Origin of the sequence: Streptomyces sp. DSM 15324 (assembly GCF_001514285.1) — a bacterium.
In the GTDB taxonomy this organism is placed as follows: Bacteria; Actinomycetota; Actinomycetes; order Streptomycetales; family Streptomycetaceae; genus Streptomyces.
In genome coordinates this window covers 380,877-494,245 of the sequence record NZ_KQ949028.1, presented here as the reverse complement: position 1 = coordinate 494,245, position 113,369 = coordinate 380,877, and the positions used below count along the sequence as shown (strand labels likewise).

Genomic DNA, 113,369 nt, shown 5'->3' with positions numbered 1-113,369 from the left:
CATGACCAACTTCATGCGCCCCGAGCAGAAGTTGACGGTCCTGGTGCAGGTGGGCGTGGCCTACGACAGCGATCTGGAGCACGTGGAGCGGGTGACCATGGAGGTGGTCGCCGAGGTGATGAAGGAGATCGCCGGCGCGGTTCCGGACCATGAACCGGCCGTGCGCTTCCACACCTTCGGCGACTCCCGGATCGGCTTCACGGTGATCCTGGGCGTCGGCGAGTTCAGCGACCAGTACCGGATCAAGCACGAGTTCATCAAGCGGCTGCACCGGCGCTACCGCGAGGAGGGCATCCGGGTCCCGGCCCCGGCCCGCAACATCTCGCTCCAGCAGGGCGCGGTCGTGATCCCGCAGCAGCGGACCGGCGCCGTCGAGGCGGACGGAGGCTCCCCCGCCCGCCTCGACAACTGACCCGGAACCAAACCGTCGTTCGGATCATGATGGCGGCCCAGCCGACGTGATCCGGACGACCGGCCCTACAGCGTCGCCGAGTTCTCGTGCCGGCGGGCCCCGGAGTTCCTGCGCGGGGCGGTGAGGGACGGGGGCACCGGGGTGACCGTCCAGTCCGGGTGGCCGGGCATCCTCGGGGTGCTCGTGCCGTACAGCCAGTCGCGCAGGAATCCGGAGACGTCCTGGCCGGAGACCTCGCAGGCGACGGCGATGTAGTCGTCCGTGGACGCGGCGGAGTTGCGGAAACGGGCCAGGAACGCCCGCTCCACCGCGTGGAAGGCGTCCTCGCCGATCAGTTGCCGCAGGGCGTACAGGACGAGGACGCCGCCCAGGTAGCGCTGGCTGTCGAAGAGGTTGGCCGCGTTCGGGGCGGCGACGGGGCCCGAGCTGCGCCGCCACTGGTCGCCGCGGGCGTACGTGTCCTTCATCCGGGCCTCGAGCGTGGTCAGGCCCAGCGAGTCCGGCCAGCCGCGCTCGTAGCGGTAGAGCAGTCCGTAGAAGTCGGCGTGTCCCTCGTTGAGCCAGAGGTCGGCCCAGGTGGCGGGGGAGACGCTGTTGCCGAAGTAGGAGTGGACCAGCTCGTGCATCATGTGCGAGCCGATCTTCGGCTCCGCCTGGAGCAGGAAGTTCGGCTTGTACAGGGTGAGGGTCTGGGTCTCCAGGCCGGTGAAGTCGAAGGCGGCCGGGTCGTCCGAGTTGCAGGGCAGCAGGCCGTACGTCTCGAAGGGGTAGGCGCCGAGGCGCTGTTCGAGCCACTCCACCAGGCCGGGGGTCAGGGCGAGCGCGGGCTCCAGGGCCTCGGCCCGGGCGGTGGGGACGACGTCGCGCAGCGGCAGCCCGTGCGGGCCCTGCCGGTCCTTGACGACGTAGTCGCCGACCGTGATCTGCACCAGCTCGGTGGCGATCGGGGAGCGGGAGCGGTAGGTGTACGCGGTCCGGTCGCCGGCCAGGTTCTCGGTGCACACCAGGGTGCCGCTCGCGACGGCCTTCAGCGCGGCGGGGACCGTGATGCGGACGGTCAGGCCGGCCTTGTCGGACGGGTGGTCGTTGCAGGGGAACACGGTGTGCGCCGAGTCGGGCTGCGGGCACAGCGCGAACCCGTCGGGAGTGGGCACCCAGGCGGTGTGCGGGAGGGCGCGGCGCGGGTCGGCCGTGTAGGTCACCCGGAGCGTGGCCCGGGCGCGGTCGCCCAGCGCGCGGGCCGGCGCGATCCGCAGCTTCTCGTCCACCTGTTCGAACTGTGCCGTGCGGCCGTCGACGCTCACGGACGCGATGTCCAGGCCGAGGGCGTCCAGGGAGAGGCGGGACAGACACCGGGTGGTACGGATCTCCAGCGTCGCCGTGGCGTCGACCAGGGCGGTCGTGGCGTCGTAGGAGAGGTCGAGGTGGTAGGAGGCGACCCGGTAGCCGTCGTTGCCGAGGGCCGGGAAGACCGGGTCGCCGAGGGTCTCGGGGGCCGGGGCGGGTGCCGTCCCGGCCCCGTCCGTGCCGCCGCCCGCGGGTGCCGCCTGGGCCGTGTTGCCCCCGACAACGACGGCCGCGGTGCCGATGAGGGCCGCGGCGGGGCCCGTCACTCTGGTGCGATATCTCATGGTCCGCTTTCGCTCGGGCGGCCGGATGGTCGGTCCGGCCGGTGGAGGAGGTCGACTCTCTACCCCCTGGACCACCTGATCCGGCCGATCGGTTGCCCGTACGGCGGACATCGCGGCGGGAAGGTGTGAGCGGACCCCGGCGGACCCCTGTCGAGCCCGCCCGCGTCACGAGATATCTTGATGTCGAGCAATGTTGCAGACGTGGAGCGGAGCACCCGGTGACTGACTCGACCATCATCTATACGCACACTGACGAGGCCCCGGCCCTGGCGACGTATTCCTTCCTGCCGGTGGTCCAGGCATACGCCTCGCAGGCGGGTGTCGCCGTGACCACGCGGGACATCTCGCTGGCCGGGCGCATCATCGCCGTGTTCCCGGAGTACCTGACCGAGGACCAGCGCATCCCGGACGCGCTGAGCGAGCTCGGCGAACTGGCCAAGACGCCCGAGGCCAACATCATCAAGCTGCCGAACGTCTCGGCGTCGATCCCCCAGCTCAAGGCCGCCGTCGCCGAGCTGCAGAGCAAGGGCTACGCGCTGCCGGACTACCCGGACGACCCGAAGACCGACGAGGAGCGGGAGATCCAGGCCCGCTACGACAAGGTCAAGGGCTCCGCGGTGAACCCGGTCCTGCGCGAGGGCAACTCCGACCGCCGCGCCCCCGCGTCGGTCAAGAACTACGCCAAGACCCACCCGCACCGCATGGGCGCCTGGACCCCCGAGTCCAAGACCAACGTGGCGACGATGGGCGAGAACGACTTCCGCTCCACCGAGAAGTCCGTGGTGATCTCCGAGGCCGGTTCGGTCAGGATCGAGCTGGTCGCCGAGGACGGCACCACCACCGTCCTGCGCGAGTCCGTGCCGGTCCTCGCGGGCGAGGTCGTCGACGCGTCCGTGCTGCACGTGGCCGCGCTGCGCGAGTTCCTCACCGCGCAGATCGCCCGGGCCAAGGCCGAGAACGTGCTGTTCTCGGTGCACCTGAAGGCCACGATGATGAAGGTCTCCGACCCGATCGTCTTCGGCCACGTGGTGCGTGCCTTCTTCCCGAAGACCTTCGAGCGCTACGGCGCCGTGCTCGCCGCCGCCGGCCTGTCCCCGAACAACGGTCTGGGCGGCATCCTGGGCGGCCTCGCCTCCCTCCCCGAGGGCGACGCGATCAAGGCCTCCTTCGACGCCGAGCTCGCCGAGGGCCCCGCCCTCGCGATGGTCGACTCCGACAAGGGCATCACCAACCTGCACGTGCCGTCCGACGTCATCGTCGACGCCTCGATGCCGGCCATGATCCGTACCTCGGGCCACATGTGGGGCCCGGACGGCCAGGAGGCGGACACCCTCGCGGTGCTGCCGGACTCCTCCTACTCCGGCGTCTACCAGGCCGTGATCGACGACTGCCGCGCGCACGGCGCCTACGACCCGTCGACCATGGGCTCCGTCCCGAACGTCGGTCTGATGGCGCAGAAGGCCGAGGAGTACGGCTCCCACGACAAGACCTTCGAGATCAAGGCCGCGGGCACGGTCCGCCTGGTCGACCAGGCCGGTGACGTCCTGATCGAGCAGCCGGTCGCCGAGGGCGACATCTTCCGCGCCTGCCAGACCAAGGACGCCCCGATCAAGGACTGGGTGAAGCTCGCCGTCACCCGCGCCCGCGCCACCGGCGACCCGGCCGTCTTCTGGCTGGACGAGACCCGCGCGCACGACGCCAACCTGATCGCCAAGGTCAACGCCTACCTGCCGGAGCACGACACCGAGGGCCTGGACATCCGGATCCTCGCCCCCGTCGACGCCACCAAGCTGTCGGTGGAGCGCATCCGCCGCGGCGAGAACACCATCTCGGTGACCGGCAACGTGCTGCGTGACTACCTGACCGACCTCTTCCCCATCCTGGAGCTGGGCACCAGCGCCAAGATGCTGTCGGTCGTCCCGCTGATGGCGGGCGGCGGTCTGTTCGAGACCGGCGCCGGCGGCTCCGCGCCCAAGCACGTCCAGCAGCTGGTCAAGGAGAACTACCTGCGCTGGGACTCCCTCGGCGAGTTCTTCGCGCTCGTGCCGGCCTTCGAGCACTACGCCACGGCCACCGGCAACGCCCGCGCCCAGGTCCTCGCCGACACCCTCGACCGCGCCACGGCGACCTTCCTCAACGAGGACAAGTCCCCGACCCGTCGCGTCGGCGGCATCGACAACCGGGGCAGCCACTTCTACCTGTCCCTGTACTGGGCGCAGGAGCTGGCGCGCCAGAGTGACGACGCGGAGCTGGCCAAGGCCTTCCAGCCGCTCGCCGAGACGCTCACCGCGGCCGAGCAGACCATCGTCGACGAGCTGAACGCCGTCCAGGGCGAGGGCGCCGACATCGGCGGTTACTACCAGCCCGACCCGGCGAAGGCGGCGGCGGTCATGCGTCCGTCGGCCACCTGGAACGAGGCGCTCGCGTCGCTGAGCTGACCCGCTCCCGCTCCCCCGTGCCCCGGCCGGCAACTCCCGGCCGGGGCACGGCTTTTGTGTCGACCGTGTCGACTGTGTCAGTCGGATGTCATGTTTTTTACAGATCGGTTCGGGCCCGTCCGGCCGTGCTTTCCTCCTCGCACGTCCCCCGCTCTCACCCCGCACGCAGAGCACGAGGAGCACGAGGAGCACCATGAGCACGCAGTCCGACCCCTCGGCCTGGTCGTTCGAGACCCGGCAGATCCACGCCGGAGCCGCCCCCGATCCGGTCACCGGCGCCCGCGCCACCCCGATCTACCAGACCACGTCCTTCGTGTTCCGGGACACCCAGCACGCCGCCGACCTGTTCGCCCTCGCCGAGCCGGGCAACATCTACACCCGGATCCACAACCCCACCCAGGACGTCCTCGAACAGCGGATCGCGGCGCTGGAGGGCGGCGTGGCCGCCGTCGCGCTGGCCTCCGGGCAGGCGGCGGAGACCCTCGCGATCCTCACGGTGGCGAGCGCGGGCGACCACATCGTGTCCAGCACGTCCCTGTACGGCGGCACGTACAACCTGCTGCGGCACACCCTGCCGAGGTTCGGCATCGAGGTGTCGTTCGTGGACGACCCGGACGACGCAGAGGCCTGGCGGGCGGCGATCCGGCCGAACACCAAGGCGCTGTTCGCGGAGTCGCTGGGCAATCCGCGCGGCAACGTCCTCGACATCCGCGCGGTCGCGGACGTGGCGCACGCGGCGGGTGTCCCGCTCATCGTGGACAACACCGTGCCGACGCCCTACCTGGTGCGGCCGATCGAGCACGGCGCGGACGTCGTCGTGCACTCGGCGACCAAGTTCCTCGGCGGACACGGCACCACGATCGCCGGTGTGGTGGTGGACGCCGGCACCTTCGACTTCGGCGCGCACCCGGAGCGCTTCCCCGACTTCAGCGAGCCCGACCCCAGCTACCACGGCCTGCGCTACTGGCCGGCGCTCGGCCCGGGCGCGTACGCGATCAAGCTGCGGGTGCAGCTGCTGCGCGACCTCGGTCCGGCGCTCTCCCCGCACTCGGCGTTCCTGCTGCTCCAGGGGGTGGAGACGCTGAGCCTGCGCATCGAGCGGCACTCGGCGAACGCGCTGGCGCTCGCCGAGTGGCTGGAGCAGCGGGACGAGGTCGCCGCCGTCCACTACGCGGGCCTGGAGTCCAGCCCGTGGTACGACGCGGGCCGCAGGTACCTGCCGCAGGGCGCGGGCGCGATCGTCTCCTTCGAGCTGCGGGACGGCATCGAGGCGGGCAAGCGGTTCGTGGACGCGGTGGAGCTGTTCAGCCATCTGGCGAACATCGGCGATGTGCGCAGCCTGATCATCCACCCGGCCTCCACGACCCACAGCCAGCTCGACGAGGAGCAGCTGGCGGCGACCGGGACCTCCCCGGGCCTGGTGCGGCTGTCGGTCGGCATCGAGAACCTCGCCGATCTCAAGGCCGACCTGGAGGCCGGTTTCCGCGCCGCCAAGGGCGCCTAGGTGACGCTGCCGAAGGAGGTCGCCCTGCCGCCGGCCACCGGGGCCTGGCGGGAGGGGGACCCGCCGGGGCGGCGGCGCTGGTACCGGGCCGAGCGGCCCCTCGCCCTGGAGGCCGGCGGTGAACTGCCGGGCGTCCGGCTGGCGTTCGAGACCTGGGGCAGCCTCGCCCCCGACGCCTCCAACGCCGTCCTGGTCCTGCACGCGCTCACCGGGGACAGCCATGTCGCGGGGGCGGCCGGACCGGGGCATCCGACGGCCGGCTGGTGGGACGCCCTGGTCGGTCCGGGGCGGCCGCTGGACACCGACCAGTGGTTCGTCGTCGCGCCCAATGTGCTCGGCGGCTGTCAGGGCAGTACGGGCCCGGCCTCGGCGCGTCCCGACGGGCGCCGCAGCTGGGGCGGGTCCTTCCCCTTCCTGACCCAGCGCGACCAGGTCGCCGCCGAGGCGCACCTCGCGGACGCCCTCGGCGTGGCGCGCTGGGCGCTGGTCGTCGGCGGCTCGATGGGCGGGATGCGGGCGGTGGAGTGGGCCGTGTCCCGCCCCGAGCGCGTCGGCGCCCTGCTGCTGCTCGCCACCACGGCGGCGGCGAGCGCGGAGCAGATCGCCTGGGCGCAGATCCAGACCGGGGCCGTGCGCGCCGACCCGCACTGGCAGGGCGGCGACTACCACGACACCGGCCGCGGCCCCCACACCGGGCTCGGTCTCGCCCGCCGGCTCGCCCATGTCACCTACCGCAGCGAGCCGGAGCTGGAGACCCGCTTCGGCCGTGCGCCCCAGGGAAGCGAGGACCCCTGGCGGGGCGGGCGCTACCAGGTGGGCTCGTATCTCGACCACCACGCGGCCAAGCTGGTACGGCGGTTCGACGCGGCCAGCTATGTGGTGCTGTCCGAGGCGATGAACGCGCACGACGTCGGCCGGGGCCGGGGCGGGGCGCGGGCGGCCCTGCGCCGGGTGAGCGCGCCCACCCTGGTGGCCGGCGTGGACTCCGACCGGCTCTATCCGCTCGCCCAGCAGGCCGAGCTGGCGACCCTGATCCCGTCCGCCGACCGGCTCCGGGTGATCGGGTCGCCGTACGGCCACGACGGGTTCCTGATCGAGACGGACCAGGTCGCCGCGCTCGTGCGGGAGATCCTCGGGCCGGCGGTCACCAGTCCCGGGTGGCGATGAGCTCTTCCAGTCCGCGTCGGCGAAGCCGTAGGCCCGGGCGACGAACCAGAAGTCCTCGGCTCTCTCCTCCCGGGCCACCGTCTCGATCTCGCTGCCGGCCTCCCAGAAGGCGTCCTGGAGCTCGTTGAACTCCTCGGTCGCGGCATGCGTCAGGGTGTACAGCCCGTCGAGGTCCGCGGGCCGCTCCGCCTCGACGCGCTCGCACAGGCGGAGCAGGACGGCCCGGCCGCGGTCCACGACGGGGTCGGGGTAGGAGGCGTCCCGGTACAGCGCCTTCAGGAACGCGTGCCCCGCCACCTGCTCGTTCGTCACTGCCATGCCCGTCCCCGCCCGCGCGCCCCGTCGTGTTGTGATGGCTGGTGCAGCCACACCACCGATCATGCAGCACACCACCGACAACGCCCCGGAGCCGCCCGATGCCCCCTGCCGCAGCCGCCCCCTCCTTCGCCCTCCTCCCCGGAGCGGCCGCCTCGCCGGTGATCCTGCATGTGCCGCACGCGGCGCGGGAGATACCGGCCGGGGTGCGGGCGGGCATCGTGCTCGACGACGCGGCGCTGGAGCGGGAGCTGGACCACATCACCGACGCGCACACCGACGCGATCGCCGGGGAGGCGGCCCGGCTGGCGGAGGTGACGCCCTGGCGGTTCGTCAACCGGCTGTCGCGGCTGGTCGTCGATCCGGAGCGGTTCCCGGACGAGCGGGAGGAGATGCGGGCCGTGGGGATGGGCGCCGTGTACACGCGGACCACGCACGGGGAGGCACTGCGGGGCGACGGCCACGACCCCGGGCCGCTGGTCGAGCGCTACTTCCGGCCGTACGCCGACGCCATGACCGAGGCGGTGCGGGAGCGGCTCGCGGCCGTCGGGCGGGCGGTCGTGGTCGACGTGCACTCGTATCCGACCGAGCGGCTGCCCTACGAGCTGCACGGCGCGGGGTCGCGTCCGCCGGTCTGTCTGGGCACCGACGCCTTCCACACCCCGCCGGAACTGCTCGCCGCCGCGCGGGCCGCGTTCGCGGGCGTCGGGCGGACCGGGCTGGACAGTCCGTTCGCCGGGACGTACGTCCCGCTGGAGCACTACGGGCGCGAGCCCGCGGTGTCCGCGCTGATGGTCGAGATCCGGCGGGACACCTACATGAGCGAGCCGGGCGGGCCGGCCGGGGCGGGACTGCCCCGGCTGGCCGCGGCCCTCGCGGCCCTGGTGGACGCCGTCTCCTGAGGGCGGCCGTCCCGGTCAGGCCCGCATCCACTCCGTGACGACCACCTCGCCGCCGGTCCGCAGCCGCAGGGCGAACGGGCCGGTGGGCGGGGTGGGGCAGGCGAAGCGGCCCATGGCGTCGGCGGTGAGCGCGGCCCCCGCGCGCGGGCCGTGCAGGACCTCGACCGACGCGGACTGCGGCGGCAGCAGCTGCCCCAGCAGGCCGTCCTCGGACACCTCCACGTCGACCGTGAGGCCACCGCTGTGGAAGGTCAGCATCCGCGGTACGTCCCCGGCTCCCCTGACGGGGATCGCGTCGGTCAGCGAGTCGAAGGTCAACTCGGCGACCCGGGCGTCCAGGTCGTGCAGCGCGTACGCCTCGACGGCGATCCGGCGCAGCTCAGCCGGGACCGGATCGAGGATGGCCACGGTCTGGCGCAGCTCCTCCTCCAGGCTCCCGAGGTCGAACTCGTCGTCCTCGAAACCCTCCTCGAAGCCGTCGTTGAGCCCGTCGTCCACCCGGCCGTCGGCCCGGTCGCCGAACCTGCCGCCCAACCGGTCGTCGAACCGGTCGCCGAACCTGTCGTCACTCATGCCGTTCACCGTGCTCCCCGTGCGTCGAGTCGGGCCCGCAGACGGCGCAGACATCGCTGGCGCATCGGCCCGATGCTGCCGACGGCGATGCCGAGCGCGCTCGACACCTCCTGGTAGCTGGGCGGGGGCGAGGAGACCAGCACCCGCAGCAGCTGCCGGCAGCGGTCGCCGAGCGCTTCGAGCTCCTGCCACAGGAAACGGACGCGCTCGCTCTGCGCGGCCGCCTCCTCCGAGTCGAGGACCGACTGCTCGGGCGTCGGTTCGTCGCTGGCGCGGTCCAGCAGCTGCGGATCGTCGGTCGGTGTCAGCCGTCTCGAACTCTTGAGCACCTTCAGGCACTCGTTGCGCGCGGTGCTCGCGAGCCACGAGCCCGCCTTCTCCGGCTCGCGGATCCGGCCGAGGTGCTGGGCGAAGCGGAACCACACGGTCTGGTAGACCTCGTGTCCGTCGGCCTCGGAGAGCCGGTGTGCGCGCACGACCGACCACACCAGCGGACTCAGCCCTTCCACGAGCGCCTTCCAGGCCGCCGTTTCGCCGTCGACGGCCGACCGGACGAGCGCGCCGACATCTGTACGGTCCACGGCCCCACCCCTCGTGTACGGCCTGTCATCGTACGCCGTGACGGGTGCTCCTTCGGACCTCATGCGGTTCCCGCCGGCCCGCTCAGGACGCGCCGACCGGGGCCGGACGCCAGCCGGCCGGGCGCAGCGCCGGGACGTGCGCCCCGCGCACCTCGGCGAACTCGGCATTGTTTTCGAGCAGTTGACGGGCGGCGGCACGGGGATCGGTCTCCTTGTTCGCGGTCATGTGGGCGGCGACGAGCCCGGCGACCAGGGGGGTGGCGAAAGAGGTCCCGCTCCAGGAGGCGAACCCCTCGAACATCACCTGGTCCGGCTTGCCCGAACCGTCGCTCAGCACGCCGGTGTGGCGCGGGGAGCGGCAGGTGCAGGCGTACCCGAAGCCGTAGCGGCAGCTGTCGTAGGTGGAGTGCTGGTAGACGTACGGGACAGGGGTGGCGAAGCCGGTGAGGGCGCCGGTGAGGCGCTCGCCGGGGGCGTAGACCCGGACCCAGGGGCCGTGGTTGCTGAAGCAGGCGCCGAACTCGCCGTCGGCGCGCAGCGCGCCGACCGACAGCACGGCGTCGGCGTACTCGGGAAGCGAGCCGTAGGCGGCCGGCCAGAAGGGGGTGGCGCTGGCGTTGTTGCCGGCGGCCGCCACCAGGAGGGTGCGCTGGGCGCGCAGGGCCCGCAGGAAGGCGTCGAGGCCGAGGAGTCCGTCGGGCCTTCCGTTGGAGGTGCCGGCGGAGAGGCTGAGGATGTCCGGCCAGCCGCCCTGCTCCACGGCGTCGAAGAGCTTCTCGCCGAACTCGTCCTCCAGAACGGCCCCGCAGTCGTTGAGCGTGTTCCGCACGGTGACGTCGGTGTGGGGCGCGACGGCCGCGACCAGCGAGGCGATGAACGTGCCGTGGCCGACGTACTGCTGGAGGACGCCCTCCTCGTCGGTCTCGCGGATCTGGAGGTCGCCGTCGGTGCGGGCGAGCGGCGGGTAGGAGCGGTAGTCGTGCATCAGGCCGGTGTCGACCACCAGGACGCCGACGGCGGAGTCCGGGTCGTGACCGCCCTCGGCCGGGGCGGGGTTGGGCAGACCGGCGGCCGGGGCGGGCACGGGCTCGTCGCCGGGGCAGGCGTTGACGGCGATCGACACCACGTGGTTGCGGCTGACCAGGCGGCGTCCGGTACGGCCCTCCGCCTCGCGCAGGGCGCGCACGGCGCCGGCGACGGCGTGGTCGGCGGTGCGGTCGCCCCGGCCGGGGTCGCCGACCCGGATGCGGGTGATGCCGGAGCGGTTGGTGCGCGGTCCCGCGCGCCGGACGTCGTCGGCGGTCAGGCCCTCCGTCGCGGTGAAGTGGGCGCGGACGGTGTCCTCGACGACCTGCGCCTCCTCTCCGTCACGGGCGAGGACGACGCCCTTCTCGTAGATGAACTCGGCGGAGTCGTCGGGTCCCATCGCGAGCGGTACGCCGGGCAGCGCGCGCTGGATCTGGTCGAACTGTTCGTGGAATCGCCGTGGTGCCATGCCGTGTCCTCCCCCTGGCCGGTGGGTCGTCAGTGTGATCCGCCGGGCGGTCCGCTGATACAGGTGGTGCGACGGCGGGGACGGTGGTGCGGTTGCGGAACGGGGTGGCGTACTTGTGTGCGTACGCCCCGCCCTGGCGCCCCGTCCCGGCGCCCCGCCCTGCCGTCCCCCGCCGTCCCCCGCCGCCCTGCCGCGCTGCCCTGCCCGCCTCCCTCCCTCCTCCCCCCGACGGCGACGACGGCCGATACCGCTCCCGACCGGTGTGGCCTGCCGTGCGGAGCACTACCATCCGTGGAGTGACAGCGGGAAACGACCCGGTTCTCGAACTGCTGCCGATGGTGTTCGCCGCCCCCAACGACGCGTTGTCGCGGGCGCAGGGGGTGCTCGACACCGATCCGACGCCGTTGCGCGCCTCGGTCGCGCACCAGGTGATCGGCATCTGGCAGCGCGACTGGGGCGACATGCGGCTCGCCCTGGACCATCTGCGGCGCGCCCGCGACCTGGCGGCGCGCGCGGACTCCGCGGAGCGCGAGGCGGACGTGCTGGCCACGCTCGGGGTGGCGCTGGTGCACGCCGGCCGCACCCGGCAGGGCCTGACGGCCTTCGAGCGGGGGATCGCGCGCGGGACGGGCCACACCCGCGCGCGCGTGCTGTACCGGCGGGCCTACTCGTGGTGGGTGCTCGGGCACCACCCGGAGGCGCTGGAGGACGTACGGCGGGCGATCCCGGTGCTGCGGCAGGCGGACGACGTGATCTGGACGGCGCGCGCGCTGACCCTGCGCGCCACCGTGCACCTCGCGCTCGGGGCGGTGGAGCGGGCGGAGGCGGACTTCACGGCGGCCGAGGCGCTGTGGGACACCACGGGCCAGGAGCACGACAAGGCGGACGCGGTGGAGAGCCGGGGTCTGGCCGCGTTCCGCTCGGGGGACGTCCCGGCGGCGCTGCGGCTCCTCGACGAGGCCGAGGAACGGTACGCCAAGCTCGGCACGCCCACCTTCATGCTCAACATCCGCCGCTGCGAGGTGCTGATGGCGGCCGGGCTGGCGCCGGAGGCCCTGGCCGAGGCGGACGCGGCCACGGCGGTCCTGGACGGCATCGGCGGCCAGTCCACCCGTAAGGCGGAACTGCTGCTGGCCGCCGCCAAGGCCGCACGGCTGGCGGGCGATCCGGGTACGGCGATCGCACGGGCGGCGGTGGCGGTGCGGCTGTTCGCCGGGCAGCGGCGCACCTGGTGGGAGGCGCACGCCCGGCTCGTGCTGATCGACGCGCGCGTGGCGGCCGGGCGCGGTTCGGGGCGGCTGGTCGCCGACACGGTCAGGGTGGCGGAGCGGCTGTCGTCCTTCGGGGCACCGGCGGCGCCGGAGGCCTGGCTGCTGGCGGGCCGGATCGCGCTCGGCCTGGACTGGTCGGCGGACGCCGAACGGTATCTGGAGGTCGCCGCGCGCAGCCGGCGCAGCGGGCCGCCGCTGGCGCGGATGACGGGCTGGGCGGCCCAGGCGCTGCGGGCCCGGGCCACCGGGTCGGACCGGGGGGTGCTGGAGGCCTGCCGACGCGGACTCGCCGTCCTCGACGACCACCGTACGACGCTGGGCGCCTCGGAGCTGCGGGCCCGGGCCACCGCGCAGGGGGCCGAACTGGCCGCGCTGGCCCAGCAGGTGAGCCTGGAGCGGGGCGGGCCCCGCCGGCTGCTGGAGTGGAGCGAGCGCTGGCGGGCGACGGCCCTGTCCACGCCGCCGACCCGGCCGCCGGCCGATCCGGCGCTGCTGAGCGGGCTGACCGCGTTCCGGGTGATCGCGGCGCGCGCGGAGGAGGCCCGGATGGACGGGCGTCCGGTGCCCGCCCTGGAACGGGAGCAGCGGCGGCTGGAGCGGGAGATCCGCTCCCGGACCCTGCACATCCGCGGGCATGCGCCGGGGTACGGCGGCCGGTTCGACGCGGGCCGGCTCCTGGACCGGCTCGGTGACGGGCGGCTGGTCGAACTCGCCGTGCTGGACGGGCGGGTGCAGGTGCTGCTGTGCGGCGGGGGGCGGGTGCGGCGGTTCACCGGCGGGCTGCTGGCGGAGGCGGAGCGCGAGGCCGAGTACGTGCAGGCGGCGTTGCGCCGGCTGGCCCACCCGGGCGGGGAGGCACGGCTGCCGGTGGCCGAGGCGGCGGGGCGCCGGCTGGAGGAACTGCTGCTGGGCGAGGCGGCGCGGCTGCTGGGCACGGGGCCGGTGGTGGTGGTGCCCCCGGCGCGGCTGCACCGGGTGCCCTGGGCGCTGCTGCCCTCGCTGCGCGAGCGGGTGGTGAGCGTGTCGCCGTCGGCGAGCGCCTGGCTGCGGGCCCGGGACACCGAGCCGCCGCCGGGCGGCCGGCAGGTCCTGGTGCGCGGCCCGGGGCTGGCGACCGGGGGCGCGGAGGTGCCGGAGGTGGCGGGGCGGTACGGCAGGGCCACGGTGCTGGAACAGGCCGACGCGCACGGCAACCGGGTGCTGCGGGAGCTGGACGGGGCGGCGCTGGCGCACATCGCCGCGCACGGCACCTTCCGTGCCGACAGCCCGATGTTCTCGGCGCTGCGCATGGCCGACGGCCCGCTGATCGTCCATGACTTCGAGCGGCTCGCCCGCAGCCCGTACCGGATCATCCTCTCCAGCTGCGACACCGCCCGGCTCGCCTCGGTCGGCGCCGACGAACTCCTCGGTCTGGTCACCGCGTTGCTGCCCCTGGGCACGGCGGGTGTGGTGGCGAGCAGTGCGCCGGTGAACGACGCGGCGGTGGTGCCGCTGATGCTGGCGCTGCACAAGGGGCTCGGCGACGGCGCGAGTCTCGCCGAGGCGCTGCGCGACGCCCGGGCCGCCCTGCCGGGGGACGCGCTGCACCAGGCGACGGGGTGGGCGTTCACTGCGTTCGGGGCGGCGTGACCAGCCGCGGCCGCCAGGGCGGCGAGGAGCAGCGCCACGGCGACGAGGGCGAGCTCTTCACACGACGCCCTAGGCGGGCTGCTCCAGCAGGCAGGGCAGGGACGCCCGGTCGCCGGCGCCGAGGCGGGTGTAGGCGCCGTAGAGGTGGTTGCCGACCGTGCGGACGGACAGGGTGAGCCGCTCGGCGATCTGACGGTTACTCAGTCCGGCGGCGGCGAGGGTGACGATCTGCCGTTGCCGGGCGGTGAGTTCGCCCAGGGCAGGCCCGGACAGCGCAGGCGTGCGCGCGCCCGGGCAGCGGCGGGCCAGGGCGACGGCGCGGGTGCGGGCGGTGCGGGCGGCGGTGGGGTCGCGGTGGAGCCGTACCGCCTGGGCGTGCGCCTCCGCCGCGAACAGCAGGAACCCGCGCTCCGCCAGGTCCCCGGCGACCCGGTCCAGGGCGGGACCGTCGGCGTCGGCGAGGGCCCGGGCGTGCCGGGCGAAGACGCTGCCGGGCGGCAGGAGACCGAGGGCTTCGCCGGGGGCGCCGAGGCGTACGGCGGTGTAGGGGTCGCCGTCGCGGACCAGTTGCGCGCGGCCCGACTCCGCCGCCGCCAGGTCGAGTTCGCGCAGGCATGCCGCGTCCCGCGCCGCGCCGGCGAGGCCCTCCCGCGCCCAGGCCGCGGCCTCGCGGGGTCGGCCGCGCAGGCGGGCGTGGCGGGCGCGGACGGCCGCGTACCCGGGCGGGACGGTCTCCGCCTCGGCGACCAGCCACTCCCCCACCGGGGCCCGCCCGGAGCGGAGGTCGGCGCGGGCGATGCCGTCGGCCAGGGCGGCCGCCTCCGCGTCGAGGGCCTCGTCCAGGGGCCGGCGGCCGGCGGCCAGCCGGCGTGCGCGCAGCCGTCCGGCGGCGGCGCGCAGCACGGGACCGTGCAGCGGGTCGGCCAGGCGTACGGTCGCGGGCCCGCCGTCGTCCGCCTCGATCAGGCCCTCCCCCTCGGTCAGCCTCTCCCCCTCGATCAGGTCGTCCCGCTCGATCAGGCCGTCCCGCTCGGTCAGGCCGTCCGCCTCGATCAGGCCGTCCGCCTCCAGACGTTCGAGGACCCGCAGGTCGAGCGTGTCCACGGGCAGCGGCAGGGGCTCCGCGAAGGCGAGCCGGTCGAGGGTCTCGCGTTCCTGCGGGCACGGCCGGGCGAGGACGGGGGCGGCGCGTTCGCGGAGCGTGGGGGTCAGCGGGACCCGGCCGCGCCAGGCCTGCTCCCCGGTGCCGGGCACCGCGGTGAGCAGGCCCTCCTCGCGTACGGCGGCCAGCAGGTCGCGCAGCAGACGCAGGTCGCCCCGGCACAGACGGTGCAGCCGGCCGACGGTGAGGGGGGCGAGGGGACCGCCCGCGTCGGCGGTGAGCAACTGGGCGACGTCCTCGGCGGGGAGGGGCTCCAGGACCAGCCGGGGCAGCAGTTCGCCGGTCCACAGCCGGGTGACGGCGTCCGGGGCGGCGACGCCCTCGGTGACGACGACCAGGAGCCGGGTGCGGCCCCGGACGGCGAGTTGGTGCAGCAGCGCGGCGGAGGCGTCGTCGAGCAGATGGGCGTCGTCGACCAGCAGCACCCGCGTGTCGGACAGGAGCCGGACGGCCCGGTGCAGGGTGACGCGTTCGGGGAGCAGGTGGGCGAAGGCGGCGAAGGCGGTGCCCCGGGCGCCGGGGGTGCCGGCCACCCGGACGCAGTCGGTGGCGCGGACCGCCTCGGCCGCCAGCCGGGTGCGGCCGCAGCCCGCCGGCCCGGTGAGCACGAGGCCCGGCCGGCCCGCCGCCAGCGCACGGCGCACCAGCTCCCGTTCCTCCTGCCGGCCGGTGAACGGCAACGGGGGGCGCAGGGCCCCGGCATGCGTCTCGATCGTCGTCACGTCAGCAGGAGTCCGGTTGCTCGGGTCTGATACAGGCCGACTTGAGTAGCCCCCGACTCAGGCGCCCGGCCGGGCCGCCACGGCAGGCTGGGGCCCGTGACCGCCCGCTACTGCTCGCTCGCGCCGCAGCCGGCCCCCGCCTTCGCGCCGGGGCTGGCCGCCGAGCGGCTGGGCGCGCTCATGAGCGCGCGCCGGATGTGGGTCAACGGCACGGTCCTGCACTACCACTTCTTCGCCGGCGAGAGCGATGCCTCGGTGATCCAGGTGCCGGGTTCGGGGGGCACCCGGCGGGTGTCCTGGGTCGGCGGCGAGGCCCAGCGGGACGTGGTGCGCGACTGCTTCGGCGAGTGGGCCGGGCTGGGGCTCGGGGTGTCGTTCGCCGAGGTCGCCGACCGTTCGGAGGCGGAGCTGCGCATCGGCTTCCAGCAGGGGGACGGGTCCTGGTCGGCGGTGGGCCGGGACGCGCTGCTCGCGGGGCTCAACGAGCGGACCATGAACTTCGGCTGGGACCTGACCGCTCCCGGAGAGCGGGCGACGGCCCTGCACGAGATCGGGCACGCGCTCGGCATGCAGCACGAGCACCAGAGCCCGTTGGCCGGCATCCACTGGGACGACGAGGCGGTCTACGCCGACCTGGCGGGCCCGCCGAACCACTGGAGCCGGGACCGCACGTTCTTCAACGTCCTGCGCAAGCTGGACCCCGCCGAGGTCAACGGCTCGGTGTGGGATCCGCAGTCCGTGATGGAGTACCCCTTCGCGGCGGGGCTGATCCTGGAGCCGGAGCAGTTCCGGGGCGGGATCCACCCGCCGGGGGCGCTCTCCCCGCTGGACAAGGAGTTCGTGCTGCGCTGGTACCCGCCGCCGGAGGCGCCGCGGCCGCCGGCGCTGGTGCCGTTCCGCTCGGTGGCGCTGTCGCTGGGCCCCGGTGAGCAGGCCGACTTCACCGTGGAGCCGCGGGAGACCCGCACCTACACGGTGGGCACCTTCGGGGAGGGCGACACGGTCGTGGTGGTCTTCGAGGAACGGGACGGCGAACCCCGCTTCCTCGCCGGCCGGGACGACGGCGGCACCCCACTCAACGCCACGCTCAGGGCCCGCCTCGTCAAGGGCCGCCGCTACTTCGTGCGGGTCCGCCTGTACTCCGGCTGGGGTTCGGGCGAGACGGCGGTCATGTGCTGGTGAGCGGCACGGGACCGCGTACGGACCACTGTCCGGCGCCGGGGGAAGGGCCGGGGCTCGTCGCCTTCGGGGGAGGGAGACGAGCCCCGGCCGCACCGGCGTACGGGCCCGGTGCGAACGGCGTGTTGCGGTCGTGCGAACAGCCGGACGGGCGGCGGGACGGCGGGTCCCGCACGGTGTGATCATGACGGCATGCTCCCGGGAGAGGATCGCGCGGCCCGGCGGGTGCTGACGGTCTGTCTGGCAGCCGGGGCGACCACCCTGCTGGACCAGTCGGTCCTCAACATCGCCGTGCCGGCGCTGCGTCAGTCGCTGTCCGCCGGTGCCACGGACGTGCAGTGGATCGTCTCCGGCTACTCGCTCGCCTTCGGGATCGCCCTGGTGCCCGGCGGCAGTCTCGGGGATGCGCGCGGCCGCAGACACCTGTTCCTGCTCGGCCTCGCCGCGTTCGTCGTGTGCGGTGTGATCGCGGCCACCGGGACGCGGCCCGGCACGGTGGTGGTGGCCCGGCTGGCGCAGGGCGCGGGTGCGGGTCTGGTGAACTCCCAGGTGATCGGCACCCTCCAGGACGTCTTCCGGGGGGTGGACCGGGCGCGCGCCCTCGGTCTGTACGCCGTCACCGGCGGGGTGGCTGCGGCGCTCGGTCCGGCGCTCGGCGGTGCCCTGGTCGCGCTGTGCGGTCCGGACCCGGGCTGGCGGCTGTGCCTGCTGCTGAGCACGCCGTGCGGGATGCTCACCTGGTGGCTGGCGGCCCGCCGGCTGCCCCCGCCCCGGCGCCTCGCCGCGCCCGGCCGCCCGGACCTGTGGGGACTGGTGTGCGTCGCCGCGCTGACGCTGTCGCTGATGCTGCCGTTCATCAGGACGCCCGGCGGCGGCCCGGCCGTCGTGCTCTGGACGGCGGCCGCGCTCGCGGCGGCGGGCGCTCTGGTGCTGGGGCAGTGGTGGCGGGTACGGCGGGGCCGGGTGCCGCTGGTGCACCCGTCGCTGGTGCGGTCTGCGCCGTACGCGCTCGGCACGGTGGTCGCCATGGCGCAGTTCGGTTCGTCGATGGCGGCGGGCCTGGTGCTGACGCTGTTCCTGCAGAGCGGGCTCGGCCTGTCGGCGCTCACCACGGCGGCGGTGACCCTGCCGTCGGCCGTCGCCATGGGGGTGTCGTCGGCGGTGGCCTGGCGGGTGGTGCGCCGGATCGGCACGCACACGGTCACCGCCGGACTGGCCCTGGGGATCGTCGCGCTGCTGGGCGGCGCGCTGGCGGCGACGCGGCTGCCCGACGCCGCGCTGCCCGTGGCGCTGGCGGTGGTCCAGCTGGGCTCGGGGGTCGCGGGCGGTCTGGCCGTCTCCCCCAACCAGGCCCGGGTGCTCCAGCACGCGCCCGCCGAGGCGGCGGGGGTGGCGGGCGGCATCCTGCAGATGGCCCAGCGCATCGCCGCGGCGGTGTGCCTGAGCGCGGTCTCAGGGATCTATCTGCGGGGGTCGACGGGGGCGGAGGGGGCGCCGAGGACGGCGTTCGCGGTGGCGTCTTTGGTGTGCGCGGGGCTGCTGGGGGCGGGGCTGGTGCTGAGCGCGGTGCTGCGGCGGGAGCCCGCCGAGGCCGGAGGGCCGTCTCCGGCGGTCGCGCCCGAGCCCGTGACCGCCGCTCCGGCGAACCGCCGTACACCGAGACGTCCGCACGACCCGGCGGCGTGAGGCGCGTGCCGTCCCCGCCCCGGCCGCCCTACGCCGCCGGGGCGTGACCGCGTCTGCGCCACTCCTCGGCGAGGAGGGTGTAGGAGCGGACCCGGTCGGCGTGGCCGTGGGTGATCGTGGTGACGAGGAGTTCGTCGGCGCCGGTGGCCTCCCTGAGTTGTTCCAGCCGGTCGGCGACCGCGGCCGCGCTGCCGACGAACCGGGTGTCCAGGCGGTCCTGCACGAGCGCGCGGTCCTCCTCGGTCCAGGGGTGGGCGCGGGCCTCCTCGGGGGTCGGGTAGGGGATGGCGCCCTCGGCGGTGCGGATGCTGCGCACCCAGGGCCCGTAGCCGGCGGCGAGCTCGTGGGCTCTCGTGTCGTCCTCGGCGACCACGACGTCGGCGGAGACGCTGACGTAGGGCGCGGCGAGGGTGTCGGAGGGCTTGAAGCGGGCCCGGTAGGCGTCCACCGCCTCCAGTACGGTGGCCGGGCTGACGTGGTAGTTCGCCGCGAAACGCAGACCGCGGGCGCCCGCCGCCTCGGCGCTCTGCCCGCCGCTGCTGCCGAGGATCCACAGCTCCAGCTCGGCGCCCTCACCGGGCACGACGTGCGCCTCGACGCCCTCCGGGGAGCGGTAGGTGCCGGCCAGCAGGGCGAGGATGTCGTCGATCTGCTCGGCGTAGTCCTGGGGCTCGGCGTGCGGCAGGAGGAGCAGCTTGCGCTGGAGCGCGAACCGGGGTGAGCCGAGGATGCCTTCGAAGGAGAAGCGCGGCGGGATCAGCAGGCCGCCCGGGGCGCGGCCGTCCACGACCGGGGTGGCCGTGGGCGGTGGGGGTGTGGGCTCGACCTGCGGGCGGCCGCCCGAGCGGCCGAGGCCCAGGTCGAAGCGGCCGGGGTGCAGGGCGTCGAGCAGGCCGAACTCCTCCACCGTGCTGAGGGCCGTGCGATGGCCGAGCTGCACCGCTCCGGAGCCGAGCCGGATCGTGGAGGTGGCCGAGGCGGTGAGGGCGAGGACGACCGCGGGGGACGTACCGGCGACGCCCGGGTTGAGGTGGTGTTCGGCGAACCAGTAGCGGGCGTAGCCGAGGCGTTCGGTGTGCCGGGCCAGGTCGACGGAGTTGCGCAGGGCGTCCGCGGCCGTCGATCCGGAGGAGACCGGGACGAGGTCGAGGACGCCGAGGGGGATCTCAGGCATGGGCCGGCTCCTCGGTGGCGGGGCGCACCGGGCCCCAGGTGAACGGCGGGTCGGGTATCTCCTTGCGCAGCACCGGAGCGACCTGCGACTGGAAGAGCTCCAGCGAGTCGCGGTGGCGGCCGTCGGGGAGGCCGCCCGCGTCCGCGTGCAGATGCAGCACGGTGTGGCCGAGCCGCTCGTGGTAGCGGTGGACCTTGTCGATGATCTGCTGTGGGCTGCCGATGAGGGCGGAGCTGCGCTCGACGAAGTCCTCCAGTGTCTCGAAGACCACCGGCAGTCCGGTCCGCCTCTGGAAGGCCAGGTTCGCCTCGAAGACCGGCCGGTACACGTCGAGCGCCTCCTGGGAGGTGCGGGTCACGAGGAGTCCGGCCGACCCGGCGCCGACGGCGAGGGCGGCCGGGTCGTGGCCGTAGTGTTCCCAGCGTTCCCGGTAGTGGCGGATCAGTTCGGCGTACGGCTCGACGGGGTGGGTCACGTTCGCCGAGAAGAGCGGGTCGCCGTAGCGGGCGGCGAGGTCGACGGACTCCCGGCTGGTGGCGCTGCCGTGCCAGACCCGGACCGGCCGCTGGTACGGCCGCGGCCACACCTCGGCGTCCTTCAGCGGCGGACGGAAGCGGGTGTGCGCGGTCACCCTGTCGTTTCGCCAGATCCGCCGGAACACCTCGTAGCTCTCGGCGTTGCGCTCCCACTGGTCCTCGGGGGTGACCTGGAACAGCTCCCGCTGGGCGGCGCCGTTGCCCTTGCCGATGATCAGCTCCAGCCGGCCGCCCGAAAGATGGTCGAGGGTGGCGTAGTCCTCGTAGGCGCGGACCGGGTCGAGGAGGCTGAGGGTGGTGACGGCGGTGAACAGGCGGATGCGTCTGGTGAGGGCGGCGATGTGGCCGAGGACGACGGTCGGCGAGGAGGAGAGGAACGGCCGCTCGTGCCGCTCCCCCACGCCGAAGCCGTCGAAGCCGAGCTCCTCGGCGAGCAGGGCGTTGTCGAGCACTTCCCGGAAGCGGTCCTGGGTGGACTTCAGGACGCCGGTGACCGGGTCCGGGCGGTGCACGATCAGCGTGATGGCGAGGAACCTCACGACGCGGCCCGGTCGGCGGCCGTCTCGTCGTCCGGGTGGGCGAGGCCGAGGTGGTCGCGCAGGGTGGTGCCCTCGTACTCGGTGCGGAAGACGCCCTTCTCCTGGAGCAGCGGGACGACCTTGTCGGCGAACTCGTCGAGGCCCGTGGGGGTGATGTGCGGGACGAGGATGAAACCGTCGCCGGCATCCGCCTGGACGTAGTCGTTGATGGTGTCGGCGACGGTCTGCGGCGTCCCGACGAAGTTCTGCCGGTTGCCGGTCTCGATCACCAGGTCGCGGATGGACCAGTTGTTCGCCTCGGCGAGCTCGCGCCACTCGCGGGCGACGGCCAGCGGGTCCCGGTACATGCGGACCTGGGCGCGGCCCCGGGAGATGTGCTCCTCGCCGACCACCGGGTCGACGTCGGGGAGGGGGCCTTCGGGGTCGTACGAGGAGAGGTCCCGGTTCCAGACGAACTCCAGGTGCTTGAGGGCGGTCGCGCCGCTGACCTGGCGGCGGCGCACGTCCTTGGCGATCTCCTCGGCCTCGGCGTCGGTGTCGCCGAGGACGAAGCTGGCGGCCGGCAGGATCAGCAGCTGGTCGGGGCGGCGGCCGTACTTGGCGAGGCGGGACTTGACGTCGGTGTAGAACGCCTGGCCGGTCTCCAGCTGGGCGTACCGGCTGAAGATCGCGTCGGCGCTCGACGCGGCGAACTCGCGGCCCTCGTCGGAGTCGCCGGCCTGGAAGATCACCGGACGGCCCTGGGGGCTGCGCGGGACGTTGAAGCGGCCGTGGATGTCGAAGTGGTGGCCCTCGTGGACGAAGGAGCCGGCCTTGGCGTCGCTCAGGAAGGTACCGGTGGCCTGGTCGGCGACGATCTCGTCGCCCTGCCAGGAGTCGAAGAGTTCGGTGGCCGTGGCCAGGAACTCCTTGGCGCGGGAGTAGCGCTCGTCCTGCGGGAGGAAGCCGCCGCGCCGGAAGTTCTCGCCGGTGAAGGCGTCCCAGGAGGTGACGACGTTCCAGGCGGCGCGGCCGGCGGAGAGATGGTCGAGGCTGGCGAACTGGCGGGCCACCTCGTAGGGCTCGTTGAAGGTGGAGTTGATGGTGCCGGTCAGGCCGAGGCGGTCGGTGACGGCGGCGAGCGCGGCGAGGACGGTGAAGGTGTCGGGGCGGCCGACCACGTCCAGGTCGTAGATGCTGCCGCCCTGTTCGCGCAGGCGCAGGCCCTCGGCGAGGAAGAGGAAGTCGAACTTGGCGCGTTCGGCGGTGCGCGCGAAGTGGGCGAAGGAGCTGAACTCGATGTGGCTGCCGGCCTTCGGGTCGCTCCACACGGTGGTGTTGTTGACGCCGGGGAAGTGGGCGGCCAGATGGATCTGCTTCAGGGGCTTGCTCATGGTGGTCGGCTCTCCGTCCGGCTCAGGCTGCGGCGTAACGGTTGGCGGGGCGGGACAGGCCGAGCAGTCCGCGCAGGGTGTCGGCCTCGTAGGCCCGGCGGAAGACGCCGCGGCGCTGGAGTTCGGGGACCAGGCCGCGGGTGATGGCGGGCAGGTCGTGGCCGACGACGGCGGGGCGCAGCCGGAATCCGGTCAGCCCGGCCTCCGCCAGCTCCTGGAGGAGGTCCGCGAGCTGGGCGGGGGTGCCGGCGAAGATCCGGGCGTCGCTGGTGTACGCCTCGCCGGCGAGGGTGTCGAGGCGGTCGCGGCGGGCGGCGGCCTCGGCGGGGTCGTCGTCGAGGAGGACGACGAGTTCGCCGAAGACGTGCAGGGGTTCGGCGGCGCGGCCCGCGGTCTGCTGCTCGGCGCGGATCTCGGCGACGACGGCGCGGGCCTGGTCGGTGTCGTGCGGGGTGACGAAGCCGACGTCCGCGGCGCGGGCGAGAAGCCGGTACGGGACGGTGGCGTGGGCGAGCGCGGCCACCACGGGCTGGCCCTGCGGCGGGCGGGGGGTGATCGAGGGGCCCTTGACGCTGAAGTGGCGGCCCTCGAAGTCGATGTAGTGCAGCTTGTGGCGGTCGATGAAGCGGCCGGTGGCCACGTCCCGGATCTCGGCGTCGTCCTCCCAGCTGTCCCAGAGGCGGCGCACCACCTCGACGTAGTCGGCGGCCTCGTCGAAGAGTTCCGTCACCACCGGTCCGTGGTAGTCGTCGATACGGGGGATCGTACGGCGGCCGAAGTGGTCGGCGTCGGCGGGCCGGGCGGTGATCTGGACGCGCAGTCCGGCGCGGCCGGTGCTGACGTAGTCCAGGGTGGCGATCGCCTTGGAGATGTGGAACGGCTCGGTGTGGGTGGTCACCGCCGTCGGCACCAGGCCTATGTGCCGGGTGAGCGGGGCGACACGGGAGGCGACGAGCACGGCGTCGAGGCGGCCGCGCACCTGGTCGGTGCGGTCGTCCGGGTCGAGGGTGTGGGAGGACTGGGGGCCGAGGCCGTCCTCCAGGGTGACGAAGTCGAGCAGGCCGCGCTCGGCCTCGGCGACCAGGTCGGCCCAGTAGCCGGCGGTGAACAGCTCCTGGGGACGGGCGACCGGCTCGCGCCACGAGGCGGGGTGCCAGCCGGTGCCGTCGAGGGCGACGGCGAGGTGCAGGGGAGAGACGGGGTTCGAGGACACGGGGTGCCTTCCTGGAGGTCCGTACGGGGGCGCACGTCACCCCGGCGAGGGTGCGGCGGGGGGAACCGGTCAGGAGCAACAGAGCGCGCCGGCCACGCGCTGGAGGTCGATGTGGGGCCGGGAGTGGAGGCGCACGGCCTGGCGTATGAGCGTCACGGCCGGCACCTCCCCCGTCCGGGCGCCCCGCGGCGCCGTCCACACCTCGTCACGTGTCACAACGCCCCCGTCGCGCCGGGTGTTCCCGGGGTGCGCACCGAGACGACGGCGGAGCGCCGGCGGAGCCGGAAGCCGAGGGACTCGTAGAGGCGGATCGCCGTGGTGTTGCCGGCGGCGGCGTGCAGGAAGGGGATGTCGCCGCGGGCCCGGGCGCCGTGGCCGACCGCGCGGACCAGCCGGGTGGCCAGGCCCCGGCCGCGGTACGCGGGGTCGGTGCAGACGGCGCTGATCTCGGTCCAGCCGTCGAGGCGGAGGCGTTCGCCGGCCAGGGCGACGAGACGGCCCTGCGCGCGGATGCCGAGGTAGGTGCCGAGGGTGACGGTCCGCCGCAGGAACGGGCCGGGCCGGGTGCGGGCGACGAGGTCGAGGATCTCCGGCACGTCGTCGGGTCCGAGGCGTACGGCCTCGGGGGCGGGCTCGGTGCGGAACTCCTCGGTGGAGACGAGCTGGACGCCCTCACCGCCGCCGGTGATCCGCCAGCCGTCGGGAACGCCCGCCACGGGCTTGACCCATACGGTGGCGCCGTCGCCCGCGAGGGTGTGCAGGTCGGCCCAGGCGACCGGGTCCCGGGGATCGGCGAGGGCGGCGAAGGCGTAGACGTCGGCCGGGTAGCGGGCGGCGCGGCCGACGCGTTCGGCGAGGTGGGCGTGCGGGCCGGTGAGGGCGGCCCAGACGGCGTTGTCGAGGGGGTGCGGTGGGGTGGCGGCGGGGGCTCCGCCTCCGCGGAGGTCGATCGGGGAAGCCACGGAGGCGGAGTCCCTTCCTGGTGGGGTCGCTAACTCAACTCGCCTGCGACAGAAAGCGCATGACGGCGTATCAGGAGTTGTCCAGCGGCAGGCCGGGCGGGTTGATCTCCGACTTGGTGACGGCCTCGTTGGAGAGGTTGTACGCGGCCAGCCACTTGGCGTACTGGCCGTGCTCGATGAGGTAGTTGATGGCGTCGGCGAGCGGCTTGGCCAGGCCGCTGTCCTTCTTGGCGGTGGCGGCGATCAGGCCCTGGAGCGTCTCACCGGCGCCGGAGAAGGTGCCCGCGTTGCGGGTGGCGTTGGCGGTTCCGGCGGTCTGGGAGACGTTGTAGGCGATGCCGGGGTTGGGCCCGAAGTAGGCGTCGATCTTGCCGCTGCTGAGGGCGAGGTAGAGGCCGTTGCGGTCCGGGTAGTACTTGATCGTGAGCTTCTTGCCCTCGGCCTCGAGCTTCTTCTTCCACTCCAGCAGGATCTTCTCCTGGTTGGTGCCGGAGCCGACGGAGACGGTGAGGCCGGCGAGGTTCTTGTAGTTGCCGTCGAAGTTCCACGTGCTGGACTTCTTCACCTCCCAGCCGAGGTTGTCCTGCCGGTAGGAGGCGAACTCGTACTTCTTCTTGCGCTCCTCGGTGTCGGTGACGTTGGAGAACGCGGCGTCGACCTTGCCGCTGTCGATGCCGACGAAGAGGTTCTCCCAGGTGAAGTTCTTCGTCTCGGGCTTGAGCCCGAGGACCGCGGCGACCAGGCGGCCGAAGTCGGGCTCGGCGCCGGTGAGGGTCTTCTGGTCGTCGCCGACGTAGGCGAGCGGGGCGAATCCGGAGGGCAGGGCGCCGATGCCGATGGTGAGCTTGCCGCTCTTCTTCACGGCGGCCGGCAGTTCGGCGCTGATCGACTTGACCTCGGAGACCTTCAGGGTGGTCTCCTTCGCGGCGCCGTTGGAGACCCGGCCGATGGTCACGCTGCCGGAGGCGGCGGATCCGGCCGTGGTGGCGGCGTCGCTCTCACCACCGCAGGCGGCGAGCCCGGTGGCGAGGGTGGCGACCGCGGTCGCCGCGGTGATGCCGCGAATCAGGCTGCGTCGGGTGAAGTGGGTGGCCATGGCCGTCCTTTGTGACTGGTTGCGATGAGACAGGGGAGGGAAAGCGGTGGTGAATGGGGGGCTGGTGTGGGGGGAGGTCGTGGGCTCGGTCAGAGGACCTTGCTGAGGAAGTCCCGGGTCCGCTCGTGCTGCGGATTGTCGAGGACCTCGTGGGGCGGGCCCTGTTCGACGATCCGGCCGCCGTCTATGAAGACGATCTTGTCGGCGACCTCGCGGGCGAAGCCGACCTCGTGGGTGACGATGACGAGGGTGGTGCCGCTGGTCGCCAGGTCCTTGATGACGGCGAGGACCTCGCCGACCAGCTCGGGGTCGAGGGCGGAGGTCGGCTCGTCGAAGAGGATGACGCCGGGGCGCAGGGCGAGGGCACGGGCGATCGCGACGCGCTGCTGCTGGCCGCCGGAGAGCTGGCGGGGGTAGGCGCCGGCCTTGTCGGCGAGACCGACCCGGCCGAGGAGTTCGCGGGCGAGTTCCTGCGCCTCGGGCTTGCCGAGCCGGCCCGTCGCCACGGGGGCGGCGGCGACGTTGTCCAGCACGGTCAGGTGCGGGAAGAGGTTGAAGTTCTGGAAGACGAAGCCGATCCGGCTGCGCTGGGCGAGGATGACGCGTTCGCTGACCTCGCGCAGTCGGCCGCCGTGCCGGCGGACGCCGATCAGTTCGCCGTTGACGCTGACGTGGCCGATCTCCGGCTTCTCCAGGTGGTTGATGACCCGGAGCAGGGTGGACTTGCCGGAGCCGGACGGGCCGAGGATCACGGTGACCTCGCCCGGCCGGACGGTGAGGCTGACGCCGTCCAGGACGCGGTGGGAGCCGTACCACTTGTGCACGTCGTGCACCTCGACGGCGGCGGGCGCCACGGCGGCGTCGACCGGGCCGGGACCGCCGGTCTCGACCGTCCCGGTGGTCTCGGTGGTGGTCTCGGTCGTGGCGGTGGTCTCGGTGGTCATACGGCGGCCTCCCGGCGGATGCGGGCGCGGAGGTCGGTAAGACCGGTCCGCAGCTGCTGCAACGGCGTCGGCGGCAGGGAGCGGGTGGCGCCCCGGGCGTAGTACCGCTCGACGTAGAACTGGACGACGGAGACGAGGCTGGTCAGGATCAGGTACCAGACGGTGACGACCAGCAGCAGCGACACGATGTCGCCGGGGTAGGTGGCGCCCATGGTCTGCGCGGTGCCGAACAGGTCGAGCAGCGAGACGTAGAACACCAGCGAGGTGGACTTGACCAGGCCGATGAGCTGGTTGACGTAGTTCGGCACGATCGAGCGCAGCGCCTGCGGGAAGACGATCCGGCGGAACTGGTAGACCTTCGGCAGGCCGAGGGCGGCGGCCGCCTCCTGCTGGCCCTGGTCGACGGAGAGGATGCCGCCGCGGACCACTTCGGCGGCGTAGGCGGCCTCGTTGAGGCTGAGGCCGACGACCGCGATCACCATGTCGGTGGCGAGCCGGGACTCGTCGAAGGTGAAGAACGCGGGGCCGAAGGGGACGCCGAGACTGAGCGTCTGGTATAGGGCGCTGAAGTTGTACAGGAACAGCAGGACGACGATCAGCGGGATGGAGCGCAGCGCCCAGACGTAGGTCCAGCTGACGGCCCGCAGCACGGGGGACTTCGAGAGCCTGGCGAGGGCGAGCAGGATGCCGCCGAGCAGGCCCAGCACCGCGCTGTAGAACGTGACTTCGAGGGTGACGATCAGCCCGTCGAGGATCACGGGGCGCAGGAACCAGTAGCCGAAGCGGTCCCACTGGTAGAACGGGTTGGACACGAGGCCGTGCACGAACTGGGCCACCAGGACCAGCACCACGGCGGTGGCGATCCAGCGTCCCGGGCGGCGCAGGGGCTGGACTCGCTGTGCGGTGAGCTTGTCTGACGGGGTGTCGGCGACCGGCGCCTCGGCAAGGGTCACGGCGCCTGGGGGTTCACTCATGGTGGGCTCCGGCAGGAGTCGGGCACCCCGGACCGACGCAGGAGTGACGAGCCGGCGGGGATCAGCGCGCGGCGCACGGGTGCGTACGGGGGAACCGGGGTGGGGCGGTGGGCGGCACACCGCTTCGGCGGTGTCCGTCAGGAACGCGGGGTCGGGACGAGGAGCGAGAAGGGGGAAGCTCAGCCCCGACAGCGGGCACGGCCCGGTGCGGTACACAGTGCGCTGTTCACGCGGAGCAGATCGACGGCGCGGTTGGCGGCGAACAGGTTCGACAGGTTCGCGTACGGCTGTACGCAGCCCTGGGGACGGCGTGCGGCCGTCCTGGGAGCTGCGTACATCTCGTCACCATCACTGTCCGGCCCCGAGGGCCTCGCGCTTACCGAAACGTCATCCGGTCCGGTCGTCACCTGGGGCACCCCACCGCGGAGCGAGGGTTGCCGGTCAGCCAGCCAGGGCTTGTCGCTGACGCTCATGACCGTTCTGCTTCCAAGTAAGGCAGTCGACCAGTCAAATGTCAACGGCCGTCCAAGGGGTGGACCGACTCAGGGCCGGTTGACCTGCGAAGGAAGGCTGTCACCCTCCGCCACGTGGGCTGCCCAGTCCAGGATCTGGACAGCGGCTCCGGCGGCTTCCAGGCCCTGGCAACGGGCGTGGTGGCGCCGGGCGATGCCCTCCAGGTCGAGGTGCGTGCCGAAGGCCGGGTGGGCGGCCAGCCGGCGGCCGTAGGCCCACAGGGCGGGGTGTCCGGCGATGCGGCGCACGGCGTCGGCGTCGAGGTGGTGCCGGTGCACGGTGTCCAGCTGGACCAGTGCCACCCACAACTCGACGTCGGCCGCGGTGATCTGATCGCTGATCAGGTACGGCTGCGCGTCGAGCCCTTGTTCCAGGACGCCGAGCGTGGCGAGCAGCGCGTCGAGCGCGGCGGCCCGGCCGGCCGGGTCGGCACCCGCGTCCCCGGCCCGCTGGGCCGCCTCCTCGATGCCCTGGGCGCACATCCGCTCCACGGCCTCGATCTCCGACTCCGAGCCGCACGGGTACAACACGGCCCGGCCGCCGGCGAACCTGCGGGCCAGGTCGCGGGCGATGTCGGGGCCGTGGGTGGAGACGATCCGGCCCGACCAGTCGTCACTGAGCACCGGCGCGAGGGCCGGGCCGGTGTAGCGGTGGGCGCTGGCGTCGTAGAGCGGGCGCAGCTGTGCATGACCGCCGTCGGGACAGTCGGGGACGGCGGGCAGGAACGTCACCGGACAGGCCCGGTCGAGGCCGAGGAGGGCGTGGGTGACGGCGATGCGCAGTCCGTCCGGGTCGGCGGTGGACAGATGGAGCCGGTAGCGGCGCGGCACGGCGTAGTGCCCGCTGCGCGCGTCCCGGCCGATGCGGCCCCGGAAGGCGGGGGCGGGGCGGGCGGACGGGTGGGCGGCCAGCGGTGTGACGGACATGACTCTCCCCGGGGGCGGGCGCACGGGCGGACGTGCGCGCGGCGGATGCGACGGCGAAAAGGGAGACGGCCCTCGTCCTCACACGCGGGACGGGGCGGTGTCGGCGGACACCGCCGCTCGGTCCGGCGCGGGAGGGGCCCGGCTCAGCCCGGCAGGCTGATGGCGCTGCAGACGCGCTGCAGGTCGATGTGACGGCGGGAGGTGAGGAGGGGCGACGACCAGGTCGTGCGGCTGGTGCGGCCGACGGCCGGATACTGGCGCCCCATGTTTCCCTACCTGTTCACTAGGATTCCCGGATCGAGTGTCGATCCACCCCCGGCGGACGTCAAGGGGGCGTCCACCAGGTGAGTACGGCAGGTGAGACGGATCGGTCCGGGCCCCCGGGCCCGGCACGACGGGCTGCGCGTGCCGCCGAGGAGTCGTACGTCGCCGGTCCCACCTCTATCGGGTTGCACCTTCCGTAGCGGCATGTGGTCCGGTGGACTTACGTCCCGATGCCTTGAGGAAGGGTCCCTGCTCATGCGTTCGTCTTTCATGCCACCCCGTCAGGTCAAGATCGGTGACGCGGCGGCCTTCGTCGGCAGCACGCCACGGGCGATTCGCCATTACCACGAGATCGGCCTGCTCCCCGAGCCCGAGCGGGGCGGCGACGACCGCCGCCGCTACGGGTACGAGGACATGATCCGCTTGCTGTGGATTCGCAGGATGGCCGACGCCGGGATCGCCCTGGACGACATCCGTGACGCCTTCACCACCGGCACGGCTTCCGCCGGTGCGGACAGCGGAGAAGGCATCGCGGGCATCCTGGAGCGATGGGAGGAAACCCTCGCCGAGCAGGAGGCGCGATTGCGGCGGCAACGGACCGCCGTGCAGCGGATGCGCACCGAGGGCAGCCGGATGGGCCTGCTCTCCGACTTCGTCACCGAACGCCTCAAGAGCCTGCCCGAGGGCTCCCTGCGTCAGGCGGACCTGGACAGTCTGCTGGTCACCGAGCGGATCCTCGGCCCGCTCGGCGCGGCCGTCCAGGCCACCCGCTTCATCGTCCTGGCCACGCATCCCACTCTGCGGGAGGATTCCGACCGCATCGATGACGCCGAGGAGGCACTCGATGACAGTGTCGCCGTCGATGATCCACGGGTGGCTCAGGTGGCCGTCGAGCGGCACGCCTTCGAAAGTGCCCTGCGGGCCGTCATCGAGGAGTCCGGCCTGGCCGAGGACGACGATGCCCTCTTCGACGCCTGGGACACGTTGCACCCTGCCACCGCCGATGACGGCGAGGGCGGGGCCGACCTCGGCTCCGGCAGGCGGGAGGCCGACCGGATGAGCATGTTCGAAGCCACCGGCAAGATGCCCTACGACTTCTCTCCAGCCCGCCTGCGCTGTATGGAACTGGCGGAAGAACTGTCCGCCCGGGACTCTGGGCCAGTCACCGTCCGCTGACGCACTACCGGGGTGGGACGGTGTCGTAGTCGTGCCGGGCCTGCTCGACCTTGTCCAGGTTGTCGGCAGCCCATGCGGCGAGGTGCGCGAAGAGCGGGGCCAGGCTGCGGCCCAGGTCGCTGATCTCGTACTCGACCCGAGGGGGGACCTCCGGGTGGTACGTACGCACGACCATGCCGTCGCGTTCCAGCTGACGCAGCCGCTGGGTCAGCACCTTCGGGGTGATCGTGCCGATCCGCCGTTCCAGCTCGACGAACCGCTGCCGGCCATGCACGTGGAGGGTCCACAGGATCGGCGTGGTCCACCGGCTGAACACGATGTCCACGACCGCACTGGTGGGACAGGCGAGTTCCGGAGCGGTCGATGCGGCTGTGACCCAGTCAGTGTCGCCGGCCATGGATACCCCTTCGGGATAGTCACTTTCCTATAGGTACCTACTATATCGACGGTGTTAGCGTCCCCGTGCCGCCCGGAGAGCAGCTCTCCGCGGCGGCGTCGCCCGCTCGGGCGGCGACAACCATGCTTGATCGACACGGGAGTTGTTCATGTTCGTAGTGACGGGTGCGACCGGTAACGTCGGCCGATCGCTCGTGCAGGCCCTCGCGGCAGCCGGTGCGCAGGTGACCGCGACATCCCGCGGTATCTCGGACGCGGACGTACCGGAGGGCGTCCGGTACACGCGGGCGGATCTGGTCGAGCCTGAGAGCCTTCGGCCCGTTTTCGACGGAGCCGACGCGCTGTTCCTGCAAAGCGGCGGCCCGAGCGCGCACCTGCTGAGGCCACAGGACATCCTCGACGTCGCCAAGGCCGGCGGCGTCGGGCGGGTCGTCCTGCTGTCCTCCCAAGGAGTCGCGACCCGACCGCATTCGGCCGCTCACGGGGACCTGGGACGCTCCATCGAGGTCGCCGTCGAGCAGTCAGGCTTGGACTGGACGATCCTGCGGCCCGGAGGCTTCGACTCCAACGCGTACGCCTGGGCCGAGTCGGTCCGCACCCGGAGGACCGCCGCCGCGCCGTTCGCCGACATCGGCCTGCCGACGATCGACCCGGACGACATCGCCGAGGTCGCCGCCACGGCTCTGCGGGAGGACGGCCACGCCGGACGGACCTACGAGTTGACCGGGCCCGCTCTCAGCACGCCCCGTCGGCGGGCCGAGACGATTGCCGGTGTACTCGGCGAACCCGTCCGGTTCATCGAACAGTCCCGCGACGAGGCCCGCGCGCACATGCTGCGGTTCATGCCCGAGCCCGTGGTCGAGAGCACGCTGACCATCCTGGGTGAGCCCACGCCCGCCGAGCAGCGCATCAGCCCCGACGTCGAGCGGCTCCTCGGCCGCGCGCCCCGCACCTTCGCCGACTGGGCCCAGCGCCACATCGCCGCCTTCCGGTAGGCACTGGACGGTTCCCGCACCTCGGAGTCGGGACCCGAGGTGAGCAGGTCCGGGGAAGCGCCGAGCCCGGGGCGGGGACGTCACACCGCCCTCACGCCCTCACGCATGCGACTTGGCAGACGAGGCGAACGCATCGGCACCGGCCAGGTCGAAGTCACCGTGATCGCTGCCGAGACCCTGCGCGACCAGCGCGGCAGCCGCGCTCCCCAGCACCGCCGCGTCACCCGGCGTACGCCCCAGACCGATCCCCCGCAGGTACCCCGCGGAGAACGCGTCCCCGCACCCGGTGGTGTCGACCACGTCGACGACGAACGCCGGCACCGGCTCCGCCCCGTCCGCGCTCACCACCAGCGCCCCGTCGCCGCCGCGCGTCACGGCGACGACGCCCGCCCCGGCGGCGAGCAGCTTGCGCGCACCGGTCAGCAGATCGTCCTCGCCGGTGAAGCCGAGGACCTGGTCCTCGTTGGGCAGGAAGTGGTCGACGTAGGGCAGCGCGGCCTCGATCTGCTCGAAGCTGCCGAGCACTCCCGGCGCGAGCAGGTCGACGGAGGTGACGACCCCGTGTTCCTTCGCGTACGACAGGATCCGCGTCGCGGTGTCCACTCCGATCAACTCGGGCCCGCCGAGGTGCAGATGGGTGGCCTCGGCGAGGGCGTCCCAGGGCACGTCGTCCAGGCCGTAGGTGATGTTCGCGCCGAGCAGGTGCAGCGAGGGCCGGTCGCCGTTGGGGCGGATGGGCAGGACGCTGGCGGAGGTCGCGGTGTCGGTGCGGCGGACGAGGAACCCGGTGTCGATGCCGGCCCGGTTCAGCAGCTGCACCAGCAGGTCACCGGTCGGGTCGCTGCCGATCGCGCCGGCGCTGCGTACCTCGGCGCCGAGCTTGGCGAGGGTGAGGGCGGTGCCGCCGGCCGTGCCCGCGGCGGTCATCCGGATGTCCTCGACCAGGGTCGCGCCCTGCCCCTCGGGTATCTCCTCGACCGGCCGGACCAGGACGTCCAGGACGTGCACGCCCATCGTGAAGACCTTCATCTGCTCCCCCTGTTCTCCTCGTGCGCGGGTGGCACGGGACGGGTGGTTCCGTAGTTGCGGGCGACGGCCGCCTCGATCACCGCGAGTTGCTGCTGTTCGTCCAGGAAGCGGGGGGTGCCCATGGAGGCCGCGCGCTGGTAGACGCCGCAGGCCCATTCGAGGAGCAGGGCGTGTTCGACGGCCTGGTCGAGGGTGACGGCGTGGGTGAGCGCGCCGTGGTTGGCCATCAGGGCGGCGCTGCGGCCCTCCAGGGCGGTGAGCACCGACTCGGCGAGCTCCGGGGTGCCGAAGGTGGCGTAGGGCGCGACCCGGACCGTACCGCCGAGGGCGAGCAACTGGTAATGGATGCAGGGGAGTTCGTCGAGGACACAGGACACGGCGGTGGCCTGCGGCGCATGGGTGTGGACGACCGCCCCACTGCCGTGGCGGCGGTAGACGCCGAGGTGCAGTTCGAGTTCCGAGGTCGGCTCGTAGGTCCCCTCGATGTGCTTGCCGTCGAGGTCGACCACGGTCACCTGGTCCGGGGTCAGCGTGGCGAGGACCGCTCCGGTCGCGGTGATGGCGACCCGGTCGTCGACGCGGACGCTCACGTTCCCGGCCGTGCCGATGAGGAGGCCCTCGGCCCCCAGGCGCCGGCAGGCGTCCGCGACGGCGGCCCGCTCGTGGCTCGGCGTCGAGCTTGAGGCGGTCATGGGCGCGAAGGTAGCGTAAACGTGAAACAAAGTCACGTTCACGTTCGGAGCCGGTTCTTGGACACTCCTCTGCGCCGCACCCCCCGTCAGGCCCGCAGCAGGGCCCGTCTGGCGCTGCTGCTGCGGGCCGCCGAGCGCATCCTGGTCGAGGAGGGCGTGGAGGCGCTGACGACGACCCGGGTGGCGGCGGAGGCGAAGGTCTCCGTGGGCTCGCTGTACCAGTACCTGCCCGATCGCGGCGCGATCATCGACGCCCTCGCGGCGGGGTGGTTCTCCCGGCTGGAGGGCGTCATGGACGACCTGGTCCGGGCCGCGGCCGTGGAGCGGTGGGAGGATCCGGTCGGGGTGCTGATCGACTCGTACGCCGGGATCTACCGGACGGAGCACGGTTTCCGGGCGCTGTGGTTCGGCAGCGGGCTGACGGAGCGGACCCGGGCGGCGGACCGTGAGCACAAGCGGCGGATGGCCGACGGGATCCGCCGGGTGCTGCTCGCGCTGGACGTCGTACGTGACGACGAGCCGCTCGCCCGTGCCTGCCACGCCGCCGTCCTCGCGGCCGACGCGCTCGCCCAGGAGGCGTTTCGCCGGGTCCCGGACGGTGACGCGACCCTGTTGGAGGAGGCGAAGGTGATGCTGCGCGGCTATCTCACGGAGGTCGTGGCCCGCTACTGAGACAGGGCCCGCATCCACGGTGTGGATACGGGCCCTGCTCTACGACGACGGAGCGGACTCCCTGTCGGGACGACAGGATTTGAACCTGCGACCCCTTGACCCCCAGTCAAGTGCGCTACCAAGCTGCGCCACGTCCCGTCGCGCTGCCGCGGCGGTGAGCTGCGGGAACGCGCAGGTAAACCTTACCGTACGCGGACGGGTGCGGGCGTCGGGCCTCGGTGGCGGCCGGTCAGCCGGCCAGCGGGTGCCGGGGGGCGAGCCGTTCGGCGATCCGCTCGGTGACCGTCTGGGCGGTGTTGCCGCCGGGTGCGTCGGGACCCACCGTCGTGGACACGGCGATGGTGAGCCGCTGGTGCGGCTCGTACGCCATCACGGCCGCGTAGCCGAAGAAGGACGGGTTCTGCACGACCCAGCCGTTCTTGACGACGACGCCGACGCCGAAGTGGAAGTCCTCGGTCATGGGCAGGCAGACCGTGGCCGGACACGTCTTCGTGGGGTGGCCGAGGCCGACCGTGCCCGGGTCGAGCTGGGTGCGGAAGGAACTGCGGGAGAGCAGTTCGCCCGCCCCGACGCCCTTGCCGGAGCGGGCGAGGTCGCAGACGTCCTGGGTGATGACCGCGCCGGGGGCGGTGGTCCAGGACGGGTTGAAGTAGGTGGACTCCTCGTAGGTGCCGCGCTCGTCGTCGTAGGCGTGCAGGACGGGCTCGGGGATCACGGCGGTTTCGGCCGCGGCGGTGTTGCGCAGCCCGAGCGGGCGGTACACGCGCTTGCGCAGCAGCCGGTCCAGCGGGGTGCCGGTGATCTTCTCCAGGGCGCGGCCGAGGAGCTGGAAGTTGGCGTGCGAGTAGCTCCAGTTGGTGCCGGGCCGGTACCAGAGGGGGTGGCTCAGCGAGATCCCGACGACCTCCTTGGAGGTCCAGTGCCGCCACGGGTCGGCGTACAGCCTCTTCAGGAAGACCGGGTCGGGGACGTAGTCGTGGATGCCGGAGGTGGAGTCACCGAGCATGCGCAGGGTGATCCTGTCGCCGTGCGGCAGGTCGGGGAGCCAGCGGGAGACGGGGTCGTCGAGGCCGACCTTGTGCTCCTGGACGAGCTGGAGGAGCACCGTACCCATGAAGGCGATGGCGACCGAGCCGGTCCTGAAGTGCATCGCGGGGGTGGCCGGCACTCCGGTCATGGACTCGCCGACGGCGCCGGTGTAGAGGTTGCGGCCGCCCACGGTGACCTTGACCAGGGCGGCCTTGAGGTCGAGGTCCTTCCTGGCCTTGCGGACGATGTCGAGGACCTCGCGCGCCCGGCCGTGCGGGTGCTGCGTGGTGACGCAGGCGCGGTGGGGGCGGTCGGGTGCGGCGGTCGCGACCGCCGTCGGGAGGGTGGCCGCGAGGAGGGCGGCGGCGCACAGCACCGCCGTACGGGTACGCGTCATATGCGCACTATGGGTGGATGGCGGTACCCCCTCGCACGTCAACACTCCGGGTGCCGCGCCCGCGGCCCCGGACGGAGGAGTTGGCCGCACCCCGGCCCGACCGGCTCCGTCGAGCGGGACGCCCTGTCGCGTTCGCGTGTGACTGCGCAGTCAGCCCGTTCCACGACCTCCCGAGGGCAGCCTGACTGCGCAGTCATGTCAGTTTTGGCGGCGGATCTCCGCATGTCAAGACCCGTCCCGACCTTTCCCGGACACTCGTCACGCGACACACAGATTTTCCCGGCCCGTCATCCACGGACCGCCGGGGGCCGGGAAAAGCACATTCCGATCCGGACAAGCGCTCCCAAGAAACGCATTTTCCTTTCAGGTGTCGACGCTTCGGCATGACGAGCGGCGAAGGGGCGGGGCCGGGCCCGAAAGGAATTCATCCGTTTTCCTCCCCCCGGCCGTCCGCCGACGACTGTCCGAATCATTGCGGCTGGTTACCAGCCGATCGTTCGATCGTTGACCGGTGAGTAATAACAGCACTACCTTGCAACGCGTTTCGAGCAAGCGTTTTGATCCCGTCTTCCGCGGTGACCTGTGCCCGCGCGAATGCGGTGCACCGCCTTTGCTGTCCTGAACCCCCCACCCTGCGGTTTCACGTTGATTCGGAGAATCATGGCGTCCGCTGCGCGTTCCGAGGACATGATCATCGGCATCACCCCGTTCGGCGAGCCCGACGCCCCGCTCGCCCTGGCCGTCGGCCGGGCCGGCGGCCTCGGCGTGCTCGACCTGGGGCCCGGGGACCGAAGAGCGCGCGAGGCGCTGGCGCGACTGCGCCGCGCCTCACCGGGCGCCTACGGGGTGAGAGTCGGGCCGGGCTGCCGGCTCACCCCCGCCGACCTCCCCGCGGGGGACGCCGGGCCGCACACCGTGGTGCTCGCCGCGGACACGCCCTGGTCCGTGGCGGAGGTCGCGGGCCGCTACCGCGTGCTGGCGGAGGTCACCGATCACGCCGGGGCCGCGGAGGCGGCGCGCGCGGGGGCGTACGGACTGATCGCGCGGGGCTCCGAGTGCGGCGGCCGGGTCGGCGAGCTGGGCACCTTCGTCCTCCTCCAACAGCTGCTCGCGGCCCGGGATCTCGCCCTGCCGGTGTGGGCGTGCGGCGGGATCGGTCCGCGTACGGCCGCCGCCGCGGTGGCCGGCGGGGCGGCCGGTGTCGTCCTGGACAGCCAGCTCGCCCTGCTCGACGACTCCGCGCTCCCCGGACCGGCGGCCGCCGCCCTGCGCGCGATGGACGGCTCGGAGACCGTCGTCCTGGCCGGGCACCGCGTCCTGCGCCGGCGCGGCCCCGACGCCCCCCTGGTTCCCGAGGACGCCGGGCCCGAGGTGGTGGCGGCGCTGCTCGGCGCCCGCGATCCGCGGACCGAGCTGCTGCCGGTGGGCCAGGACGGCTTCCTGGCCGCCCGCTTCGCCGACCGCTGGGGCGACGCGCGGCGTACGGTCCGGGCCCTGCGCGAGGCGGTGCTGGACGCCCTGCGCGACGACACCGCCGTACGGGCGCTCGGACCGCGGTCGCCGATGAGCGCCGCGCTCGGCACCCGGCTGCCGCTCGCGCAGGGGCCGATGACCCGGGTGAGCGACGAGGCGTCCTTCGCCGCAGCGGTCGCGGCCGAGGGGGCGCTGCCGTTCCTGGCGCTGGCCCTGGCGGACGGGGCGCGGACCCGGGAGCTGCTCGCGGCGACCCGGGAGGCGGTGGCGGGGCGGCCCTGGGGCGTGGGGGTGCTCGGTTTCGCCCCGGAGGAGGTCCGGGCGGCGCAGCTGGAGGCGGTACGGGAACTGCGGCCGACGCACGCGGTCATCGCGGGCGGACGCCCCTCCCAGGCGCAGGCCCTGGAGCGGGACGGCATCCGGACCTTCCTGCACGTTCCGTCGCCGGGGCTGCTGCGGCAGTTCCTCCAGGCCGGGGCGCGCCGGTTCGTGTTCGAGGGCTCGGAGTGCGGCGGACATGTGGGACCACGCGGCAGCTTCCCGCTCTGGGAGGCCCAACTCGCCGTGCTCGAGGACCATGTGGCCGGGGCCGACGGCTCGGACCTGGAGGTGTTCTTCGCGGGCGGGGTGCACGACGAGCGGTCGGCGGCGATGGTCGCCGCGCTGGCCGCCCCGCTGACCGCGCGTGGGGCGGCCGTCGGGATGCTGATGGGGACGGCCTACCTCTTCACCGAGGAGGCGGTGACGCACGGCGCGATCCGCCCGCTGTTCCAGCGCCAGGTCCTGGCCGCCGAGGGCACCACGCTCCTGGAGTCGGCGCCGGGCCACGCCACCCGGTGCGTACCGAGCCCGTTCGCCGCCGACTTCCGCGCGCAGGAGGCGCGGCTGCGCGCCGAGGGCGTGCCCGAGCGGCAGGTCTGGGAGGAGCTGGAGCGCCTCAACGTGGGCCGGCTGCGCCTGGCCAGCAAGGGCGTGACCCGCGACGGCGAGGGCACGCTCACCCCGGTCGACGAGCGACGCCAGTACGCCGAGGGGATGTTCATGGCCGGGGAGGTGGCCGTGCTGCGCTCGGCCACCACCACCCTCGCCGCGCTGCACGCGTCCGTGACGACCGGCGCGGCCGGCCATCTCGCCCTGCGGGCGGCCGAATGGGGGGCGACCTCCGAGGGGCTCACGGAGCCCGAGGCGCCGGCGCCGCTGGACATCGCGGTGGTCGGCATGGCGTGCATGTTCCCGCAGGCCCCCGATCTGCCCACCTTCTGGGCCAACGTCGTCGGCGGCGTCGACGCGGTCGGCGAGGTCCCGGCCGACCGCTGGGACCCGGCCGTCCACCACGGTGACTCCACCCCGTCGAAGTGGGGCGGCTTCCTGCCGCCGATCCCCTTCGACCCGCTGCGCTACGGCATCCCGCCCGCCTCCCTCGGCAGCATCGAACCGGTGCAGCTGCTGTCGCTGGAGGCCGCCCGGCGGGCCCTGGAGGACGCCGGATACGGCGACGGCGGGCGGGAGTTCGACCGGGCGCGGACCTCGGTGGTGTTCGGCGCGGAGGCCGGCAGCGACCTGTCGAACGCGGCCACCCTGCGGGCCGTGCTGCCCTCCTACTACGGCAAGGTCCCCGCCGGACTGGAGGAGCAGCTCCCCCGGCTCACCGAGGACTCCTTCCCCGGCATGCTCGCCAACGTCATCTCCGGGCGCATCGCCAACCGGCTCGACCTCGGCGGCGCCAACTACACGGTCGACGCGGCCTGCGCGTCCTCGCTCGCCGCGGTGGACGTCGCCTGCAAGGAACTCGTCGGCGGCACCTCCGACGTGGTGCTGTGCGGCGGTGCGGACCTGCACAACGGCATCAACGACTACGTGCTGTTCTCCTCCGTCCACGCCCTGTCCCCCACCGGCCGCTCCCGGGCCTTCGACGGCTCGGCGGACGGCATCGCGCTCGGCGAGGGCGTGGCCTGCGTCGTCCTCAAACGGCTCGCGGACGCCGAACGCGACGGCGACCGGATCTACGGCGTCATCAAGGGCCTCGGCGCCTCCAGCGACGGCCGCTCCCTGGGGCTGACCGCCCCCCGCCCGGAGGGCCAGCGCTCGGCACTGGAGCGGGCGTACCGCAACGCGGGCGTCTCCCCGGCCGACGTCGGACTCGTCGAGGCCCACGGCACCGGAACGGTGGTCGGCGACCGCACCGAACTGCGCATCCTCGGCGAGGTGTTCGGCGAGGCCGGGACGCCGGCCGGTGCCTGCGTACTCGGTTCGGTGAAGTCGCAGATCGGGCACACCAAGTGCGCGGCCGGACTGGCGGGGATGATCAAGGCGCTGCTGGCGCTGTACACCGGTGTCCGGCCGCCGACCCTGCACGTCGTGGCGCCCAACGCGGCCTGGGAGGGGGACGACAGCCCCTTCGCCTTCCACGCCGAGGCCCGGCCGTGGGCGGCACCCGCCGCGGAACGCCTTGCCGGGGTGAGCGCGTTCGGGTTCGGCGGCACCAACTTCCACGCCGTGCTGAGCGCCTACGCGGACGGCGCGCCGCCGGTACGGGGCCTGGACGCCTGGCCGGCCGAGCTGTTCCTGTTCCGGGGCCGGGACGAGGCCGCGGCCCACCGGGCGGCCGGGGAACTGCTGCGCGCGGCGGAGGCCGAGGGCCGGCCGTGGCGGCTGCGCGACCTGGCGCTCGGCGCGGCCCGGCGGGCGGACGCGAGCGGCGATCCGGTGCGGATCGCGGTCGTGGCGACGGACGTCGACGACCTCGTCGGCAAGCTCCGGCGGGCCCTGCGCGGCGCGTACGACCCGCGGCACGGGCTGCACGCGCACGACCCGCAGGACGGCGCGGTCGCCTTCCTCTTCCCCGGCCAGGGCAGCCAGCACCCCGGCATGCTCGGCGAACTCTTCGTGGCCCTCCCCGCGTTGCGCCCCTACCTGGAACTCGGCCGGGCCCATGCCGACGCGCTGTACCCTGCGGCGGCCTTCGACGAGGCGGCACGGGAGCGGCAGCGGGCCGCCCTGACCGACACCCGGGTCGCCCAGCCCGCCCTCGGTGTGGCCGGGCTCGCCGCGCACGCCGTGCTCACGGCGGCCGGGGTGCGCCCGGACATGGCCGCCGGGCACAGCTACGGCGAGCTGGTCGCCCTGTGCGCGGCCGGCGCCCTCGATCCCGACACCCTGCTGGACCTGAGCGTCGAGCGGGCGGCGGCCATCCTGGACGCCGCCGCCGGTGCCGGTCCGGAACCCGGCACCATGGCCGCCGTCGTGGCGGGCGCCGAGGAGACCGCCCGGGCCCTGCGGGCGGCGGGGGTGGCGGACGCGGTCGTCCTCGCCAATCGCAACTCGCCCGAGCAGACGGTGATCTCGGGCCCGACCGACGCGGTCGCGGACGCCGTACGGCTGCTGCGCGAGGCGGGCCTCGGGGCCAAACGGATCCCGGTCGCCTGCGCCTTCCACAGCCCGCTCGTCGCCGCGGCCGGTGACCGCTTCGCCGAGGTGCTCGCCGAACGGCCGGTGCACGCACCCGAGTTCCCGGTGTGGGCGAACCGCACGGCCGCCCCCTATCCGGCCGACCCGGACGCCGTACGGGCCGAACTCGCCGCGCAGATCGGGGCGCCGGTCGCCTTCGCCGAGCAGATCGAGGCGATGTACGCGGCGGGCGCGCGGGTCTTCGTCGAGGCCGGTCCGGGGTCCGTGCTGACCCGGCTGGTGGGGCGCATCCTCGGCGACCGGCCGCACCGGACGGTGGCCTGCGAGCCCCGGCCCGGTGCCGGGCTGAGCGGCTGGCTGGACGCGCTGGCGCGGCTCGCCGTGGCGGGCCTGCCGGTGCGCACCGGAGAGCTGCTGCGCGGCCGGGACGCCGTCGACGCCGTCCACGCCCCCGCTCCGAAGCGGCCCGGCTGGACGGTGAACGGGCACCTGGTCCGCACCGCCTCCGGCGCCCTGCTGCCCGGCGCGCTCGCCCCCGCCCGACGCGTAGCGGACCCCGCCGAAAGGACTGTGCCGACTGTGACGACGAACCCCCCGCACGGCGTCCCCTCCGACCGGGACGCGTTGGTCTCCGAGTTCCTGCGCACCAGCCGGGAGATGATCGCGGCCCAACGGGACGTGCTGCTCACCTACTTCGGGGCGACACCGGGGGCGCAGCTTCCGGCGCCGCTCGCGCCGCAGACCGGGACCCGGCCCGAGGTGCTCCCGGCGGTGGCCGCCCTCGCGGGGGCACCGGCCCCGGCGGCGGTCCCGGCCGTCCTCGCCGTCCCGGAGCCGGCTCCCGCTGCCGCCGCCGAGGCTCCCGCCGCTGACACTCCCGCCGGTGACACGGACGTCCAGCAGGTGGTCCTGGAGATCATCAGCGAGCGCACCGGCTACCCCGTGGACATGATCGAACCGGACCTCGATCTGGAGGCGGACCTCAGCATCGACTCCATCAAACGGGCCGAGATCGCCGGGGAGCTGGCCAAGCGCCTGGGCGGCGGGGGCGCGGCCGACCTCAGCGCGCTGGAGGACGCCGAGCTGGAGGAGTTGGCGAAGGCCCGGACGGCCGCCGCGGTGACGGACTGGCTGCGGTCCCGGCTGGACGGTCCGGCCCCGGCGGGACCGGGACCGGAGCCGAGGGACACGTCCGGTCCGGAGGCGGTGGAGCCGTCCCGCCCGGCCGCCCCGAGGACCTCGCGGCCCGCCGCCGCGAGCACGCCCGGCCCCGTCGACGAGGTCACCGGTGAGCCGCCCCGGCGGCATGTGCTGCGGCCGGTCCTGCTCGACTCCGCCGCGGCCGACCCGGCCGCCGTGCTCGCCGGCACCCGCTGGGTCGTCCTCGGGGACGCCCCGGAGGCCGCCGCGCGCCTCGCGGCCCACGGCGCCGAGGTCGTCGTACACGCCCGGGACCACGCGCTGTCCGAGGCGGACGGGCCGGTGGACGGGGTGCTGTACCTCGGCGCGCTCGCCGGGCCCGGGGACGACGTGCCGGTGCTGCCCGACGCGTTCGGCGTGCTCAAGGCGGCCCTCGGGCGCGGTCCTGCCCGGCTGCTGGCCGTACGGCACCTGGACGGCGGGGCCCCCGACGCCCGCTCGGCCGGCCTGCGCGGGCTGTTCCGCACCGTGGCTCGCGAGTACCCGCGGACGCTCGCCCGGCTGGTCGACCTGGCCGACGCCGCGCCGGACGCGGTCGCGCGGGCCGTGGTCGAGGAGGCGGTGGCAGCCGACCGGACGCCGGTGGTGGTGCGGGCGGAGGACGGACGGTACGGCTTCGAGCTGGTGGAGGAGCCGCTGGGGGCGCTCGGCAGCACCGGCGCCGGACCGGCCGGGGACGGGGTCGCGGAGGCGGCCGCGCTGGGGCTGGACCAGGACTCGGTGGTGGTGCTGACGGGCGGGGCGCGGGGCATCACCGCGCAGTTCGCGGCCGCGCTCGCCGGCGCCGCCCGCTGCCGGCTGGAACTCCTCGGCCGGACGCCCGCGCCGGACGGCCCCGAGTCCTCCGACACGGCCGGCGCGCGCACCACGGCCGAACTGCGGTCCGTGCTCGCCGCGCGCGGCGGACTGAAGCCTGCGGAGATCAACCGCACCGCCGAACTCCTGCTGGCCCAGCGGGAGATCACCGCGACACTCGGCGAACTCGGCGCGCTCGGAGCCCGGGTGCGCTACCGGTCGGTCGACTTCCGGGAGCCGGAGGCGGTGGTGCAGGCGGTCAAGGAGATCCACGCCGAGCACGGCCGGCTCGACGGCGTGGTGCACGCGGCCGGGATCATCGAGGACCGGCTGATCGAGGAGAAGAGCGCCGAGTCCTTCCAGCGGGTCTACGCGACGAAGGCGACCGGCGGGGACGCGCTGCTCACGGCGCTGGAGGACCTGCCGTCCGCGCCCGCGTTCACGGTGCTGTTCGGGAGCATCTCGGCCGTCCTCGGCAACCGGGGGCAGGTGGACTACGCCGCCGCCAACGACGCCCTGGAGACGCTCGGCGCCGCCTTCGCCGCCCGCACCGGACGGCGTGCGGTGACCGTGCACTGGGGCCCCTGGGCGCCCGCGCCCGGTCACGGCGGGATGGTCGGGGCGGACCTCGCCCGCGAGTACGCCCGGCGCGGCATCCGGCTCATCGACCCCGAGGAGGGCACCGCGGCGCTGCTGCGGGAGCTGGCGTGGGGCGACCCGTCGGTCACGGCCGTGGTCCACACCGCTTCGGGCTGGTGACCGGTGACGTCATCCCCCGCGCCCTCGACGGCGCGTCACGCGCCGGTCGCCATCGTCGGCATGTCGGTGCTGCTGCCCGGGTCCGCCGACCTGGACGCCTACTGGCGGAACCTGCGGGACGGCGTGGACGCGATCGGCGAGGTGCCCGAGGGGCGCTGGGACGCCGACTACTACCGGCCCGGCACGGCCGGCGAACCGGCTTTCGCCGACCGGGTCTACGCCCGCAGGGGCGGGTTCGTGGACGGGCTGGCGCAGGTGGAGGTCACCCGGTTCGGGATCATGCCGAACTCGGTGGCCGGCACCGAGCCCGACCAGCTGATCGCCCTGCACGTGGCCGCCGCTGCCCTCGATGACGCGGGCGGCACGGACCGGCTCCCCGACCGAGGGCGCGTCGGCGTCGTCCTCGGCCGGGGCGGCTACCTCACCCCCGCCCTGGCCCGGCTCGACCAGCGGGTGCGTACGGCGGGACAGCTCGTGCGGACGCTGGGCGAGCTGCTGCCCGACCTCACCGACGGCCAACTCGCCCGCGTGCGGGAGGCGTTCACCGAGCGGCTGGGGCCGGACAGCCCCGAGGCGGCGATCGGGCTCGTGCCCAACCTCGCCGCCTCCCGGGTCGCCAACCGGCTCGATCTGCGCGGCCCGGCGTACACGGTGGACGCCGCCTGCGCGTCCTCGCTGGTCGCCGTGGACCAGGCGGTCGGCGAACTGGCCTCGGGGCGCTGCGACCTGATGCTCGCGGGAGGCGTCCACCACTGCCACGACATCACGTTGTGGAGCGTGTTCTCCCAACTGCGCGCCCTGTCCCCGAGCCAGCGGATCCGCCCCTTCCACCGGGACGCCGACGGCATCCTCATCGGTGAGGGCACCGGGGTCGTCGTACTGAAACGGCTGGCCGACGCCGAACGGGACGGCGACCGGATCTACGCCGTGATCCGGGGCACCGGGGTGGCGAGCGACGGCCGGGCGGCCGGGCTGGTCAACCCCGATCCCGGCGGCCAGGCCGCGGCCGTACGGCAGGCGTGGCGAGCCGCCGGGCTCGACCCCGCGGCGCCCGGCGCACTCGGGCTGCTGGAGGCGCACGGGACGGCGACCCCGGCCGGTGACGGCGCCGAACTGAGCACGCTGGCGGAGGTGTTCGGACCGGGCGACGGCCGACGGGACGCGGTCGTGGGCTCGGTGAAGTCGATGATCGGGCACACCATGCCCGCCGCCGGTGTCGCCGGACTGGTCAAGGCCGCCCTCGCCGTCCACCACGCGACCCTGCTGCCCACCCTCCACTGCGACGACCCGCATCCGGGCCTGGCCCGCACCCGCTTCCGCACCCTGGAGAAGGCGGCGGAGTGGGAGACCGGCCCGGGGCAGCCGGTCCGCCGGGCCGCCGTCAACGCGTTCGGGTTCGGCGGGATCAACGCGCACGTGGTGCTGGAGGAGGCGCCGGGGGCACGGCGGGGAGCCGGGTCGATGTCCGGCCCCACGACCGCAGTCCATGCCGCCTCCCCTGTCTCACCCGCCTCCAGCGTCTCCCCCGCCTCCCTCGCCTCCCCCGCCGCCCCCTCGCGCACCGAGGTGACCGAGCCCGAGCGGATCCTCCTGTTCGCCGCCGACTCCCCCGCGGCGCTCGCCGCCCTGCTGGAGGCCGACGACGTCACCCTGCGGGCCGCCGGGCTCGACCCCGCGCGCCCGCAGCCGGACGCGGGCCCGGCCCGGGTCGGGATCGTGGACCCCACCGCCAAGCGGCTCGCGCTGGCCCGTCGCGCCGTCGGCAAGGGGCGCGCCTGGCACGGCCGCACCGACGTCTGGTTCCGGCCGGGACCGCTGCTGGGGGCCGGAGAGGGAAAGCTGGCGTTCCTCTTCCCCGGTCTGGAGGGCGACTTCACGCCCCGGGTCGACGACATCGCCGCCCACTTCGGCCTGCCCGCCCCGGAACTCGCCGACGGGGACGCCCAGGACGTCGGCCGGCACGGCTTCGGTGTCGTCGCCGTGGGCCGGCTCCTCGACACCGCGCTGCGGCGCACCGGGATCGTGCCGGACGCGGTCGCCGGGCACAGCGTGGGCGAGTGGACGGCGATGGCGGCGGGCGGACTGTACGCGGGGGACGAGGTCGACGCCTTCATGGCGGGCTTCGACCCCGGTACGGTGACGGTCCCCGGGCTGGCCTTCGGCGCGATCGGCGCCTCCGCCGAACGGGTGCTGGCGGCCCTGCGCGAGGAGGGCCGGGCCGGGGCCGGACTCGTCCTCTCCCATGACAACGCGCCCGGCCAGTCCATGGTGTGCGGGCCGCAGGCCGCGGTCGAGGAGTTCGTCCGCGTGTTCCGCTCCCGCGGGGTGCTCAGCCAGGTGCTGCCGTTCCGGTCGGGCTTCCACACGCCGATGCTGGCGCCCCACCTCGGCCCGATCCAGGAGGCCGCCGACCGGTTCCGGCTCCAGGCGCCGCACACGCCCGTCTGGTCCGGGACGACCGCCGCACCCTTCCCCGAAGGGGAGGCGGACGTGCGGAAGTTGTTCGTACGGCACCTGCTGGAGCCGGTGCGTTTCCGGCAGTTGGCGCAGGCCCTGTACGCGGCGGGACACCGGGTGTTCGTCCAGGCGGGGCCCGGTCAGCTCGGCTCCCTCGTCGGTGACACCCTCGGCGGACAGGACCACCTGGTCGTCGCCGCCAACTCCCCCCACCGCTCGGGCCTGGCTCAACTGCGCAGGGTGGCCACGGCGGTGTGGACGGCAGGGGCGGACGTGGCCCCCGCGCTGACGCACCGCCCCCTGCGGACACCGCCACGACGGTCCCCCGTGCGGCTCGACCTGGGCGGCGCCCTCGTGTCGCTGCCGCCGGACCGACTCGCCGGGCTCCGCGCCGGGCTCGGCACCGGCACCGGCACCGGCGCCGGCGCCGGCGGCCCCTCGCCCCTGGACGTGCTCGCCGCACACTCGCCGCTGGCCGCCGAGTTGACCGCCCTCATGCGCGAGACGGCGGACACGGCCGCGGCCCTGATGGCTCCCTCGGCCCGGCGCCCCGCCCCCAGGGCGCTCGCCCCCCGCCGCACCACCGTCCGGGTCTCCCCCGACACCATGCCGTACCTCCTCGACCACTGCTTCTTCCCGCAGCGGCCCGGCTGGCCCGACGTGGCCGACCGGTGGCCGGTGGTGCCGGCGACGACGATCGTGCGGCACCTCATGGACGCGGCGGCCGAGGCGGCCCCCGGCACGGTGCCGGTCGCCGTGCACGGCGCGCGGTTCGAGGAGTGGCTCACCGCCACCCCGCCCGTCGACGTACCGGTGACGGCGGTCCCGGAGGGTCCCGACCGCATGGCCGTCTCGTTCGGTCCGCGCGCCCGTGCCACGGTCGAACTGGCCGCCTCCCACCCGTCGCCGCCCCCGGCCCCCTGGCCGGCCGGCACAGCCGAACGCGTCCCCGAACACACCGCGGCCCAGCTCTACGACGAACGCTGGATGTTCCACGGCCCCGCGTTCCGGGGCGTCACCGAGCTGACCGCGATCGGCGACCGGCAGGTGCGCGGGGTCATCACGACGCCGCCCGCGCCGGGCGCGCTGCTGGACAACGTCGGTCAGATCCTCGGCTACTGGATCATGGCGACGCGGACGGAGCGGACCGTGGTCTTCCCGGTCGGCATGCGGGAGATGCGCTTCTACGGGCCGCACCCGGCGCCCGGCACGGAGGTCGCGTGCCTCGTCCGGATCACCTCGCTCACCGACACCTTCCTGGAGGCCGACGTCCAGCTCACGGTCGACGGCACGGTCTGGGCCGAGCTGTACGGCTGGCAGGACCGCCGGTTCGACAACGACCCGAAAACCCGCCCTGTCGAGCGCTTCCCTGAGCGCCACACCCTCTCGGAGTCCCGGCCGGGCGGCTGGACGCTGCTGCACGAGCGCTGGCCGGACCTCGCCTCCCGCGAGCTGATCATGCGCAACTCGCTCGGCGGCCGGGAACGCGACGCGTACGCGACGCACGCCCCGCGCGGGCGCCGGCAGTGGCTGCTCGGCCGGATCGCCGTCAAGGACGCCGTACGGCGGTGGCTGTGGGACGGCGGCGAGGGCCCGGTCTTCCCGGCCGAACTCCGGGTGGAGAACGACGCGTCGGGCCGCCCGTACGTCACCGGGGTGCACGGGCGGGACCTGCCCCCGCTGGACGTCTCCCTGGCGCACTGCGCGGAGGCGGGCGTGGCCATCGTCCGCCCGCACACCCCCGGACCGGGCCCCGGCATCGACATCGAGGAGGTCACGGCGCGCACCCCGGAGACGCTCGCGGCGGCCCTGGGCCCGGACGAACTCCGGCTGCTGCGCACGCTGTCGTCGGTCACGGAGGACCCCACGGACCCCAGGGACCCCGCGGACCCCAGGGACCCCGCGGACCCCGCGGACCCCGCAGACTCCAGGCACCCCGCCAGTCCCGCCAGCCCCGCCAGCCCCGCGGTCTCCGAGGCGCTCTGGTTCACCCGCTTCTGGGCGGCGAAGGAAGCCGTCGCCAAGGCGGAGGGCACCGGATTCGGCGGCCGGCCACGGGACTTCACCGTGCGGGACGCGAGTCCGGACGGCCGGCGACTGACGGTCTCGGGACGTCTGGAGCGCGCCTACACCGTGCACTGCGAGCCCGTCGCCAACCCGCCCACCCTGCCCGCCCGGCAGTACGTCGTCGCCTGGACCGCGGGCCCCGCCCCGGTGCCCGCGGAACCGTCCCCATCGAAGGAGTACGACCGATGACCCCCGTCACCGCCGACGAGGAGCACGTCCTCGCCGACCTCACCGGCATGCTCGCGCGGCTCCTGGAGGACGAGTACGGCCTCGACGACGTCGAGATCGGCATGCAGACCACCTTCAACCGCGACCTGGAGCTGGAGAGCATCGACCTGGTGACCCTGGCGGGACTGCTCCAGGAGCGGTACGGCGACCGGGTCAACTTCGCCGAGTTCCTGGCCGGGATGGAGTTCGACGAGATCATCGAGCTGACCGTGGGCCGGCTCGTCGAGTACGTGGTGACCAGTCTGAAGGCGGCGGGGGAGAGCTGAGCCATGGCGATGGTCGACACCGGTGCCGTCCGGTTGCACGTCCAGCGGCTCGGTCCCGGCGGGGGCCGCCCGGCCGACGCCACCGTCGTCCTGGTGCACGGTCTGCTCACCGACAGCCTGGCCAGCTACTACTTCACCGTCGCCCCCGCGTTCGCGGCGGCCGGCCTCGACGTCGTCATGTACGACCTGCGCGGTCACGGCCGCAGCGGGCGCCCGGCCGAGGGCTACACCCTGGACGACAACATCGACGACCTGGAGGCGCTGCTCGACCGGCTGGGGGTGTCCGGGCCGGTGCATCTGGTCGGCAACTCCTACGGCGGCACCGTCGCGTTCGGCTACGCGGCCCGGCATCCGGAGCGGGCGGCCTGCGTGGCCCTGATCGAGTCCGAACCGGCCACCGCCGCCTGGGCCGAGAAGCTGGACGGCATCCTGCGCCGGGTCATGACCCAGCTCGCGCACAACGAGCCCGACGCCCTCGCCTGGATCAGCGCCCACCGGGGCCACAACACGGCCCGGCTGGCCAAGGGCGCGGCCCGGCTGGCCCGCGAGACGACACTCGGCCGGGACATCCCCGCCAGCCGGGTACTGAGCGCCGACGAGCTGGCGGCGGTGCGCTGCCCGGTGCTCGCGGTGTACGGCGGCGACTCGGACCTGGCCGCGCAGGCGGCGTGGCTGGAGCGGGCGCTGCCGGACTGCCGGACGGTGATCGTGCCGGGTCATGAGCACTCCGTGCTGGTGGAGGCGTCGGGGACGGTGGGCGGGCACGTCCTGGCCCTGGTGGAGGAGACCCTGCGGGCGGCGGCCCGGTGAGCCGGTTCCTGTTCGTCGTGCCGCCGCTGGTCGGGCACGTGAACCCGACCGTGGGGGTCGCCGCCGAGCTGGTCGCGCGCGGACACCGGGTGGCGTGGGTGTGCCCGGAGCCGGAGCTGGTGGCGCGGCTCGCGGGCGCCGACGCGGTCGTCCTCGCGTGCGCCGGGACCGGCCCGGGCGAGCGGCCCGCCGGGCTGCGGGGCCCCGAGGCGCTGAAGTTCCTGTGGGAGTGGTACCTGCTGCCGCTGGCCGAGGCGATGGCGCCGGGTGTGCGGGCGGCCGTCCGGGAGTTCCGGCCGGATGTGGTGGTGGCCGACCAGCAGGCGTTCGCGGGGGCTTTCACCGCCGAGCGGCTGGGCCTGCCCTGGGCGACCTCGGCGACGACCTCGGCCGAGTTCACCGACCCGCTGGCCGGACTGCCCAAGGTGCGGGAGTGGGTCGACGGGCGGCTCGCCGCACTGCGCGCCGCGATCGGCGATCCGCTGCGGGTGACCGACCCGCGGTTCTCCCCGCACCTCGTGCTCGCCTTCAGCACACCGGAGTTGGCGGGCCCGGCCGAGGGCGTCCGCTGGGTCGGCCCCTCGGTCACCGCGCGCCCCGAGACGCCCGGCTTCCCCTGGGAGTGGCTCGATGCCGGCCGGGCCACCGTGCTGGTGAGTCTGGGCACCGCCAACGCCGATGCGGGCGGGCGGTTCCTCGACGTGTGCCGCACCGCGCTGCGTGAACGGGCCGACCGGGTCCAGGCCTTGATCGTCGACCCGGGCGGCACGCTCGGCGCCGCCACGGACGACAAGGACGTGCTGGTGGTGCCGTCCGTGCCCCAACTCGCCCTGCTGCGGCGGGGGGTGGACGCGGTGGTGTGTCACGCCGGGCACAACACGGTGTGCGAGGCGCTGTGGCACGGCGTCCCGCTGGTCGTCGCGCCCATCCGGGACGACCAGCCGGTGGTCGCCGGGCAGGTCGTGGACGCCGGTGCCGGGGTGCGGGTGCGCTTCGGCCGGGTCACGGCGGAGCGGCTGGGCGCCGCCCTGGACGCCGTACTGCACGGGCCGGCCCACCGGGCGGCCGCCGAGCGGATCGGTTCGGCGTTCCGCGCCGCGGGCGGCGCACCGGCCGCCGCGGACCACCTCGAGAAGCTGGCAAGGGAGTCCGCATGACCGACGAGACCCGGCCGGGCGAGCGTGTCGCCGCGCTGCGCCCCGGCTACCAGGCCGACATCGCCGCCGGTGTGGAGAGGTTCCTGGAGCCCCGCCGCACCAGCTGCCCGTGGTGCGGCGGCGAGGAGCTCACCACCAGGCTGCGCACCACCGATCTGCTCCAGCACAAGCCGGGCCGGTTCGTCCTGGACCGCTGCGCGGGGTGCGGGCACGTGTTCCAGAACCCCCGGCTCAGCGCGGAGGGACTGGAGTTCTACTACCGGGACTTCTACGACGGCCTCGGCGAGAAGAAGCTCGGGGACACGTTCGGGGCGCGGAGCGCGATGTACCGGAACCGGGCGGAGTCGATGCTGCCGTACGACGTGGCGCCGAAGGCCTGGCTGGACGTGGGCACCGGGCACGGGCACTTCTGCGCGGCGGCGCGCGAGGTGCTGCCGGACACGGTGTTCGACGGACTGGACTTCACCGACGGCGTCGAACTCGCCGCGCGGGAGGGCCGGGTGGCGCACGGCCACCGGGGCAGCTTCCCGGACCTGGCGCCCGAACTGGCCGCCCGTTACGACGTGGTGAGCATGTTCCACTACCTGGAGCACAGCACCGACCCCGACCGTGAGCTGCGGGCCGCGCGGGAGGCGGTGCGGCCGGGCGGGCACCTGCTGATCGAGGTCCCCGACCCCGAGAGCCGCTACGCCCGGTTGCTGGGCCGCTGGTGGCTGCCCTGGCTCCAGCCGCAGCACCTGCATCTGGTGCCGGTGCGCAATCTGCGGGACCGGCTCACCGAGTTGGGCTTCACGGTGGTGGCGGAGCAGCACGCCGAGCCGCACGATCCGGTCGATCTGCTGGCCGCCGTCTGGCTGGCGCTGGACCACGCGGCGCCGCGCGAGGACGCGCCCTGGCTGCCCGCACGGCCCGGCGCGCCGCGCCGGGCGCTACGGGCCGCGCTGCTGCTCGCGGGTGTCCCGGCGCTGATCGCGGCCACGCTGCTCGACCGGTTCGCCGTCCGGCCGCTGGCGCACCGACTGGGCGTGTCCAACGCGTACCGGATCGTGGCCCGCCGCGACTGACGGCTGGGCAGACGGGTTCCGCCGTGCTAGCTTCAGGCCCACCGGATCAACAGGAATCCTGGCGATTGACGGTACGGCCCGACGAACGGAACCCGCATGTCCCTCCTGGCCAGACCGGCGGTGGCGACCCGCGCCGCGAAGACGATGCAGGGCCTCACCAGGCTGGCGAGCCGCCGCCCGGGCGGCCCCGGTTCCACGGCCGCCTGGCGGGCCCGGTTCCCCGAGTACCCGCGGGACGCGAGCGAGAAGACCGTGGCGACCTCGGTCGCCCCGGCGCCGGTCACCGTGTACCTGCCGCCGGCCGGGACCGCCGCCCGGCCCCCGGTCCACGTCAACTTCCACGGCGGCGGCTACGTCGTGTCGATGCCGGCGATGGACGACGCGCTGTGCCGGTTCCTCGCCGTCGAGGCGGGCGTGGTCGTGGTGAACGTGCAGTACGTGGTCGCCCCGCAGCATCCGTTCCCGGCGCCCACCACACAGGCGTACGACGTCGTGCGCTGGGTGGTCGAAAACGGCGCGGAGCACGGCTGGGACGGCGCGCGGCTCACCGTGGGCGGGCAGAGCGCGGGCGGCGCACTCGCCGCGGCCGTGGCCCGCCAGGCCCTGGAGCGGGGCGGGCCGTCGATCGCCCTCCAGGTGCTGCACTATCCGCCGCTGGACCTCGCGACCGCCGCCCGGGACAAGAAGGCGGCGATCGCCCGGCCGGCGCTGCGGCCCTGGATGGCGGACGTCTTCGACACGTCGTACGTGCCCGACCCCGAGGAGCGCGCGGACCGGCTCGTCTCCCCCGCGCACCCCGGGGACGTGGCCGATCTGCGGGGCATCGCGCCGGCGCTGGTGGTCACGGCCGAGTACGACCTGCTGCGCGCCGAGGCGGTCCGCTACGCCGAGCGGCTGCGCGCGGCCGGTGCCCTGGTCGAGCACCACGACGTGGCCGGGGCCGACCACGCCTACGACGGGAACGACGACGAGAAGGCCCGCAGCACCTACGCCCTGATGGCCCGTCACCTCCGCCGCGCCACCGCGCCCGACGCCTCCTGAGAGGCACGGGCGCCGCGGTCCCGCTGGGAGCCGCCGTCCCCCTATTCGGCGGCTCCCGGTGGGGCGCCCCCTGCCGCGGGACCGGCCGGGGAACCCGCCGGGGCACCGGCCGAGGCCTCAGCGCACCCCCGCCTTCACCGCCTCCAGGACGACCTCGGCCACGGCCTTCGGCTGTTCCACCAGGACCGCGTGTCCCGCGTCCGTGACCGTCACCATCCGCACGTACGGGCAGGCCTGGAGGCCGGCGCGTTCCTCGTCGGTCAGACCGATCTCGTCGTGGTCGCCCCGCACCACCCAGGACGGCACGCCGGACGCGCACAACCGCTGCACCAGGGAGGGGTGGCGGCCGAGGTAGGCGTAGTACTCGTGGAGGATCCGGCGGCACGCCGCCGGGTCGTTGTCGGCCATCACCGCCGCGAGCGCCTCCGCGCGATGCGGCGGCAGTTCGCGTTTCATCGCCCGGGGCAGCAGCCCGAGCATGCCGGCCCAGACCATCGCGCCGAGCCCCGGAACCCGGCCCACCGCGTTCAGCACCGCCAGGGACTTCGCCTCGTCCCCGCGCGAGAAGCTCGGCGAGAGCAGCACGAGCGGTCCCCGGAACAGGCCGAGGGCGGCCATCTCCAGCGCCACGTTGGCGCCCAGACTGTGCCCCACGACCGCCTCGCAGCGGGCCTCGGCGGCGAAGTCCGCCATCAGCCGGGCGTAGTGCTCCATGGACACGTCCTCGGGCGGATCGGTGCGCCCGAAGCCCGGCAGGGTCACCGCGACCGTCCCGAGGCCGGCCACCGCGGGCTCGGCCATGACGTCCGCGCAGAACTCGGTCGTGCACAGTCCGCCCGGGATCATCAGCACCCGGTGCGCGGCGTCCGCCGGTCCGCCGCGGCGGACCTCCCAACGCTCACCCATACAACGAGCGTGACCCCGTACGACCCGCTCCGCACGCCGAACGCCGGCCACCGCGCCCGGGGTGCGGGGCCGGCGGGACGGCGTCCCGGTGCCGGTGCGGGCAGGTCAGCGCGCGCCCGCCGACTCCCGGCCGGCCGTGCCGGGTCTCCGCCGCGTGCCGACGAGGGTGGACGCCGCGGGCACCCGGCCGAGGTGGGCGCGGACGGCCGCCTCGGCCGCCTGCGGGTCCCTGGCCCCGGTCGCGTCGATCACGGTCAGGTGCCGGATCGGCTGCTCGTCCCCGGCCGCGACGGCCGCCTTCGCCGCGCACAGCGCTTCGAGGACCGTGCGGCACCAGGTGCCGGCGACCGCCTCGTCCACGGTCACCACCCGCACGCGCGAGCCGCGGTTGCGGATCCGCTCGACGAGCCCCTGGGCCGGGCACCGGTCACTTGATGAGGGCGTTGGCGACGACCACGACCAGCCCGAGCAGCGCGTCCAGCATCCCGACCAGCAGGGCGGCCGCCCAGGAGCGGTGCGCGCGGCGGGCGGTGAGCAGACCGAGGGCGAACAGCAGGGCGATGTTGAGGACGAAGGCCGGGTACTCCACCCCGTTCGCCGGCCACCAGCCCCAGCCCGCGCCCGCCAGCACCACCACCGTCGGCACGACCGCCGCGACCAGGGACCATTCGTCGCGCAGGGCCCGCAGCGCGTCCCAGCGGCGGTGCGGGGTGCGCTCGGCGATGTAGTGGGCGTAGCCGTGCGCGAGAGCGGACGCTCCGGCGGTGACCAGCAGCCACAGGGCGTCGTAGCGGCGCCTGGCCGGGGAGGCGTACCCGTACTGGGTGAGCGCGGCCACCATCGAACTCGCGAGGACCGCGCCGTAGACCCCGCCGAAGACCATCGTCTCGTGGGTGTCGTGCCCGTGGGTCCGGACGGTGTCCGCCATGTCGTCCGCCATGCGCTCCACGATCACCCGGCCCCGCCCCGCCTGCCAGTCACGACGTACCGTCCACGTGGCCCGGCGGACACCGTCGTCCGGGAGTCCGCGGACGGCCGGCAGATCCGGGGCGTCCGGCTGCGCAAGGCGTACGCGATCGGCCTCCGAGCCCCTCGCCGGTCAGCCGCCCGCCGCCGGGGGCATGTTGTACGGGGTCACCACCTGGATCGCGGACGGCAGGGTCGGTCCGGCGGGCGGCAGGGCCCCGTGGGCGCGCATCACCGTGTGGCAGGCCTCGCGCATGTCCTGGCGCAGGTCGTGGTGGAGGACGGCGGACAGCCGGTGGTCGCGCAGCAGCCGGGTGTTGTCGTGGTCGAGGTCGTGCGCGACGAACACGGCGCACTCACGGCGGGCGTCGGCGAAGGCCCTCAGGGTGGCGAAGTTCCCGCCGCCGATCGAGTACACCGCCCGGATCTCCGGGTCCCGGGCCAGGGCGGCCCGGACGAGGTCGTACTGGGTGGCGTCCAGGCCCTGTCCCTCGGTGATCTCCACCAGGGCGCGGCCCGGGTGCCTGGCCCGCATCACCCCGCGGAAGCCCATCTCGCGCTCCTCCTCGTTGCGGAAGAACCCGCTGGACAGGCTGGTGAGGACATTGCCGGGGCGCTCGCCGAGCCACTGTCCCATGAGGTACGCGGCCGTGGCGCCGGCGGCGCGGTTGTCGATGCCGACATAGGCGAGCCGGGCGCTGGCGGGCAGGTCGGTGACGAGCGTGACGACCGGGATGCCGGCGGCGACCAGCCGGCCGACGGCGGCCGTGACCTCGGGGACGTCCGGCGCCTTGAGGATCACGCCCTGCGAGCCGCGCCGCGCTATCCGGTCCAGGACGGCGATCTGCTCCGCGACCGGTCCGGTCTCCCTGAAGTGGAAGCGGGAGCGCAGGACCGCCGGGTGCAGCGAGGGCAGCTCGGCCTCCAGGGCGGCCCGTACGGCGGTGGTGAACCGTTCGGGCGCCTGCATCACGATGTCCATCATGAAGGTCCGGCCGACGAGCCGGACCTGGGTGCGCTGCCGGTGCAGTTCGGCGATGGCCCGCCGCACCTCCTGCGCGGTGGACTCGCGCACCCCTCCCCTGCCGTTGAGGACCCGGTCGACGGTGGCCTCGCTCAGGCCCGCCTGACGTGCGATCTCGCGGAGGGGGAAGGGGTGACCCACGGCAGGCTCCTCGTAGTCGCTCGACGGTCCGCTTGAGGGGTTTTTGATGGCCGCCTGCTGGTTGTTCGACGGGTTTGTCATGACAAGAATGGCAGTGCTGAGCCGCCATTGTCATCGAAGGGGACGACGATGTCCTTCACGTCCGTGCGGGGGCGACGCGGTCTTCCTTCCCGCGGCCGCGCCGCACGCCCGGGGCCGCACCGCACCCCGGAGGCCGTCGCGCACCCGGGCCTCCCCGTCCGGCGGGCGCCTCGGGCCGGCACCGAGCGGTGCGTCGGCTGAAAGGACATGCGCTCCATGGGACTTCTCGACGACAAGGTCGTCCTCGTCAACGGCGGCAGCCAGGGAGTGGGTGCGGCCGTCGCGCGCGCGGCGGCCCGTGAGGGCGCCCTGGTCACCGTCACCGGGCGGCGGCCGGAGCCCGGCGAGGCCCTGGCGGCCGAGCTGACCGGGGCGGGCGGCCGGGCGCTCTTCGTCCGGGCCGACCTCGCGGACGCCGAACAGGCGAAGGCGTCGGTGGCCCGTACGGTGGCCGCCTACGGCCGGATCGACTGCCTGGTCAACGCGGCCGGGCTGACCGCCCGGGGCACGCTCCTCGACACCACGCCCGAGCTGTTCGACCAGCACATCGCGATCAACCTGAAGGCGCCGTTCTTCGCCATGCAGGCGGCGGTCGCGGACATGGTGGCCCGCGAGGCGCCCGGCACGGTCGTCAACATCATCACCTCCTCGGCGCACGGCGGACAGGCCTTCCTCGCGCCGTACGTCGCCGCCAAGGCCGGGCTGGTCGGCCTGACCCGCAACGCGGCGCACGCCCACCGCTTCGACCGCGTCCGGATCAACGGACTGAACATCGGCTGGACGGCGACCGAGGGCGAGGACGCGACGCAGCGGGCCTTCCACGGCGCCGGGGACGACTGGCGCGAGGAGGCGGCCGCGCGGCTGCCGATGGGCAAGCTCGGCCAGCCGGACGAGATCGCCGACTTCGTGGTGTTCCTGCTGTCCGAGCGGTCCGGCGTGGTCACCGGTTCGGTGATCGACTGGGACCAGAACGTGCTCGGCGGCCTCGACTAGACCTGACTTCCTTCGTCCTTTCGTCCCCTCCCTTCCGCCTCCACCCCTTTCGTCCCCCTCCTCCCGTAAGACCCCTCAAGGAGCTGCACCACCATGCGCATCGGAATCCTCGGCCTCGGCCGCATCGGCGCCTTCCACGCCGAGACCCTCTCCGGACTCGACGCCGTCGAGTCGCTCGTCGTGACCGACCCCTTCGCCGAGGCGGCCAAGACCGCCGCGGAGCGGTTCGGCGCCGAGGTCGTGGACTCGCCCGAGGCCCTGCTGGCCGCCGGGGTGGACGGCATCGTCGTCGCCGCCGCGACCGACGCCCATCCCGCGCTGATCCTCGCCGGTGTCGAGGCGGGCATCCCCGTCTTCTGCGAGAAGCCCGTCGCGAAGACCATGGCCGAGGGCGTCGAGGTCCTCAGGGCCGTCCAGGGCAAGGACGTGCCGATCCAGATCGGCTACAACCGCCGCTTCGACGCCGGGTTCGTCGCCGCGCGGGCCGCCGTCCAGTCGGGCGAGCTGGGCAAGCTGCACACCGTCCGCTCCACCACCCTGGACCCGGCGCCGCCGCCGGCGGCGTACGTCGCCGCCTCCGGGGGCATCTTCCGCGACTGTTCGGTCCACGACTTCGACATCATCCGGTGGGTGACGGGCCGTGAGGTGACCGAGGTGTACGCGGTGGGCGGCAACCGGGGCGCCGACTACATCAAGGAGGCGGGCGACGCCGACACCACCGGCGCGCTGCTCACCCTCGACGACGGCACGATCGCCGTGATCTCCAACTCCCGTCAAAACGCCCGGGGTTACGACGTCCGTATGGAGATCCACGGCTTCGCGGACTCCATCGCCGTGGGCCTGGAGGACAAGCTGCCGCTGCGCTCGGTGGAGCCCGGGGTCACCTTCCCGGCCGGCACCCCGCACGACTTCTTCATGGACCGCTTCACGGCCGCCTACCGCGCCGAGCTGACCGCGTTCACCGAGGTCGTGGCCGGCACCCGGCCCTCGCCCTGCACGATCGAGGACGCCCTGGAGGCGGGCTGGATCGCCGAGGCCTGCACGCTCTCGCTGCACGAGCACCGCCCCGTGACGATCACGGAGGTGCGGGCCTCCTGACGGGCCCACTCCGCCGGGACGCCGGCGAGCGGCAAGGTCTGTGCTCCCGGGGGAGCGCAGACCTGCTGTCGGCAAGCCAGTGAGCCCCGCAGCTCCGCCGCCAGGCTTCGCAGGTCTGCCGTGGTCGCCGTCTCCTCGCAGCGCCTAGCGCGTGCGCATGGCCCAGACGCCTCTGCGCCCAGCGGCGGGACCCCGTCGACAGGGAGGAGTCAGCCGCCGCGTCCTCGGACAGGTGCGCCATCAGGAACACCGCCCCCACCAGGGCGAAGGACTGGTAGGCGGGAAGCACGTCGACGGCGGAGGCCGTCGTCGCATGCCCCGGAGCCCCCAGCTCGTCCATGTACAGGTCACACAACGCCTCACGTTCCGGCCAGCCGCTGTCCTCGAGACCAGGGCGGCGTGGTCCTCGATCAACTGCACCCGGTGACGCGTCACCCCGGCGACGAGGGCGAACGCGAGCCCTCACAGGCAGTAGCGGACCAACCACTCGTCCGGGTCGTAGGCGTCGCGCGCCGGGTCCCGCGGGACGGCCGGGCGCTCCTCCACCGTGTCCTCGGCGCGCACCCGCTCGGGCAGCGACCCGAACCGGACCCTGCGCCGGTCCTCCTCGGTACCTTCCCGCCGCTCCTCCTGCATCTCACCCTCCCCGTCCAAGGCTCAGCACACCTTCCGTCTCCTCCAACGTCCGCGAGGCGCCCCCGGTTCCGGGAACGGCGATGCCCCGGTGGGAACCCACCGGGGCATCCGTCGCGTCCGTCGCGTCCGTCATGTCCGTCACGTCCGTCGGGCGAGGCTCCTCGCGCCCCGCGGGACCGCGGGAACCGTCCTGTCAGGACGTCTCCTCGCCGCCGCCCGCCACCGGTGCGGTGAGGTCCGCCTCTTCCGGCAGCTCCTCCACGTCGACACCGCGGACCTGGGACAACTCGTGCTTGAGGGCCGCGAGTTCGGCGCCGCCGGCCATGTGGTTGGTCAGCTCCTCGAGGCTGACCTCGCTGCGGTCGGCGGAGAGTTCCAGGGTGCCCAGGCGCAGCACGCTGAAGTGGTCGCCGACCATGTAGGCGTGGTGCGGGTTGTGGGTGATGAAGATGACGCCGAGGCCGCGGTCGCGGGCGGCGGCGATGTACTTCAGCACCACACCGGACTGCTTGACGCCGAGGGCGGCGGTGGGCTCGTCGAGGATCAGCACCCGGGCGCCGAAGTAGACGGCGCGGGCGATGGCCACGCACTGGCGCTGGCCGCCGGACAGCGTGCCGATGGGCTGTTCCAGGTCGTCGAGGACGATCCCCATGTTGCGCAGTTCCGCGTCGGCGGTCTTCTTCATCCTCTCGATGTCGAGGCGGCGCACGGGCCAGGGGCCCTTGGTCATCTCGGAGCCGAGGAAGAAGTTGCGCCACACCGGCATCAGCGGGACCGTCGCGAGGTCCTGGTAGACGGTGGCGATGCCCTTGTCGAGCGCCTCGCGCGGGGTGGTGAAGCGCACCGGGGTGCCGTCGACGAGGAACTCGCCCTCGGTGTGCTGGTGCAGCCCCGAGATGATCTTGATGAGGGTGGACTTGCCGGCGCCGTTGTCGCCGAGGACGCAGGTCACCTTGCCGGGGTAGACCTTCAGGTCCACGCCGTGCAGGGCGCGGATGTTGCCGTAGGCCTTGCCGGCGCCCCGCAGTGCGACGATCGCCCCGTCCGCCCGGTCGGCGGTCTCCGCGACGACCGCCCCGTGGGTGCCGGTTCCGTTGGTGGATGTCATGAGGGTCACCTCCGGGTCGCCGTACGGCTGACCCACAAGTTGATCAGGACGGCGCCGAGCAGCATCACGCCGAGGAACGCCTTGAACCAGTCGGGGTTCCAGCCCGCGTAGACGATGCCCTGCTGCACCATGCCGAACATGAAGGCGCCGAAGACCGGGCCGATCGCCGAGCCGGCGCCGCCGGTCAGCAGACAGCCGCCGATGACGGCCGCGGAGATGTAGATCAGCTCCTGGCCGACGCCCTCGCCGGACTGCACGGTGTTGAAGGTGAAGAGCTGGTGCATACCGATGAACCAGGCACCGAAGCCGACCAGCATGAACAGCGAGATCTTGGTGAACGTGACGGGCACGCCGACGGCCCGCGCGCTCTCCTTGTTGCCGCCGACCGCGAAGATCCAGTTGCCGTACCGGGTGCGCAGCAGCACCCAGGTGGCGAGGGCGGCGAAGGCCAGCCAGTAGAAGATCGTGATCTTCACTTCGACACCGCCGATGTCGAAGGAGGAGGCGAAGATCTTCTTCGCCTGGTCGAAGCCGTCCATGTCGCTGATGTCGTCGGTGGCCACGTTGGTGGTGACCAGCTTGGTCACCGCGAGGTTGACGCCCTGGAGGATCAGGAAGGTGCCGAGGGTGATGAGGAAGCTGGGCAGTCCCGTCTTCACCACCATCCAGCCGTTGAAGAAGCCGACGGCGAGGGAGACCGCGAGCGCGACGACCACACCGACCCACACGTTCGCGGTGAGCTGGTAGCTGAGCATGCTCGCGGTGAGCGCCGAGGTGATCACGGCGACACCGGAGGACAGGTCGAACTCGCCGCCGATCATCAGCAGGGCCACGGGCAGCGCCATGATCCCGATGGTGGACGACTGGTAGAGGACGTTGGCCATCGAGCCGGCCTCGCGCACCGGCGGGGCCGTGATGAGGAAGAACACGTAGACCGCGACGGCACCGAGGAAGACGCCCACCTCGGGGCGGGCCAGCAGCCGGAGGGCGAGGGGACGTCGGGCGGTCCGGCCGTCCGTCTCCTTCGGGCCGGGGGCCGGCGGTGTGGTCACCGCCGGCTCGGCGTGGTGGGTCATGCTGATCACCGGGTGCCCTTCGCGGCGAACGCGGCGACCTTGTCGACGTTGGTCTTGTCCACGAAGGCCGGACCGGTCAGCACCGGGGCCTCGCCGCCGCCCATGTAGTTGCCGTTGTTCTTGTAGAGCCACAGCGAGTCGATCGCCAGGTAGCCCTGGAGGTAGGGCTGCTGGTCGACGGCGAACTGGATGGTGCCCTTGCTGATGGCTCCGGTGAGGTCCTTGTTGAGGTCGAAGGTGGCGATCTTCGCCTTGGAGCCGGCGTCGGAGGCGGACTGGACGGCCGTCAGGGCGAAGGGGGCGCCGAGCGTGACGATGTAGTCGATGGACTTGTCCTGGGTCAGCTTGGCGGTGATCGTCGACTTCACGGACGGCATGTCGGTGCCGTTGACGTTCAGCACCTCGGTGGTGCCCGAGAAGGTCTTCTTCACGCCGTCGCACCGCTGGGTCAGGCCGATGTTGCCCTGCTCCTGGATGACACAGACGGCCTTCTTGGCGCCTTCCTCGTTGAGCCGCTTGCCGAGCGCCTCACCGGCGACCGTCTCGTCCTGGCCGAAGAACTCCATCAGGCCGAGCTTCTGCCACTCGCTCACACCGGAGTTGAGGCCGACGACGGGGATGTTCGCGGCCTTCGCCTTGGCGACGACGTCCTTGAGGGCGTCGGGCTTGGCGAGGGTGACGGCGATTCCGTCCACCTTCTGGTCGATGGCGTTCTGGACCAGGTTGGACTGGTTGCCCGCGTTCGGGTCGGCCGAGTAGACCAGCTTGACGTTGTCCTTGGCCGCCGCGGCCTCGGCGCCCTTGCGGACGATGTCCCAGAAGGTGTCGCCCGGCGACTGGTGCGTCACCAGCGCCACCGTCATCTGCGGGGTGCTCGCCTTGCCCGCCGAGGCGCCGCCCGCGCTCTCCTCGGCCTTCTTGCCACCGGAGCTGCTGGAGCAGCCCGCCAAGGTCAGGGCCACCGCCGCGGCCATGGCCACGACCGGGGCGATTCTGCGGGAACGGGGCGAAGAGCTGTCCATCTTTCCTGCACCTCACTGTGCGACGGGAGAACGACCGGGAAAGGGTGGGGGGATCTCTGGGATGTGGGGGATCTCTGGGATCAGGGCCCGTTACTGCTCAGGGGCCACGGGGGCCGGGTCCGCGACTGTTCGTTTTCTGTTCGACGGAGGGACTCGGCCCGTGCACCGCTGGGACCGGATCAAATCCCCTCCCAGGCCCGGTGTCAATACTTTGTTAAGACATCATCTCAGGATCAGGTCCGAATGTAAGAACAAACCATTGACAGCGGAGGCCGCCGGGACCTACACCTGGGGGACGCCAGATCATCCGACCACCATAGAAGCCGATCATCATTCCTCGCACACAGGCGTACCCCTCGCACGTGTGGACGATTCGGGGAGGTTCGTCGGGCGATCCGCTCCCGCGGCCGACTCAGGAGGTGCCCTCGATGGCGAAGACCGGTGAACGTCCCCGCGCGGTGGCCGCCTCGGCCCTGGACGGGCTGCCCTTCGCGCTCGACCGGTCCAGCCCGGTACCGCTCTACTACCAGCTCGCCCAGCAGCTGGAGTCGGCGATCGAGCACGGCGCGCTCGCCCCCGGCAACCTCCTGGGCAACGAGATCGACCTGTCGACCCGGCTCGGCCTCTCCCGCCCCACGGTCCGCCAGGCGATCCAGTCGCTGGTCGACAAGGGGCTGCTGGTGCGCCGCCGCGGCGTCGGCACCCAGGTCGTGCACAGCCAGGTCAAGCGGCCGCTGGAGCTCAGCAGCCTCTACGACGACCTGGAGGCGGCCGGACAGGGGCCCACCACGCACGTCCTGCGCAACGAACGGGTCCCCGCGGGCCCCGACGTGGCGGCCGCCCTCGGGATCGCGGAGGGCGCCGAGGTCACCCGGCTGGAACGGCTGCGCTCGGCACACGGGGAACCGGTGGCCCATCTGTGCAACTACCTGCCCCCGGCCCTGTTCGACCTGGACACGGAGCGGTTGGAGGCGACCGGCCTGTACCACCTGATGCGCGCGACGGGCATCACCCTGCACAGCGCCCGGCAGACCGTCGGAGCCCGCGCGGCCACCGCCGAGGAGGGCGGGCTGCTCGGCGAGGAGCCGGGCGCGGCACTGCTGACCATGCAGCGCACGGCGTACGACGACACCGGCCGGCCTGTCGAGTACGGGACGCACATCTACCGCGCGTCCCGGTACGCCTTCGACTTCCAGCTGCTGGTCAGGGGCTGAGGAAGCGGCTCGCGGCTACTTCGGGGCCATCCGCAGGGCGCCGTCCATGCGGATGGTCTCGCCGTTGAGGTAGTCGTGGTCGATGATCGACAGGGCGAGCTGCGCGTACTCCTCGGGCCGCGCCAGCCGCTGCGGGAACGGCACCCCGGCCGCGAGGCCCGCCCGGTACTCCTCCGAGACCGTGGCCAGCATCGGCGTCTCCACGATCCCCGGGGCGATGGTGCACACCCGGATGCCGTACTGCGCCAGGTCGCGCGCGGCGGGCAGGGTCAGTCCGACGACGCCGCCCTTCGACGAGGAGTAGGCGGCCTGGCCGATCTGGCCGTCGTACGCGGCGATCGACGCGGTGTTGACGATCACGCCGCGCTGGCCGTGCTCGTCGGCCTCGGTGGCGGCGATGGCCTCGGAGGCGAGCGCGAGGACGTTGAAGGTGCCGATCAGATTGATCTGGATCACCTTGGCGTACAGCGCGAGGTCGTGGACGCCCTTGCGGCCGAGGATCCGCGCGGACGGGCCGATGCCGGCGCAGTTGACGACCGTGCGCAGCGGCACCCCCGCGCCCGCCGCCGCGGCGACGGCGGCCCGGACCTGCTCGGGGTCGGTGACGTCGGCGGGGACGTACGTGACGCCGTCGACCTCGGGGGCCCGGTCGACGCCGTCCTTGAGGTCGAGGGCGTACACCTGCGCGCCGCGCTCGGCGAGGGCCTTCGCGGTGGCCGCGCCGAGACCGGAGGCACCGCCGGTGACGAGGGCGGCGGTGTGGGCGAGCTGCATCATCACTCCTTGCCGAGGGCGGTGAGCACACCGCCGTCGTTACGGTCCAGCGCACGGGAGATGATCATGCGCTGGATCTGGTTGGTTCCTTCGAAGATCTGCATGACCTTGGCCTCGCGCATGTAGCGCTCGACGGGGAAGTCGCGGGTGTATCCGTATCCCCCGAGGACCTGCACGGCGTCCGTGGTCACCTTCATGGCGTTGTCCGTGGCCACGAGTTTGGCGATCGAGGCCTCGCGTGTGAAGGGCAGACCGAGGTCCTTCAGCCGCGCGGCGGACAGGGTGGTGGCCCGCGCCGACTCGATCGCGGCGCCCATGTCGGCCAGCACGAACGCCAGCCCCTGGTGTTCGATGATCGGCTTGCCGAAGGTCTCCCGCTCCCGGGCGTAGCGCACCGCGTGGTCGAGGGCGCCCTGGGCGAGACCGCAGGCGACGGCGGCGATGCCGAGCCGGCCGTGGTCGAGCGAGGCGAGCGCGATCCTCAGGCCCTGCCCCTCCTCCCCGATGAGCCGGTCGGCCGGCACCCGGACGTCGTCCAGTCGCATGGTGGCGGTGGCCGAGCCGGTCAGGCCCATCTTGCGCTCCGGCGGGTCGGCGCTGAGGCCCGGGGCGTCCGCGGGGACGAGGAAGCAGGAGATGCCGCGGCTGCGGTCCTCGGAGGTGCGGGCCATGACCGTGTAGAAGTCGGCGTGTCCGCCGTGGGTGGTCCAGGCCTTGGCACCGTTGAGCACGTACGTGTCACCGTCGCGCACGGCGCGGGTCAGCATGGCCGCCGGGTCGGATCCGGCGTGCGGCTCGGACAGGCAGTACGCGCCGAGCAGTTCCCCGCCGAGCATGTCCGGCAGCCACCGGCGGCGCTGCTCCGCGGTGCCGAAGCGGGCGAGCGGGAAGCAGGACAGGGCGTGCACCGAGATGCCCACCGCGACGCTCGACCAGACCGCGGCGACCTCCTCCAGCACCTGGAGGTAGACCTCGTACGGCTGTCCCGCCCCGCCGTCCTCCTCGGCGAACGGCAGACCGAGCAGGCCGCTGCGCCCGAGGGTGCGGAACGCGTCCCGGGGGAACGCCCCGTCCGCCTCCGCGTCGGCGACCCGGGGAGCGAGTTCCTTGGCGGCGAGGGTGCGGGTGAGCTGGATGAGCTCCACGGCCTCGTCGGTCGGCAGGGCGCGCGTGGCAGGCATGGTGACCTCCCCGGAGTAGTACGGGAAACGATACTGGAGTGCGTACGAACGTATCATTCACAGTACGGCACGCGGGTATGCCGCAGCACCCGGATCGGGGGACCGGTCAGCGGGCCGGCCTGACCGGCGGATCAGCCCGGTCAGGAGGAGACGGCGTGCACGATCAGTGAGGCGAGCTGTTCGTAGGCCTCCGCGTCGGTCAGCCCGGTGCGCGACTTGAGCTCGCCCTGCTGGATCTGGCGCATCGTCGCGGCGGCGACCTCGCCGACGAAGGCGGTGTGCACGTCCCGGAAGGCACCGCCGGAGACTCCCTCGGCGATCAGCTGCCGCACCCGCTCCGCGGCCATCCGCGTATTGGCCTCGTACACCTCGCGGGCGGGCGGGAAGTCCGCCACGTCGTCGAGGAAGGCGCGCGAGAGCGGGCGCAGCTGCTCGGCCACGGTGGTGAGGTACACCCGGACCCGGTCCGAGGGGTCGACGGTCTGCGCCACCCGCTTCTCGACGGCCTCCGTCGCACCGCGGAAGTAGTGCTTGACCGCCTCGACGACCAGCCCCTGCTTGCTGCCGGCGAGTTGGTAGAGCGTGGTCTTCGAGCAGCGCAGCCGCTCGGCGAGGTCGTCGAGGGTGAGGGCGGCGAACCCTTCCGCCGTCAGCAGCGCGACGAGTCGTTCCAGCAGGTCGGCCTGTCGGGCGGTGCGGCGGGTGGACGGCATGGGCCCAGCGTAGTCCCCTTTGTTACCGCCCGGTCAGCAGTGCACGGCGTGCAGTGACGGGGGACGGCGAAAAGGCCGTACCGGATCCTCCGATACGGCCTCTGACCTGCTGTTCCAGCAAGTCGGGACGACAGGATTTGAACCTGCGACCCCTTGACCCCCAGTCAAGTGCGCTACCAAGCTGCGCCACGTCCCGGTGCGCGACCCTCGCGGAGTTCCGCGTGATCGCGCGAACAGCACTTTACCCCACGACGGCCGCCACGCCGAAAGGGAGCCGGGCGCGGGACAATCGGGCGCATGGACCGTACGGACCGCAGGGAGCGCGTGGACGGCATGGGGAGCACTCGGGGCGGCGCGAGGGACGGCGCGACCGGCGGGTCACGGGACCGGGACGACGAAGGGCGGGCGCGCAGCGCACGGCCCCGGGACGGCCTCGGGCGGCCCCTGCCGTACGGGGCGCGGGGGGTGGCGCGCCAGCCGGAGGGGGTCGTGCGCGGCCCGGGGCAGACCGTCACCGAGGCGCAGGCACTGCTGGACGCGGGGAAGCCGTTCCACGCGCACGAGGTCTTCGAGGACGCCTGGAAGAGCGGACCCGAGGCGGAACGCGGCCTGTGGCGCGGGCTCGCCCAGCTCGCGGTCGGTCTGACCCACGCGGCCCGGGGCAACCTCACCGGCGGTCCCCGGCTGCTGCGGCGCGGCGCCGCAGCCGTGGAGGAGTGGGCGGCCGGCGCGGGGGCGGCGCGGGCGCACGGGATGGATCTCGCGGGGATCGTCCGGTGGGGGCGGGCGCTGGCGGACGAGGTGGAGCGGACGGGGGCGGCCGTGGACGCGGGACGGTGTGCGCCGCGGCTGCGGTGACTCCCGGCCCGGTCCCGGCCGGCGGCGTACGGCAGACTCGGCGACGTGCGAAAGATTCATGTCATCGGTATCGGCGCGGGCGACCCCGACCAGCTCACCCTCCAGGCCGTGCGGGCCCTGCGGGCCACGGACGTGTTCTTCGTCCTGGACAAGGGCGAGGTGAAGAGCGACCTGACGCGGCTGCGCCGGGACATCCTCGAGGCCCATCTGCCCGAGGGCGGCTACCGGGTGGTCGAGGCGCGCGACCCGGAGCGGGACCGCGGGGCCGGCGGGGCCGCCTACTCCCCCGCCGTCGGCGACTGGCGCAGCGCCCGCGCGGACATCTACGAGCGGCTGATCACACAGGAACTCGGCGAGGACGACAGCGGCGCGTTCCTGGTGTGGGGCGACCCCGCGCTCTACGACAGCACCCTGGGCGTCCTGGAGGAGGTGCTGGCACGGGGCACGGTGGCCTTCGACCATGACGTGGTGCCCGGCATCAGCAGCGTCTCGGCGCTGGTCGCCCGGCACCGCACCGGTCTGAACCGGGTGGCGCGCCCGGTGCAGATCACCACCGGGCGCCGGCTCGCCGAGGGGTTCCCCGAGGGGGTGGACGACGTCGTGGTGATGCTGGACGCCCACCAGACCTTCCGGCGGTACGCCGAGGAGGACATCGACATCTACTGGGGCGCCTACATCGGCACGCCGGACGAGATCCTGATCTCCGGCCCGCTGGCCGAGGCCGGCCCGCGGATCGAGTGGGCGCGGGCCGAGGCGCGCGAGCGCAAGGGCTGGATCATGGACACCTACCTGCTGCGCCGCAACCCGGGCCGGCGGTGACGCGGCACGGCGTCCTCGCGTCCCGCCGGTGCGGTCGCCTCTTGCATGTTCTATGCCATAGAGCATAATTACCAGCCAGTCGCAGGCGGCCCCGTACCGCGCCCCTGCGGAGAGGTGCGCCCGTGAGCCCGCGCAGGACCGACAGCCGCCGCCGGATGGTCGCCGGTGCCGCCGACCTGCTCGCCGAGCACGGGGCCGCCGCGGTGAGCATCGACCGGGTGCTCGCGCACAGCGGGGCGCCGCGCGGCTCGGTGTACCACCACTTTCCCGGCGGACGGGTCCAACTGATCGACGAGGCCGTGGTCTTCGCCGGGGACTTCATCGCCGGGCTGATCGAGACCGCCGTGGACGACCCCGATCCGCTGCGGGCCGTGGACGCGTTCTTCACGCTGTGGCGGGAGCGACTCGTGCGCAGCGACTTCCGCGTCGGCTGTCCCGTCGTGGCGGTGGCCGTGGAGAACGACGACACCGCCCCCGAGCCGGCCCGTTCCGCGGCGGCGGCCTTCGCCCGCTGGCAGCAGGCGCTGACCGCGCTGCTGCTGCGGCACGGGCTGCCCGAGGAACGCGGCAGACGGCTGGCCGCGTTCCTCGTCGCGGCCGTGGAGGGGGCGGTGGTGCTGTGCCGGGCCGAGCGCGGCACCGGCCCGCTCGACGCGGTCGCCGTGGAGGTCCGCGACCTGCTGGACCACGCCCTGCGGACGGCCCGCCCGCCGTCCTGAACCACCTCGGCCGATGTGTCCCCGCTCGCCTCGTGAAGGAGTCGCCATGCCCATGCTGGACCGGCAGGAGAACGTCTTCGTCCTCGACCTCGGCGACGGGGAGAACCGCTTCCACCCCGACTGGCTCGCCTCCGTCGACGCCGCCCTGGACGAGGTGGAGAAGGCGGACGGCCCGCGCGCCCTGGTGACCGCCGCGACGGGCCGGTTCTGGTCCAACGGCCTCGACCTGGACTGGCTGTTCGCCCACGCCGACCGGCAGCGGGAGTACGTGCTCACGGTGCACGCGCTGTACGCCCGCATGCTGACCCTGCCGGTCGTGACCGTGGCCGCGCTCCAGGGGCACGCCTTCGCCGCGGGCGCGATGTTCTCGCTCGCCCACGACCTGCGGGTGATGCGCGCCGACCGCGGCTTCTGGTGCCTGCCCGAGGCCGACATCGGCATCCCCTTCTCGCCGGGCATGTCCGCCCTCGTCCAGGCCCGGCTGAGCCCGCAGGCCGCGCACGAGGCCATGGTCACCGCCCGCCGCTACGGCGGCCACGAGGCGCTGACCGCCGCCATCGTGGACCACGCGGTCGACGAGGACGCCGTACGGACCACGGCCGTCGGCCTCGCCGCGGCCCAGGCCGCGAAGGCGGGCGACACCCTGCGCACCATCAAGTCGCGTATGTACGCCCACGTGCTGGTGCCCCTGCGCGAGCGGGAGAACCCGCTCGGCGACTGAACACCCCCGCCGTACGGCGACACCGGCAAGCCCCTCGAAAGGACCACCGCGTGACCACCACCGACCTCTCCGCCCTGTCCGGCCTCGAACTCCTGCGTCTCGCCCGGGACGGACGGCTCGGCGACCGCCCGTCCATCGGGCGGCTGCTCGGGATGCGCTTCGACGAGGTGGAGGAGGGACGGGTCGTGCTCTCGCTCGACACCCGCCCCGACTTCGCCAACCCGCTCGGCACCGTGCACGGCGGCATCGCCGCGACCATCCTGGACTCGGCGCTGGGCTGCGCGGTCCACACCACCCTGCCCGCCGGCACCGGCTACACGACGCTGGAGCTCAAGGTGAACTACATCCGGCCCGCCCGCACGGACGGCCAGACCCTGACCGCCGAGGGCACCGTCGTCCACGCGGGCCGCCGCACCGCCACCGCCGAGGGCAGGGTCGTCGACGAAGAGGGCCGGCTGATCGCCCACGCCACGATCACGTGCATGATCCTCGGGCCGGGCGACTGACCGACCGGCCGCGGCGGGCGCAAGCAGCCCTGGTCCGGCCGGGTCGACGGAGGCATGTGTCGGCGGGGGCCGATTGTCACGCGGAGAACGTCGCGACCAGCCAGTCGGTGGCACCGCTCAGACGCGCCGAGAAGCGGCGGAGGCGGGCGTCCGTGTCGATCCAGTAGCGGGTGTGGCCCGGGGCGGCGGGGGCCGTTTCTCGGGTGGTCCGTCGGGGTGTGGTGGCGGACGGGCCGGCGAACACCGTGACGGGGACTCCTGCCAGTTTCTCGCTGCCGAGGCGGCGGGCGCCGCTGCGCAGGAGCAGCTGGGCGTTGTCGGGGCGGTCGGCGGCGAGGTTGAGCAGGACGAGCAGGGCCCGTCCCAGCGAGGTCGGCGGTCCCAGCCCCCGCCTGCTTCCAGGGCGGCGGCCTGGTCAGGGTGTGCCGGTGTGACGGGGTCCTCCTACGGCCGCAGCAGTTGCAGGCCGCCCACCACGGTCGCCGCGATGACCAGCCGCTCGAACAGCCGCTGGTCGATGCGGTGGACCGCCCACTTGCCGAGCAGGGCGCCGGGGACGACGAACACGACGAGCGCGGCGTCCAGGAGCAGCGAGGGGCCGTCGATCAGGCCGAGGCCGGCGCTGAAGGGCACCTTCGAGAGGTTGACGACGAGGAAGAAGAAGGCGGAGGTGCCCAGGAAGCCGAGTTTGCGGAACCCCGCCGAGAGCAGGTACATCGCCATCACCGGGCCGCCCGCGTTGGCGACCATCGTGGTGAAGCCGCCGAGGACGCCGTAGGAGCGGGCCTTGACGCGGCCTGCCCGGGTGACCACCGCGTCGGGGTCGACGGGCGTCTCGGCCGTGCGGCGGCGCCACACGGTCACGGCCGCCATCAGCAGCAGGATCGCGCCGATCGAGGTGCGCACCACCCGGTCGTCGGCCCACATCAGGAAGACCGTGCCGAGGACCACCCCGGCCGCGACCGCCGGGAACAGCCGCCACAGGGTGGGCCAGTGGGCGTGCCGCCGGTAGGTGAGGACGGCCAGGACGTCCCCCGCGATCAGCAGCGGCAGCAGGACACCGGTCGACGCGCGGGCCGGCAGGACCGCCGCGAAGATCGCCAGGCTGACCGTGTTGGCGCCGCTGACCGCCGTCTTGGAGAAGCCGACCAGCAGCGCCGCGAAGGCGAGGGCGGCGAACTCCCAGCCGGTGACGTGCCACAGATTCATCGTGTTCATGCGGAGGCCGATGCTATGCGCACGTATACGACGGCGTAAGAACCGTCTCGCCAGATGGCCGGGGCACCGGCCGGGCGCCTGAGAGGATCCCTCCGTGGCGGCACCCGATCCAGCTGGAGGAGCCATGGCCGAGCACGTCCTCGCGGGCACACGCGGCGCGATCACGGCGCACGTGTGGCCGAACCCGTCAGCCCGCTACCTGGCCCTCGTCGTGCACGGCTACGGCGAGCACGCCCGCCGCCACGAGGAACTCGCCGGCGTCCTGACCGCGCACGGCGCCGCCGTGTTCGCGCCCGACCACATGGGGCACGGCAGGTCGGACGGCGAGCGGGTGCGGATCGAGGACTTCGAGGACGTCGTCACCGACCTGCGGGCCGTCGTGGAGCTCGCCCGGGCCGCCCACCCGGACCTGCCGCTGGTGATGATCGGGCACTCCATGGGCGGGCTGATCGCCGCCCGCTACGCCCAGCGGTACGGCACGCGTCTGGCCGCGCTCGTCCTGTCCGGGCCGGTCATCGGCGCCTGGGAGCTGCCCGGGCGGCTGCTGGCGCACACGGAGATCCCCGACGTTCCCGTCAGCCCCGCCGCCCTCTCCCGTGACCCGGCGGTCGGGACGGCGTACGCGGCGGATCCGCTGGTCTGGCACGGGCCGATGAAACGGCCGACGCTGGAGGCCTTCGTACGGACCCTGGAGACCGTCACCGCGGACGGCCCGGCCGGCGCGCTGCCGCTGCTGTGGCTGCACGGCGACGCCGACCGGCTGGTCCCGCTGCCCGGCAGCCGCATCGGCGTCGAGCGGCTCGCCGGGGGCCCGCGGACCGAGCGGATCTACCCGGGCGCCCGCCACGAGGTGTTCCACGAGACGAACCGGACGGAGGTCTTCGCCGACCTGACCGGCTTCCTGGACGGGGTCCTGGACGGCCCGCCCGACGGAGAGGGCGACGGCACCCTCGGCACCCTCGACGGAGACCTCGACCGGGCGCGGCGGACGCGGCACGCCCGCTGAGGCCCCGCGGTCAGCCGGTCATCCCCCGGCCGCCGCCAGCCGGGACAGCGCCGCCGACACCAGCGTGCGCACCCCCGGCACCAGCACCGCGGGATCCGGCGCGAACAACGGGCTGTGGTTTCCCGGCACGTTGGCGAACTTCTCCGCCAACTCCTCACCCGGCGCCGCCTCCCAGACATCGGCCGGGGTCGAGGTGACGTACCAGTAGTCGTACGGCACGCCCTGCGGCGCGAGGAGCGAGAAGTCCTCGCTGCCCATGGTCCCGCCGAAGTCGAACACCGTGTGCTCGCCGAAGAGTCGCCGGTGCATGGCGGCGATCTCGCCGTCCAGGACGGGGTCGTTGACGGTGTTCGGGCAGCCGGGCAGGACCGTGACCTCGGGCGGCACCGGGCAGCCCGCGGCGGCGCACTCCGCCTCGACGATCCGGCGGATCGCGGTGAGGACACGCTCGCGCACCCGGTCGTCACGGGTCCGTACGTTCAGCGAGAGCCGCGCCTCGGCCGGGACGATGTTGGGTTGCGTCCCGGCGTGGAAGGCGCCCACCGTCACCACGGCCGACTCGCCCGCCGCGACCTCCCGGGAGACGACCGTCTGCAACCGGGTGACGACGTACGCGGCCGTGACCACCGGGTCGACGGTCGACTCGGGCCGTGAGCCGTGCCCGCCGACCCCGTGCACGACGACGTCGAGGTCGTCCGCGGCCGCCAGGATCGGCCCGGGGGTGTGCGGGTAGAAGCCGACGAGCCCGGGCGCCGCGTGCTGCCCGAACAGCACGTCGGGGCGCGGGAACCGCTCGTGGACGCCGTCCTTGACCATCGCGGCCGCCCCGCCCTCCGCCTCCTCGGCGGGCTGCCCGACCACGACGAGCGTGCCGGACCAGAGGTCCCGGGCGGCGGCGAGGGCCTCGGCCGCCGCGGCCAGCCAGGTGATGTGGAGGTCGTGGCCGCAGGCGTGCATCACCCCGTCGACGACCGAGGCGTACGGCAGCCCGGTCGCCTCCCGCACCGGCAGCGCGTCCATGTCGCCGCGCAGCCACACCACCGGCCCCTCCCCGTGGGCGAGCACCCCGACCACGCCGGTGCGGGCGACGCCCTCGGTCACCTCGTACCCGGCGGCCCGCAGCCGGCCGGCGAGCCGCGCCGCGGTGCGGTGCTCCGCGAAGGCGAGTTCGGGGTGGCGGTGCAGGTCCCGGTAGAAGTCCTCCAGGTCCCCCTGCCGCAGACCCGAGGTGATGTCCCGGGTGAGCCGGGCGACGACGGCCGGATCGGTCATAGCCGGAGGGTACGGGGTGGTCGGCCGAACGGTCGAGGAACCGGCCCCCGGATCCCGGCCGTTCAGCCGAGGCGCGGGCGGCCCCGGACAGGACAGCGGGGCAGGAGCCGCTTCCGCCCTCCCCTTTCCCAGGAGTACGCGATGCTGCCGGGCGAGTTCGTCGTGGGCGCGGTCGGAGGCGCCGCGGCGGTGGCGGCCGTCGGCGGCCCCGGCACCCCCGATCCGGCGCGCGGCACCCCCGATCCGGCGCGCGGTGGCCCCGGCCGGCCGCAGCGCCGCGAGCCGCTGCTCGCGCCGGGCCCCGCCGAGCCGTCCGGCCGCCATGGGGGTGTACGGCTCGTACCGGCTCAACGAGAGGGCCAGGGCCTCAGGACTTCCCCGGGCAGCCGCCGTACGGGGCTCAGCCCCCGCACACCCACCGTCGACGGCGCGCTGCGGCTCGCGGTCCGTGTCGTCCTCGGCGCGCACGCCATGGTCGCCGCGATCCCTCCCGGCCGCCCGCTGCTGCGCCGGGTGACGGCGGACCCGGCGCGGAGCGCGGACCGAGCGCCGCCGCTTTCCCCGGTGCCGGGAGCCGTCCGCGCCGGCGGCGCGGCCCCACCCAGGCCGCCCACGGCGAGGAGGCGGTGGCACGGGCCCGCGAGCTGCGGCCGGACGTGTGCCCGCTGGACGTCCGGATGCCGCGGCCGGACGGCCCGGAGGCGCCCCGGCTGCTCGCCGGGCCCGAGGTGGCCGCTCCGCTGCGGGTGGTCGTGGTCACCACCTTCGACCAGGACGAGGACGTGTACGGGGCGCTGCGCGGCGGCGCCTGCGGCTTCCTGCCGAAGGACTCGGGTCCGACGCTCCTCGCCGAGGCGGTCAGGGCCGCCGCCCCCGCCGCCGGGCCGGTCACCGACCGTGAGGTGGGCGTCGTACGCCTGGTCGCCCCGGTCGGAACGAACGACGCGGCACGCCCGTCCGCGCTCCTGAGCCGGACCGCGGCTCAGAGGTCCAGGAGGCGGGTGATGGTGCGCAGGACCCCGTTGTCGTTGTTGGAGGGCGCGAGGTGGCGTGCGCGCTCGACGACCCGGGGGTGGGCGTTGGCCATGGCGAAGGACCAGTCGGCGGCGTCCAGCATCTCCAGGTCGTTGAGGTAGTCGCCGAACACCATGGTCTGCGCGGGGGTGATGCCGAGCTCGCGCTGGAGGCTGCGCAGGGCGGCGCCCTTGTTCGCGGTGCGGTTCATGACGTCGACCCAGTGCTCGCCGGAGACGACGACCTGGTGGGTGTCCGCGAAGGGGGCGAGCCCGGGGGCGGTGGTCTCCTCGGCGGCGCCGAAGTCGAACAGGGCGACCTTGATGACGTCGTCGTCGACGGCGGTGAGGTCCTCGACCAGCTCGCAGCGCACGTAGTACCGGCGTACCTCCGCCAGGAAGGCCTCGTCGGCCCGCTCGACGTACGCGGACCGCTTGCCGCAGACGACGGCGCCCAGGTCGACCCCGTCGGCCGCGAGGCCCCGCGCGGTGTGCACGATCCGCGCGGTCACGGCCGGCTCCAGCGGATCGGAGCTGAGTTCCCGCCCGTCGCGCACCACATAGGTGCCGTTCTCGGCTATGAACACCATCCCGTCGGCGACCTCGGCGAACTCCGCCGCCAGGGTGGCGTACTGGCGTCCGCTCGCCGGGCTGAACAGCACCCCGCGCTCCCGCAGCCGCGCCAGCGTGTCCCACAGGCCGTCCGGGACGCGCTTGTCGTCGTCGAGCAGCGTGCCGTCCATGTCGGTGACGACGAGCCGGATGTCGAGGGGACCCGCCGGGAGCTCGGGGGCGGGCGGCCGGGGGGCGTGCGAGTAGGGCATGTCTGCTTCCTGTGCTCCGGGCGCGCGCGCCGCGACGGGTGACCGGATTGTCACCCTACCGGGGGACCCCGCGAATCCCGGGACAGCGATGATCATGGGCGGCACAATGGACAGCCGGACGGTCGGTCGTACGAAGGAGCGGTGACGTGGGCGGTGCACGGCTGGACACCAGCGTGGCGCACAACGCGCGGGTGTGGAACTACTGGATCGGCGGCAAGGACAACTACGAGGTCGACCAGCGGGTCGGCAAGCACGTGGCGGACATGTTCCCGCTGATCCGGGACATCGCCCGCGCGGACCGCTGGTTCCTGGGCCGGGCGGTTCGCTTCCTCGCCGAGGAGCGCGGGGTGCGGCAGTTCCTGGACATCGGCACGGGGCTGCCGACGGCCGACAACACGCACGAGATAGCGCAGCGGATCGCGCCGGACTCGAAGATCGTGTACGTCGACAACGACCCGATCGTGCTGGCGCACGCCCGCACCCTGCTCACGGGCACCTCGCAGGGCGCCACCGACTACATCGACGCCGACGTCCACGACCCGACGGCGATCCTCGAACGGGCCTCCGGCACGCTCGACTTCGACCGGCCGGTCGCGGTGATGATGCTGGGCATCCTGAACTTCGTGCTGGACTACGAGGCGGCCCGGGACATCGTCGCCAAGGTCATGGCGCAGGTCCCGGCCGGCAGCTACCTGGTGCTCACCCACCCCACGCACGACGCTGAGGTGGGCGGCGAGGGCCAGATCCCGGCGATGAAGTTCTGGAACGAGAACGCCACCCCGCCGATCACCGCGCGCTCCGGAGCGGAGATCACCGCGTTCTTCGACGGCCTGGAGCTGCTGGAGCCGGGCCTGGTGTCCTGTGCGCGCTGGCGTGCCGACGACGCGGCGGCGACGGCGGTGCCGCAGTACGGCGCGGTGGCCGTGAAACCCTGAGCCCGCCGCACTCCCGCAGTGCGGGTACTGCCTGACGGACGAGCCCGCGGAGGACGTATGACCACCCTTGCCGACCCCGTCCCCGGCGGGCGTCCCGGAGACGTGGAGCGGGCCTCGGCGCTCAGCGGGGAGCTGTCCGGCGCGGGCGTGCACGGGATCGTGCTGTCGTACGTCGACACCGCGGGCGTCGGCCGGGTGAAGACGGTCCCGGCGACGGGGCTGGCGTCGGCGGTGGCCTGGGGCGTCGGGATGTCGCCGGTGTTCGACACCTTCCTGGCGAACGACCACATCGTCACCACGGACGTCCTCGGCTCCCCCGACGGCGATCTCAGGCTGTTCCCGGACCTGGACCGGCTGGTGGCGCTGGCCGCGCAGCCGGGGTGGGCGTGGGCGCCGGTCGACCGGCTCACCCAGGACGGCGAGCGGCATCCGGGCTGCTCGCGCACCTTCCTGCGCCGGATCGTGGCCGACGCCGCCCGTGACCACGGACTGCGCTTCCGGGCCGCCGTCGAGATCGAGTGGGCCGTCGGGCTGGACTCCGCGCCCGCCGGGGAGTTCGTCCCGGCGACCACGGGACCGGCGTACGGCGCGACCCGCATGGTCGAACTGAGCGAGTACACCGCCGATCTGCTGACGGCGTGCGAGGCGCAGGGCGTGACCGTCGACCAGATCCACCCGGAGTACGCGCCGGGCCAGTTCGAGATCTCGGTGGGCGCGCTGGACCCGGTGGCGGCGGCCGACCGCAGCGTCCTCGTCCGGCAGACGATCCGCGCGGTGGCCCGCCGGCACGGGCTGCGGGTCTCCTTCTCCCCCGCCGTCGCCGCGGAGGGCGTCGGCAACGGCGGGCACGTCCATCTGTCCGCCTGGCGCGACGGCCGCAACCTGCACTCCGGCGGGGAGGGCCGGCACGGTCTGACGGCCGAGGCGGAGTCCTTCGCCGCGGGCGTGCTCGCCCGGCTGCCCGCCCTGACGGCGGTGACCGCGCCCAGCCCGGCCAGCTATCTGCGGCTCAAACCGTCGCAGTGGGCTGGGGTGTTCACCGCCTGGGGCCTGGAGACCCGTGAGTCGGCGCTGCGGGTCGTGCGGGGCACCGCAGGGCGGCGGGCGGAGCAGGCGAACCTGGAGGTCAAACCCGTCGACCTGGCCGCCAACCCGTATCTGCTGCTCGGCTGTCTGATCGCCGCCGGACTGGACGGGCTCGCCACGCGGGCCGCGCTCCCGGAGGAGATCACCGGCGACCCGGCCCGCCTCGGCGCCGCGGAGGCCGCCGCGAAGGGCGTCCGTCGGCTGCCCACCTCGCTCGCGCGGGCCGTCGCGGAGTTCCGGGAGGACGAGGTGCTGCGGGCCGCGCTGGGGCCGGTCCTCGCCGACGCGGTGACCGCCGTACGGCAGGGCGAGATCGACGCGACGTACGGGCTGGACGACGCCCAGGTGGCCGCCGCCTACCGGTGGGTGTACTGAGGTGGGCGCCGGACCGGTCCACGAGGAGCTGGCCGCGCTGGAGCTGGTGGACCACCACTGCCACGGGGTGACGACCGGCCCCCTGGACCGGGCGGGCTTCGAGTCGCTGCTCACCGAGGGCGAGTCCTGGCCCGGCCTCTCCACCTTCGACACCCCCGCCGGGGTCGCCGTGCGCCGCCACTGCGCGCCCCTGCTCGACCTCGACCGGCACGCCCCCACCGACACCTATCTGGCCCGGCGCGCCGCGCTCGGTCCCGAGGAGGTGAACCGTCGCTTCCTGACGGCGGCCCGCACCGGGGTGTTCTGCGTCGACACCGGTTTCGCCCCGCTCCCGCTCACCCCGCCCGCCGAGCTGGCCCGGGCGGGCGGCGGCGCCGCTTGGGAGGTCGTACGGCTGGAGTCGCTCGCGGAGTCCGTGGCCGCGCGGGGCGTCGACGCCGGCGCGTACGCCGACGCGTTCCGGGCGGCGGCGCTGGAGGCGGTGCGCCTGCCGGGCGTGGTCGGGGTGAAGTCGGTGGCCGCCTACCGCACCGGCTTCGACCTGGACCCGGCCCGCCCCTCGGACACCGAGGTCACCCGGGCGGCCCGGCGGTGGCTGGCGCGCGGCGGCCGGCTCGACGAACCGGTCCTGGTACGGCACCTGCTGTGGACCGCCGTCGACCTCGGCCTGCCGCTCCAGCTGCACACGGGCTTCGGCGACCAGGACATCCGGCTGCACCGGGCGGATCCCGCACATCTGACGGACTGGCTGCACCTGATCGCGGGAACGATCCCCGTGCTGCTCCTGCACTGCTGGCCCTACCAGCGGCAGGCCGCCTACCTGGCGGCCGTGTTCGAGCAGGTGTACCTCGACGTGGGGCTCACCCTGCACCACGTCGGCCCGGTGCGGGCGCGGACGGTGCTGGAGGAAGCGTTGGAGATCACACCGTTCCGCAAACTGCTGTACAGCTCCGACGCATACGGTGTGTCGGAGTTCTACGCCCTCGGAGCGCTGGCGTTCCGCCGCGGTCTCGGAGACCTCCTCCAGGACCGGGTGGACGCGGACGAACTGAGCCTGCCCGACGCGCTGCGCCTGGCGCGCTGGGCCGGAGCGGACAACGCCCGCCGGGTCTACCGGCTTCCCGACGGACACTGAAAGTATGATCAAGCAATGTCAGACTTGACCGAGACCACGCCCGGCTGGCTGAGCGCAGACGAGCTCGAGATGGCCCGCGCCCGCATGCCGATCCTGTACGTCGAGGCCGTGCCCGTGCGCGTCGACGACAGCGGCGAAGTCGTCAGCATCGGACTGCTGCTGCGCATCGGACCCGACGGAAACGTCAGCCGGACCCTGGTCTCCGGCCGGGTCCTGCACCACGAGCGGGTCCGCGACGCCCTGTTGCGGCACCTGGAGAAGGACCTCGGACCGGTGGCGCTGCCCCGGCTGCCGGCCTCCCTCCAGCCGTTCACGGTCGCGGAGTACTTCCCGACGCAGGGCCTCACCCCGTACCACGACCCCCGTCAGCACGCGGTGTCGCTGGCCTACATCGTGCCGGTGACCGGTGACTGCCAGCCCCGCCAGGACGCCCTGGACCTGGTCTGGTTCGACCCGCAGGAGGCGGCCTCCCCGGCCGTGCAGAGCGAGATGCCGGGCGGGCACGGGTTCCTGCTGCGGCAGGCGCTGGCCCACGTCGGTCTCTCGGCGTCCTGAGCGCCGTGGCCCCGCTGCCCGGTCCGCGCCGCCCCTGCACACTCGTGGTGTGCAGGGGCTGCTGCTGCGGCGACGCGCGCAAGCACCCCGGTCACGACCACGCCGGGCAGCTGGAACGGCTGCGGGCGGCCGCCGCCGGTTCGGGCGGTGCCCTGGAGGTCCGTACGACGGACTGCCTCGGCCCCTGCGACCAGGCCAACGTGGTCGTCGTCCAGCCCTCCGCCGCCGGGCGCCGGGCGGGTGGGCGGCCCACCTGGGTCGGGTTCGCATCGGACGACGACTCCACCGACGAGCTGCTGCGGTGGGCGCGGGACGGCGGCCCCGGCGTCGCGGCCCCTCCGGTCGCCCTGGAGCTCCAGTTCATCCAGCCGCCCCGGGACGCCCGGGTGCGCAGCCGCCGCTGACAACTGGCCCCGGGACGAGCCGAGTTGGCGTACGGATCTTGATGTCGTAGGTTGACCCGATGGGGGCTACGACACAAGAGCGGGTCGGAAGGCGTTCCGGCGGGGCGGCCAGGTCGTCGGCGCTGATGGCGCTGGGCACCGTGGTGTCCCGGGCGACCGGGCTGATCCGGCAGGTACTCCAGGGCGCCGCGCTCGGCACCGGTCTGCTGGCGACCACGTACAACACGGCGAACACCGTGCCCACCAGCCTGTACACCCTGCTGATCGGCGGCGCCCTGAACTCGGTCCTGGTGCCGCAGCTGGTGCGGGCCCGCTCCGCGCACGCCGACGGCGGCCGGGCGTACGAGCAGCGGCTGGTGACGCTGGTGCTGTCGGTGCTGGCCGTCGGGACCGCCCTGGCGGTGTGGGCGGCGCCGCAGATCGTCAGCGTCTACCTGCGCGACACCCAGGACCAGCACGCGGCGTACGAACTCACCGTCGTCTTCGCCCGGTTCCTGCTCCCGCAGATCTTCTTCTACGGGCTGTTCAACATGTACGGCCAAGTCCTGAACGCCCGCGAGAAGTTCGGCGCGATGATGTGGACGCCGGTCCTCAACAACATCGTGCTGCTGGGCGTGTTCGGCGCCTACCTGGGACTGCTGACCGTGCCCACCCGGGTGCAGGACATCACCGACGCGCAGGTGCGCCTCCTCGGTGTCGGGACCACGGCCGCGATCGCCGTACAGGCACTGGCGCTGGTGCCGTTCGCGCGGGCGGCCGGGTTCCGGTTCCGGCCGCGCTTCGACTGGCGCGGCTCGGGGCTCGGTTCGGGCGTGCACGCCGCCAAGTGGACCCTGCTGTTCGTCCTGACGAACCTCGTGGCCCTCACGGTCGTCACCAACTACGCGAACGCGGCCGACCAGGCACTGCCGGACGCCGGTGCGGGCTACACGGCGTACACCTACGCGCAGACCATCTGGATGCTGCCGCAGTCGGTGGTCACGGTGTCGCTGGTGACCGCGCTGCTGCCGCGAATGAGCCGGGCGGTGGCGGAGGGCCGGATCGCGGACCTGCGCGCCGATCTGTCCCGGGGGCTGCGGGTGAGCGGGGTCGTCGTCGTGCCCGCCGCGTTCCTGTTCCTGGCGCTCGGTCCGCGGATCGCGACGCTGCTGTTCGCGCACGGGGCGGCCGACGCGGCCTCCGCGCAGCCGCTCGGGCACATGCTCCAGGCCTTCGGCCTCGGTCTGATCCCGTTCTCGGCGCAGTATCTGCTGCTGCGCGGTTTCCACGCCTTCGGGGACACCCGGACGCCGTTCCTCATGGCGGTGTGGATCGCGGCGGTGAACATCGCGCTGGCCACCGCCTGCCATCTGCTGCTGCCGGTCCGCTGGGCGGTGACCGGCATGGCCGGCGCCTACACCGTGTCCTACCTGGCCGGCCTCGCGCTGACCGCCCGGCTGGTGCGCCGGCGGGTCGGCGCCCGGCTCGACGACGGGGCCCTGCGCCGGACGTACACCCGGTTGATGTGCGCCTCGGCGCCGGCGGCGGTCTGCGGCTGGGCGGCGGACCGGGCCTGCGGCGCATGGCTGGGCGGCGGCACGCTCCCCACCGCGCTGGCGCTCACGGCGGGGACCGTCACCCTCGGCGCGGTCTATGTGACCCTGTCCCGGCTGCTGAAGGTGGAGGAGCTGCGGCAGCTGGGCCGCCTACGCTGATGCCGCACCGGGCGACCTGCGCGGCGAGGGCGGCGCGGACGCGGGCCACCCGGGAGCGGACCGTGCCCACCGGCCAGTCGCCCACCCGGGCCGCCTCCTCGCAGGGCGCGCAGGACGATCCCGTCGTCGAAGCCGGGCGGCCCGCGCGGCTGGGCTGGCTCCACAGCGGCCCGCCCGTCCGACAGGTCCGCGAGGCGGGGGCGGGCCGCGGAGCAGCGGTAGCAGTCCATCACCGCCCGGCGAGCGATCGACGACAGCCGGACCCGAAGCCGAGCACCACCCCTCGAACAGTGCAGAGAGCCCAGCGCCCGCAGGAAGATGTCCTGCGCCAGGTCGTCCACCGCCTGCGGGGCGGCGCACGGATGGGCGACGTAGCGCAGCACGTCGCGGTGCAGCGCCCGCACGAGCTGCCCCACGGCCCCGACGCCCCCTTCCGGGCGGCCAGGGCGAGGGCGGTGGAGGTCTCGTCGGTGAGGTCGTCCTGGTGAGCGCGGCGGCGGGAGCCGTGCCAGGCGGACTCGGTGTGGTCGCGGTGGCTCTCGTGCTTGGCGGTCTTCTTCTCGTGCGGTCAGCCACCCGGCCACGGCCCGCAGATGGACGGCGAGCATGCCGGGGAGAAACGGGGGTTGGGTGAATCCTCAGCCTCCCTCAGAACGTTCACGGGTCAGGTTCCGTCAAAGGAGTTGGCGACAGCTCAGGAACAGAGAGTTCAGGGCTTGTTCCAGGTGAGGCTGACGGTCAACTGGGCCGACGCGCCGACCGCCGTGACGATCGCCCCGGCCTGTGCGTTCAACTCGACGCCGAATTGGACCGCAACGGCGTCCGGCCGCTGGGGGAAGTCCATGACCTGCGCGACCACCCCGTGGGCGACCGCGCGCACGGCCTGCATGGCGGACTCGAAGGTGTCCCCGGCTTTCTCGATCACGGTGGACGGCGACACCCCCCGGGTGAGCATGGAGCTTTGTGTCTGCTCCTCGGAAACGCGGACGAGAACAGCACTGCCGTCCTCTAGCAGGAACTCTACAATCGCCATAAACTACGAATTAGCATGAAATGCCGAATACTGCCAGGTAGTTGACGGTTCTTCCAATTCTGGAAGGAGCTGACCGATGCCTCTCGCCGTCGAGATCGTTCTCATCGTGATCGGGGTTCTACTCCTGGCCGCCGCCCTGATCGGCAGCGGCATCTCCCGACGCCTCATGACGATCCCGAAGATGAAACGGGCACCGCGCGTGGTGATCGCCATTCTGGGCGTGCTGCTGCTGGCCGGAGGGATGTGGGGGGTGTCGACCCAGGAACAACCTCACGGTCCTTCACTGGCCGCACTCAAAGATCACGTTCCGCCCGACGTCAAGCGGGACTGGCCCTGCAAGGAGAGTTCTGAGTCCCCCAAGGACGCTGTGGAGCTTGACTGCAGTACAACGGACAACGTCCCGGATGGACTCTGGTACATCATGTTCGACAACGAGAATTCCATGCAGAGATACTGGTGGAACCAAACCGATCCTGCGCATGAGCCAGGAAGCGACTGCACCACCATGGCCGGCTTCAGACAGGGGAGCAGTTATTCCTATTCCACTGAAGACCGGTCCGTCACCATCGGCGACGAAGCCTGCTACGTGGACGGGAACACTCTCGTGGACGTGTACACGGACCGGCGTTTTAACATCGTCGTCTTCTCCCAGGTCTCGGATCCCCAGAATTTCTCCCAGTTCATGAAGTGGCGCGCCACCATCTCACAGCCGGTCGGCGACCATGACGCCACCCCTGCGTCTCCCACACAAACCGACTACTGACCTCGTCCGTCCTCGGGAGAGAAGGGCCCCATGGCGGAGGATTGGGATTTCATTCTCGAAATGAGCGGAGAGGCCGACGGCTACCGCATCAGCGTGACATCGCCATCCGGCGAGGACACCCTGGTCGCCGCCATCGACGCGCACGGGCTGCTGGACCGGCTGCCCTCGCTGGAAGCCGCCGTCCTGGGGTCCGCCGCCCGCTCGCGGGGCATAGGAACCGGAATGGAGCTGCCCGCCATGGAGGTCGGCGGCACGCTGTTCGAGTCCGTGTTCCAGAGCGGGATCAAAGCGCTCTACCTGTCCAGCAGACAGAAGGCGCAGGAGCACGGTCGGCGGTTGCGCATGGTCCTCCGGGTCCGTTCGCCGGAACTGGCGGCGCTGCCCTGGGAGCTGCTCTACGACGAGAAGCTGGGCGGCTATCTGTGTCTGCACCACCCGGTCATCCGCCACGTGGAGATGCTGGAGCCGGTCGCCCCCCTGCGCGTGGAGCCGCCGTTGCGCATCCTCGGAATGGTATGCCTGCCGGGTGCGCTCACCCCGCTGGAGGCCGAGACCGAAAAGGAAGGGCTGACCACCGCGCTCAAGCCGCTCATCTACGAGGGGAGGGTGCGGCTCGACTGGGTGACCGGCGGAACCAAACAGGACCTCTTCAACGCCCTGTTCGCCGGCTGTCACATCTTCCACTTCATCGGCCATGGAAAGTTCGACGATCAACGACGCCAGGGGATGCTCGTGTTCTCCGACGAGCAGGGCAGGGAGTCCCCACTGCACGCGGAGGCGCTCGGCTCGCTCATCAGCGTCGCCGACCCCTCGCCGCGCCTCGTCGTGCTCAACAGCTGCGAGACAGGAACCTCCCACGCACGGGATCTATTCTCCAGCACGGCGGCAAAGCTGGAGTACACGGTGCCGGCCGTGGTCGCCATGCAGTTCGCGGTGACGGACAAGGCGGCCGTGCTCTTCTCCCGGGCCTTCTACCAGGCCCTCGCGGCCAACCGGCCGGTCGACGAGGCGGTCCGCACGGGCCGTATCGCACTGCGGGCCGACAAGGACGACAGCCTCGAGTGCTTCACACCCGTCTTGTACCAGCGCAGCGGGGACGCACGTCTCTTCGACTTCACGTCCCTGCGGAAACCCACACCCCCGAAGACCGTCGTCGAACAGATCAACGGGGAAGAGCTCGACGCGCAGACCGAGCGGCACGGTCAGGAAGCCGACGCGCGCGTCCCGGAGACCGGCCAACGCGCTGAGCCCGCACACGTCCCCCCACCCCTGTCGACCGCCTCCACCGAACTCACGCCCCGGCCGGAGATCGACACCGGGCATTGGGTGGTCAGTCTGGCCGTCCAACCGTCCGGGCGACTGATCGCAACCGGATCCCGCAAGCTCGTACGGGTCTGGGACGTGATCACCGGCCAGCCGATGTGGCAGCGGCGACTCGGCGGGTGGAGCACGATGGTCAACGCCATCGCCTTCAGCCCCGACGGTGACAGCCTGGCGATCGGCAGCACGGACAATCTCGCCCGGGTCTGGACCATGACCGGCGAGGCCGCCCCGCTCAAGTTCAGTCACGGCCATTTCGTCAATACCGTGGCCTACCACCGCAGCGGACTGCTCCTGGCCACCGGTAGCGCGGACGCCACGGCCTGCGTGTGGGATCTCGGCACCGGCAGCCGCCTCCTGTCCTTGCAACATGGCCGGGCTGTCAAGGCCCTCGTCTTCAGCCCGGACGGGCGCCGTCTGCTCACCGGGTCCGAGGACGAGAAGGCCTACGTCTGGGACACGGGCACGGGTCAGCAGCAAGCGCAGATCGAGCACGGGGACTTCGTCCTCGGTGTCGCCTACTCGCCGGACGGGCGGAAGGTCGCCACCTGCAGCCAGGACCACACCGCTCAGGTCAGCGATGCCGAGACCTGGGCCCCGCTCTTCCGCGTGGAACACCAGGGCGGTCTACGGGCCGTGGCCTTCAGCCCCGACAGCAGCATGCTCGCCACCGGGAGCGAGGACGGGGCCGTCCGCGTGTGGCGGGCCGACTCGGGGCAGTCGCTGCTCGCCCTCACGTACAGCCGCTCGGTGAACGCCGTGGCATTCTCGCCGGACGGCCGCTTCCTCGTCGGAGCGGGGGAGGACAAGGTCATCCACATCGTCCGGCTGCCCGAAGCCGATCGATGAGCGCGGTCGGTAACGCGATGAGGCTCCGCTCCCCGGAGGGGAACAGAGCCTCGAAGACGAACGACGGATCGATGTCACCGTCGGGACGACAGGATTTGAACCTGCGACCCCTTGACCCCCAGTCAAGTGCGCTACCAAGCTGCGCCACGTCCCGTTGCCCGTCTGACCTGGGGTTTCCCCTGGGTGGACGTGCAGGGAAACCATACCGCACTCGGGTCGGTCGTCGCGCACCCGTTTCCCTGCGGGGCGGGTCAGGCGGGGGGCAGGCCGAGGTCGGGGTAGGCGTCGAGGAGGCGGGGCGGGGCTGCCTGGCGCCAGGAGTCGGCGAGGATGTCGCGCAGCTCGGCCTCGTCCTCGACGGCGGCGAGCCGGGCCCGCACCCAGGCGAACTGGGCCTCGTGGGTCGCGATCCAGAACTTCTCGGGTTCGGCGAGGACCAGCTCGTCACGCTCCTCCTTGGGGCAGCGCACGGCGAGGGACGTCTCGTCCTCGGGCAGCGTGGCGAACATCTTCCCCGCGACCCGGAACGTGGGCATGTTCCAGGCGACCTTCTCCGTGGTGTCCGGCAGGGCGAGGGCGATACGGCGTACGTCTTCGGCGTCGGGCATGCTTCGCACCGTAACCGCTGCCACTGACAGTCAGCCGCCGGTGAGACGTTTGTAGTACAGGGTGGTGGGGCGCAGGGCGCCGGCCGGGTCCGCCGCGTAGTCGGGGATCACGCCCGCCCTGGTCCAGCCGGCGGTGCCGTAGAGGTGCTCGGCGGGGCTGTCGGTCTCGGTGTCCAGGTGCAGCAGCGTGACGCCGGCGGCGCGGGCGGCCCGCTCGGCGGTGGCGAGGAGGGTACGGCCGAGGCCCTTGCCGCGGGCGTCGCGGTGGACCATGAGCTTGACGAGTTCGGCGCGGTGGCGGCTGTTGGGCTTGTCGGGAAAGGCGAGGCCGACGGTGCCGATCACCCGGTCCGCGTCGTACGCCGCCCAGACCGCGAGGCGTCCGGCGTCGGCTCCCTCGGCCCGCTCCCGCCACCAGGCGAGGGCCTCGGCGGTGTCCAGCGGTGCGAGGAAACCGATCGAGGCGCCGCCGGCCACGGTGTCCACGAGCAGGGCGGCCAGGTCCCCGGCCGCGCGCACCAGCCCGGAGGCGTCCAGCCGCCGCACGGTCGCCGTCACGGCAGCACCACCGCCAGCACATAGCGGACCTCGGTGTCGCCGACGCAGCGGAACCGGGTCGGCCCCCACACCCGCAGGCGCAGGCAGTCGCCCGTGTCGAGGCGGTGCTCGTCGTCCTGGACGGTCAGCGTCAGGGCGCCCTCCAGGACCCAGATGTGCTGTTCGAGGCCGGGTACGGGCGGGCGGTCGTAGGCGAGGTCGGCGCCCGGCGCGAGCCGTCCCTCGACGAGTTCGCCGCGCAGTGCGCGGTGCGGCGGGGACACGGACCGGCGGACGAAGCCGGCGCCGCGGTCCCGCCAGATCTGCTGTTCCGCGGCCCGCACCAGGAGCGCGGGCTCCGTCTCGACCTCGCTGAGCAGCTGGGACATCGTCCGCCCGTACACCGCGCACAGCCGGTTGAGGAGCGAGGCGGTCGGGCTGATCTCGGCCCGTTCGGCGCGCGAGAGGGTGGAGCGGCTGATCCCGCTGCGTTGCGCCACGTCCCCCAGGGACCAGCCGCGTTCGGCGCGCAGTGCGGACAGGCGGGCGCCCAGCCGGGCATCGACGGCGTCCGTGGCCGCCTCCTCGGTGCGTCTCATATCCGGGAAGTTATCCCGGATATGAGACGAGCCGGTTACGGACGGCTCACACCCGCGCCGCCTCCCGCAGCGCGTCCAGCACCGGCAGGATCAGCGGGTGCTCCTCCGCGCCGCGCCGTACGGCGGCGAAGACGCGGCGGGTCGGGGCCGCGCCGTCTATCGGGCGGACGACGACCCCGGTGAGGTCCATGCCGCGCAGGGCCGAGCGCGGGACCAGCGCCACGCCCGCGTCGGCCGAGGCGAGGGCGACGACCGCGCGGAAGTCGTCGGAGGAGTGTTCGAGCCGGGGCTGGAACCCCGCGTTCTCGCAGGCCAGGACGACCACGTCATGGCAGGGGTTGCCGGGGTAGGGACCGATCCAGGGGTCCTTGGCCAGCTCCGCGAGGGGGACCTCCTCGGCGTCGGCGAGGCGGTGGGTGACCGGGACGACCGCGTCGAAGGGCTCGGCGTAGAGCGGGACGTGCGCGAGCCGGGGGTCGTCGGCGGCGGGGGCGCCCCGGTACTCGACGGCCACGGCGACGTCGACCTGCCGGTCCAGGACCATCGGCAGGCTGGCGTCCCCCTCGGCGTCCTGGACGCGGATCCTTATCCCGGGCGCGCTGCGCGCCAGCCGGGCCACCGCGGGCGCCACGACCAGGGCGATCCCGGTCGCGAAGGCGGCGACGGTGACCGTGCCGGCCTCACCCGAGCTGTACGCGGCCAGCTCCGCCTCGGCCCGCTCCAGCTGGGCGAGGACCGCGTGGGTGTGGGTCAGCAGGATCTCGCCGGCCGGAGTGAGCCGTACGCCCTTCGCACCACGCTCCACCAGGCGGTGGCCGGTCTCCTGCTCCAGGGCGGCGAGCTGCTGGGAGACGGCGGAGGGGGTGAGGTACAGCGCGGCGGCAGCCGCCGTCACGGTGCGGTGGTCGGCCACCGCACGGAGGATGTGGAGCCGCCGCGCCTCGATCATGGGACCGATTATCGCAATATGTCGGGGCTCCTCAGCCCTCCAGTTCCGCGCGCGCCGCGACGAAGGCGTCCACCGCGCGGTCGACGTCCTCGGTGGAGTGCGCGGCCGACAGCTGGACCCGGATCCGGGCCTGGCCCTGCGGGACGACCGGGTAGGAGAAGCCGATCACGTACACCCCGCGCTCCAGCAGCAGTTCGGCCATCCGGCCCGCCTTCGCGGCGTCGCCGATCATCACCGGGGCGATGGCGTGGTCGCCGGGGAGGACGTCGAAGCCCTCCTCGGTCATCCGGCGGCGGAACAGGGCGGTGTTCTCCCTCAGCCGCACACGCAGCTCGTCGGCGGACTCCAGCAGGTCGAGGACCTTCAGGGAGGCGGCCGCGATCACCGGGGCGAGGGTGTTGGAGAACAGGTACGGGCGGGAGCGCTGGCGCAGCAGGGCGACGATCTCCGCGCGGGCGGCGACATAGCCGCCGGAGGCACCGCCGAGGGCCTTGCCGAGGGTGCCGGTGATGATGTCGACCCGGTCCATGACGCCGTGCAGCTCGGGGGTGCCGCGGCCGCCGGGGCCGACGAAGCCGACGGCGTGCGAGTCGTCGACCATGACCATCGCGTCGTAGCGCTCGGCGAGGTCGCAGATCTCACCGAGCGGCGCCACATAGCCGTCCATGGAGAAGACGCCGTCGGTGACGACGAGCCGGCGGCGCGCGCCGGACGCCTCCTTCAACTGGCGCTCCAGGTCCTCCAGATCACGGTTGGCGTACCGGAAGCGGCGGGCCTTGGACAGCCGGATGCCGTCGATGATCGAGGCGTGGTTGAGGGCGTCGGAGATCACCGCGTCCTCGGGGCCGAGCAGCGTCTCGAAGACACCGCCGTTGGCGTCGAAGCAGGAGGAGTACAGGATCGTGTCCTCCTGCCCGAGGAACGCCGACAGCCGGGCCTCCAGCTCCTTGTGGACCTCCTGCGTACCGCAGATGAAGCGCACGGACGCCATGCCGTAGCCCCAGCGGTCCAGCGCCGCGTGGGCGGCGGCGACGACCTCGGGGTGGTCGGCGAGACCGAGGTAATTGTTGGCGCAGAAGTTCAGGACCTCACCGGGACGGCCGCCCGCGGTGACGGCGACGGTCGCCGACTGGGGGGTGCCGATCACCCGCTCGGGCTTGTGCAGTCCGGCGGCGCGGATCTCGTCGAGGGTGGTGCGCAGGTCGTCGCGCACGGAGTCGAACATGGGGGAAGCTCCTTGGGTGCCTTCGCCGAAAGGGGGGTTACGCGGTCCAGTCGAGGATGACCTTGCCGCCGCGGCCGCTCGCCGCGTCGGCGAACGCCGCCTCGAAGTCGCCGTACCCGTACCGGCCGGTGATCACGGGGGCGAGGTCGAGGCCGCCCTCCAGCAGGACCGACATCGCGTACCAGGTCTCGAACATCTCCCGGCCGTAGATGCCCTTGATCGTGATCATCGAGGTGACGATCCGGGCCCAGTCGACCGGGAACTCCTCCGCCGGCAGCCCGAGCATGGCGATCCGGCCGCCGTGGGTCATGTTGGCGATCATGTCACGCAGGGCCTCGGGCCGGCCGGACATCTCCAGGCCGATGTCGAAGCCCTCGCGCAGTCCGAGCTCGCGCTGGCCGTCGGCGATGGACGCGCGGGAGACGTCGAGGGCGAGGCTCGCGCCGATCTTGCGGGCCAGGTCCAGGCGCTCCTCGCTGACGTCGGTGACCATGACGTTGCGGGCGCCGGCGTGCCGGGCGACGGCGGCGGCCATCAGACCGATCGGGCCGGCGCCGGTGATGAGGACGTCCTCGCCGACCAGGGGGAAGGACAGCGCGGTGTGCACGGCGTTGCCGAACGGGTCGAAGATCGCGGCCACGTCGAGGTCCACGGGCACCCGGTGCACCCAGACGTTGGAGGCGGGCAGCACGACGTACTCCGCGAAGGCCCCGTCGCGGCCGACGCCGAGGCCGACGGTGGCCCGGCACAGATGGCGGCGCCCGGCGAGACAGTTGCGGCACTTGCCGCACACCAGGTGTCCCTCGCCGCTCACCCGGTCGCCGACGGCGATGTCGGTGACGTCCCGCCCGGTCTCCACGACCTCGCCGACGAACTCGTGGCCGAGGATCAGCGGGGTGCCGATGGTCTGCTGCGCCCAGCCGTCCCAGGCCCGGATGTGCAGATCGGTGCCGCAGATGCCGGTCCGCTGCACCTTGATCAGTACGTCACCGGGGCCGGCCTCCGGCTCCGGGACGTCCCGGAGCCACAGCCCGGGCTCCGCCTTCTCCTTGACCAGCGCCTTCAAGCTGCGGCTCCTGTGGTGAGGGCCCCGGGGGCGCACGGGCGGGCCGGGGCGCCCCGCTGCCGGGGAGGGGGGTGGATTCGCTCAGCAATCTGCCGCATGCCACCGGCCCCGGTCCATCGAGCTTTTCTTAAGCGGAGCAACAGCTTTCCTTCACGCCCTGATCTTGGACCCGGCGTGCGCACCGGTGCTACGGCGGTGCGGTGCCCGTCTCCAGCCGTACGACGAGGTCGGCGGCGCTCGCCTTGATGGTCTGAAGGCCGGGCGTGCCCCAGCGCCGGGGTGCGAGGTCGGCGACGCACACCGTGCCGAGGACCGTGCCGGTCGTGTCGATGAGCGGGGCGCCGAGGTAGGAGCGGATGCCGTACTCGTCGACGACCGGGTTGCCCGCGAAGCGTGGGTAGTCGCCGACGTCCTCCAGGACCAGCGCCTTGCGCCGGACGGCGACGTGCGGGCAGTAGCCGTACTCGCGCGGCAGGCGCCGGCCCACCTCGGGCTTCCCGCCGCGGGCCGGCTCGCCCCCGGGCGGGGTGTGCAGCCCGGCGAAGAACTGCCCTTCCGCCCGCAGGAAGTTGACCATGGCGTAGGCCGCGCCGGTCAACTCGGCGAGGTGCTCGGCGAAGGTGTCCAGGGCGGGCTCCGGCCACTCCCCGAGGCCGAGTCGGCGCAGCCTCTGGGTGCGGGCGGGGGCGTCCCGGTCCTCCGGGGTGAGCAGCAGGCGACCGGCCGGGCGGGGCGGGTCGTAGCTCATGGACGTGCTCCGGGCGGGCGGCCCGGGTCGCCGGGGAGGTGGGCGTGGGTCGTCATCTGCGGCTCCATGACAGGGGTTGCGGGGATCACATGGCTGCGCCGCGGCTCGGCTGGGGTGCCCCCGGTGCGTGGGCGATGAGGTGCCGGACGAGGGTGAGCAGGGTCTGCACCCCGGAGGCGGAGATCCGGGCGTCGCAGCGCACGATCGGGATGGCCGGGTCCAGGTCGATGGCGGCGCGCACCTCCTCGGGGTCGTAGCGGTGGGCGCCGTCGAACTCGTTGACGGCGACGATGAAACCGAGGCCGCGCTCCTCGAAGAAGTCGACGGCAGCGAAGCACTCCTCGAGGCGGCGGGTGTCGGCGAGGACGACCGCGCCGAGGGCTCCCTCGGACAGCTCGTCCCACATGAACCAGAACCGCTCCTGTCCGGGCGTGCCGAACAGGTACAGCACGTGCCTCGGGTCCAGGCTGATGCGGCCGAAGTCCATGGCGACGGTCGTCTCGACCTTGTTCTCGATGCCGTCGAGGTTGTCGGTCGTGGCGCCGGCCGTGGTGAGCAGCTCCTCGGTGCTGAGCGGGGCGATCTCGCTCACGGCGCCCACGAAGGTGGTCTTGCCGACCCCGAAGCCGCCCGCGACGAGGATCTTCAGGGCGGTCGGAAAGGGGTCGGCGCGGCCGTCGTCGTAGCGCTCGTACGTCTCCCGCGCGTCGTACGCGTCGCTCTCAGAGCTGTCGTCGTAGTCCATCGAGCACTGCCTCCAGTAGGGCCCGGTCGGTGGGGTTGTGGTGGAACTCGGGGGGCTTGGTGGTCAGGGCCCCGCAGTCGACGAGGTCCGACAGGAGGACCTTGGTGACCGCCGCCGGCAGTTTCAGATGGGCGGCGACCTCGGCGACCGGGACGGGGGCCCGGCACAGGTCGAGGGCCTGTGCGTACTCGGGGCCGAGATAGCCGAGGGGTCTCGCTCCGGTGGCCATCACCTGCGACATGAGGTCGAGGGCGACGGTGGGCTCGGTGCGTCCGTTGCTGACCGTGAAGGGGCGCACCAGCCGTCCGGCCGCGTCGTCGAGCCAGGGCCCGTCGCCGGCCGCCGCCACGCTCAAGTTCCCGTCACCGACGCATCGACGGCGTGCTGCCGGGGCGCGGTCGTCAGGTACGGCCGCACGCTCTTGACGAGCATCGCCATCTCGTAGCCGAGGACGGCGGCGTCGGCCTCCCGCCCGGCGAGCACGGCGAGACAGGTTCCCGAACCGGCGGTGGTGACGAACAGCAGTGTCGCGTCGAGCTCGACGACGACCTGGCGTACGTCCCCGCCGTCGCCGAAGCGGACGCCCGCGCTGCGGCCGAGGGAGTACAGGCCGGAGGCCAGGGCGGCCATGTGGTCGGCGCTGTCGGCGTCGAGGCCGTGGACCGACTTGACCAGTCCGTCGCAGGACAGCAGTACGGCGCTGCTGGTGTGCGGTACGCGCTGCACGAGGCCGCTCATCAGCCAGTCGAGATCGTTTGCCTGGCCGGTCGGCGCGTCGCTCGCCATGGTGGATCGACTCCTTGGGGTACGAAGGTCTGCGGGAGCGCTGGGGGTGGGGGTGGAGGTGGGGTTCATCCGGCGGGTGCGCTCCCGTCGCGCCGGGGGGTCGGGTGGTCGGAACCGGGATCGGAGCCCGGCACAGACCCGGCCTTCCCCTCCCGCACGCCGTACGCCCACGGGGCCCCGGAGGCGTGCGCGGAGGGCACCTCGCCTATCCCGGACGGGGCGCCGGGAGGTGAGACCGGGGTGGACCGGGGGGACGGGGCGGTGGAGCCTTCGGGAGCGCTCTCGGGTGCCGCCGCGCGCCGGTGGGGCGGGGCGGCGGACCGGTCCCAGGCAGCTGCGGGGGCGCCGGTGGCAGACCCGGGCGCCGGGGCGGGGGACCCGTCCCAGGCAGACGCGGGAGCGCCGGTGGCAGACGCATGGGGCCGGGCCGTGGGGCCGTTCGGGGCGGACTCCGGCACCGAGGCGACGGACTCACGGGACAAGGCGGCGGACCCGTCCCAGGCAGTCACGGGAGCCGTGCCCGCAGAACCACGCGACGGAGTGAACGACCCGTCCAAGGCAGCCTCGCGCACCGGAGTCGCGGGCCCGCGGGAGGGGGCGGCGGACCGGTCCCAGGCAGCTGCGGGGGAGCCGGTGGCAGACCCGGGCGCCGGGGCGGGGGATCCGTCCCAGGCAGACGCGGGAGCCGTGCCCGCAGAACCACGCGACGCGGGGAAGGACCCGTCCAGGGCAGGCTCAGGCACCGGAGTCGCGGAGCCGTCCTGCGCAGTCGCGGGGGTGCCGGTCGTGGACGCTTGGGGCGTGGTGGTGGAGCCGTCCGGCGTGGGCTCGGGGGACGCGGCGGGTCGGTGGGGCGGGGCGACGGGGGACTCCGGGGCCGACGTTCGGGGCCGGTCGAACGGGCCCGGTGCCGGGTAGGCGCTGCGCTCCAGGGGTTCCCACTCCGGGAGCGGTACGGCAGACCGCAGCACCTCCGCCTCCAGGCTCTGCTGCGCCTCGGCGAGGCCGATGCCGCGCTGGAAGGCGGCCATCAGCCCGGGGTCGTGCCCGACGACGGGCTGCTCGGCGTCCGGGCGGGGCCCGGGGCCGCCGCGCAACTGGGGCACGATGTGCTCCTGGGCACGGCGCCGAGGCAGTTGCGGCTTACCCAGGGTGCCGCGCACGGCACCCGAGCGCGGGACGGGGGCGACGCCCGCGTTCTCCTCCACGACCCTCCGGTCGGCCGGCCGGATACCGGGCACGGCGTCGGCGGGATTGGGCCGATCGTGCCGCTCCCCCCGCACGGGCAAGGGCCCGGGTCCTCCGGGGAAGCCGGAATCCCGACGGTGCTCGGAGCCGGCTTCCGACGCGGGGAGGAGACGGGATCCGCCGGCAGCCGACGCGGCCGGGTCGGTGCCGCCGCGGAGGCGGGCCGATACGCGGGAACCCTCCGTGGTGGGGTTGTTCCGCGAGGAGTGCGGTGCGGCGAGCGGGTGCCCCGCCGCCGTGGTGGGCGCGGTGCGCTGCGGCTGCATCGATTCCGGAAGCCGCTCGGTACCGCCGGTGCTCTGCTGCCGCGAAGCCACCGGAGGACCTGCCACGCCCCCTGCGGTCTGCGGTCGCTCCCGAACCGCAGATCCCTCCGCCCCGGCCACGGCGTGCGGCCGAGGCGGAACCGGAAGCCGCGTCGCACCGGACGGGTTCTGCTGCTGCGCAGCCACCGAAGGACGCTCGGTACCACCGGTGTTCTCCGCCTGCAGAGCAACCGGGAGCCGCACCCCGCCCCCCGCGTCCTGCGGCCGAGGCGGAACCGGAAGCCGTTCCGGACCACCCGCCGTCTGCTGCTGCGCAGCCACCGGAGGGTGCCCCGTACCGCCCGCGTCCTGCGGCCGTGCATCGGCCGGCGGGCGGCCCGTGTCGTGAGCGCTCCGCGGGCGGGCCGGCGCCTGGATGCGGTCCCAGCCGCCCGTCTCCTCCCCCTGCGGCGGAGCCGACCGCTGCGGTGGCGTGCCCTGCGGCCGGGGTGCCGCCGGTCGGCGCCCGGCGCCCGGCCCCGCCGGTCGGCGCCCGGTGTCCCCGCCCTGGCGCGGCAACTGCCGCGCCGCCGTGGCATCCGTGGCCGGGACCTGCCGCGGGTCGGCGGCGGCGAAGGGGTCCGGGGCGAGAGGATCGCGGGCCGGTACGACGGCTCCGGCGGCGCCCCCGAGCAAGGCCTGCGGGACGACGAGAACGGCCTGGACGCCGCCGTAGATGTTGGACTGGAGCCGGACCCGGATGCCGTGCCGCCGGGCGAGCTGGGAGACGACGTACAGACCGATGCGGCCGTCGGCCAGCAGGCGGCCGACGTTGACCTGGTCGGGGTCGGCGAGCAGGGCGTTCATCCGGTCCTGCTCCTCGACGGGCAGGCCGAGGCCGCGGTCCTCCACCTCGACGGCGAGCCCGGAGGTGCACAGGGTGGCGCGCAGTAGCACCTGGGTGTGCGGCGCGGAGAACACCGTGGCGTTCTCGACGAGTTCGGCGAGGAGATGGATGACGTCGGCGACGGCGTGCCCGCGCAGCTCGCCGTCGATCGGCGGGACGAGCTTGACCCGGGAGTACTGCTCGACCTCGGCGATGGCGGAGCGCAGCACCTCGGTCATGGAGACGGGGTTGCTCCACTGCCGCCGGGAGACGGCCCCGCCGAGGACGGCGAGGTTCTCGGCGTGACGGCGGATGCGGGTCGCGAGGTGGTCGACGTGGAAGAGCCCCTTGAGCAGCTCCGGGTCCTCGATCTCGTTCTCCAGCTCGTCGAGGATCGAGATCTCGCGGTGCACGAGGGACTGAAGCCGCCGCGCGAGGTTGACGAAGACCTCCAGTTTCTGTTCGCTGCCCGCCTGGCTGGAGAGCTGGGAGGCCTGTACGACGGCCGTGACGGCGCCCGAGTGCGCGCGGGCGAGGTCGGCGGCGAGCAGTTCGAAGTCGTCGGCGTCCGAGGGCGGCGCGCCGCGCGACTTGCGCCGTTCCGGCGCCTCGCCGCGGCGCAGCGACTCGACGAGCGCGCGCAGGTCGGCCTCGCCGCGTGCGCTGCTGCGGCGCAGGGCGGCGACGCGGTCGCCGACGGAGCGCGCGGCACGGTCGGCGGCGACGGCGGCGACGAGGATGCCGACGCCGGTGACGGCCACCGCGCCGGCCAGCACCGTCCACAGGACGGGGCCGGGCCGGGTGCCGGTGGAGCGCACGGTGAACAGCACGACCGCGCAGGCGCTGAGCGCGACGGCGGTCGGCGGCAGCACGGCGAGTCGCAGGAGCTGGGGCCTGAGGTGCGTCTCGGCCGGCACCGGTGCGGTGCGGGCCACCGGCCGTCCGTGCCGCCCGCCCTCACGGCGGTCTGCGCGTGCGACGGGTGCGCGGAGGTGAGACATCGGTGTCCTCGTACTGGGTCCGTGGGCCGGTTTTCTGGCGCGGGTACGCACGGCGGGCATACGCCGGCGGCCACTCACAGTAGTCACCAAGGCATCATGTGCGGCGGGCAGTTGACAAACTCCCCCGGGGAACGTCCCGCTCTGGTATGAGGCCTCGCACAGGAGGCCGATAAGCCCTGGATTCACCCGTTCACGGATGACACCGAAGAGATAAGAGAACGATCAGCGACCATCAGAAATGGTCACTGTCGGTGAGAGGATTCCCGGGGGCGCGCTCGGCCCGGTCGGGCGCCACGGCCGGGCGCCACGGTCGGGCTTCTCTGCACCAAGCCGAAGGTCACGGTCGTAGCCGGTGGTGCGCTGTGAGCACCGGAACGGCTATCGAGTGGACCGAGGTCACCTGGAACCCGACAACCGGCTGCGATCGCATCTCGCCGGGCTGCGACCACTGCTATGCGCTGACCCTGGCGAAGCGGCTGAAGGCAATGGGTCAGGCAAAATACCAGCGCGAGGGTGATCCGCGGACCAGCGGGCCCGGTATCGGGCAGGGAGCCACCCAGCGTCCCCAGCGTTCGGGCTCGGCTGCCGACCAGGTCTGCAGGTCCAGGGAGAAGGCGCGGACGGCCAGGAACGGGCCGTCGAGGTGCTGGCGGGGCTTGCCGCCCTGGCGGACGAGCAGCCGTTCCTTCCAGGCTTGGACGATCTCTTCGCTCAGCCGCAGGTCGGACTGGTCCGGGTTGATCTCTTCGACGATCTTCCAGAAGTAACGGACCAGATGGCGCACCAGGTTGTCCAGCGTGCCGTACTCGACCTCGACGGCGCGGCGGCGGATGTAGCCGACCAGCAGGTCACGGGCCCGCGGTTACGCACCTGGTGGCGGTCGACCAGGTCGTCGACGGACTGGCGGCCGCGGACCCTGGCGTCCTGCAAGGTCTGCGGGACCCAGGCCGGCAGGACGCCCATATCGCGCAGTAGCGGCCAGGCGCCGGCGATCCCGCACTCGGGATGGGCGTTCGCCTGATCGGCTCGATCTCCCGACTCGCCCCATCGACCACCACGTACGGCAGGGACGCCGCCGTGCCCTCAAGCACGGCGCCGACTCGCGGCAGATCCGCCCGGCCGTCCATCAAGTCCCGATGCGCACCGGTGAACTCAGCATTTCCCAACATGAGGACAGATGCTTCATGCCCGTGCCAACTGATCGCCAGCAGATCAACCAGTAGTGCAGTCAACGCACCCGGTGCCGCCGCCTGCCCGTGCCTTCGCCGTGGCGGCCACCGCGCTTCCGTCCGGCGCCGACGACCGCCCGCCGACGGCGGACGTGACGTGTCGACTGCGGCCGGACTGCTGACGGACCTCGCGCGGTTGCAGCCGTCCGGCCGGCGCGGCTCAGTAGCCGACGTGGAAGGTGGCGTCCTGCTTCTCCGTCGTGGTCGAGATCGGGTCGATGCGCAGAGCGTAGTTCGAGTGCCGGATGTAGCGCGTCGGGTAGTTGTACGAGCGGAACGACGACCAGGAGGAGTCGGCCAGCCCGGCCGTCCGGTAGAAGGTGGCGTCCCGGGCGAACGTCGACGTCCCGTTGTCCACGTCCAGCTGGAGTGCGTAGTTGTAGTGCCTGAGGTACCGGGTCGGGAGGCTGACCGACTGGAAGGAGACCCCGGAGCTGTCGGCCAGGCCGGGCACCAGCTTCCACTGGGAGTCGGAGGGCGGGTCGATGGGGTACGGGTCGATGCGTCCGAGGTAGTTGCTGTGCCGGACGTAGCGGTCGGGGTAGTTGTACGACTTCAGCCGGTTCCAGGTGGGGGTGCCCCACTTGGCGACGAGAGTGTCGTATTCGGTCGTGGTGATCGTCGTGATGCCGCAGTGCTTGGAGTTGAGCGGCTGGGTGTACGTCCGCTGGTCGAGCGGGGTCCAGGTACCGGCCGCCAGGTCGGTGGTCTGCCAGGCGTAGAAGACGCCGTTGGGCGTGTAGGTGTCGCCCCACATCCAGTACGTGCCGGAGGTGAGGGACTTGACGACGGTCGGGGCCTCGGTGCCGCCGTGCGAGACGGCCGGGGTGAAGGGCGTGAAGCTGCCCGGGGCGAGCGAGGTGGAGCGGGCGCCCAGCAGTGTCCCGTTCCTGTTGTTCTTGAAGTAGAGGTAGTTGACGCCGTTCACGCCCACCGTCATGTCGCCGTCGATCGCGTCGTACCCGGGGTCGAAGAAGACCTGCGGCGCCGAGACCGTGACGAAGTCGGTGGTGTAGTTCACCATGATCACGTTGTGACGGCTGGAGTTGACCGACGAGTAGATGATCGCGTACTGGCCGCGCCCCGCGTCCCAGAAGGCCTCCGGCGCCCAGCTGTGGGTGACCATGTCGTGCAGCTTCAGCCGGTGGTAGCCGGTGAAGGTGCGCAGGTCGGTCGAGTACCAGACGTGGATGTACTGGCTGTTGTACGTCCAGTCGGTGCCCTTGAGGTCGGTGGCGAGCACCACGAACGTCCCGTCCTGCTTGCGCAGGATGAACGGGTCGCGCAGGCCCATGGCGCCCTCGGTGGGGGTGACGACGGGGTTGTTCTGGTTGAGCGGCGTCCACTCCAGTCCGTCGGTGCTGACGGCGAGGTGCAGGCCGTAGTCGGTGCCCTCGCCCAGGGAGGTCGACTCGGTGAAGTAGCACATGACGTACGCCGAGTCGGCCGCGCGTGCGGTCCCGGCACCCAGGGCCAGCGCGCCTGTCGCGGCCAGGGGCACCGTCGCGGCCATACCGAGGAAGCGGCGGCGGGAGGGGTGGGCGGCAGCGCTCATTGGTGCTCCATCGGGGTGCGAGAAGGAGACGGTGTCGATATATCGAACGAGGTTCGGTGAATCGATCAGACAGTAGGGAGGAGACACTTACCGGTCAATCTTTCTTTCAGAATTACTGCATTTAGACCGCGCCATCGCCTACGTCCTGGTCAGCGGCTGCGCCGTCCCAGCCCCGTGGACCGCGGCAAACCGGGCTCCACGAGGCACATCCTGTCGGACGCGAACGGACTGCCCTCCTCGTCGGCGTCTCGACCGGCAACACGCAGGACAGCGAAGGCTGAATTGGTTACGCGGCAAGCACATCGGAGTGCGGATCGCGCGCAGGGGCATGAAGTCGCGTAACCACCTGGCATTCCTCGGACTTGCCGCTGCCCTCTGCCGCTACGAGCGCCTCGTCCGCCTCACCACGTAGGACACGGTCTTACTCTTAGAGGCGGATCCGCGTCCCCGAATCCCCCGACCGCTCGATCGCGTCAAGCAGCCGCTGCCGCCGCGCCGCGTGCGTGAAGTCCGGGGCAAGCGCCGTGCCCTGGGTCAGGTCAGCGTGGATCTGCGCGTACTGGGCGCCCACGTTGTAGGCGGGGCTCCTCCACAGACCGGCAAGTTCCGGTACGTCCAAGTAGCGGGCGGGCAGCGGGATTTCGGCGAGGGCAGCGGCTGTGCCCCGGGCGCCGTGGACGGTGAGCGCGGCCTGCTGAAGGTGGCCGTGGTCGCCCGTGACGACGAGGTCCCCCTCGGTGCCGTTGATCTCCCAGTGGAAGTTCGTGCCTCGGGAGAGCCCGGCGCGGAAGTGCAGGGAGGCGACCGCGCCCGATGCAAGGCGGCCGCTCACCGCGACCTGGTCGTGCACGGTCATCGCGGCCGCGTGGCCCGTGCCCTCCTCGTGCACCACGGGCCGCCGGGTCGCGAGCGTCGAGGAGACCTCAGTGAACTCGCCAAGCACCTGGGCTACGGCGTCGACGGTGTGCCCGAAGGGGATCGTCAGCATGGTGCCGCCGTTCTCGCGGTCCAGGAGGTACGCACCGCCCGGCTCGAAGGTGGCGCCCCACCGGCGCCCCGACGCCACCAGGCTGGTGGAGAGGACCTCGCCCACGTACCCGTCGGTGACCAGGTCCCGCACCTGCCGTACCACGGGCGCCGAGCGGGCCTGAAGCCCGGCGAACGTCCGCACTCCGGCCTTCGCCGCGGCGGCCGCGAGCTCCTCTGCCTCGGCGAGCCCGTTGCCCAACGGCCACTCGCAGAGCACCGCCTTGCCCGCGCCGAGTGCCGCGAGGATCACCTCGCGGTGCAGCGGCACCCGGACGCTGACGACTACCAGGTCCACCTCGTCGCTCGCCATAAGTTCCGCGGTGCTACCGAAGGCGAGCGGCACCCTGTACTTCTCGCCCGCCGCCCGGGCGGACTCGGCGCTCGAGGCCGAAAGGGCGCGCAGCTCGTACCCCTTGAGGCGGGAGAGAGCGGGCAGGTGCGACTGGGGAGCCCAGCCGCCGCGGGCGGAGAGGCCGACAAGGCCCACGCGAACAGGGGCGGAAGCGGCGGTCGAGTTCATGCCGCGAACGTACGGATACCCCCGTACTCACCTGCAAGGGCACCCAGTATATTTTGGAAACCATGACAGCTCAGAGGCAGTTTTCCGACATGGCTGAGCGCGCGTACCGGCACGACATCTACGGGCTGCTCTGCCCGGGCCGTGCCGTCTTCGAACTGCTCGCCAACAAATGGACGGGCCTGGCCATCACCGCCCTGGCAGGCGGCCCCCGCCGCTTCGGCGAGCTCCGCCGCAAGCTGGAGGGCGTCAGCCCCAAGGTGCTCACCCAGACCCTGCGGCGCCTGGAGGACAACGGCCTGGTCGTGCGCACCATCTACCCGGAGGTCCCCCCACGTGTCGAGTACGAGCTGACCGAACTCGGTCGCGGCGCCCTGGAGCCGCTGGCCCATCTGCGCACCTGGATCCGCGCCAACACCGGCCGGTTCACTTCCGAAGGGCTGGGGGAATGAGCGGCCGAGCTGCCTGGCGAGTTCTTCATCGCTCTCGCCGCCGCGATCATCGCCGTCTGTACCTCATCCACCGGGCATGGACCCCTCTGTCGCTGGCCCAACCGCCCCCGAAGCCCCCCCGCATCCGGTGACCTACTGGCGACGCTCCCAGCCGGGAGACGCCCCAGCATCCGCACCATCTCCCCCCTCGATCCCCAACCGACGTCACCGCTCACCCGCGAGGTCGAGATCCTTGTTGCTCGTCTCGGCAACACCCTCGGTACTCCGAGGACGCCGCCAGGGGTGCGCGATCGGACCGGACACCGCCGGCCACCACGCCTCCACCGGCAGCTTCCCCGCCGGCTCGAACGGCTCGCCCGGCCGCGGAAGCGCCACCGCCTGGCCCGCTTCCTCTGCCGCGTCCTTCGTCCACTCCCCCGGCTCCGCCCAAGCATGCATGGCCAGGTTGAACGTCCCCCAGTGGATCGGCAGCAGGACACCGCCCGGCGCGCCGCCCTGGAGGTCGAGGTGGGCGCGCACACCCTCCTCGGGGGTCATGTGAATGTCGGGCCAGAAGTCCGAGTAGGCACCGATCTGGATCATCGTGGCGTCGAACGGGCCGTGGTCGGCGCCGATGTCCCGGAAGCCCTCGAAGTAACCGGTGTCGCCGCTGTGGTACACCCGGTGCTCCTCACCGGCGACCACCCACGAGGCCCACAGGGTGTGCTGGGTGTTGCGCAGACCGCGGCCGCAGAAGTGGCGGGCCGGGGTGGCGGTGAGGGTGAGGCCGCCGACCTTGGTCGCCTCGTGCCAGTCCAGCTCGCGCAGCCGGTCCGGGGAGACGCCCCAGTGCTCCAGATGGGCGCCCACGCCGAGCGGCACCGCGAACAGGGTGTCCGTGCCGGCCAGCGCCTTGATGCTGGGCAGGTCGAGGTGGTCGTAGTGGTCGTGGGAGATGACGACGACGTCGACCGGGCCCAGCGCCGCCAGCGGCAGCGGCACCGGGTGCAGTCGCTTGGGGCCGGCGAAGGAGAACGGGGAACAGCGCTCGCCCCAGACGGGGTCGAACAGCACCCGGTGCCCGTCGATCTCCGCGAGGACGCTGGAATGGCCCATCCAGGTCACCCGGAGCCCCGTGACGGGCGGCTTGGCGAGGTCGGCGAGGGTCGTGGGGTGCACCGGGACCGTCCCGGAGGGGGCGCGGCGGGGCCGCTGCTCCTTGTCGAAGAACACCTTGGCGAAGTCGAGCGCCGAACCCGAGGGACGGGTGCGCGCGGGGCCGCCGGGGTTCTGGAAGACCCCGTCCTTGAAGTGGGGGGATCTGCGGATGCGCGCCATGCGCTCACCGCTCGGGTCCGCGCCGAAGCCCTCGGGCTGCAGTGCGCGGAGCCCGGAGCTCAGGGAACGGAAACCGGACACGGTACCTCCAGGTGGAGTCGCTGAGGCATTCCATTATGGTCGCCCCCTCCGGCAGCGCGTTGACAGTCCGTGCCCGGCCTCTCGATACTGACCCACTGTTCAGTAGCGGTCCGTCCTGATCCGTCCGAGGAGTGCCCATGCCCGCCGCCCCCCTGTTGTCCCTCACCTGGACGGACGAGGTCACCGGCCGCCGGGGCTTCCTGGTGGTCGACCGGCTGGTGCGCGGGGTGTGCAGCGGCGGTCTGCGGATGCGGGAGGGCTGCACCCTGGAGGAGGTGACGGGCCTCGCGCGCGGGATGAGCCTGAAGGAGGCGCTGCACTACGACCCCGAGGCGCGGTACGTCCCCCTGGGCGGGGCCAAGGGCGGCATCGACTGCGATCCCCGGGACCCGGCGGCGTACGGCCTGCTGGTCCGCTATCTGCGCGCGGTACGGCCGTACGTGGAGAGCTGCTGGACGACCGGCGAGGACCTGGGGCTGAGTCAGGACCTGGTGGACCGGGCGGCCGCCGAGGCGGGGCTGGTCTCGTCCGTGCAGGCCGTGTACCCGCTGCTCGACGACGAGACGGCGGCCCGCGCGCGCCTGGCGGACGCCTTCGCCCTCGACGTGGACGGCATCGGTCTGGACGAACTGGTCGGCGGCTGCGGGGTCGCCGAGTCGGTGCTGACCGCTCTGGACCGGGCCGGGGTGCCGTACCGGGGGACACGGGTCGCGCTCCAGGGGCTCGGCACCATGGGCGGTGCCACGGCACGCTTCCTCACGCGCGCGGGGCTCACCGTCGTGGCGGTCGCCGACGTCAAGGGCACGATCGCCAACCCGGACGGGCTGGACGTGGAGGCGCTGCTCCTCGCGCGCGACGCCCACGGCACGGTGGACCGCTCGGTGCTGCGGCCCGGCGACCGCGAACTGCCGGGCGAGGCCTGGCTGTCGGCGGAGGCGGAGGTGCTGGTGCCGGCGGCGGTGTCGTACGCGATCGGCGCCGCGGAGCAGGGGCGGATCCGGGCCCGCTGGATCGCCGAGGCGGCCAACATGCCGGTGCTGCCGGAGGCGGAGGCCTCGCTCCACGCGCGCGGGGTGACGGTCCTGCCCGACGTGGTGGTCAACTCCGCGACGAACGCCTGGTGGTGGTGGACGCTGTTCGGGGACGTCGGCGCGGACGCGGACGAGGCGTTCGCGCACACCCGCCGGTCGATGCGCGCGCTGGTGGAGCTGGTTCTGGCGCGCGCCGCGGCGGACGGGACGACCCCGCGGGCCGCCGCGCACGCGGTCGCGGCGGAGCGGATGCCGGTGATCGCGGAGCGGTTCGGCAGCCACCGCTGACGGCACCGATGAGTACGGAGCGGTCCGGCAGCCACCGCTGAGGGCGCCGGCGCAGGTCGAGCGGGCTGTGCTGAGCGGTGCCCGGCAGGGCCCCTGTGTAGGGTGACGCCGTGGCGAGGGTCCGGTTGAGTGTGGCCGAGCGGCGCGAGGAACTGTTGCGGGCCGCCATCGAGCAGATCGAGGCGCGGGGCGCGGCGGCCGTGAGGATCGCCGACGTGGCAGCGGCGCTCGGAGTGAGCAACGCGCTGGTCCTGTATCACTTCTCGACCAAGGAGAAGCTGGTCGCCGCCGCCTTCGCGCGCGCCGCCGAGGACGACCTGGCACATCTGCGCGGGCTGCTCGGCCGCCGTACGACCGCACTGCGCCGACTGCGGGCCGCCGTGCGCTGGTACGCGCCCACCGGCCAGGCCAAGGGCTGGCGGCTGTGGATCGAGGGCTGGGCGGTGTCCCTGCGGGAGCCCGCGCTGCGGGAGGTCGCCCGTGACCTCGACCGGGCGTGGAAGGCCGCGCTGGCCGAGGTGATCGCCGAGGGGGTGACGGCGGGCGAGTTCGGCTGCCCCGACCCCGCCGCCACGGCCCTGCGCCTGACGGCCCTCCTGGACGGTCTGGCCGTCCAGCTGACCTCGTACGGCGGCACGGTGTCGCGGGTGCGGGCGCAGGAGTGGGTGGAGGAGGCGCTGGCACGGGAGCTGGGCACCCCCGTGGAGCCGGCGCGGGCGACCGGCGAGGACGAGCCCCGCTGAGGGCCCGCCCTCTCCCCCGTCCCCCCCTTCCGTCAGGCCACCGAGGCGATCCGGTCCCGGATGTCCTGCGGCGACAGGGCGCCCTTCGCCGTCACATGGTCCCCGGACGACTCGCCCCGCAGCCGCCGTCCGATCCACGGCACGAGGTACTCGCGCGCCCAGTGCACGTCGTCGCGACGCACCTCCAGCGTCCCGCGCGGCGGCAGCGGCGGCCACGGCTGCTCGGGGTCGGCCGGCACCTGGAGCCCGAGCGTCTGCCCGGCCCGCAGCGCCACGCGCGTGTGGCCCTCGGGGGACAGGTGCAGCCGGTCGCCGTCCCAGGCCCGGCGGTCCTGTACGGACTTCAGGGACCACAGGTCGAGCACCTGACAGCCGTACCGGTCGGCGACGGCCCGCACATGTCCGTTGTAGGTGGCGATCTTCCCGCGCAGGTGCTTGAGCACGGGTACGCCCCGGGTGTCGAAGCCGGTGGTCACCATGACCGTGCCGGCGACGGCGGTCAGCGAGGCGATCGCGCGCTCGAAGCGCTCGGCGACCTCGTCGGGATCGGTGCCCGGACGGATGATGTCGTTGCCGCCCGCACAGAAGGAGACCAGGTCCGGCGCGAGCTCGACGGCCCGCGGCAGCTGGTCCTCCATGATCTGGTCGAGCAGCTTCCCGCGCACCGCCAGGTTGGTGTACGCGAAGTCGCCCTCGGGGCGCCGGTCCGCGAGGAGTACCGCGAACCGGTCCGCCCAGCCGACGAACGCCCCGTCGGGGCCGGGGTCGCCGACGCCCTCGGTGAAGCTGTCCCCCACCGCCACGTACGACCCGATCACTGATCTGCTGTCATTCTTCGAATCGTCTGCCACAGCGGTTCATGATTCCCCTTCTAATGTGACCTACGCGACCGTAGGAAGGGGTTGACTGGCGGTGAGATAAACCACGTCAGAAGGGTGTGCCCGTCAGGGAATAAGCGACCACGCCCGGAAGTTGCCGATCCGGAAATGGCTCCAGGCGGCCGTACGCCGGCCTCACCGACGTAGCGGCGCAACCGGGTAAAGGGATGCCACGACGAAGGCCGGGCCCGGGGCTCGGGTCCGGCCTTCCTGCGGGTCAGGCGTGCGCGGCGGTCGTCGTCGGCGGGGTCAGCCGACGGCGACGCCGTGGGAGCGGAGGTAGGCGACCGGGTCCACGTCGGATCCGTAGTCCGGCGTGGTGCGGATCTCGAAGTGCAGGTGCGGGCCGGTCACGTTGCCGGTGGCGCCGGAGAGGCCGATCTGCTGGCCGGCGGTCACGGTCTGGCCGGCCGAGACCGAGAGCTGCGACAGGTGGGCGTACTGGGCGTAGTAGCCGTCGGCCAGCCTGATGACGACCTGGTTGCCGTACGCGCCGCCCCAGCCGGCGGTGACGACCGTGCCCCCGGCTATGGCCTTGAGGGAGGTGCCGGTCGGGACGACGAAGTCGACGCCGGTGTGGTACCCGCTGGCCCACATGCTGCCGGCCACGTGGTAGCCGGTGCCGATGGTCGCGCCGGACACCGGGAGGGTGTAGCCGCTGGAGGAGGGGGCGCTCCCGGCGGACTGCGGGGCCGTGTCCGAGGACGACGAGGACGACTGCGTCGCCTGCGTCGACTTCGGCGAGGAGGACGAGGAGGACGGGGACGAGGAGGCGGACGACGACGAGGAGCCGGTCGACGACTCGGTGCCGGTGCTCGCGGCCCTCGCGCCGAGCGACAGCTTCAGGCCGGGGTGGATCAGCGAGGGGTTGCCGCCGACGGCCTCGCGGTTGTCCGCGTACAGCTTCTGCCAGCCGCCGCGGACGTGCTGCTTGTCGGCGATCTTGGCCAGGTAGTCGCCGGCCCGCACGGTGTAGCTCCGGGCGTGCGTGGCGGACTTCCGCGTCGTCGTCGCGGAGGCCTGTACGGCGTTGTCCGCGACCGACTGGGAGACGGTCTGCGCCACGGCCCGGGAAGCATCCTGGGAAACGGACTGCGGGGTGGCCGCGTGGGCGCCGGTGGCCCCCAGGAGCGGGAGGGCGAGCGCGGCACCGCCGGTTCCGGCGACGGCGATGGAGCGGGTGAAGCGCTGGGGCTTCGGGCGGCGGTGCTTACCCTTCGCGGGCATGGCGAATTCCTCTCCGGCGCCTGCGAGGTGAGCTGTCGGGTGCGGACTGGAGATGCCCGGCCGCGACGGGTCGCGGCTTTACCCCGAGCCTGTTCCGGAGACCGGGACAGGCGGTTTCGCCTGTGGGTCCCCCGCTCCTGCCGTGCACGGGTGAGTGTGCGGATTCCGGACGGCGGCAGGATTCGGCGTCCGTCCGGATGGGTCTGGAACGTAAGCGACCAGGACGCACAGGAACAAGCAGTGGTTGCCCTGCTCACGGCTTTCTCTTGATCCGCTGCGCGAATTCCCCGTGACGCTCCGTGCAACCACCACGGGGATTTTCGCCTAACGCCCTTGAAAGGCACGTCGATTACGTGAGCATGACGGGCGACGCAGGGTCACGGATATGACCCTGCTCACGCAATACCCTTGCAGGATCCCTTATTCCAGAGCGAGTTGGACTAAGGATTCAATTCGGACAGAACCCTCAGATGCGACGGAGGCGGATAACCGTCGCATCGAGGTCACCGCGCAGCCCGGTCCGCAGCCCGTGGTGCAACAGCACCGCACCCCGGTGGACTTCGCCCGTTTCGCGGCATTCGTACGACGCCGTCGGATCCAGGCCGCGCAGGCGCAGCGCCGGAACCGGCTCGCCGTAGCGCTGGGCCTGGAGCCAGGCGAGGACGACGGTCTCGTCACCGCGGACGTACTGGACGGCGCTCAGCCCGCCCGCCGGAGGGCGCAGCCGGTACTGGTCGCCGCGCTGGACGAGAGGGCGGATCTCCTTGTAGAGGTCCACCCAGCGGCGGGCCTCGGCGAGCTCCTCCTCGGTCCACTCGGAGAGGTCGCCGCCGACGCCGAGCACCCCGGCCATGGCACTGACGAAACGGAAGCGCAGCGAGCTGATCCGGCCGTTGAGCTGGGTGTTGGGGCTGTCGGTGACCCAGGCGGCCATCACGCGCGCGGGGTGGATCTGGCTGAAGCCGTGCTGGATGTCGAGCCGGTCGAGCGGGTCGGTGTTGTCGGAGGTCCACACCTGGTCGGTGCGGGCGAGGATGCCGAGGTCGATGCGTCCGCCGCCGCCCGAGCAGGACTCGAAGGCCACGCCCGGGTGGGCCGCCCGCAGCCGGTCCAGCAGGGCGTACAGGGCGCGGACGTGGTCCACCCACAGGCGCTGCGGGTAGGGGTCGTCGGGCCAGCCGGCGTCGGTGAAGCAGCGGTTGAAGTCCCACTTGACGTAGTCGATGGGGGCGCTGGACAGCAGGCTGTCGAGCCGTTCGAAGAGGTACTCCTGGACGTCCTCGCGCGCCAGGTTCAACATGAGCTGATTGCGGAACTCCGTCCGCTTTCGTCCCGGTTGGAACTGGACCCAGTCGGGGTGCGCCCGGTACAGGTCGCTGTCCGGGTTGACCATCTCGGGCTCGACCCAGATGCCGAACTGCATGTCGAGCGCGTGCACGTGGTCGGCGAGGGGCTTCAGCCCGTTCGGGAAGCGGTCCGGGTTGGGCCACCAGTCCCCGAGGCCGGCGTGGTCGCCGGTGCGGGCGCCGAACCAGCCGTCGTCGACGACGAACAGCTCGACGCCGATCGCCGCGGCCCGCCGGGCGAGGGTGGCCTGCTGTTCCTCGGAGATGTCGAAGAAGGTGGCCTCCCAGGAGTTGAACAGCACCGGCCGGTCCCGCTCGGCGTCCGGGATCACATGGGCGCGCTGGTAGGCGTGCCAGGCGCGGCTGGCCCCGCCGAAGCCCGCGTCGCTCCACAGACCGGCGAACAGGGGCGTGGTGAAGGACTCCCCCGCCGCCAGCCGCAGCAGACCGGAGTCGTCGTATCCGGCGCCGCCGGTGATCTGCACGCGCGCGTCGGGGAGTTGGGCGACGGAGATGCGCCAGGAACCGGACCAGCCGAGGGCACAGCCGTAGACCTCGCCGCGCTCCTCGGTGGCGTCGGTGTCGAGGGCGACCCAGGGCAGGTACTGGTGACCGGTGTGACCGCGCCGACTGCCGATGATCTTCTCGCCGTAGGTCAGCGGGGCCCGCACCAGCCGGGACTCGGCGGCCCAGCGGCCGTGCAGATGCGACAGCCGCCAGTCCTCGCGCTCGGGCAGGGTCCAGGTGGCGGAGTCGGCGCGCAGCAGTTCCAGCGGCTCCTCGCCGTCGTTGCGCAGGGTCGTCCAGCGCTCCACGACGTCGCCGCGCATCCGGTAGTGCAGCGTGATCACCAGGGCGCCGTCGCGGAACCGCAGCCGCAGCTCGGCACCGCCGTCATCCCGGCCGCCCTCGCTCCCAGGCTCCTGCTGGATCTCGTACGACTCGAAGGTCCACTCGGTGCCGCGGCGCCCGGTGCCGGTGCGCACGGACAGGGCGGGGCGGACGAACCGGGGGCCGCCCTCCACCGGGTACTCCTCGTGCCCGTCCAGCGCGGCCTCGAAGGACGCGCGGCCCTGGAAGGGCACGGCGGCCAGCGCCTCGGCGTCGACGAGCGCGATCCTCGCGCCCCAGTGCAGGTGCACCAGTTCGTCGGCCTCGGTGAGGTGGAGGGCATAGCTGCTCGCAGGCCCCGAAAGGAGCCAGGTACGGCCGCCCGCGGCGATCTCGGGCTTCACGGTCTCGGGCATCAAACCCCCACTAATTCGAACAGGTGCGATCAAGCCTCAACATCATGAGCTGCGGACACCCCACCCTGCAATGTCTGTGGACAAACCTTTCACCTGGGGAGACGAGGGATTCGTCCGGCTGTGGACAACCCGTTGCCCTGCGCATCCGTGCCGTATGGTCGAAGCGGTTCCGTCGGTCACCCGAGCCGCACCGGTGGAGCCCGACCCGGGAGGGAGCCCCCGTGACGCAGCAGATCCCGTCGACCGAGCCCGAGTTGGCAGGTGTCCGCAACTTCCGCGACGTCGGGGGTCTGCCGACCACCGACGGACGGCGGGTGCGGCACGGCGTGCTGTTCCGCAGCGGCCATCTCGCGCACGCGACCGAGGAGGACGCCGCGTTCCTGTCCTCCCTGGGTCTGCACACGGTGTTCGACTTCCGCAACGCGGCGGACCAGAAGCTGGAGGGCCCGGACGTCGACCTGCCCGGGGTGCTCAACGTGAACCTGCCGCTGTCGGACCCGGCGGACGGCGCGGAGTTCTGGAAGATGGTCCGCGACGGCGACATCGAGCTGCTGCGCGCCCTCCTGGGCGACGGCAGGGCCGCGGGCCGGATGATCGCCTCGTACCGCACGATCATCCAGGGCCGTACGGCCGAGCACTCGCACGTGCTGCACGCGCTCGCCGAGGACAGCGTCCCCGTGCTGATGCACTGCGCGGCCGGCAAGGACCGCGCCGGTCTGTCCGTCGCGGTGACGCTGCTCGCCCTCGGCGTGGAGCGCGACGCGATCCTCGCGGACTACCTGGAGTCCAACGCCAAGCACCGCCGCTACAAGGTGCGGCGCGGCGGCTCGGCGGCGACCGCGTACACCCCCGAGGTGATGGAGCTGCTCGGTCCCCTGTTCGACGCCCGTGAGGAGTACCTCGCGGCGGCGCTGGACACCATCGACGAGACCTGGGGCGGCGTCGACCCCTATCTGGAGAAGGGGCTGAAGCTGGCTCCGCGGACCCGGGAGCGGCTGCGCGAGCGGCTGCTCGACTGAGGTCCCTACTGCTTGGCCCCCATCTCGAACAGGAACCAGATGAAGGCCGCGAGGACGTGCCCCACCGCGATGTAGATGATCAGCCGGATCCAGAGGCTGCGCGGGAACCGCTCCTCCATGTCGGTCATGGTGTCTCTCCAGGGGTGGGGCCCAGGCACAGGGCGGCCGTGGGACTCTGCAACAGGGTGTGGACGAAGAGCAGGTCGACCCCGTCGGGGTCCTGCGCGGCGAGGCGGTGCGGGGTCAGCGAGTCGAAGTGCGCACCGTCCCCGGGGCCGAGCAGATGCACGGTGTCGCCGAGGCGCAGCCGCAGCCGGCCCGTCAGGACGTGCAGCCACTCCTCCCCCGGGTGCACCCGCACGATGTCGCCCTGCGACCCGTACGGCACGTGCACCCGCAGGGCCTGCATCCCGCGCCCGGACGCGCCGGCCTGCCAGTAGGTCCAGCCGCCGGTCCGGGTGGGTTCCATCTCGGCGGCGCGGATCACCGCGTCCCGGTCGGCGACCGTCTCGCCGAGCAGTTCCGAGACCGTCGTACCGTAGACCCTGGCGAGCGCGAGCAGCATCGGCAGCGAGGGCTGGCGCTGCCCGGTCTCCAGCCGGGACAGATGGGCGGGCGAGAGCCCGGCCGCGCGGGCGGCGGCCTCCAGGGTGAGGGCGGCCCTGCGGCGCAGGGAGCGCAGTTGCGGTGCGACGGCCGGAAGGTCGTCCGCGGCGGACGGGGAGTCGGGCGAACTCATACGTCCATTCAGCCCGAGGATTGCCTCTGGGGCAAGTTTCTTGCCTCAGAGGCAAAACGTGCGGCGCGCGCCGCCGGTCAGCGGTTCGCCACCGCCTGCTTGATCAGCGTCTTTCCGAAGTCCCACATCAGCCCGCCCCCGCCGTGGGCGTCGTCCATCACCTCGGTGAAGGCGTCGACGAACCGGTCCACGTCCCGCTCGTCGACCACCAGCGGCGGGATCAGCTTGATCACCTCCAGGTGGTCGCCGGAGACCTGGGTGAGGATCCGGTGCCGCTGGAGCAGCGGGACGACCACCATCTGGGCGAAGAGCCCCTTGCGGGCGGTCTGGAGCATGGTCCAGCGGCTGCGCAGCTTCAGCGACGTCGGCCGGCCGAACTCGATGCCGATCATCAGGCCCCGGCCCCGGACGTCGGCGAGCAGCTCGTAGGTGCCGGTGAGCGCCGTGAGCCGGGACTTCAGTCGCTCGCCCATGACGCGTGCGTTCGCGACGATCTGCTCGTTCTCCATGACGGACAGGGTCGCGAGGCCCGCCGCCATCGCCTGGGCGTTGGAGCCGAAGCTCGCCGAGTGGACCAGGACGCGGTCGATCGAGGAGTAGACCTTCTTGAAGATCCAGTCCTTGCCGAGGGTCGCGCCGACCGGCACGTATCCGCCGGAGAGCGCCTTGGCCACGCACACCAGGTCCGGTTCGACACCCTCCTCGTGCTGGTAGGCGTAGAAGTCGCCGGTCCGGCCGAGGCCCGTCTGCACCTCGTCGGCGATGAGCAGCGCCTTGTGCCGGTGCACCAGCTCCTGCGCGGCGCGCAGATAGCCGGGCGGGGCCTCGTGCACACCCTTGCCCTGGATCGGCTCGACGATCAGGGCGGCGACATCGCCCTTCCGCAGCTCCCCGGCCAGCGCGTCGAGATCACCGAGCGGCACGGCCGTGTCGGGCAGCAGCGGGTCGAAGCCCTCACGGAAGCCGTCCTCGCCGTTGACCGACAGCGAACCGGTGGTCAGGCCGTGGAAGGCGTGGTCGCAGTAGAGGATCCTGGGCTTCCCGGTGGCCCGGCGGGCGAACTTCAGCGCGGTCTCGACCGCCTCGGTGCCGCTGTTGCCGAAGAACGCCCGGTCCAGGTGCGGGCTGTGGGCGAGCAGCCGTTCGGCGAGGAGGCCCGGGAGTGGCTGGCAGTCGAAGCGGGTGAGATCGGCGAGGGAGGCGTCGAGGACGTCGTGCAGCGCCTTGCGGACGACGGGGTGGTGGCGGCCCAGCCCCATCACCCCGAACCCGGCGAGCATGTCGAGGTGGTCGTTGCCGTCGGCGTCCCAGAAGTGGGCGCCCTCCGCCCGCTCGTAGACCTTGTCGAAGCCGATGGTGTGCAGCATGCGCGGGAGCTGGTGGTTGAGGTACTTGCTGTGCAGCTCGTAGCGTTCGGCTCCGCGCTCGGCCAGGAGGGCTCCGAGGTCGAACTCCTTGGTCATACGTGTCTCTCCTTCACTGGCCCGGCTCCTCCTTGAGCGCGAGGCTCGCGCCGATCCGCCCGGCGATCTCGACGGGGGTGAGGCCGATGTCGGCGAGCACCTCGGCGCGTTTGGCGTGGGCGAGGAACTGCTCGGGGATGCCGAACCGCCGTACGGGCACGTCGACCTCGGCGTCCGCGAGGGCGAGGGCCACCGCCGAACCGACGCCCGCCGCCCGGCTGTTGTCCTCGACGACCGCCACCAGCCGGTGTCCGGCGGCGAGCACGGGCAGGGCCGGGTCGACGGGTTTCACCCAACGGGGGTCGACGACCGTGCAGTTGATACCGCGGGCTTCGAGCAGTCCGGCGGCCTGGAGGCAGACCGGGGCCATCACGCCGACGGCGACGAGCAGCACCTCGGCCGCCTCCGTCCGGTGCAGCACGTCCATGCCGCCCAACCGGTCGACCGCCGGGATCTCGGGTCCCACCGACTCCTTGGGGAAGCGCACCACGGTCGGCGCGTCGTCCACGGCGACGGCCTCCCGCAGCTGGGCGCGCAGCTGCTCGGCGTCGCGCGGGGCGGCGATCCTGAGCCCCGGCACGACCTGGAGCACCGACAGGTCCCACATGCCGTTGTGGGAGGCCCCGTCGACGCCGGTGACCCCGGCCCGGTCCAGGACGAACGTCACCCCGCACCGGTGCAGCGCCACGTCCATCAGGAGCTGGTCGAAGGCCCGGTTGAGGAAGGTGGCGTAGACGGCGACGACCGGGTGCAGCCCGCCGGTGGCGAGGCCGGCGGCGCTCACGGCCGCGTGCTGCTCGGCGATCCCGACGTCCCACACCCGGTCCGGGAACCGCTCGGCGAAGGCACCGAGCCCCACCGGGTGCAGCATGGCCGCCGTGATCGCCACGACGTCGTCGCGTTCCTCGCCGATGCGGACGATCTCCTCGCCGAACACCGAGGTCCACGAGGGGCCGCCGGAGGGCACGAGCGGGGCGCAGGTGAGGGGGTCCATGGCGCCGACGGTGTGGAAGTGGTCCTCCTCGTGCGCGAGCGCCGGCTCGTAACCGCGGCCCTTCTCGGTCAGGCAGTGCACCAGTACCGGCCCGTGGAAGCGTTTGGCGCGCCGGAGCGCGGACTCGACGGCCTTGATGTCGTGCCCGTCGATGGGTCCGACGTACTTCAGCCCGAGGTCCTCGAACATGCCCTGCGGGGCGAAGGCGTCCTTGAAGCCCTTCTTCGCGCCGTGCAGCGACTCGTAGACGGTGGCACCGACGACCGGGGTGCGCAGCAGGACGTCCTTCCCCCAGGCCAGGACCTTCTCGTACCCGTCGGTGGTGCGCAGGGTCGCCAGATGGTTGGCGAGCCCGCCGATGGTCGGGGCGTAGGAACGTTCGTTGTCGTTGACGACGACGATGAGCGGCCGGTCCCTGGCCGCCGCGATGTTGTTGAGCGCCTCCCAGGCCATGCCGCCGGTCAGCGCGCCGTCGCCGATCACCGCGACCACGTGGCCCTTCTCGCCCTGCACCTGGAGGGCCTTGGCGAGACCGTCGGCCCAGCCGAGCGCGGCGGAGGCATGGCTGTTCTCGATGACGTCGTGCTCGGACTCCTCACGGGAGGGGTAGCCCGACAGGCCGCCCTTCCCACGCAGCTTGGAGAAGTCCTGACGTCCCGTCAGCAGCTTGTGCACATAGCTCTGGTGGCCGGTGTCCCACAGGATGCGGTCGACCGGCGACTCGAAGACGCGGTGCAGCGCGACGGTGAGTTCCACCACCCCCAGGTTGGGCCCGAGGTGTCCGCCGGTCCTGGCGACCGCGTGCACCAGGAAGTCCCTGATCTCCTCGGACAGTTCACCGAGCTGCGGCTCGGACAGCGCCCTCAGGTCGCGTGGTTGCCGGATGTTCTCCAGGATCGTCACGATCGGGCCCCCTTAGGTCCGTGCAGTTCGCTGCTGTTCAGCTCACGGTGACGGCCGGCTCCCCCGCCGCGACGCCGTCCCGCTCCATCCGCTCGGCCAGCTTCATGGCCTCCTCGATGAGGGTCTCGACGATCTTCGACTCCGGGACGGTCTTGATGACCTCGCCCTTCACGAAGATCTGGCCCTTGCCGTTGCCGGAGGCGACCCCGAGGTCCGCCTCGCGGGCCTCGCCGGGGCCGTTCACCACACAGCCCATGACGGCGACCCGCAGCGGGACCTCCATGCCGGTGAGGCCCGCCGTGACCTCCTCGGCGAGCTTGTACACGTCGACCTGGGCG

The 113,369-nt window shown here is 73.1% G+C and carries 96 protein-coding genes, 3 tRNA genes, 7 pseudogenes and 2 riboswitches (1 of these 108 only partly in view); of the genes and pseudogenes, 42 read left to right on the top strand and 64 right to left on the bottom strand.

Annotation, left to right across the window (positions count from 1 at the left end; genetic code table 11):
• On the top strand, positions 1-412 hold the 3' end of the coding sequence (locus AQJ58_RS21810) for a mechanosensitive ion channel family protein (RefSeq protein ID WP_067252491.1). It extends 689 nt beyond the left edge of the window; the window shows 412 of its 1,101 coding nt (coding positions 690-1,101); its start codon lies beyond the left edge, outside the window; it ends in the stop codon at positions 410-412.
• Between the two features lie 65 nt (positions 413-477).
• On the opposite strand, the gene AQJ58_RS21805 is transcribed toward AQJ58_RS21810, so the two are convergent.
• Positions 478-2,043: a M1 family metallopeptidase gene (locus AQJ58_RS21805; RefSeq protein WP_067252490.1), complete on the bottom strand. Its 1,566-nt coding sequence runs from the start codon at positions 2,041-2,043 to the stop codon at positions 478-480.
• Between the two features lie 218 nt (positions 2,044-2,261).
• Between AQJ58_RS21805 and AQJ58_RS21800 the strand changes: the two genes are divergently transcribed.
• The 3 genes from AQJ58_RS21800 (at position 2,262) to metX (ending at position 7,152) form a co-directional block, all read left to right on the top strand.
• Entirely contained in the window at positions 2,262-4,481 is a 2,220-nt protein-coding gene (locus AQJ58_RS21800; RefSeq protein WP_067252488.1) for an NADP-dependent isocitrate dehydrogenase, read from the top strand.
• Between the two features lie 193 nt (positions 4,482-4,674).
• Positions 4,675-5,985, top strand: a complete 1,311-nt coding sequence (locus tag AQJ58_RS21795) for a bifunctional o-acetylhomoserine/o-acetylserine sulfhydrylase (RefSeq protein WP_067252487.1) — start codon at positions 4,675-4,677, stop codon at positions 5,983-5,985.
• On the top strand, positions 5,986-7,152 hold the full coding sequence (gene metX / locus AQJ58_RS21790; protein WP_079079090.1) for a homoserine O-acetyltransferase MetX: 1,167 nt from the start codon (positions 5,986-5,988) through the stop codon (positions 7,150-7,152).
• Here the strand turns inward: metX and AQJ58_RS44560 are convergent.
• A pseudogene (locus tag AQJ58_RS44560) lies at positions 7,130-7,470 on the bottom strand (DUF5713 family protein). The gene metX and the pseudogene AQJ58_RS44560 sit on opposite strands and share 23 nt — an antisense overlap.
• A 98-nt stretch (positions 7,471-7,568) precedes the next feature.
• On the opposite strand from AQJ58_RS44560, the gene AQJ58_RS21785 reads away from it, so the two are divergent.
• Complete coding sequence (locus AQJ58_RS21785) at positions 7,569-8,369, top strand: N-formylglutamate amidohydrolase (RefSeq protein WP_067252485.1); 801 nt, start codon at positions 7,569-7,571, stop codon at positions 8,367-8,369.
• 15 nt (positions 8,370-8,384) lie between these two features.
• Here AQJ58_RS21785 and AQJ58_RS21780 read toward each other — a convergent pair whose 3' ends face one another.
• From AQJ58_RS21780 to AQJ58_RS21770, 3 genes are read right to left on the bottom strand one after another with little or no spacing between them, the layout of a single operon-like run.
• Positions 8,385-8,942, bottom strand: coding sequence for a hypothetical protein (locus tag AQJ58_RS21780; RefSeq protein WP_234360163.1), 558 nt, complete (start codon positions 8,940-8,942; stop codon positions 8,385-8,387).
• 5 nt (positions 8,943-8,947) lie between these two features.
• Complete coding sequence (locus AQJ58_RS21775) at positions 8,948-9,586, bottom strand: RNA polymerase sigma factor (RefSeq protein ID WP_199844642.1); 639 nt, start codon at positions 9,584-9,586, stop codon at positions 8,948-8,950.
• A gap of 19 nt (positions 9,587-9,605) precedes the next feature.
• The gene (locus tag AQJ58_RS21770) at positions 9,606-11,018 is read right to left on the bottom strand and encodes a S8/S53 family peptidase (RefSeq protein WP_067252482.1); all 1,413 of its coding nucleotides are present in this window, start codon (positions 11,016-11,018) and stop codon (positions 9,606-9,608) included.
• A gap of 335 nt (positions 11,019-11,353) precedes the next feature.
• On the opposite strand from AQJ58_RS21770, the gene AQJ58_RS21765 reads away from it, so the two are divergent.
• Positions 11,354-13,918 (top strand): CHAT domain-containing protein, encoded by a 2,565-nt coding sequence (locus AQJ58_RS21765; protein WP_067252659.1) that lies wholly within the window; start codon positions 11,354-11,356, stop codon positions 13,916-13,918.
• A gap of 69 nt (positions 13,919-13,987) precedes the next feature.
• Here the strand turns inward: AQJ58_RS21765 and AQJ58_RS21760 are convergent, their stop codons facing one another.
• Positions 13,988-15,802 carry a LuxR C-terminal-related transcriptional regulator gene (locus tag AQJ58_RS21760; RefSeq protein ID WP_067252480.1) on the bottom strand — a complete coding sequence of 605 codons (1,815 nt, stop codon included), beginning with the start codon at positions 15,800-15,802 and terminating at the stop codon, positions 13,988-13,990.
• Positions 15,803-15,898: 96 nt separating this feature from the next.
• Here AQJ58_RS21760 and AQJ58_RS21755 point away from each other — a divergent pair, with 96 nt between their 5' ends.
• The gene (locus tag AQJ58_RS21755) at positions 15,899-16,984 is read left to right on the top strand and encodes a beta-glucuronidase AbsR1 (protein WP_067252478.1); all 1,086 of its coding nucleotides are present in this window, start codon (positions 15,899-15,901) and stop codon (positions 16,982-16,984) included.
• A 189-nt stretch (positions 16,985-17,173) separates the two neighbouring features.
• Positions 17,174-18,667 (top strand): MFS transporter, encoded by a 1,494-nt coding sequence (locus AQJ58_RS21750; RefSeq protein ID WP_199844640.1) that lies wholly within the window; start codon positions 17,174-17,176, stop codon positions 18,665-18,667.
• A gap of 28 nt (positions 18,668-18,695) precedes the next feature.
• Here AQJ58_RS21750 and AQJ58_RS21745 read toward each other — a convergent pair whose 3' ends face one another.
• From AQJ58_RS21745 to AQJ58_RS45405, 11 genes are all read right to left on the bottom strand, one after another.
• A complete protein-coding gene (locus tag AQJ58_RS21745) occupies positions 18,696-19,841 on the bottom strand; it encodes an LLM class flavin-dependent oxidoreductase (protein WP_067252477.1) in 1,146 nt (381 codons plus the stop codon).
• Positions 19,834-20,916: an LLM class flavin-dependent oxidoreductase gene (locus tag AQJ58_RS21740; protein WP_067252475.1), complete on the bottom strand. Its 1,083-nt coding sequence runs from the start codon at positions 20,914-20,916 to the stop codon at positions 19,834-19,836. The genes AQJ58_RS21745 and AQJ58_RS21740 overlap by 8 nt, the downstream gene beginning before the upstream one ends.
• Positions 20,913-22,289 carry an NtaA/DmoA family FMN-dependent monooxygenase gene (locus AQJ58_RS21735; RefSeq protein WP_067252474.1) on the bottom strand — a complete coding sequence of 459 codons (1,377 nt, stop codon included), beginning with the start codon at positions 22,287-22,289 and terminating at the stop codon, positions 20,913-20,915. The genes AQJ58_RS21740 and AQJ58_RS21735 overlap by 4 nt, the downstream gene beginning before the upstream one ends.
• Positions 22,290-22,311: 22 nt before the next feature.
• On the bottom strand, positions 22,312-23,502 hold the full coding sequence (locus AQJ58_RS21730) for an LLM class flavin-dependent oxidoreductase (protein ID WP_067252473.1): 1,191 nt from the start codon (positions 23,500-23,502) through the stop codon (positions 22,312-22,314).
• 69 nt (positions 23,503-23,571) lie between these two features.
• The gene (locus AQJ58_RS45665) at positions 23,572-23,637 is read right to left on the bottom strand and encodes a putative leader peptide (RefSeq protein ID WP_322724904.1); all 66 of its coding nucleotides are present in this window, start codon (positions 23,635-23,637) and stop codon (positions 23,572-23,574) included.
• A 77-nt stretch (positions 23,638-23,714) separates the two neighbouring features.
• A complete protein-coding gene (locus tag AQJ58_RS21725) occupies positions 23,715-24,464 on the bottom strand; it encodes a GNAT family N-acetyltransferase (protein WP_067252471.1) in 750 nt (249 codons plus the stop codon).
• Positions 24,465-24,534: 70 nt separating this feature from the next.
• Complete coding sequence (locus AQJ58_RS21720) at positions 24,535-25,560, bottom strand: transporter substrate-binding domain-containing protein (protein ID WP_067252469.1); 1,026 nt, start codon at positions 25,558-25,560, stop codon at positions 24,535-24,537.
• Positions 25,561-25,649: 89 nt separating this feature from the next.
• Complete coding sequence (locus AQJ58_RS21715; protein WP_420712172.1) at positions 25,650-26,504, bottom strand: amino acid ABC transporter ATP-binding protein; 855 nt, start codon at positions 26,502-26,504, stop codon at positions 25,650-25,652.
• Entirely contained in the window at positions 26,501-27,478 is a 978-nt protein-coding gene (locus AQJ58_RS21710) for an amino acid ABC transporter permease (protein ID WP_067252467.1), read from the bottom strand. The genes AQJ58_RS21715 and AQJ58_RS21710 overlap by 4 nt, the downstream gene beginning before the upstream one ends.
• Positions 27,479-27,845: 367 nt before the next feature.
• A riboswitch (SAM riboswitch) is annotated at positions 27,846-27,955 on the bottom strand.
• Between the two features lie 65 nt (positions 27,956-28,020).
• Positions 28,021-28,917 carry a glutathione S-transferase C-terminal domain-containing protein gene (locus AQJ58_RS21705; RefSeq protein ID WP_067252465.1) on the bottom strand — a complete coding sequence of 299 codons (897 nt, stop codon included), beginning with the start codon at positions 28,915-28,917 and terminating at the stop codon, positions 28,021-28,023.
• A 143-nt stretch (positions 28,918-29,060) separates the two neighbouring features.
• Positions 29,061-29,183 carry a putative leader peptide gene (locus AQJ58_RS45405; protein WP_267892078.1) on the bottom strand — a complete coding sequence of 41 codons (123 nt, stop codon included), beginning with the start codon at positions 29,181-29,183 and terminating at the stop codon, positions 29,061-29,063.
• Positions 29,184-29,436: 253 nt separating this feature from the next.
• Here AQJ58_RS45405 and AQJ58_RS21700 point away from each other — a divergent pair, with 253 nt between their 5' ends.
• On the top strand, positions 29,437-30,357 hold the full coding sequence (locus AQJ58_RS21700; protein WP_067252463.1) for a MerR family transcriptional regulator: 921 nt from the start codon (positions 29,437-29,439) through the stop codon (positions 30,355-30,357).
• 4 nt (positions 30,358-30,361) lie between these two features.
• Here AQJ58_RS21700 and AQJ58_RS21695 read toward each other — a convergent pair whose 3' ends face one another.
• Positions 30,362-30,754, bottom strand: coding sequence for a winged helix-turn-helix transcriptional regulator (locus tag AQJ58_RS21695; RefSeq protein WP_067252461.1), 393 nt, complete (start codon positions 30,752-30,754; stop codon positions 30,362-30,364).
• Positions 30,755-30,902: 148 nt separating this feature from the next.
• On the opposite strand from AQJ58_RS21695, the gene AQJ58_RS21690 reads away from it, so the two are divergent.
• On the top strand, positions 30,903-31,748 hold the full coding sequence (locus tag AQJ58_RS21690; protein WP_067252459.1) for an NAD(P)H-binding protein: 846 nt from the start codon (positions 30,903-30,905) through the stop codon (positions 31,746-31,748).
• Between the two features lie 99 nt (positions 31,749-31,847).
• On the opposite strand, the gene AQJ58_RS21685 is transcribed toward AQJ58_RS21690, so the two are convergent.
• Together AQJ58_RS21685 and AQJ58_RS21680 are read right to left on the bottom strand one after the other, a co-directional pair.
• A complete protein-coding gene (locus AQJ58_RS21685) occupies positions 31,848-32,777 on the bottom strand; it encodes a carbohydrate kinase family protein (protein ID WP_067252457.1) in 930 nt (309 codons plus the stop codon).
• Positions 32,774-33,469, bottom strand: a complete 696-nt coding sequence (locus tag AQJ58_RS21680; protein WP_067252456.1) for a class II aldolase/adducin family protein — start codon at positions 33,467-33,469, stop codon at positions 32,774-32,776. The genes AQJ58_RS21685 and AQJ58_RS21680 overlap by 4 nt, the downstream gene beginning before the upstream one ends.
• 57 nt (positions 33,470-33,526) lie before the next feature.
• Between AQJ58_RS21680 and AQJ58_RS21675 the strand changes: the two genes are divergently transcribed.
• Positions 33,527-34,141: a TetR family transcriptional regulator gene (locus AQJ58_RS21675; RefSeq protein ID WP_067252455.1), complete on the top strand. Its 615-nt coding sequence runs from the start codon at positions 33,527-33,529 to the stop codon at positions 34,139-34,141.
• A gap of 64 nt (positions 34,142-34,205) precedes the next feature.
• On the opposite strand, the gene AQJ58_RS21670 is transcribed toward AQJ58_RS21675, so the two are convergent.
• Both AQJ58_RS21670 and AQJ58_RS21665 read right to left on the bottom strand, forming a co-directional pair.
• Positions 34,206-34,279: transfer RNA gene (locus AQJ58_RS21670), tRNA-Pro, on the bottom strand.
• A 91-nt stretch (positions 34,280-34,370) separates the two neighbouring features.
• The gene (locus tag AQJ58_RS21665; protein WP_067252453.1) at positions 34,371-35,567 is read right to left on the bottom strand and encodes a serine hydrolase domain-containing protein; all 1,197 of its coding nucleotides are present in this window, start codon (positions 35,565-35,567) and stop codon (positions 34,371-34,373) included.
• Positions 35,568-36,227: 660 nt separating this feature from the next.
• Here AQJ58_RS21665 and AQJ58_RS21660 point away from each other — a divergent pair.
• From AQJ58_RS21660 to AQJ58_RS21630, 7 genes are all read left to right on the top strand, one after another.
• On the top strand, positions 36,228-43,202 hold the full coding sequence (locus AQJ58_RS21660; protein WP_067252451.1) for a type I polyketide synthase: 6,975 nt from the start codon (positions 36,228-36,230) through the stop codon (positions 43,200-43,202).
• A 3-nt stretch (positions 43,203-43,205) separates the two neighbouring features.
• Positions 43,206-47,915, top strand: a complete 4,710-nt coding sequence (locus AQJ58_RS21655) for a type I polyketide synthase (protein ID WP_267892077.1) — start codon at positions 43,206-43,208, stop codon at positions 47,913-47,915.
• A complete protein-coding gene (locus tag AQJ58_RS21650; protein WP_067252449.1) occupies positions 47,912-48,220 on the top strand; it encodes an acyl carrier protein in 309 nt (102 codons plus the stop codon). The genes AQJ58_RS21655 and AQJ58_RS21650 overlap by 4 nt, the downstream gene beginning before the upstream one ends.
• A 3-nt stretch (positions 48,221-48,223) precedes the next feature.
• Entirely contained in the window at positions 48,224-49,030 is an 807-nt protein-coding gene (locus tag AQJ58_RS21645; protein WP_067252447.1) for an alpha/beta fold hydrolase, read from the top strand.
• Positions 49,027-50,187 carry a glycosyltransferase gene (locus tag AQJ58_RS21640; protein WP_067252445.1) on the top strand — a complete coding sequence of 387 codons (1,161 nt, stop codon included), beginning with the start codon at positions 49,027-49,029 and terminating at the stop codon, positions 50,185-50,187. The genes AQJ58_RS21645 and AQJ58_RS21640 overlap by 4 nt, the downstream gene beginning before the upstream one ends.
• Entirely contained in the window at positions 50,184-51,251 is a 1,068-nt protein-coding gene (locus AQJ58_RS21635; RefSeq protein ID WP_067252444.1) for a class I SAM-dependent methyltransferase, read from the top strand. The genes AQJ58_RS21640 and AQJ58_RS21635 overlap by 4 nt, the downstream gene beginning before the upstream one ends.
• A 96-nt stretch (positions 51,252-51,347) precedes the next feature.
• The gene (locus tag AQJ58_RS21630; protein WP_067252442.1) at positions 51,348-52,292 is read left to right on the top strand and encodes an alpha/beta hydrolase fold domain-containing protein; all 945 of its coding nucleotides are present in this window, start codon (positions 51,348-51,350) and stop codon (positions 52,290-52,292) included.
• A 117-nt stretch (positions 52,293-52,409) separates the two neighbouring features.
• Here the strand turns inward: AQJ58_RS21630 and AQJ58_RS21625 are convergent, their stop codons facing one another.
• The 4 genes and pseudogenes from AQJ58_RS21625 to AQJ58_RS21610 form a co-directional block, all read right to left on the bottom strand.
• Positions 52,410-53,198, bottom strand: a complete 789-nt coding sequence (locus AQJ58_RS21625) for an alpha/beta fold hydrolase (protein WP_067252440.1) — start codon at positions 53,196-53,198, stop codon at positions 52,410-52,412.
• Positions 53,199-53,303: 105 nt separating this feature from the next.
• A pseudogene (locus tag AQJ58_RS21620) lies at positions 53,304-53,615 on the bottom strand (hypothetical protein); the annotation flags it as partial.
• A gap of 10 nt (positions 53,616-53,625) precedes the next feature.
• Positions 53,626-54,138 carry a hypothetical protein gene (locus AQJ58_RS21615; protein ID WP_067252654.1) on the bottom strand — a complete coding sequence of 171 codons (513 nt, stop codon included), beginning with the start codon at positions 54,136-54,138 and terminating at the stop codon, positions 53,626-53,628.
• A 159-nt stretch (positions 54,139-54,297) separates the two neighbouring features.
• Positions 54,298-55,329: a LacI family DNA-binding transcriptional regulator gene (locus tag AQJ58_RS21610; RefSeq protein ID WP_067252436.1), complete on the bottom strand. Its 1,032-nt coding sequence runs from the start codon at positions 55,327-55,329 to the stop codon at positions 54,298-54,300.
• A 297-nt stretch (positions 55,330-55,626) separates the two neighbouring features.
• On the opposite strand from AQJ58_RS21610, the gene AQJ58_RS21605 reads away from it, so the two are divergent.
• Together AQJ58_RS21605 and AQJ58_RS21600 are read left to right on the top strand one after the other, a co-directional pair.
• Entirely contained in the window at positions 55,627-56,403 is a 777-nt protein-coding gene (locus tag AQJ58_RS21605) for an SDR family oxidoreductase (protein WP_067252434.1), read from the top strand.
• Positions 56,404-56,496: 93 nt separating this feature from the next.
• Complete coding sequence (locus AQJ58_RS21600) at positions 56,497-57,501, top strand: Gfo/Idh/MocA family protein (RefSeq protein ID WP_067252429.1); 1,005 nt, start codon at positions 56,497-56,499, stop codon at positions 57,499-57,501.
• A gap of 462 nt (positions 57,502-57,963) precedes the next feature.
• On the opposite strand, the gene AQJ58_RS43405 is transcribed toward AQJ58_RS21600, so the two are convergent.
• The 4 genes from AQJ58_RS43405 to AQJ58_RS21585 form a co-directional block, all read right to left on the bottom strand.
• The gene (locus AQJ58_RS43405; protein WP_159056285.1) at positions 57,964-58,155 is read right to left on the bottom strand and encodes a hypothetical protein; all 192 of its coding nucleotides are present in this window, start codon (positions 58,153-58,155) and stop codon (positions 57,964-57,966) included.
• A 175-nt stretch (positions 58,156-58,330) separates the two neighbouring features.
• Entirely contained in the window at positions 58,331-59,245 is a 915-nt protein-coding gene (locus AQJ58_RS21595) for an ATP-binding cassette domain-containing protein (RefSeq protein ID WP_067252652.1), read from the bottom strand.
• Between the two features lie 5 nt (positions 59,246-59,250).
• Positions 59,251-60,327 (bottom strand): ABC transporter permease, encoded by a 1,077-nt coding sequence (locus AQJ58_RS21590; RefSeq protein WP_067252651.1) that lies wholly within the window; start codon positions 60,325-60,327, stop codon positions 59,251-59,253.
• Positions 60,327-61,343: a sugar ABC transporter substrate-binding protein gene (locus tag AQJ58_RS21585; RefSeq protein WP_067252428.1), complete on the bottom strand. Its 1,017-nt coding sequence runs from the start codon at positions 61,341-61,343 to the stop codon at positions 60,327-60,329. The genes AQJ58_RS21590 and AQJ58_RS21585 overlap by 1 nt, the downstream gene beginning before the upstream one ends.
• A gap of 428 nt (positions 61,344-61,771) precedes the next feature.
• On the opposite strand from AQJ58_RS21585, the gene AQJ58_RS21580 reads away from it, so the two are divergent.
• Entirely contained in the window at positions 61,772-62,557 is a 786-nt protein-coding gene (locus AQJ58_RS21580; protein ID WP_067252422.1) for a GntR family transcriptional regulator, read from the top strand.
• Between the two features lie 15 nt (positions 62,558-62,572).
• Here the strand turns inward: AQJ58_RS21580 and AQJ58_RS21575 are convergent, their stop codons facing one another.
• The 4 genes from AQJ58_RS21575 to AQJ58_RS21560 form a co-directional block, all read right to left on the bottom strand.
• On the bottom strand, positions 62,573-63,331 hold the full coding sequence (locus tag AQJ58_RS21575; protein WP_067252420.1) for an SDR family NAD(P)-dependent oxidoreductase: 759 nt from the start codon (positions 63,329-63,331) through the stop codon (positions 62,573-62,575).
• 2 nt (positions 63,332-63,333) lie between these two features.
• Positions 63,334-64,512 carry an acyl-CoA dehydrogenase family protein gene (locus AQJ58_RS21570; protein ID WP_067252419.1) on the bottom strand — a complete coding sequence of 393 codons (1,179 nt, stop codon included), beginning with the start codon at positions 64,510-64,512 and terminating at the stop codon, positions 63,334-63,336.
• A gap of 140 nt (positions 64,513-64,652) precedes the next feature.
• Positions 64,653-65,225: a TetR/AcrR family transcriptional regulator gene (locus AQJ58_RS21565; RefSeq protein WP_067252418.1), complete on the bottom strand. Its 573-nt coding sequence runs from the start codon at positions 65,223-65,225 to the stop codon at positions 64,653-64,655.
• A gap of 122 nt (positions 65,226-65,347) precedes the next feature.
• A tRNA-Pro gene (locus AQJ58_RS21560) sits at positions 65,348-65,421 on the bottom strand.
• A gap of 137 nt (positions 65,422-65,558) precedes the next feature.
• Here AQJ58_RS21560 and AQJ58_RS21555 point away from each other — a divergent pair.
• The 5 genes from AQJ58_RS21555 (at position 65,559) to AQJ58_RS21535 (ending at position 68,848) form a co-directional block, all read left to right on the top strand.
• Positions 65,559-66,083 carry a DUF309 domain-containing protein gene (locus tag AQJ58_RS21555; RefSeq protein ID WP_067252649.1) on the top strand — a complete coding sequence of 175 codons (525 nt, stop codon included), beginning with the start codon at positions 65,559-65,561 and terminating at the stop codon, positions 66,081-66,083.
• A gap of 45 nt (positions 66,084-66,128) precedes the next feature.
• Entirely contained in the window at positions 66,129-66,902 is a 774-nt protein-coding gene (gene cobF, locus AQJ58_RS21550; protein WP_067252415.1) for a precorrin-6A synthase (deacetylating), read from the top strand.
• A gap of 122 nt (positions 66,903-67,024) precedes the next feature.
• Positions 67,025-67,621 carry a TetR/AcrR family transcriptional regulator gene (locus AQJ58_RS21545; protein ID WP_234360159.1) on the top strand — a complete coding sequence of 199 codons (597 nt, stop codon included), beginning with the start codon at positions 67,025-67,027 and terminating at the stop codon, positions 67,619-67,621.
• A gap of 46 nt (positions 67,622-67,667) precedes the next feature.
• The gene (locus AQJ58_RS21540; protein ID WP_067252413.1) at positions 67,668-68,342 is read left to right on the top strand and encodes an enoyl-CoA hydratase-related protein; all 675 of its coding nucleotides are present in this window, start codon (positions 67,668-67,670) and stop codon (positions 68,340-68,342) included.
• Positions 68,343-68,392: 50 nt separating this feature from the next.
• Positions 68,393-68,848 (top strand): PaaI family thioesterase, encoded by a 456-nt coding sequence (locus AQJ58_RS21535; RefSeq protein WP_067252412.1) that lies wholly within the window; start codon positions 68,393-68,395, stop codon positions 68,846-68,848.
• A 76-nt stretch (positions 68,849-68,924) separates the two neighbouring features.
• Here the strand turns inward: AQJ58_RS21535 and AQJ58_RS43400 are convergent, their stop codons facing one another.
• Entirely contained in the window at positions 68,925-69,092 is a 168-nt protein-coding gene (locus AQJ58_RS43400; protein WP_159056284.1) for a hypothetical protein, read from the bottom strand.
• Positions 69,093-69,292: 200 nt separating this feature from the next.
• Positions 69,293-70,066, bottom strand: a complete 774-nt coding sequence (locus AQJ58_RS21530) for a sulfite exporter TauE/SafE family protein (protein ID WP_067252410.1) — start codon at positions 70,064-70,066, stop codon at positions 69,293-69,295.
• 124 nt (positions 70,067-70,190) lie between these two features.
• Here AQJ58_RS21530 and AQJ58_RS21525 point away from each other — a divergent pair, with 124 nt between their 5' ends.
• Positions 70,191-71,072 (top strand): alpha/beta hydrolase, encoded by an 882-nt coding sequence (locus tag AQJ58_RS21525; RefSeq protein ID WP_079079089.1) that lies wholly within the window; start codon positions 70,191-70,193, stop codon positions 71,070-71,072.
• A gap of 18 nt (positions 71,073-71,090) precedes the next feature.
• Here the strand turns inward: AQJ58_RS21525 and AQJ58_RS21520 are convergent, their stop codons facing one another.
• Complete coding sequence (locus AQJ58_RS21520; protein ID WP_067252647.1) at positions 71,091-72,344, bottom strand: amidohydrolase; 1,254 nt, start codon at positions 72,342-72,344, stop codon at positions 71,091-71,093.
• A 626-nt stretch (positions 72,345-72,970) separates the two neighbouring features.
• Here AQJ58_RS21520 and AQJ58_RS45945 point away from each other — a divergent pair.
• A pseudogene (locus AQJ58_RS45945) lies at positions 72,971-73,147 on the top strand (DNA-binding response regulator); the annotation flags it as partial.
• Between the two features lie 179 nt (positions 73,148-73,326).
• On the opposite strand, the gene AQJ58_RS21515 reads toward AQJ58_RS45945, so the two are convergent.
• Positions 73,327-74,181, bottom strand: a complete 855-nt coding sequence (locus tag AQJ58_RS21515) for a Cof-type HAD-IIB family hydrolase (RefSeq protein WP_067252408.1) — start codon at positions 74,179-74,181, stop codon at positions 73,327-73,329.
• Positions 74,182-74,327: 146 nt separating this feature from the next.
• Between AQJ58_RS21515 and AQJ58_RS21510 the strand changes: the two genes are divergently transcribed.
• From AQJ58_RS21510 to murJ, 6 genes are read left to right on the top strand one after another with little or no spacing between them, the layout of a single operon-like run.
• A complete protein-coding gene (locus AQJ58_RS21510; protein ID WP_067252406.1) occupies positions 74,328-75,116 on the top strand; it encodes an SAM-dependent methyltransferase in 789 nt (262 codons plus the stop codon).
• A gap of 57 nt (positions 75,117-75,173) precedes the next feature.
• Positions 75,174-76,577, top strand: coding sequence for a type I glutamate--ammonia ligase (locus AQJ58_RS21505; protein ID WP_067252405.1), 1,404 nt, complete (start codon positions 75,174-75,176; stop codon positions 76,575-76,577).
• A 1-nt stretch (position 76,578) separates the two neighbouring features.
• Positions 76,579-77,712 carry an amidohydrolase family protein gene (locus AQJ58_RS21500; protein ID WP_067252403.1) on the top strand — a complete coding sequence of 378 codons (1,134 nt, stop codon included), beginning with the start codon at positions 76,579-76,581 and terminating at the stop codon, positions 77,710-77,712.
• A gap of 15 nt (positions 77,713-77,727) precedes the next feature.
• Positions 77,728-78,267: an NUDIX hydrolase family protein gene (locus AQJ58_RS21495; protein ID WP_107122106.1), complete on the top strand. Its 540-nt coding sequence runs from the start codon at positions 77,728-77,730 to the stop codon at positions 78,265-78,267.
• 5 nt (positions 78,268-78,272) lie between these two features.
• Complete coding sequence (locus tag AQJ58_RS21490) at positions 78,273-78,671, top strand: (2Fe-2S) ferredoxin domain-containing protein (protein ID WP_420712171.1); 399 nt, start codon at positions 78,273-78,275, stop codon at positions 78,669-78,671.
• A 59-nt stretch (positions 78,672-78,730) separates the two neighbouring features.
• Entirely contained in the window at positions 78,731-80,365 is a 1,635-nt protein-coding gene (gene murJ, locus AQJ58_RS21485; RefSeq protein WP_067252398.1) for a murein biosynthesis integral membrane protein MurJ, read from the top strand.
• On the opposite strand, the pseudogene AQJ58_RS41100 reads toward murJ, so the two are convergent.
• Positions 80,286-80,810 (bottom strand): annotated as a pseudogene (locus AQJ58_RS41100) (sigma factor). The gene murJ and the pseudogene AQJ58_RS41100 sit on opposite strands and share 80 nt — an antisense overlap.
• Positions 80,811-81,074: 264 nt before the next feature.
• The gene (locus tag AQJ58_RS21475) at positions 81,075-81,398 is read right to left on the bottom strand and encodes a CU044_2847 family protein (RefSeq protein WP_067252392.1); all 324 of its coding nucleotides are present in this window, start codon (positions 81,396-81,398) and stop codon (positions 81,075-81,077) included.
• A gap of 76 nt (positions 81,399-81,474) precedes the next feature.
• On the opposite strand from AQJ58_RS21475, the gene AQJ58_RS21470 reads away from it, so the two are divergent.
• Complete coding sequence (locus tag AQJ58_RS21470) at positions 81,475-82,161, top strand: tetraspanin family protein (protein ID WP_067252390.1); 687 nt, start codon at positions 81,475-81,477, stop codon at positions 82,159-82,161.
• Between the two features lie 60 nt (positions 82,162-82,221).
• Positions 82,222-84,330 carry a CHAT domain-containing WD40 repeat protein gene (locus AQJ58_RS21465; RefSeq protein WP_067252388.1) on the top strand — a complete coding sequence of 703 codons (2,109 nt, stop codon included), beginning with the start codon at positions 82,222-82,224 and terminating at the stop codon, positions 84,328-84,330.
• 80 nt (positions 84,331-84,410) lie between these two features.
• Here the strand turns inward: AQJ58_RS21465 and AQJ58_RS21460 are convergent.
• The 12 genes and pseudogenes from AQJ58_RS21460 to AQJ58_RS45940 all read right to left on the bottom strand — a co-directional run.
• A tRNA-Pro gene (locus AQJ58_RS21460) sits at positions 84,411-84,484 on the bottom strand.
• Positions 84,485-84,581: 97 nt separating this feature from the next.
• On the bottom strand, positions 84,582-84,938 hold the full coding sequence (locus tag AQJ58_RS21455) for an MmcQ/YjbR family DNA-binding protein (RefSeq protein ID WP_067252387.1): 357 nt from the start codon (positions 84,936-84,938) through the stop codon (positions 84,582-84,584).
• A 30-nt stretch (positions 84,939-84,968) separates the two neighbouring features.
• Positions 84,969-85,496: a GNAT family N-acetyltransferase gene (locus AQJ58_RS21450; protein ID WP_234360157.1), complete on the bottom strand. Its 528-nt coding sequence runs from the start codon at positions 85,494-85,496 to the stop codon at positions 84,969-84,971.
• A complete protein-coding gene (locus AQJ58_RS21445; RefSeq protein WP_067252385.1) occupies positions 85,493-86,074 on the bottom strand; it encodes a helix-turn-helix domain-containing protein in 582 nt (193 codons plus the stop codon). Before AQJ58_RS21445 ends, AQJ58_RS21450 begins: the two co-directional genes overlap by 4 nt.
• Before the next feature lie 46 nt (positions 86,075-86,120).
• Positions 86,121-87,023: a LysR family transcriptional regulator gene (locus AQJ58_RS21440; protein WP_067252384.1), complete on the bottom strand. Its 903-nt coding sequence runs from the start codon at positions 87,021-87,023 to the stop codon at positions 86,121-86,123.
• A gap of 31 nt (positions 87,024-87,054) precedes the next feature.
• On the bottom strand, positions 87,055-88,248 hold the full coding sequence (locus AQJ58_RS21435) for a glycine C-acetyltransferase (RefSeq protein ID WP_067252382.1): 1,194 nt from the start codon (positions 88,246-88,248) through the stop codon (positions 87,055-87,057).
• A gap of 37 nt (positions 88,249-88,285) precedes the next feature.
• The gene (gene tdh, locus AQJ58_RS21430; RefSeq protein ID WP_067252380.1) at positions 88,286-89,314 is read right to left on the bottom strand and encodes an L-threonine 3-dehydrogenase; all 1,029 of its coding nucleotides are present in this window, start codon (positions 89,312-89,314) and stop codon (positions 88,286-88,288) included.
• A gap of 187 nt (positions 89,315-89,501) precedes the next feature.
• On the bottom strand, positions 89,502-90,062 hold the full coding sequence (locus AQJ58_RS21425; protein WP_067252379.1) for a GAF domain-containing protein: 561 nt from the start codon (positions 90,060-90,062) through the stop codon (positions 89,502-89,504).
• An 85-nt stretch (positions 90,063-90,147) separates the two neighbouring features.
• Entirely contained in the window at positions 90,148-90,807 is a 660-nt protein-coding gene (locus AQJ58_RS21420; protein ID WP_067252377.1) for a GTP-binding protein, read from the bottom strand.
• Positions 90,785-91,156: a DUF742 domain-containing protein gene (locus AQJ58_RS21415; RefSeq protein WP_067252376.1), complete on the bottom strand. Its 372-nt coding sequence runs from the start codon at positions 91,154-91,156 to the stop codon at positions 90,785-90,787. Before AQJ58_RS21415 ends, AQJ58_RS21420 begins: the two co-directional genes overlap by 23 nt.
• A gap of 2 nt (positions 91,157-91,158) precedes the next feature.
• Positions 91,159-91,593, bottom strand: a complete 435-nt coding sequence (locus tag AQJ58_RS21410; protein WP_067252374.1) for a roadblock/LC7 domain-containing protein — start codon at positions 91,591-91,593, stop codon at positions 91,159-91,161.
• A 1,751-nt stretch (positions 91,594-93,344) separates the two neighbouring features.
• Positions 93,345-94,973 (bottom strand): annotated as a pseudogene (locus tag AQJ58_RS45940) (ATP-binding protein); the annotation flags it as partial.
• A 251-nt stretch (positions 94,974-95,224) separates the two neighbouring features.
• On the opposite strand from AQJ58_RS45940, the pseudogene AQJ58_RS45660 reads away from it, so the two are divergent.
• Positions 95,225-95,428: pseudogene (locus AQJ58_RS45660) on the top strand (DUF5131 family protein); the annotation flags it as partial.
• Positions 95,429-95,463: 35 nt separating this feature from the next.
• Here the strand turns inward: AQJ58_RS45660 and AQJ58_RS43880 are convergent.
• Together AQJ58_RS43880 and AQJ58_RS21395 are read right to left on the bottom strand one after the other, a co-directional pair.
• Positions 95,464-95,757 (bottom strand): hypothetical protein, encoded by a 294-nt coding sequence (locus AQJ58_RS43880; protein ID WP_067252372.1) that lies wholly within the window; start codon positions 95,755-95,757, stop codon positions 95,464-95,466.
• A 605-nt stretch (positions 95,758-96,362) separates the two neighbouring features.
• Positions 96,363-97,757, bottom strand: coding sequence for a glycoside hydrolase family 43 protein (locus tag AQJ58_RS21395; RefSeq protein ID WP_067252371.1), 1,395 nt, complete (start codon positions 97,755-97,757; stop codon positions 96,363-96,365).
• A 135-nt stretch (positions 97,758-97,892) separates the two neighbouring features.
• On the opposite strand from AQJ58_RS21395, the pseudogene AQJ58_RS43875 reads away from it, so the two are divergent.
• A pseudogene (locus tag AQJ58_RS43875) lies at positions 97,893-98,169 on the top strand (IS5/IS1182 family transposase); the annotation flags it as partial.
• Positions 98,170-98,184: 15 nt separating this feature from the next.
• Here the strand turns inward: AQJ58_RS43875 and AQJ58_RS21390 are convergent.
• Positions 98,185-99,306 (bottom strand): Gfo/Idh/MocA family protein, encoded by a 1,122-nt coding sequence (locus AQJ58_RS21390; protein WP_067252369.1) that lies wholly within the window; start codon positions 99,304-99,306, stop codon positions 98,185-98,187.
• An 89-nt stretch (positions 99,307-99,395) separates the two neighbouring features.
• Between AQJ58_RS21390 and AQJ58_RS21385 the strand changes: the two genes are divergently transcribed.
• Positions 99,396-99,755, top strand: a complete 360-nt coding sequence (locus AQJ58_RS21385; RefSeq protein ID WP_067252367.1) for a winged helix-turn-helix transcriptional regulator — start codon at positions 99,396-99,398, stop codon at positions 99,753-99,755.
• A gap of 204 nt (positions 99,756-99,959) precedes the next feature.
• Here AQJ58_RS21385 and AQJ58_RS21380 read toward each other — a convergent pair whose 3' ends face one another.
• Positions 99,960-101,153, bottom strand: coding sequence for an MBL fold metallo-hydrolase (locus AQJ58_RS21380; protein WP_067252366.1), 1,194 nt, complete (start codon positions 101,151-101,153; stop codon positions 99,960-99,962).
• A 137-nt stretch (positions 101,154-101,290) separates the two neighbouring features.
• Between AQJ58_RS21380 and AQJ58_RS21375 the strand changes: the two genes are divergently transcribed.
• Positions 101,291-102,472: a Glu/Leu/Phe/Val dehydrogenase dimerization domain-containing protein gene (locus AQJ58_RS21375; protein WP_067252364.1), complete on the top strand. Its 1,182-nt coding sequence runs from the start codon at positions 101,291-101,293 to the stop codon at positions 102,470-102,472.
• Between the two features lie 110 nt (positions 102,473-102,582).
• Complete coding sequence (locus AQJ58_RS21370) at positions 102,583-103,215, top strand: TetR/AcrR family transcriptional regulator (RefSeq protein ID WP_067252362.1); 633 nt, start codon at positions 102,583-102,585, stop codon at positions 103,213-103,215.
• A gap of 32 nt (positions 103,216-103,247) precedes the next feature.
• Here the strand turns inward: AQJ58_RS21370 and AQJ58_RS21365 are convergent, their stop codons facing one another.
• The 3 genes from AQJ58_RS21365 to AQJ58_RS21355 form a co-directional block, all read right to left on the bottom strand.
• Positions 103,248-104,033 (bottom strand): SGNH/GDSL hydrolase family protein, encoded by a 786-nt coding sequence (locus AQJ58_RS21365; protein WP_067252361.1) that lies wholly within the window; start codon positions 104,031-104,033, stop codon positions 103,248-103,250.
• 309 nt (positions 104,034-104,342) lie between these two features.
• Positions 104,343-105,320 (bottom strand): M23 family metallopeptidase, encoded by a 978-nt coding sequence (locus AQJ58_RS21360; protein ID WP_067252359.1) that lies wholly within the window; start codon positions 105,318-105,320, stop codon positions 104,343-104,345.
• Positions 105,321-105,324: 4 nt separating this feature from the next.
• Positions 105,325-105,518, bottom strand: a riboswitch (cyclic di-AMP (ydaO/yuaA leader).
• A gap of 268 nt (positions 105,519-105,786) precedes the next feature.
• On the bottom strand, positions 105,787-107,913 hold the full coding sequence (locus AQJ58_RS21355) for an alpha-galactosidase (RefSeq protein WP_067252357.1): 2,127 nt from the start codon (positions 107,911-107,913) through the stop codon (positions 105,787-105,789).
• 221 nt (positions 107,914-108,134) lie between these two features.
• Between AQJ58_RS21355 and AQJ58_RS21350 the strand changes: the two genes are divergently transcribed.
• The gene (locus AQJ58_RS21350) at positions 108,135-108,932 is read left to right on the top strand and encodes a tyrosine-protein phosphatase (protein ID WP_067252356.1); all 798 of its coding nucleotides are present in this window, start codon (positions 108,135-108,137) and stop codon (positions 108,930-108,932) included.
• A gap of 5 nt (positions 108,933-108,937) precedes the next feature.
• Here AQJ58_RS21350 and AQJ58_RS21345 read toward each other — a convergent pair whose 3' ends face one another.
• From AQJ58_RS21345 to AQJ58_RS21325, 5 genes are all read right to left on the bottom strand, one after another.
• Entirely contained in the window at positions 108,938-109,060 is a 123-nt protein-coding gene (locus tag AQJ58_RS21345) for a DUF6126 family protein (protein WP_067252354.1), read from the bottom strand.
• Positions 109,057-109,671, bottom strand: coding sequence for a helix-turn-helix domain-containing protein (locus tag AQJ58_RS21340; protein ID WP_067252353.1), 615 nt, complete (start codon positions 109,669-109,671; stop codon positions 109,057-109,059). Before AQJ58_RS21340 ends, AQJ58_RS21345 begins: the two co-directional genes overlap by 4 nt.
• A 77-nt stretch (positions 109,672-109,748) precedes the next feature.
• A complete protein-coding gene (locus AQJ58_RS21335; protein WP_067252351.1) occupies positions 109,749-111,134 on the bottom strand; it encodes an aspartate aminotransferase family protein in 1,386 nt (461 codons plus the stop codon).
• A gap of 13 nt (positions 111,135-111,147) precedes the next feature.
• Positions 111,148-113,031 carry a 1-deoxy-D-xylulose-5-phosphate synthase gene (gene dxs / locus AQJ58_RS21330; RefSeq protein ID WP_067252350.1) on the bottom strand — a complete coding sequence of 628 codons (1,884 nt, stop codon included), beginning with the start codon at positions 113,029-113,031 and terminating at the stop codon, positions 111,148-111,150.
• Between the two features lie 37 nt (positions 113,032-113,068).
• Positions 113,069-113,369 (bottom strand): flavodoxin/ferredoxin-dependent (E)-4-hydroxy-3-methylbut-2-enyl-diphosphate synthase (locus AQJ58_RS21325; protein ID WP_159056283.1); only part of this gene is annotated, 301 nt, incomplete at its 5' end.

Excerpts from the sequence above, each read along its gene's own strand:
- AQJ58_RS21615 (WP_067252654.1), bottom strand. The coding sequence starts at position 54,138 with ATGGCGGACGACATGGCGGACACCGTCCGGACCCACGGGCACGACACC.
- AQJ58_RS21595 (WP_067252652.1), bottom strand. The coding sequence starts at position 59,245 with ATGACATCCACCAACGGAACCGGCACCCACGGGGCGGTCGTCGCGGAG.
- AQJ58_RS21565 (WP_067252418.1), bottom strand. The coding sequence starts at position 65,225 with ATGCCGTCCACCCGCCGCACCGCCCGACAGGCCGACCTGCTGGAACGA.
- AQJ58_RS21335 (WP_067252351.1), bottom strand. The coding sequence starts at position 111,134 with ATGACCAAGGAGTTCGACCTCGGAGCCCTCCTGGCCGAGCGCGGAGCC.
- AQJ58_RS21580 (WP_067252422.1), top strand. The coding sequence starts at position 61,772 with ATGGCGAAGACCGGTGAACGTCCCCGCGCGGTGGCCGCCTCGGCCCTG.
- AQJ58_RS21515 (WP_067252408.1), bottom strand. The coding sequence starts at position 74,181 with ATGCCCTACTCGCACGCCCCCCGGCCGCCCGCCCCCGAGCTCCCGGCG.
- AQJ58_RS21465 (WP_067252388.1), top strand. The coding sequence starts at position 82,222 with ATGAGCGGAGAGGCCGACGGCTACCGCATCAGCGTGACATCGCCATCC.
- AQJ58_RS21425 (WP_067252379.1), bottom strand. The coding sequence starts at position 90,062 with ATGAGCTACGACCCGCCCCGCCCGGCCGGTCGCCTGCTGCTCACCCCG.
- AQJ58_RS21605 (WP_067252434.1), top strand. The coding sequence starts at position 55,627 with ATGGGACTTCTCGACGACAAGGTCGTCCTCGTCAACGGCGGCAGCCAG.
- AQJ58_RS21805 (WP_067252490.1), bottom strand. The coding sequence starts at position 2,043 with ATGAGATATCGCACCAGAGTGACGGGCCCCGCCGCGGCCCTCATCGGC.
- AQJ58_RS21540 (WP_067252413.1), top strand. The coding sequence starts at position 67,668 with ATGCCCATGCTGGACCGGCAGGAGAACGTCTTCGTCCTCGACCTCGGC.
- AQJ58_RS21765 (WP_067252659.1), top strand. The coding sequence starts at position 11,354 with ATGGTGTTCGCCGCCCCCAACGACGCGTTGTCGCGGGCGCAGGGGGTG.
- AQJ58_RS21395 (WP_067252371.1), bottom strand. The coding sequence starts at position 97,757 with ATGAGCGCTGCCGCCCACCCCTCCCGCCGCCGCTTCCTCGGTATGGCC.
- AQJ58_RS21570 (WP_067252419.1), bottom strand. The coding sequence starts at position 64,512 with ATGCCTGCCACGCGCGCCCTGCCGACCGACGAGGCCGTGGAGCTCATC.
- AQJ58_RS21750 (WP_199844640.1), top strand. The coding sequence starts at position 17,174 with ATGCTCCCGGGAGAGGATCGCGCGGCCCGGCGGGTGCTGACGGTCTGT.
- AQJ58_RS21635 (WP_067252444.1), top strand. The coding sequence starts at position 50,184 with ATGACCGACGAGACCCGGCCGGGCGAGCGTGTCGCCGCGCTGCGCCCC.
- AQJ58_RS21340 (WP_067252353.1), bottom strand. The coding sequence starts at position 109,671 with ATGAGTTCGCCCGACTCCCCGTCCGCCGCGGACGACCTTCCGGCCGTC.
- AQJ58_RS21375 (WP_067252364.1), top strand. The coding sequence starts at position 101,291 with ATGCCCGCCGCCCCCCTGTTGTCCCTCACCTGGACGGACGAGGTCACC.
- AQJ58_RS21665 (WP_067252453.1), bottom strand. The coding sequence starts at position 35,567 with ATGACGCGTACCCGTACGGCGGTGCTGTGCGCCGCCGCCCTCCTCGCG.
- AQJ58_RS21475 (WP_067252392.1), bottom strand. The coding sequence starts at position 81,398 with ATGGCGATTGTAGAGTTCCTGCTAGAGGACGGCAGTGCTGTTCTCGTC.
- AQJ58_RS21685 (WP_067252457.1), bottom strand. The coding sequence starts at position 32,777 with ATGAAGGTCTTCACGATGGGCGTGCACGTCCTGGACGTCCTGGTCCGG.
- AQJ58_RS21360 (WP_067252359.1), bottom strand. The coding sequence starts at position 105,320 with ATGCCCGCGAAGGGTAAGCACCGCCGCCCGAAGCCCCAGCGCTTCACC.
- AQJ58_RS21645 (WP_067252447.1), top strand. The coding sequence starts at position 48,224 with ATGGCGATGGTCGACACCGGTGCCGTCCGGTTGCACGTCCAGCGGCTC.
- AQJ58_RS21650 (WP_067252449.1), top strand. The coding sequence starts at position 47,912 with ATGACCCCCGTCACCGCCGACGAGGAGCACGTCCTCGCCGACCTCACC.
- AQJ58_RS21520 (WP_067252647.1), bottom strand. The coding sequence starts at position 72,344 with ATGACCGATCCGGCCGTCGTCGCCCGGCTCACCCGGGACATCACCTCG.
- AQJ58_RS21585 (WP_067252428.1), bottom strand. The coding sequence starts at position 61,343 with ATGGACAGCTCTTCGCCCCGTTCCCGCAGAATCGCCCCGGTCGTGGCC.
- AQJ58_RS21695 (WP_067252461.1), bottom strand. The coding sequence starts at position 30,754 with ATGGCCGGCGACACTGACTGGGTCACAGCCGCATCGACCGCTCCGGAA.
- AQJ58_RS21745 (WP_067252477.1), bottom strand. The coding sequence starts at position 19,841 with ATGCCTGAGATCCCCCTCGGCGTCCTCGACCTCGTCCCGGTCTCCTCC.
- AQJ58_RS21470 (WP_067252390.1), top strand. The coding sequence starts at position 81,475 with ATGCCTCTCGCCGTCGAGATCGTTCTCATCGTGATCGGGGTTCTACTC.
- AQJ58_RS21710 (WP_067252467.1), bottom strand. The coding sequence starts at position 27,478 with ATGAGTGAACCCCCAGGCGCCGTGACCCTTGCCGAGGCGCCGGTCGCC.
- AQJ58_RS21355 (WP_067252357.1), bottom strand. The coding sequence starts at position 107,913 with ATGCCCGAGACCGTGAAGCCCGAGATCGCCGCGGGCGGCCGTACCTGG.
- AQJ58_RS21445 (WP_067252385.1), bottom strand. The coding sequence starts at position 86,074 with ATGAGACGCACCGAGGAGGCGGCCACGGACGCCGTCGATGCCCGGCTG.
- AQJ58_RS21775 (WP_199844642.1), bottom strand. The coding sequence starts at position 9,586 with ATGAGGTCCGAAGGAGCACCCGTCACGGCGTACGATGACAGGCCGTAC.
- AQJ58_RS21690 (WP_067252459.1), top strand. The coding sequence starts at position 30,903 with ATGTTCGTAGTGACGGGTGCGACCGGTAACGTCGGCCGATCGCTCGTG.
- AQJ58_RS21345 (WP_067252354.1), bottom strand. The coding sequence starts at position 109,060 with ATGACCGACATGGAGGAGCGGTTCCCGCGCAGCCTCTGGATCCGGCTG.
- AQJ58_RS21410 (WP_067252374.1), bottom strand. The coding sequence starts at position 91,593 with ATGGCGAGCGACGCGCCGACCGGCCAGGCAAACGATCTCGACTGGCTG.
- AQJ58_RS21600 (WP_067252429.1), top strand. The coding sequence starts at position 56,497 with ATGCGCATCGGAATCCTCGGCCTCGGCCGCATCGGCGCCTTCCACGCC.
- AQJ58_RS45405 (WP_267892078.1), bottom strand. The coding sequence starts at position 29,183 with ATGGGGCGCCAGTATCCGGCCGTCGGCCGCACCAGCCGCACGACCTGG.
- AQJ58_RS21780 (WP_234360163.1), bottom strand. The coding sequence starts at position 8,942 with ATGAGTGACGACAGGTTCGGCGACCGGTTCGACGACCGGTTGGGCGGC.
- AQJ58_RS21525 (WP_079079089.1), top strand. The coding sequence starts at position 70,191 with ATGGCCGAGCACGTCCTCGCGGGCACACGCGGCGCGATCACGGCGCAC.
- AQJ58_RS21735 (WP_067252474.1), bottom strand. The coding sequence starts at position 22,289 with ATGAGCAAGCCCCTGAAGCAGATCCATCTGGCCGCCCACTTCCCCGGC.
- AQJ58_RS21420 (WP_067252377.1), bottom strand. The coding sequence starts at position 90,807 with ATGGACTACGACGACAGCTCTGAGAGCGACGCGTACGACGCGCGGGAG.
- AQJ58_RS21720 (WP_067252469.1), bottom strand. The coding sequence starts at position 25,560 with ATGGCCACCCACTTCACCCGACGCAGCCTGATTCGCGGCATCACCGCG.
- AQJ58_RS21630 (WP_067252442.1), top strand. The coding sequence starts at position 51,348 with ATGTCCCTCCTGGCCAGACCGGCGGTGGCGACCCGCGCCGCGAAGACG.
- AQJ58_RS21495 (WP_107122106.1), top strand. The coding sequence starts at position 77,728 with ATGTCAGACTTGACCGAGACCACGCCCGGCTGGCTGAGCGCAGACGAG.
- AQJ58_RS21390 (WP_067252369.1), bottom strand. The coding sequence starts at position 99,306 with ATGAACTCGACCGCCGCTTCCGCCCCTGTTCGCGTGGGCCTTGTCGGC.
- AQJ58_RS21385 (WP_067252367.1), top strand. The coding sequence starts at position 99,396 with ATGGCTGAGCGCGCGTACCGGCACGACATCTACGGGCTGCTCTGCCCG.
- AQJ58_RS21505 (WP_067252405.1), top strand. The coding sequence starts at position 75,174 with ATGACCACCCTTGCCGACCCCGTCCCCGGCGGGCGTCCCGGAGACGTG.
- AQJ58_RS21770 (WP_067252482.1), bottom strand. The coding sequence starts at position 11,018 with ATGGCACCACGGCGATTCCACGAACAGTTCGACCAGATCCAGCGCGCG.
- AQJ58_RS21530 (WP_067252410.1), bottom strand. The coding sequence starts at position 70,066 with ATGAACACGATGAATCTGTGGCACGTCACCGGCTGGGAGTTCGCCGCC.
- AQJ58_RS21575 (WP_067252420.1), bottom strand. The coding sequence starts at position 63,331 with ATGCAGCTCGCCCACACCGCCGCCCTCGTCACCGGCGGTGCCTCCGGT.
- AQJ58_RS21715 (WP_420712172.1), bottom strand. The coding sequence starts at position 26,504 with ATGACCACCGAGACCACCGCCACGACCGAGACCACCACCGAGACCACC.
- AQJ58_RS21705 (WP_067252465.1), bottom strand. The coding sequence starts at position 28,917 with ATGTCCGTCACACCGCTGGCCGCCCACCCGTCCGCCCGCCCCGCCCCC.
- AQJ58_RS21625 (WP_067252440.1), bottom strand. The coding sequence starts at position 53,198 with ATGGGTGAGCGTTGGGAGGTCCGCCGCGGCGGACCGGCGGACGCCGCG.
- AQJ58_RS21680 (WP_067252456.1), bottom strand. The coding sequence starts at position 33,469 with ATGACCGCCTCAAGCTCGACGCCGAGCCACGAGCGGGCCGCCGTCGCG.
- AQJ58_RS21455 (WP_067252387.1), bottom strand. The coding sequence starts at position 84,938 with ATGCCCGACGCCGAAGACGTACGCCGTATCGCCCTCGCCCTGCCGGAC.
- AQJ58_RS21795 (WP_067252487.1), top strand. The coding sequence starts at position 4,675 with ATGAGCACGCAGTCCGACCCCTCGGCCTGGTCGTTCGAGACCCGGCAG.
- murJ (WP_067252398.1), top strand. The coding sequence starts at position 78,731 with ATGGGGGCTACGACACAAGAGCGGGTCGGAAGGCGTTCCGGCGGGGCG.
- AQJ58_RS21555 (WP_067252649.1), top strand. The coding sequence starts at position 65,559 with ATGGGGAGCACTCGGGGCGGCGCGAGGGACGGCGCGACCGGCGGGTCA.
- AQJ58_RS21700 (WP_067252463.1), top strand. The coding sequence starts at position 29,437 with ATGCGTTCGTCTTTCATGCCACCCCGTCAGGTCAAGATCGGTGACGCG.
- AQJ58_RS21785 (WP_067252485.1), top strand. The coding sequence starts at position 7,569 with ATGCCCCCTGCCGCAGCCGCCCCCTCCTTCGCCCTCCTCCCCGGAGCG.
- AQJ58_RS21440 (WP_067252384.1), bottom strand. The coding sequence starts at position 87,023 with ATGATCGAGGCGCGGCGGCTCCACATCCTCCGTGCGGTGGCCGACCAC.
- AQJ58_RS21435 (WP_067252382.1), bottom strand. The coding sequence starts at position 88,248 with ATGTTCGACTCCGTGCGCGACGACCTGCGCACCACCCTCGACGAGATC.
- AQJ58_RS21660 (WP_067252451.1), top strand. The coding sequence starts at position 36,228 with ATGGCGTCCGCTGCGCGTTCCGAGGACATGATCATCGGCATCACCCCG.